The 115,343-nt window shown below is 37.5% G+C and carries 114 protein-coding genes, 1 tRNA gene, 2 pseudogenes and 1 riboswitch (1 of these 118 running past the window's edge); of the genes and pseudogenes, 44 read left to right on the top strand and 73 right to left on the bottom strand.

Annotated features, from left to right (window positions below; genetic code table 11):
- Positions 1–416: 416 nt before the first annotated feature.
- The 3 genes and pseudogenes from BUC06_RS10170 to BUC06_RS24110 all read right to left on the bottom strand — a co-directional run.
- A complete protein-coding gene (locus BUC06_RS10170; protein ID WP_073333349.1) occupies positions 417–818 on the bottom strand; it encodes a hypothetical protein in 402 nt (133 codons plus the stop codon).
- A complete protein-coding gene (locus BUC06_RS23545; protein WP_139263342.1) occupies positions 818–1,036 on the bottom strand; it encodes a hypothetical protein in 219 nt (72 codons plus the stop codon). Before BUC06_RS23545 ends, BUC06_RS10170 begins: the two co-directional genes overlap by 1 nt.
- Positions 1,008–1,318, bottom strand: a pseudogene (locus BUC06_RS24110) (hypothetical protein); the annotation flags it as partial. The pseudogene BUC06_RS24110 and the gene BUC06_RS23545, both read right to left, overlap by 29 nt.
- A 415-nt stretch (positions 1,319–1,733) precedes the next feature.
- On the opposite strand from BUC06_RS24110, the gene BUC06_RS10180 reads away from it, so the two are divergent.
- Both BUC06_RS10180 and BUC06_RS10185 read left to right on the top strand, forming a co-directional pair.
- The gene (locus tag BUC06_RS10180) at positions 1,734–3,266 is read left to right on the top strand and encodes a M20/M25/M40 family metallo-hydrolase (protein WP_073333354.1); all 1,533 of its coding nucleotides are present in this window, start codon (positions 1,734–1,736) and stop codon (positions 3,264–3,266) included.
- Positions 3,267–3,641: 375 nt separating this feature from the next.
- Positions 3,642–4,343 carry a hypothetical protein gene (locus BUC06_RS10185; RefSeq protein WP_073333357.1) on the top strand — a complete coding sequence of 234 codons (702 nt, stop codon included), beginning with the start codon at positions 3,642–3,644 and terminating at the stop codon, positions 4,341–4,343.
- A gap of 154 nt (positions 4,344–4,497) precedes the next feature.
- Here the strand turns inward: BUC06_RS10185 and BUC06_RS10190 are convergent, their stop codons facing one another.
- From BUC06_RS10190 to BUC06_RS10200, 3 genes are all read right to left on the bottom strand, one after another.
- Positions 4,498–5,340: a DUF2490 domain-containing protein gene (locus BUC06_RS10190; RefSeq protein ID WP_167367414.1), complete on the bottom strand. Its 843-nt coding sequence runs from the start codon at positions 5,338–5,340 to the stop codon at positions 4,498–4,500.
- Between the two features lie 370 nt (positions 5,341–5,710).
- Positions 5,711–5,797, bottom strand: a tRNA-Ser gene (locus tag BUC06_RS10195).
- Positions 5,798–5,852: 55 nt separating this feature from the next.
- Positions 5,853–6,869: an asparaginase gene (locus BUC06_RS10200; RefSeq protein ID WP_073333362.1), complete on the bottom strand. Its 1,017-nt coding sequence runs from the start codon at positions 6,867–6,869 to the stop codon at positions 5,853–5,855.
- An 81-nt stretch (positions 6,870–6,950) separates the two neighbouring features.
- On the opposite strand from BUC06_RS10200, the gene BUC06_RS10205 reads away from it, so the two are divergent.
- Positions 6,951–7,622 carry a TrmH family RNA methyltransferase gene (locus BUC06_RS10205; protein ID WP_073333366.1) on the top strand — a complete coding sequence of 224 codons (672 nt, stop codon included), beginning with the start codon at positions 6,951–6,953 and terminating at the stop codon, positions 7,620–7,622.
- Positions 7,623–7,678: 56 nt separating this feature from the next.
- Here the strand turns inward: BUC06_RS10205 and BUC06_RS10210 are convergent, their stop codons facing one another.
- Genes BUC06_RS10210 through tsaD form a run of 3 tightly spaced genes read right to left on the bottom strand, consistent with a single transcriptional unit; the run spans position 7,679 to position 9,849 of the window.
- Positions 7,679–8,380, bottom strand: coding sequence for an RsmE family RNA methyltransferase (locus tag BUC06_RS10210; protein WP_073333368.1), 702 nt, complete (start codon positions 8,378–8,380; stop codon positions 7,679–7,681).
- 45 nt (positions 8,381–8,425) lie between these two features.
- Positions 8,426–8,836, bottom strand: coding sequence for a hypothetical protein (locus tag BUC06_RS10215; RefSeq protein ID WP_073333371.1), 411 nt, complete (start codon positions 8,834–8,836; stop codon positions 8,426–8,428).
- A complete protein-coding gene (gene tsaD, locus BUC06_RS10220; RefSeq protein ID WP_073333374.1) occupies positions 8,833–9,849 on the bottom strand; it encodes a tRNA (adenosine(37)-N6)-threonylcarbamoyltransferase complex transferase subunit TsaD in 1,017 nt (338 codons plus the stop codon). Before tsaD ends, BUC06_RS10215 begins: the two co-directional genes overlap by 4 nt.
- A 4-nt stretch (positions 9,850–9,853) precedes the next feature.
- Between tsaD and BUC06_RS10225 the strand changes: the two genes are divergently transcribed.
- The 3 genes from BUC06_RS10225 (at position 9,854) to BUC06_RS10235 (ending at position 15,696) form a co-directional block, all read left to right on the top strand.
- Complete coding sequence (locus tag BUC06_RS10225; protein ID WP_073333377.1) at positions 9,854–14,644, top strand: translocation/assembly module TamB domain-containing protein; 4,791 nt, start codon at positions 9,854–9,856, stop codon at positions 14,642–14,644.
- A gap of 134 nt (positions 14,645–14,778) precedes the next feature.
- Complete coding sequence (locus BUC06_RS10230; protein ID WP_034703315.1) at positions 14,779–15,249, top strand: Lrp/AsnC family transcriptional regulator; 471 nt, start codon at positions 14,779–14,781, stop codon at positions 15,247–15,249.
- Positions 15,250–15,318: 69 nt separating this feature from the next.
- Positions 15,319–15,696, top strand: a complete 378-nt coding sequence (locus tag BUC06_RS10235; RefSeq protein ID WP_073333380.1) for a hypothetical protein — start codon at positions 15,319–15,321, stop codon at positions 15,694–15,696.
- Between the two features lie 16 nt (positions 15,697–15,712).
- Here BUC06_RS10235 and gwsS read toward each other — a convergent pair whose 3' ends face one another.
- The 4 genes from gwsS to BUC06_RS10260 all read right to left on the bottom strand — a co-directional run bounded on the left by gwsS (position 15,713) and on the right by BUC06_RS10260 (position 19,025).
- The gene (gwsS, locus tag BUC06_RS10240) at positions 15,713–16,792 is read right to left on the bottom strand and encodes a grasp-with-spasm system SPASM domain peptide maturase (RefSeq protein WP_073333383.1); all 1,080 of its coding nucleotides are present in this window, start codon (positions 16,790–16,792) and stop codon (positions 15,713–15,715) included.
- Between the two features lie 175 nt (positions 16,793–16,967).
- A complete protein-coding gene (gene gwsG, locus BUC06_RS10250) occupies positions 16,968–17,870 on the bottom strand; it encodes a grasp-with-spasm system ATP-grasp peptide maturase (protein WP_073333388.1) in 903 nt (300 codons plus the stop codon).
- Between the two features lie 6 nt (positions 17,871–17,876).
- Entirely contained in the window at positions 17,877–18,770 is an 894-nt protein-coding gene (locus BUC06_RS10255) for a hypothetical protein (protein WP_073333391.1), read from the bottom strand.
- A 51-nt stretch (positions 18,771–18,821) separates the two neighbouring features.
- Positions 18,822–19,025, bottom strand: coding sequence for a hypothetical protein (locus BUC06_RS10260; RefSeq protein WP_073333393.1), 204 nt, complete (start codon positions 19,023–19,025; stop codon positions 18,822–18,824).
- Between the two features lie 470 nt (positions 19,026–19,495).
- Here BUC06_RS10260 and BUC06_RS10265 point away from each other — a divergent pair, with 470 nt between their 5' ends.
- From BUC06_RS10265 to BUC06_RS24115, 3 genes are read left to right on the top strand one after another with little or no spacing between them, the layout of a single operon-like run.
- Complete coding sequence (locus BUC06_RS10265; RefSeq protein ID WP_073333396.1) at positions 19,496–20,050, top strand: hypothetical protein; 555 nt, start codon at positions 19,496–19,498, stop codon at positions 20,048–20,050.
- A gap of 34 nt (positions 20,051–20,084) precedes the next feature.
- A complete protein-coding gene (locus BUC06_RS10270; RefSeq protein ID WP_073333398.1) occupies positions 20,085–20,549 on the top strand; it encodes a hypothetical protein in 465 nt (154 codons plus the stop codon).
- Positions 20,546–21,058, top strand: a complete 513-nt coding sequence (locus tag BUC06_RS24115) for a hypothetical protein (protein ID WP_228423692.1) — start codon at positions 20,546–20,548, stop codon at positions 21,056–21,058. The genes BUC06_RS10270 and BUC06_RS24115 overlap by 4 nt, the downstream gene beginning before the upstream one ends.
- 166 nt (positions 21,059–21,224) lie before the next feature.
- Here BUC06_RS24115 and BUC06_RS10280 read toward each other — a convergent pair whose 3' ends face one another.
- From BUC06_RS10280 to BUC06_RS10365, 18 genes are all read right to left on the bottom strand, one after another.
- A complete protein-coding gene (locus BUC06_RS10280; RefSeq protein ID WP_073333401.1) occupies positions 21,225–22,172 on the bottom strand; it encodes a transketolase family protein in 948 nt (315 codons plus the stop codon).
- 87 nt (positions 22,173–22,259) lie between these two features.
- Positions 22,260–23,114 (bottom strand): transketolase, encoded by an 855-nt coding sequence (locus tag BUC06_RS10285; RefSeq protein ID WP_394363681.1) that lies wholly within the window; start codon positions 23,112–23,114, stop codon positions 22,260–22,262.
- Positions 23,115–23,220: 106 nt separating this feature from the next.
- On the bottom strand, positions 23,221–23,634 hold the full coding sequence (locus tag BUC06_RS10290; protein WP_228423694.1) for a hypothetical protein: 414 nt from the start codon (positions 23,632–23,634) through the stop codon (positions 23,221–23,223).
- Positions 23,635–23,781: 147 nt separating this feature from the next.
- The gene (locus BUC06_RS10295; protein WP_073333408.1) at positions 23,782–24,471 is read right to left on the bottom strand and encodes an SGNH/GDSL hydrolase family protein; all 690 of its coding nucleotides are present in this window, start codon (positions 24,469–24,471) and stop codon (positions 23,782–23,784) included.
- A gap of 81 nt (positions 24,472–24,552) precedes the next feature.
- Complete coding sequence (locus BUC06_RS10300; RefSeq protein WP_073333411.1) at positions 24,553–26,112, bottom strand: sodium:solute symporter; 1,560 nt, start codon at positions 26,110–26,112, stop codon at positions 24,553–24,555.
- A 113-nt stretch (positions 26,113–26,225) separates the two neighbouring features.
- Entirely contained in the window at positions 26,226–26,513 is a 288-nt protein-coding gene (locus tag BUC06_RS10305; RefSeq protein WP_034741912.1) for a GNAT family N-acetyltransferase, read from the bottom strand.
- A gap of 1 nt (position 26,514) precedes the next feature.
- Positions 26,515–26,910, bottom strand: a complete 396-nt coding sequence (locus BUC06_RS10310; protein WP_073333413.1) for an OsmC family protein — start codon at positions 26,908–26,910, stop codon at positions 26,515–26,517.
- A 2-nt stretch (positions 26,911–26,912) separates the two neighbouring features.
- Positions 26,913–27,128 carry a (4Fe-4S)-binding protein gene (locus BUC06_RS10315; protein ID WP_073333416.1) on the bottom strand — a complete coding sequence of 72 codons (216 nt, stop codon included), beginning with the start codon at positions 27,126–27,128 and terminating at the stop codon, positions 26,913–26,915.
- A gap of 1 nt (position 27,129) precedes the next feature.
- Positions 27,130–27,708: a TMEM175 family protein gene (locus tag BUC06_RS10320; RefSeq protein ID WP_073333419.1), complete on the bottom strand. Its 579-nt coding sequence runs from the start codon at positions 27,706–27,708 to the stop codon at positions 27,130–27,132.
- Positions 27,701–28,240: an NADPH-dependent FMN reductase gene (locus BUC06_RS10325; protein ID WP_073333421.1), complete on the bottom strand. Its 540-nt coding sequence runs from the start codon at positions 28,238–28,240 to the stop codon at positions 27,701–27,703. Before BUC06_RS10325 ends, BUC06_RS10320 begins: the two co-directional genes overlap by 8 nt.
- A gap of 22 nt (positions 28,241–28,262) precedes the next feature.
- Complete coding sequence (locus BUC06_RS10330; RefSeq protein WP_073333424.1) at positions 28,263–29,162, bottom strand: pirin family protein; 900 nt, start codon at positions 29,160–29,162, stop codon at positions 28,263–28,265.
- 60 nt (positions 29,163–29,222) lie between these two features.
- Positions 29,223–29,534, bottom strand: a complete 312-nt coding sequence (locus tag BUC06_RS10335; protein WP_073333427.1) for a GNAT family N-acetyltransferase — start codon at positions 29,532–29,534, stop codon at positions 29,223–29,225.
- Positions 29,535–29,675: 141 nt separating this feature from the next.
- Entirely contained in the window at positions 29,676–30,551 is an 876-nt protein-coding gene (locus tag BUC06_RS10340; RefSeq protein ID WP_073333429.1) for a pirin family protein, read from the bottom strand.
- Positions 30,552–30,656: 105 nt separating this feature from the next.
- Positions 30,657–32,060 carry an MFS transporter gene (locus BUC06_RS10345; RefSeq protein WP_073333432.1) on the bottom strand — a complete coding sequence of 468 codons (1,404 nt, stop codon included), beginning with the start codon at positions 32,058–32,060 and terminating at the stop codon, positions 30,657–30,659.
- Between the two features lie 139 nt (positions 32,061–32,199).
- Entirely contained in the window at positions 32,200–33,012 is an 813-nt protein-coding gene (locus BUC06_RS10350) for a hypothetical protein (RefSeq protein ID WP_073333434.1), read from the bottom strand.
- A gap of 224 nt (positions 33,013–33,236) precedes the next feature.
- Positions 33,237–34,916: an asparagine synthase B gene (gene asnB / locus BUC06_RS10355; protein ID WP_073333437.1), complete on the bottom strand. Its 1,680-nt coding sequence runs from the start codon at positions 34,914–34,916 to the stop codon at positions 33,237–33,239.
- Between the two features lie 320 nt (positions 34,917–35,236).
- A complete protein-coding gene (locus BUC06_RS10360; protein ID WP_073333440.1) occupies positions 35,237–36,904 on the bottom strand; it encodes a GLPGLI family protein in 1,668 nt (555 codons plus the stop codon).
- A 201-nt stretch (positions 36,905–37,105) separates the two neighbouring features.
- Complete coding sequence (locus BUC06_RS10365; protein ID WP_073333444.1) at positions 37,106–38,311, bottom strand: RsmB/NOP family class I SAM-dependent RNA methyltransferase; 1,206 nt, start codon at positions 38,309–38,311, stop codon at positions 37,106–37,108.
- 394 nt (positions 38,312–38,705) lie between these two features.
- Between BUC06_RS10365 and BUC06_RS10370 the strand changes: the two genes are divergently transcribed.
- A complete protein-coding gene (locus BUC06_RS10370; RefSeq protein ID WP_073333447.1) occupies positions 38,706–39,050 on the top strand; it encodes a zinc ribbon domain-containing protein YjdM in 345 nt (114 codons plus the stop codon).
- 322 nt (positions 39,051–39,372) lie between these two features.
- Here BUC06_RS10370 and BUC06_RS10375 read toward each other — a convergent pair whose 3' ends face one another.
- Complete coding sequence (locus tag BUC06_RS10375) at positions 39,373–40,308, bottom strand: sulfate/molybdate ABC transporter ATP-binding protein (protein WP_073333449.1); 936 nt, start codon at positions 40,306–40,308, stop codon at positions 39,373–39,375.
- Between the two features lie 75 nt (positions 40,309–40,383).
- On the opposite strand from BUC06_RS10375, the gene BUC06_RS10380 reads away from it, so the two are divergent.
- Entirely contained in the window at positions 40,384–41,043 is a 660-nt protein-coding gene (locus BUC06_RS10380) for a YceI family protein (RefSeq protein ID WP_073333452.1), read from the top strand.
- Positions 41,044–41,169: 126 nt separating this feature from the next.
- A complete protein-coding gene (gene pheS / locus BUC06_RS10385; RefSeq protein ID WP_073333455.1) occupies positions 41,170–42,180 on the top strand; it encodes a phenylalanine--tRNA ligase subunit alpha in 1,011 nt (336 codons plus the stop codon).
- Positions 42,181–42,454: 274 nt separating this feature from the next.
- Here the strand turns inward: pheS and BUC06_RS10390 are convergent, their stop codons facing one another.
- Positions 42,455–43,225, bottom strand: coding sequence for a DUF3108 domain-containing protein (locus BUC06_RS10390; protein ID WP_073333458.1), 771 nt, complete (start codon positions 43,223–43,225; stop codon positions 42,455–42,457).
- Positions 43,226–43,382: 157 nt separating this feature from the next.
- Between BUC06_RS10390 and BUC06_RS10395 the strand changes: the two genes are divergently transcribed.
- Positions 43,383–44,438 carry an NAD(P)/FAD-dependent oxidoreductase gene (locus tag BUC06_RS10395; protein ID WP_073333460.1) on the top strand — a complete coding sequence of 352 codons (1,056 nt, stop codon included), beginning with the start codon at positions 43,383–43,385 and terminating at the stop codon, positions 44,436–44,438.
- A 12-nt stretch (positions 44,439–44,450) separates the two neighbouring features.
- Positions 44,451–44,780, top strand: a complete 330-nt coding sequence (locus tag BUC06_RS10400; RefSeq protein WP_073333463.1) for a 2Fe-2S iron-sulfur cluster-binding family protein — start codon at positions 44,451–44,453, stop codon at positions 44,778–44,780.
- A 186-nt stretch (positions 44,781–44,966) separates the two neighbouring features.
- Here the strand turns inward: BUC06_RS10400 and BUC06_RS10405 are convergent, their stop codons facing one another.
- From BUC06_RS10405 to BUC06_RS10445, 8 genes are all read right to left on the bottom strand, one after another.
- Positions 44,967–45,293 carry a transposase gene (locus BUC06_RS10405; RefSeq protein WP_073333465.1) on the bottom strand — a complete coding sequence of 109 codons (327 nt, stop codon included), beginning with the start codon at positions 45,291–45,293 and terminating at the stop codon, positions 44,967–44,969.
- Positions 45,294–45,754: 461 nt separating this feature from the next.
- Complete coding sequence (locus tag BUC06_RS10415; RefSeq protein WP_073333471.1) at positions 45,755–46,570, bottom strand: hypothetical protein; 816 nt, start codon at positions 46,568–46,570, stop codon at positions 45,755–45,757.
- Positions 46,571–47,209: 639 nt separating this feature from the next.
- The gene (locus tag BUC06_RS10420; RefSeq protein ID WP_139263343.1) at positions 47,210–48,634 is read right to left on the bottom strand and encodes a helix-turn-helix transcriptional regulator; all 1,425 of its coding nucleotides are present in this window, start codon (positions 48,632–48,634) and stop codon (positions 47,210–47,212) included.
- A gap of 312 nt (positions 48,635–48,946) precedes the next feature.
- A complete protein-coding gene (locus tag BUC06_RS10425; RefSeq protein WP_073333476.1) occupies positions 48,947–49,549 on the bottom strand; it encodes an LOG family protein in 603 nt (200 codons plus the stop codon).
- A gap of 210 nt (positions 49,550–49,759) precedes the next feature.
- Positions 49,760–50,188 carry a hypothetical protein gene (locus BUC06_RS10430; RefSeq protein WP_073333478.1) on the bottom strand — a complete coding sequence of 143 codons (429 nt, stop codon included), beginning with the start codon at positions 50,186–50,188 and terminating at the stop codon, positions 49,760–49,762.
- Positions 50,189–50,196: 8 nt separating this feature from the next.
- Positions 50,197–51,639: an aminoacyl-histidine dipeptidase gene (locus BUC06_RS10435; RefSeq protein ID WP_073333481.1), complete on the bottom strand. Its 1,443-nt coding sequence runs from the start codon at positions 51,637–51,639 to the stop codon at positions 50,197–50,199.
- 109 nt (positions 51,640–51,748) lie between these two features.
- Positions 51,749–52,240 carry a hypothetical protein gene (locus BUC06_RS10440; protein ID WP_073333483.1) on the bottom strand — a complete coding sequence of 164 codons (492 nt, stop codon included), beginning with the start codon at positions 52,238–52,240 and terminating at the stop codon, positions 51,749–51,751.
- 19 nt (positions 52,241–52,259) lie between these two features.
- On the bottom strand, positions 52,260–52,865 hold the full coding sequence (locus BUC06_RS10445) for an LURP-one-related family protein (RefSeq protein WP_073333486.1): 606 nt from the start codon (positions 52,863–52,865) through the stop codon (positions 52,260–52,262).
- 320 nt (positions 52,866–53,185) lie between these two features.
- On the opposite strand from BUC06_RS10445, the gene recR reads away from it, so the two are divergent.
- A complete protein-coding gene (recR, locus tag BUC06_RS10450) occupies positions 53,186–53,797 on the top strand; it encodes a recombination mediator RecR (protein ID WP_073333488.1) in 612 nt (203 codons plus the stop codon).
- A gap of 2 nt (positions 53,798–53,799) precedes the next feature.
- Positions 53,800–54,633 carry a glycosyltransferase family 2 protein gene (locus tag BUC06_RS10455; protein ID WP_073333491.1) on the top strand — a complete coding sequence of 278 codons (834 nt, stop codon included), beginning with the start codon at positions 53,800–53,802 and terminating at the stop codon, positions 54,631–54,633.
- A 51-nt stretch (positions 54,634–54,684) separates the two neighbouring features.
- On the opposite strand, the gene secG is transcribed toward BUC06_RS10455, so the two are convergent.
- The 3 genes from secG to BUC06_RS10470 form a co-directional block, all read right to left on the bottom strand.
- Positions 54,685–55,029, bottom strand: coding sequence for a preprotein translocase subunit SecG (gene secG / locus BUC06_RS10460; RefSeq protein ID WP_073333493.1), 345 nt, complete (start codon positions 55,027–55,029; stop codon positions 54,685–54,687).
- 131 nt (positions 55,030–55,160) lie between these two features.
- Positions 55,161–57,206: a M16 family metallopeptidase gene (locus BUC06_RS10465; RefSeq protein WP_073333826.1), complete on the bottom strand. Its 2,046-nt coding sequence runs from the start codon at positions 57,204–57,206 to the stop codon at positions 55,161–55,163.
- Between the two features lie 53 nt (positions 57,207–57,259).
- Complete coding sequence (locus BUC06_RS10470; RefSeq protein ID WP_073333496.1) at positions 57,260–58,573, bottom strand: M16 family metallopeptidase; 1,314 nt, start codon at positions 58,571–58,573, stop codon at positions 57,260–57,262.
- A 101-nt stretch (positions 58,574–58,674) separates the two neighbouring features.
- Between BUC06_RS10470 and BUC06_RS24430 the strand changes: the two genes are divergently transcribed.
- From BUC06_RS24430 to BUC06_RS10485, 3 genes are all read left to right on the top strand, one after another.
- On the top strand, positions 58,675–59,757 hold the full coding sequence (locus BUC06_RS24430) for a thrombospondin type 3 repeat-containing protein (RefSeq protein WP_073333498.1): 1,083 nt from the start codon (positions 58,675–58,677) through the stop codon (positions 59,755–59,757).
- Positions 59,758–59,875: 118 nt separating this feature from the next.
- Positions 59,876–62,206 (top strand): ATP-dependent helicase, encoded by a 2,331-nt coding sequence (locus tag BUC06_RS10480; protein WP_073333501.1) that lies wholly within the window; start codon positions 59,876–59,878, stop codon positions 62,204–62,206.
- Between the two features lie 294 nt (positions 62,207–62,500).
- Entirely contained in the window at positions 62,501–65,263 is a 2,763-nt protein-coding gene (locus BUC06_RS10485) for a TonB-dependent receptor plug domain-containing protein (RefSeq protein ID WP_073333503.1), read from the top strand.
- 55 nt (positions 65,264–65,318) lie between these two features.
- Here BUC06_RS10485 and tenA read toward each other — a convergent pair whose 3' ends face one another.
- From tenA to BUC06_RS10525, 8 genes are all read right to left on the bottom strand, one after another.
- On the bottom strand, positions 65,319–65,969 hold the full coding sequence (tenA, locus tag BUC06_RS10490; protein WP_073333506.1) for a thiaminase II: 651 nt from the start codon (positions 65,967–65,969) through the stop codon (positions 65,319–65,321).
- The gene (thiD, locus tag BUC06_RS10495) at positions 65,956–66,789 is read right to left on the bottom strand and encodes a bifunctional hydroxymethylpyrimidine kinase/phosphomethylpyrimidine kinase (RefSeq protein ID WP_073333508.1); all 834 of its coding nucleotides are present in this window, start codon (positions 66,787–66,789) and stop codon (positions 65,956–65,958) included. Before thiD ends, tenA begins: the two co-directional genes overlap by 14 nt.
- Positions 66,786–67,421: a thiamine phosphate synthase gene (gene thiE / locus BUC06_RS10500; protein WP_073333511.1), complete on the bottom strand. Its 636-nt coding sequence runs from the start codon at positions 67,419–67,421 to the stop codon at positions 66,786–66,788. The genes thiD and thiE overlap by 4 nt, the downstream gene beginning before the upstream one ends.
- Positions 67,418–68,215 (bottom strand): hydroxyethylthiazole kinase, encoded by a 798-nt coding sequence (gene thiM / locus BUC06_RS10505; protein ID WP_185116978.1) that lies wholly within the window; start codon positions 68,213–68,215, stop codon positions 67,418–67,420. Before thiM ends, thiE begins: the two co-directional genes overlap by 4 nt.
- Positions 68,216–68,277: 62 nt before the next feature.
- A riboswitch (TPP riboswitch) is annotated at positions 68,278–68,371 on the bottom strand.
- A gap of 60 nt (positions 68,372–68,431) precedes the next feature.
- Complete coding sequence (locus tag BUC06_RS10510; protein WP_073333516.1) at positions 68,432–70,273, bottom strand: carbon starvation CstA family protein; 1,842 nt, start codon at positions 70,271–70,273, stop codon at positions 68,432–68,434.
- A gap of 209 nt (positions 70,274–70,482) precedes the next feature.
- Positions 70,483–71,511 (bottom strand): alpha/beta hydrolase, encoded by a 1,029-nt coding sequence (locus tag BUC06_RS10515; protein WP_073333518.1) that lies wholly within the window; start codon positions 71,509–71,511, stop codon positions 70,483–70,485.
- Positions 71,512–71,534: 23 nt separating this feature from the next.
- Positions 71,535–71,918 carry a DUF3037 domain-containing protein gene (locus BUC06_RS10520; protein WP_073333521.1) on the bottom strand — a complete coding sequence of 128 codons (384 nt, stop codon included), beginning with the start codon at positions 71,916–71,918 and terminating at the stop codon, positions 71,535–71,537.
- On the bottom strand, positions 71,905–72,678 hold the full coding sequence (locus BUC06_RS10525) for a HipA family kinase (protein ID WP_073333524.1): 774 nt from the start codon (positions 72,676–72,678) through the stop codon (positions 71,905–71,907). Before BUC06_RS10525 ends, BUC06_RS10520 begins: the two co-directional genes overlap by 14 nt.
- 182 nt (positions 72,679–72,860) lie before the next feature.
- Here BUC06_RS10525 and BUC06_RS10530 point away from each other — a divergent pair, with 182 nt between their 5' ends.
- The gene (locus tag BUC06_RS10530; protein WP_073333526.1) at positions 72,861–73,703 is read left to right on the top strand and encodes an alpha/beta hydrolase family protein; all 843 of its coding nucleotides are present in this window, start codon (positions 72,861–72,863) and stop codon (positions 73,701–73,703) included.
- Between the two features lie 62 nt (positions 73,704–73,765).
- A complete protein-coding gene (locus BUC06_RS10535; RefSeq protein WP_139263344.1) occupies positions 73,766–74,278 on the top strand; it encodes a hypothetical protein in 513 nt (170 codons plus the stop codon).
- A gap of 112 nt (positions 74,279–74,390) precedes the next feature.
- On the opposite strand, the gene BUC06_RS10540 is transcribed toward BUC06_RS10535, so the two are convergent.
- The 8 genes and pseudogenes from BUC06_RS10540 to BUC06_RS10575 all read right to left on the bottom strand — a co-directional run bounded on the left by BUC06_RS10540 (position 74,391) and on the right by BUC06_RS10575 (position 82,356).
- Positions 74,391–75,215: a flavin reductase family protein gene (locus BUC06_RS10540; RefSeq protein WP_073333529.1), complete on the bottom strand. Its 825-nt coding sequence runs from the start codon at positions 75,213–75,215 to the stop codon at positions 74,391–74,393.
- Positions 75,216–75,276: 61 nt separating this feature from the next.
- Positions 75,277–75,683, bottom strand: a pseudogene (locus BUC06_RS10545) (GxxExxY protein).
- Between the two features lie 33 nt (positions 75,684–75,716).
- Positions 75,717–76,964: a fumarylacetoacetase gene (gene fahA / locus BUC06_RS10550; protein WP_073333532.1), complete on the bottom strand. Its 1,248-nt coding sequence runs from the start codon at positions 76,962–76,964 to the stop codon at positions 75,717–75,719.
- A gap of 78 nt (positions 76,965–77,042) precedes the next feature.
- Positions 77,043–77,501, bottom strand: a complete 459-nt coding sequence (locus BUC06_RS10555; RefSeq protein WP_073333534.1) for a hypothetical protein — start codon at positions 77,499–77,501, stop codon at positions 77,043–77,045.
- A gap of 70 nt (positions 77,502–77,571) precedes the next feature.
- Complete coding sequence (gene hppD, locus BUC06_RS10560) at positions 77,572–78,702, bottom strand: 4-hydroxyphenylpyruvate dioxygenase (RefSeq protein WP_073333537.1); 1,131 nt, start codon at positions 78,700–78,702, stop codon at positions 77,572–77,574.
- 237 nt (positions 78,703–78,939) lie between these two features.
- Positions 78,940–79,728 carry a hypothetical protein gene (locus tag BUC06_RS10565; RefSeq protein WP_073333539.1) on the bottom strand — a complete coding sequence of 263 codons (789 nt, stop codon included), beginning with the start codon at positions 79,726–79,728 and terminating at the stop codon, positions 78,940–78,942.
- A 139-nt stretch (positions 79,729–79,867) separates the two neighbouring features.
- Positions 79,868–81,142: an acetyl-CoA hydrolase/transferase family protein gene (locus tag BUC06_RS10570; RefSeq protein ID WP_073333831.1), complete on the bottom strand. Its 1,275-nt coding sequence runs from the start codon at positions 81,140–81,142 to the stop codon at positions 79,868–79,870.
- Between the two features lie 26 nt (positions 81,143–81,168).
- The gene (locus BUC06_RS10575; RefSeq protein ID WP_073333542.1) at positions 81,169–82,356 is read right to left on the bottom strand and encodes a homogentisate 1,2-dioxygenase; all 1,188 of its coding nucleotides are present in this window, start codon (positions 82,354–82,356) and stop codon (positions 81,169–81,171) included.
- A 121-nt stretch (positions 82,357–82,477) separates the two neighbouring features.
- Here BUC06_RS10575 and BUC06_RS10580 point away from each other — a divergent pair, with 121 nt between their 5' ends.
- Positions 82,478–84,547, top strand: a complete 2,070-nt coding sequence (locus tag BUC06_RS10580) for a TonB-dependent receptor plug domain-containing protein (RefSeq protein WP_073333543.1) — start codon at positions 82,478–82,480, stop codon at positions 84,545–84,547.
- The gene (locus tag BUC06_RS10585) at positions 84,544–85,005 is read left to right on the top strand and encodes a thioredoxin family protein (RefSeq protein ID WP_073333545.1); all 462 of its coding nucleotides are present in this window, start codon (positions 84,544–84,546) and stop codon (positions 85,003–85,005) included. The genes BUC06_RS10580 and BUC06_RS10585 overlap by 4 nt, the downstream gene beginning before the upstream one ends.
- A gap of 144 nt (positions 85,006–85,149) precedes the next feature.
- Here the strand turns inward: BUC06_RS10585 and BUC06_RS10590 are convergent, their stop codons facing one another.
- Both BUC06_RS10590 and BUC06_RS10595 read right to left on the bottom strand, forming a co-directional pair.
- The gene (locus tag BUC06_RS10590) at positions 85,150–85,626 is read right to left on the bottom strand and encodes a cupin domain-containing protein (RefSeq protein ID WP_073333546.1); all 477 of its coding nucleotides are present in this window, start codon (positions 85,624–85,626) and stop codon (positions 85,150–85,152) included.
- Positions 85,627–85,629: 3 nt separating this feature from the next.
- On the bottom strand, positions 85,630–86,619 hold the full coding sequence (locus BUC06_RS10595) for an NADP-dependent oxidoreductase (RefSeq protein WP_073333549.1): 990 nt from the start codon (positions 86,617–86,619) through the stop codon (positions 85,630–85,632).
- Positions 86,620–86,710: 91 nt separating this feature from the next.
- On the opposite strand from BUC06_RS10595, the gene BUC06_RS10600 reads away from it, so the two are divergent.
- Positions 86,711–87,088 carry a winged helix-turn-helix transcriptional regulator gene (locus tag BUC06_RS10600; protein WP_073333834.1) on the top strand — a complete coding sequence of 126 codons (378 nt, stop codon included), beginning with the start codon at positions 86,711–86,713 and terminating at the stop codon, positions 87,086–87,088.
- A gap of 262 nt (positions 87,089–87,350) precedes the next feature.
- On the opposite strand, the gene BUC06_RS10610 is transcribed toward BUC06_RS10600, so the two are convergent.
- Entirely contained in the window at positions 87,351–87,740 is a 390-nt protein-coding gene (locus BUC06_RS10610; RefSeq protein WP_073333554.1) for a DUF1304 domain-containing protein, read from the bottom strand.
- A 66-nt stretch (positions 87,741–87,806) separates the two neighbouring features.
- Between BUC06_RS10610 and BUC06_RS10615 the strand changes: the two genes are divergently transcribed.
- From BUC06_RS10615 to BUC06_RS10625, 3 genes are all read left to right on the top strand, one after another.
- Positions 87,807–88,379, top strand: a complete 573-nt coding sequence (locus tag BUC06_RS10615; RefSeq protein WP_073333557.1) for a Crp/Fnr family transcriptional regulator — start codon at positions 87,807–87,809, stop codon at positions 88,377–88,379.
- A gap of 63 nt (positions 88,380–88,442) precedes the next feature.
- Positions 88,443–88,871, top strand: coding sequence for a DoxX family membrane protein (locus BUC06_RS10620; RefSeq protein ID WP_073333836.1), 429 nt, complete (start codon positions 88,443–88,445; stop codon positions 88,869–88,871).
- 7 nt (positions 88,872–88,878) lie between these two features.
- Positions 88,879–89,322, top strand: coding sequence for a carboxymuconolactone decarboxylase family protein (locus tag BUC06_RS10625; RefSeq protein ID WP_073333559.1), 444 nt, complete (start codon positions 88,879–88,881; stop codon positions 89,320–89,322).
- Between the two features lie 100 nt (positions 89,323–89,422).
- On the opposite strand, the gene BUC06_RS10630 is transcribed toward BUC06_RS10625, so the two are convergent.
- The 4 genes from BUC06_RS10630 to BUC06_RS10645 all read right to left on the bottom strand — a co-directional run bounded on the left by BUC06_RS10630 (position 89,423) and on the right by BUC06_RS10645 (position 92,319).
- The gene (locus BUC06_RS10630; RefSeq protein ID WP_073333562.1) at positions 89,423–90,406 is read right to left on the bottom strand and encodes an aldo/keto reductase; all 984 of its coding nucleotides are present in this window, start codon (positions 90,404–90,406) and stop codon (positions 89,423–89,425) included.
- Between the two features lie 257 nt (positions 90,407–90,663).
- Positions 90,664–91,338 carry a type 1 glutamine amidotransferase domain-containing protein gene (locus BUC06_RS10635; RefSeq protein ID WP_073333839.1) on the bottom strand — a complete coding sequence of 225 codons (675 nt, stop codon included), beginning with the start codon at positions 91,336–91,338 and terminating at the stop codon, positions 90,664–90,666.
- Positions 91,339–91,417: 79 nt separating this feature from the next.
- Positions 91,418–91,705 carry a putative quinol monooxygenase gene (locus BUC06_RS10640; protein ID WP_073333565.1) on the bottom strand — a complete coding sequence of 96 codons (288 nt, stop codon included), beginning with the start codon at positions 91,703–91,705 and terminating at the stop codon, positions 91,418–91,420.
- Positions 91,705–92,319: an NAD(P)H-dependent oxidoreductase gene (locus tag BUC06_RS10645; RefSeq protein WP_073333568.1), complete on the bottom strand. Its 615-nt coding sequence runs from the start codon at positions 92,317–92,319 to the stop codon at positions 91,705–91,707. The genes BUC06_RS10640 and BUC06_RS10645 overlap by 1 nt, the downstream gene beginning before the upstream one ends.
- 188 nt (positions 92,320–92,507) lie before the next feature.
- Between BUC06_RS10645 and BUC06_RS10650 the strand changes: the two genes are divergently transcribed.
- From BUC06_RS10650 to BUC06_RS10665, 4 genes are all read left to right on the top strand, one after another.
- On the top strand, positions 92,508–93,254 hold the full coding sequence (locus BUC06_RS10650; RefSeq protein WP_073333841.1) for a metallophosphoesterase family protein: 747 nt from the start codon (positions 92,508–92,510) through the stop codon (positions 93,252–93,254).
- 222 nt (positions 93,255–93,476) lie between these two features.
- Entirely contained in the window at positions 93,477–94,415 is a 939-nt protein-coding gene (locus BUC06_RS10655; RefSeq protein WP_083564048.1) for an alpha/beta fold hydrolase, read from the top strand.
- A gap of 22 nt (positions 94,416–94,437) precedes the next feature.
- A complete protein-coding gene (locus tag BUC06_RS10660; RefSeq protein ID WP_073333575.1) occupies positions 94,438–95,559 on the top strand; it encodes a serine hydrolase domain-containing protein in 1,122 nt (373 codons plus the stop codon).
- Positions 95,560–95,603: 44 nt separating this feature from the next.
- On the top strand, positions 95,604–96,524 hold the full coding sequence (locus BUC06_RS10665; protein ID WP_073333577.1) for a LysR family transcriptional regulator: 921 nt from the start codon (positions 95,604–95,606) through the stop codon (positions 96,522–96,524).
- Here BUC06_RS10665 and BUC06_RS10670 read toward each other — a convergent pair.
- Both BUC06_RS10670 and BUC06_RS10675 read right to left on the bottom strand, forming a co-directional pair.
- Entirely contained in the window at positions 96,477–96,920 is a 444-nt protein-coding gene (locus BUC06_RS10670; RefSeq protein WP_228423696.1) for a GNAT family N-acetyltransferase, read from the bottom strand. The genes BUC06_RS10665 and BUC06_RS10670 overlap by 48 nt on opposite strands.
- A gap of 25 nt (positions 96,921–96,945) precedes the next feature.
- Positions 96,946–97,380 carry a GNAT family N-acetyltransferase gene (locus BUC06_RS10675; RefSeq protein WP_073333582.1) on the bottom strand — a complete coding sequence of 145 codons (435 nt, stop codon included), beginning with the start codon at positions 97,378–97,380 and terminating at the stop codon, positions 96,946–96,948.
- A 264-nt stretch (positions 97,381–97,644) separates the two neighbouring features.
- On the opposite strand from BUC06_RS10675, the gene BUC06_RS10680 reads away from it, so the two are divergent.
- From BUC06_RS10680 to BUC06_RS10715, 8 genes are all read left to right on the top strand, one after another.
- A complete protein-coding gene (locus BUC06_RS10680) occupies positions 97,645–98,520 on the top strand; it encodes an aldo/keto reductase (protein WP_073333585.1) in 876 nt (291 codons plus the stop codon).
- 122 nt (positions 98,521–98,642) lie between these two features.
- Positions 98,643–99,698 (top strand): NAD(P)H-dependent flavin oxidoreductase, encoded by a 1,056-nt coding sequence (locus BUC06_RS10685; RefSeq protein WP_073333589.1) that lies wholly within the window; start codon positions 98,643–98,645, stop codon positions 99,696–99,698.
- 349 nt (positions 99,699–100,047) lie between these two features.
- Positions 100,048–101,055, top strand: coding sequence for a helix-turn-helix transcriptional regulator (locus tag BUC06_RS10690; RefSeq protein ID WP_083564049.1), 1,008 nt, complete (start codon positions 100,048–100,050; stop codon positions 101,053–101,055).
- 365 nt (positions 101,056–101,420) lie between these two features.
- Complete coding sequence (locus BUC06_RS10695) at positions 101,421–102,053, top strand: hypothetical protein (protein ID WP_139263345.1); 633 nt, start codon at positions 101,421–101,423, stop codon at positions 102,051–102,053.
- Positions 102,054–102,256: 203 nt separating this feature from the next.
- Positions 102,257–103,615, top strand: coding sequence for a hypothetical protein (locus BUC06_RS10700; RefSeq protein WP_073333596.1), 1,359 nt, complete (start codon positions 102,257–102,259; stop codon positions 103,613–103,615).
- 120 nt (positions 103,616–103,735) lie between these two features.
- On the top strand, positions 103,736–107,872 hold the full coding sequence (locus tag BUC06_RS10705) for a lamin tail domain-containing protein (RefSeq protein ID WP_073333599.1): 4,137 nt from the start codon (positions 103,736–103,738) through the stop codon (positions 107,870–107,872).
- 236 nt (positions 107,873–108,108) lie between these two features.
- Positions 108,109–108,453 (top strand): hypothetical protein, encoded by a 345-nt coding sequence (locus BUC06_RS10710; RefSeq protein ID WP_317041432.1) that lies wholly within the window; start codon positions 108,109–108,111, stop codon positions 108,451–108,453.
- Between the two features lie 32 nt (positions 108,454–108,485).
- Complete coding sequence (locus BUC06_RS10715; RefSeq protein ID WP_073333604.1) at positions 108,486–108,809, top strand: hypothetical protein; 324 nt, start codon at positions 108,486–108,488, stop codon at positions 108,807–108,809.
- Between the two features lie 154 nt (positions 108,810–108,963).
- On the opposite strand, the gene BUC06_RS10720 is transcribed toward BUC06_RS10715, so the two are convergent.
- The 4 genes from BUC06_RS10720 to BUC06_RS10735 are packed head-to-tail and all read right to left on the bottom strand — an operon-like array spanning position 108,964 to position 112,221.
- Positions 108,964–110,301 carry a UDP-N-acetylmuramate--L-alanine ligase gene (locus BUC06_RS10720; protein WP_073333607.1) on the bottom strand — a complete coding sequence of 446 codons (1,338 nt, stop codon included), beginning with the start codon at positions 110,299–110,301 and terminating at the stop codon, positions 108,964–108,966.
- Between the two features lie 2 nt (positions 110,302–110,303).
- Positions 110,304–110,744 carry a hypothetical protein gene (locus BUC06_RS10725; RefSeq protein ID WP_073333609.1) on the bottom strand — a complete coding sequence of 147 codons (441 nt, stop codon included), beginning with the start codon at positions 110,742–110,744 and terminating at the stop codon, positions 110,304–110,306.
- Between the two features lie 13 nt (positions 110,745–110,757).
- Positions 110,758–111,564, bottom strand: coding sequence for a lysophospholipid acyltransferase family protein (locus tag BUC06_RS10730; protein WP_073333612.1), 807 nt, complete (start codon positions 111,562–111,564; stop codon positions 110,758–110,760).
- Between the two features lie 27 nt (positions 111,565–111,591).
- The gene (locus BUC06_RS10735; protein WP_073333614.1) at positions 111,592–112,221 is read right to left on the bottom strand and encodes an NUDIX hydrolase; all 630 of its coding nucleotides are present in this window, start codon (positions 112,219–112,221) and stop codon (positions 111,592–111,594) included.
- A gap of 342 nt (positions 112,222–112,563) precedes the next feature.
- Between BUC06_RS10735 and BUC06_RS10740 the strand changes: the two genes are divergently transcribed.
- From BUC06_RS10740 to BUC06_RS10760, 5 genes are all read left to right on the top strand, one after another.
- Entirely contained in the window at positions 112,564–113,382 is an 819-nt protein-coding gene (locus BUC06_RS10740) for a hypothetical protein (RefSeq protein WP_073333617.1), read from the top strand.
- 163 nt (positions 113,383–113,545) lie between these two features.
- Positions 113,546–113,944, top strand: coding sequence for a hypothetical protein (locus tag BUC06_RS10745; RefSeq protein WP_073333844.1), 399 nt, complete (start codon positions 113,546–113,548; stop codon positions 113,942–113,944).
- Between the two features lie 10 nt (positions 113,945–113,954).
- Complete coding sequence (locus BUC06_RS10750) at positions 113,955–114,686, top strand: CsgE family curli-type amyloid fiber assembly protein (RefSeq protein WP_073333619.1); 732 nt, start codon at positions 113,955–113,957, stop codon at positions 114,684–114,686.
- A gap of 11 nt (positions 114,687–114,697) precedes the next feature.
- Complete coding sequence (locus BUC06_RS10755; RefSeq protein ID WP_073333622.1) at positions 114,698–115,108, top strand: curli production assembly/transport component CsgF; 411 nt, start codon at positions 114,698–114,700, stop codon at positions 115,106–115,108.
- A gap of 25 nt (positions 115,109–115,133) precedes the next feature.
- Positions 115,134–115,343, top strand: partial view of a CsgG/HfaB family protein gene (locus BUC06_RS10760; protein ID WP_073333625.1) — the start only. The gene runs 1,155 nt beyond the window's last position; 210 of the gene's 1,365 nt are visible here — the first part of the coding sequence; it begins with the start codon at positions 115,134–115,136; the stop codon falls past the right edge of the window.

A 115,343-nucleotide genomic window follows, 5' to 3' on the forward strand; every position in this document is an offset into this window, starting at 1 on the left:
TTATAAAAACAAAAACCAAAGCAAAAACAAATTTGCTCTGGTTTAATTATTTATTTTTGTCCTTTAATCTGTATCAGATTTTCAGGACTAGTCATAATTTTAATTGGTCTGAAAAACAGGGAAGTTTACCAAAAGAGAAAGTCTTCATGATCAGTATAATTATACACATACTTCCCAGTTTCAAAATTAAAATAACCTTCTGCAGTAGGGAAGAATTTCAATGTGCCGTTTTCATATTGGAAACCGTCTAAATAATCTGAGGTTTCTGTACCGAAGATTTTTGTTACTTTATTTTAGGCTAAAATAACAAAACCACTGCAAAAAACAGTGGCTTATTTTTATTGAGGAACACGAGCGAGACGCTCGTGCCAGCGCCGGATACCATTCTCAGCCTGATAAAACTAAACTTTAGCACTCTAAAGTGAGGATGTACCTGAAATAACATAGGTTTTACCAACTAACGAATCTTGTACAAACACATTATCTAAATAATTTTTATATTCTATTAATTTTACCTGTCTATCTATGTTTCCAGATTTGATAATATCATTATATGGAGAGTAAATTTCTAGTTCATTTTTTTTTATTCTTACAAATAAAGAATAAAAATTTTCTGAATCACCTTTTGGCATGAAATAACTTGATGGTAGCTTATTACAACTTCCCTTTTGTAATGAAAAATAAACTCCATCACTACAGTTAATTTGATAAAGTGTAATATCTTTAATTTTATGTGTCGATATTTCATTTAACTTATCTTTATCATTGCAACTACAAATACTTAAAAGAATGATTGAAATTAAAAAAAATTTATACATTATTTTTTAGATTTATTGTCAGGAAAAAACCAATTGTTAGAAAACTTTTTATAATATTTAACACCTTGTAATATTGCGGCCCCACTTTGAGGATCTTCTCCATAATATGGAGATTTTAGCAAACCACCGCCTACAATTATATCACTTACAATTGTGGATGGTGTTTCTTTCATCTTATTACCTGACGCATATCCCACTCTCCTGAAGCTCTTTTCCATTGTACTTATACTTGTACGCAGGATTCCCCAACAACACATTATACCCTCATGCTTCAATCCAAATGGATAATAATTATTCTCCTCAATGATCTATGCTCCTGAGCCGTTCTTAAAGTAGCTCAGTCTTGTATTTCTAAGATGATCAGTGTAATTGTATACATACTTTCCAGTTTCAAAATTAAAATAACTTTCTGCAGTAGGGAAGAATTTCAACGTGCCATTTTCATACTGGAAACCGTATAAATAATCTGTCGTGTCCGTACCGAAGATCTCTTTTAATTTCTTCTAGGCTAAAATAATAAAACAACTGTAAAAAACAGTGGCTTATTTTATTGATGGGCACGAGCGACACGCTCGCGCTAGCAGGGGGATTTTAAATGTTCTTCCATAACGATTCTTTTTTTGTGTATCGATATTTCAGGACTAGACATTATTAAATTTAGTTTGTTAAACATTATGAAAAAGTGCAAATTTTCAGAACATCAGATTACCAACAATTCTGCAAAGCAATCTGTTGATAAATTTAGGTTGGAAAACAATACAATCTTTTTTGAGATCAATTCCAAACTCTGGGCCAACAATTGTAATTTCTGTTGCTTTTACATCTGACCTTAGGGAAATACTTGATTTTTAGCGCGGTTATAGTCGTTTTGTTTGCTATATTTGTTAGACCATCACCGCACAAAATCTTACCGCCATGAAAAAAATCCTTTTAGCCGTTCTCGGCATTCTTGCTATTCTAGTTGCTGTACTCTTGGTCAAAACCTATACGTATCCATTCAAAAAAAATACAGCAGGAACTTCTGAAGGATGGAAACCTGTTAAAAATGATTCTGCACTCATGCGACTTTCAGGAGGACTTAAGCTCCCTACAGTTTCTACAGGAAGCCTGGGAGAATTCAATTATGCGCCTTTTGATCAGTTTAAAGAATACCTGAAAACATCGTATCCGCTGGTGTATCAAAATACCGAAAACAATGAGGTCAATACCCATGCATTAGTTTTCCGGCTGAAAGGTAGTGATCCTTCACTGGAACCTGTTCTTTTTCTTTCCCATATGGATGTCGTACCGCCGGGAGATGCTGATGTCAAAAGTAAAGAACAAAATATATTCAGACCAGATGACAAACCGTTACCTCCCGTTTCCAAAGTAGCGGAAGACTGGGATTTTGAACCCTTTTCAGGTAATGTGGCCAACGGAAGAATCTACGGCAGGGGAGCCATCGACATGAAGGGAATGCTCTTCTCCCTGATGGAATCCATGAATACAATGATTAAAAGTAAAACCGTTCCTAAAAGAGATATTTACCTCGCTTTTGGCTTCGATGAAGAAGTAGGAGGACAAAAAGGAGCCATACAGATTGCCAATTATTTTAAGAAAAAAGGATTAAAGTTTGATGCAGTCTACGACGAAGGGGGATTGATCTTGCAAAAAGGCAATGTGGCAGGAATAGATTCCGATGTTGCCGTAGTGGGTTGTGCAGAAAAAGGTTTCTTATCAGCAAAAATTAAGGTTAAAGGCCTTGGAGGACACTCTTCAATGCCACCGATGGAAAGTGCCATAGGAAAGGCTGCCGTCATCATGCAGCGTCTCGAAGATCATCAGATGAAACCTACCATCACCCCGCTCATCAAGAACTTTTTTGATAATATCGGTGGAAGTATGCCATTTCTCAACAGACTCGCTATTGCCAACCAATGGCTGCTGAAACCTCTTCTTTTGTCACAGCTTACAAAAAATAATACCACCAATGCATTGGTGAGAACAACCACCGCACTGACGATGATGAAAGGAAGCGACGGAACCAACGTTCTTTCACCCGAAGTCGAATTCGTTGTGAATTTCAGACTTCTGCCCGGTGACACAGCCAAAGAGGTCCGCGAGCATATTGCAAAAGCTACAGAAGGTTTCGACGTTGAGGTGGAAGAGATTGATAACACAAGAGAAGCTTCCGCAGTTTCCCCAACCAATACTAAAGCTTATCAATTAATAGAAGCCGGAATCAAAGAGATTCACCCGGGTGCCATTGTTACCCCTTATCTTACCATGGCAGGAACTGATGCTTACAAATACCAGATCGTAAGTAAAAACATCTACAGATTTATGCCCATCAAGATCAACAGCTCAGAACAGCAAAGCATCCACAGCACCAATGAGTACATCAGCATTGAGAACTACATGAAGATGATTCATTATTTTGAGTTTATGATGCTCAACTACGACAAATAGTTTCGGGTTCCGTAATGCGGGGTTTGAGAGTCAGAGAGTTTTAGAGTGTCGGGATTTGCGATACGAGGTTAGAGTGTCGGAGTCTTTATGAGTTTAGAGTATATGAGTGTAAAATATAGCTGCTTGGTGACTGTTGATGGTTCAAATCTCGGAACTCGCATCCCGAAATATGTCTGAAATCTGGCATCTGCGATTCACCATTCACTTGCGAAGCAAAATTCACCATTCACATTTTCTGATCTCAGTGTAAAGTCTCATGTCTGTTATCTGAAATCTTGATTCCTGGCTCTTGCATCTTGACTCTTATAAAAAAAATAACACGTCAAGTTTTGTCGCATTACCGCTATAGCTTTGTCCTATCAAAATTACAGAGTTATGGAATTGCCGTTTTACTTAACATTTAAAGAATTTGAAAGCCATTATTACGATACCCTTGAACAATGGTTTGAAGAATATCACAATGCCAGCGAGATCGATTTTCTGAAAGCGCTTGCAGATCTTTACAGCCCTTATCTCTACTATAGTTTTGCGGATGACAGACTTCTGGCGGATGCTTCTATGGAGATCAAAGACTGCTTTTTCCCATACCATGAAAAGATTGGAATTTCTTTCTGTCCAAGTTGTGACAACGGAAAATATCCTAAAACCTCCAAAGGAATGAATCATATATTTGAATGGAAAAACATTACCATGATGGAGTATGCTCAGCATATTCTCGATAAAATCAACAGGCATATACTGAAAAATAGCAGTTCTCCGGATGCCGGTAAAACAATTCTGGATTTCATCAATGAGCGTGAGATTGTTACCAAAAGGGAAGGAGCAGGATATTGTGTGAATTACAACAGACATCAGGCTGCCGTTCCATTCTTAAAGGCTTATCTTCCTTACTTCGGTCAGACTGTCAATATTGCAGTGTATAGAGACTTTATTTTTTCTGTAGCGCAGATCGCAGAGTATATTGATAAGAAGCTGAGGTCTGTACAGGCTTTTGAACATACGGTTTATGCTAAATTAAAATCAGAAGCCAAATTCAAAGTACAGATGAGTCATCAGTTTTTGACAATCTGTAATTGAATCTTACCATAACCATTCATATTTAAATTATATTATCGGAATACCACCAATGGTTTTCCAGACAAATCCTGACATTGTTGTCAGGATTTTGTTTAATTTCACCTATTCACCTATTCACCTATTCACCTATTCACCTATTCAGCTATTCACCTATTCATTTATTTTTAAACGGTAAATTCCAAATAATATCTGCCGCCAGATAATGCACGCCACCATTCTTTATACTTCTGCTTCCTCTGATCAGATCATTTACATATCCTATATCTACAGTAAAAGGAGAGTGTGGAATACTGAACATATAATAAGCTCCTATACGCATTTCTTTATATCCGAAGCGCGTCCATCGATGATCCGGCTCGTTGAGATAGCTTGTAGAAAAGAGACCTTCTGCACTTAAAGCCAGTTTCTGATTGTTTTTCTTTGACAAACTATAGGTTAGCTGACTTTTAATTCTCATTCTCAACTGAAAATTCTCCTCTGCCTGGCGAAAATCAGCATCAAAAAACTTTCGGAATTCCTGACGGAATGTATTCTTCAGTTTCCATCCTTTCCCAAGATTAAAAGTATAAGCATACCTTCCGTAGATCCTGAATTCCTGCTCTGTATCTTCCTTTTCATACGGTGATACACTTTCATACTTTGGCTGGCGACGATAGCTCACGGCATAGCTATACTGCTGATTCGGGGTAAAAGAATGATATACCTCATGGTTCAAAACAATGATGGCCTGTTTTGAGACTAAATTATAATCATCAGGACTGCTTTTCCTTCCCAGAGCAATATAACTTAAAGTCTGTTTCTTTCCCAGCGAATCAAGTTGACGCCTTACTCCAAAAGCTGACCAGAATGCAGTATTCGCATCTCCAAGGCCCGGTGGACTGATCTGTGCATGTAATGATCCGCATAAGCTGAATAAAAATATCCCGATAATAATTTTTCCTGTTCCGAGCATCCTGTAAAATCTGTTGAATCGTATTTTGAGTATCTGTTCAGTCATACGATGGAGTTGAATATTAAGGGATACTGTAAAATGATGATTTGTTGTAGTCAATGGAGGTCCTTTATCCATGAAATAATGATGTAAATGATTTTAATACTGTTGAGAAACAGCACAAAGTAAATCCATGATTTAGGAATGTTTTAGGAATAGGGGAAGGATCAGATACAAAAGTTGTGTACTAAATGAATTCCTCTCGCTGATTATACAGATAGAGCAGATAAAAATAAAAATCTGTTTAATCTGACCAATCTGCGTGAAATTTATAGATCCGTTCCCTTTATTAGAATCCAGGGAATGGATTACATCTTTATTTCTTTTTACAAAAAAAAAGCCTTAAACAATTAATTTTAAGACTTTTACATTTTTGCAGAGAGGAAGGGATTCGAACCCTCGATACAGTTACCCGTATACTACCTTTCCAGGGTAGCTCCTTCAACCACTCGGACACCTCTCTAATTGAGATTGCAAAAATAGAGTAATTTCTGGAATCTGCAAATTATTATGCAAAATTAGTCAGTAATTTCTCCGCAAAGGCTTCTGGTGAAGTTGTCGGCAAATGTTCCTGAGTAATTAGGATTGTCTATAAGATGCATCGCTTTGGTGATCGCCGTTTCAGCGGTCATATCCCTTCCGCTGATCGCTCCGATCCTTGAAAAGATATTGCTGTTCTCATATTTCCCAAATGAGATACCGCCTGATATACATTGACTTACCACAACAATTTCGGTTCCGTTGTTTCGGATTTCCTGAAGCGTTTCCTGCGTCTTTTCACTGCTGAAAATGGTTCCAGAACCGAAAACCTGAAGAATTAAAACCTTCATTTTAGGGATTTCCTTAAAGTGACTCAGATGCATTCCCGGAAAAATTCTCCAGAAAAGAATATCTTCAGAAATATGTTCATCCACATGGAATTCCACCCCGGAATCACAACGGTACAGATTATCCTTCATAATATTTAAATGAACTCCGGATTGTCCTAGGATAGGGTAATTCGGGCTGGAATAGGCATCAAAATACTCCGCAGAATATTTCAGCGTTCTGTTTCCCCGTAATAATTTATATTCAAAATAAACAGCCACTTCCTGAATAACGGCTTCGTCATTTTCATAAAGACTGGCATAATAAAGACTGGTCAGAAGATTTTCCTTGGCATCCGTTCTTAAATCTCCGATCGGAAGTTGTGAACCTGTCATAATCACAGGCTTTCTCAATCCTTTTAACATGAAACTTAAAGCAGAGGCGGTATACGACATGGTATCGGTTCCGTGAAGGATCAGAAAACCGTCATACAGTTCGTAATTTTTGAGAATATAATTGGCGATCACCTTCCATTCCTCAGGTCCCATATCCGATGAATCCAGCGGTTTTGCAAAAGGATGCACAAACACTTCGCATTCCATTAATTTCATCTCGGGCATTTTTTCGAAAATATTTCCAAAATCAAATGCGCGGAGGCTTCCGGTTTCATAATCTTTTTCCATACCGATTGTTCCTCCGGTATAGATGAGCAGGACTTTTCGTTTCATGAATTACTTTTTAGTAAGAAATTGAGCCTCGTTCAGGTTCATAGCCCAAAATTACGTTAATTTGCAAAGATTTGAAAATGAATGGAAGATTTAGCGCAAACTTTTGATTATTTAAAACAGTTTTTAACAGAGGAAAGACTCTCAAAAATAGAACATTTCTCCAGTGAAAGTTCCGATTTTGTCCTTCCTGTGATGGATGACGTCTATCAGTTCAGAAATGCGGCAGCCATTATAAGATCCGTGGAAGCCTGTGCTTTTCATAAGGTCGTGGCGATGGAGGAGGAGAATGTTTTCGATCCTAACCTTACGGTAACCAAAGGAGCCGAAACCTGGGTGGAAGTGGAGAAAATGTCTAAAAATATAGCTTCCTTGAAGAATATCAAAGACAGGGGGTATAAAATTCTGGCCGTATCACTGGAAAAAAATGCCGTGATGCTTCCTGACTATCAGATTACAGAACCTATCGCTCTTGTATTTGGAACCGAGATGGAAGGCGTATCGGAAGAAGTAATAGATTTCGCAGACGAAACGCTGGCGATCCCGATGTATGGTTTGACCAGAAGCTACAATGTTTCCGTAGCAGCAGGAATTTGTATGTATGAACTGAAGCAGAAGCTGATCAAATCAGGTATTGATTATAAATTAAGTGAAGAAAAACGGATGAAAATGAAGATCCGTTGGGCCGTGAATTCAATGCGAAGCGGAAAGCAGATCTTTGAAAAATATCTCAGAGATCATCATCTTGAAATGTAGAATGATGTGATGATGAGATAATTTGATGATGAATGAATTTTCCTAACGTCTAATCCCTATCCTTTCATCATATTGAAATAATTCCAGGCCGCCACAAATATACCCGCCGTTTCTGTTCTCAACCTCTGATTTCCAAGTGAAACCGCTTTTATGTTGCTGTCAGATAAAAATTGAATTTCCTTTTCCGAGAAATCTCCTTCAGGACCAATCAAAAAAGTAAGTTTTTCTAATAAAGGAATGTTTTTAAGTTCCAACCTTTCCAGATTTTCATGACAGTGTGCCACGAAAGTATGTTCAGGATCAATATTTTTTAGGAAATCAGTAAGTTTTACCATATCATGGATGACGGGAAAATGAAACCTCAGACTTTGTTTAGACGCTGCAACAGCCTGTTTTCTGATCTTATCAATATTAATATTTTTACGTTCAGTTTTTTCAGTCTGTAAAATGGTAATCTCACAAATACCCATTTCTACAACTTTTTCTACAAAAAACTCAATTCGGTCAATATTTTTCGTCGGAGCAATAGCAATGTGAAGTTTTGGATTAAAATCAAGAGTATTTGTTTTAATTTCAGAAACCTCAATATTCGCTTTCTTGCCTTCGATCAATAGTTTTCCGGAAACTACATTTCCTTTCCCGTCTGTTACGTGAATTTCTTCACCATCCTTCATCCGAAGAACTTTGACAATGTGCTGTTGTTCTTCGTCATTAATGATTGCTTTTCCGTTACTGATTTCGCCAAAAAAAAGTTTCATACATTGATATTTAGAATGCGTCTGAATTGTATTGATAAGTGATGATTAAAAGCTAATTTCATTATCGCTTAAAAATGCTACACCGGTTTTTATTGTGGTATAAATATCACCTTCACAATCTCTGTATGAACATGCGTAAATTTCTTCAACCCACTTATTGTTCATAAAAATTAAATTCAAATATTCGTTTTTTCTTAAATTATTTTTGATGGATAGATAATCTCCTTCTTTGGGTTCGTAAGTAAAACTGAATACATTTTCTGAATTGATTTTCTCTACGATCTCTTCCTTTATATTTTGAACATATCCAATTTCTGAACTGATCATTAAATAATCTTCATCTTCCGTTTTTTCCGTCACTTCATTTTTTCCGGTAATCGTTTCTAAAACCCAATAATATTTCGAGTTCTTTTTAGATTGGGTTCCCAGTACTTTTTCTTCTAAGAGTATTTTCATAAATCATATTTTGCGGTTGCGGACGTTTTCATATCCGTAAATTCTCCTCGCTCATATTTCAGTTGAGCCACCATTGCGATCATCGCCGCGTTGTCTGTTGTATATTCAAATTTTGGAATGTAAATATTCCAGCCTGATTTTTCATGATGATCCTGCATCGCCTTTCTCAAAGCAGAATTGGCAGAAACTCCACCTGCGATGGCCACTTCTTTTACATTTAATTCTTTAGCTGCTTTTTCAAGTTTAGTCATCAGAATTTCAACGATTGTTCTTTGAACGGAAGCACACAGATCATTCAGGTTTTCTTTAATGAAATCCGGGTTTTTTCTCACCTCCTTCTGAATAAAATAAAGAACAGAAGTTTTGATCCCGCTGAATGAATAGTCATAATTTTCCATTCTTGGTTTGTTGAACGTAAAGGCATCAGGATTTCCTTCCTTGGCCAGTCGATCTATAATTGGTCCTGCCGGATAGTCCAGATCAAAAATCTTCCCGATCTTGTCAAAAGCTTCTCCTGCAGCATCGTCAATCGTTTTTCCGATAATTTCCATATCAAAATAGTCTTTTACCAGTACGATCATCGTATGCCCGCCGCTTACGGTAAGACACAGAAACGGGAATTGAGGCGGCATAGGATTTGCATCTTCGATGAAATGGGCTAAAATGTGGGCCTGGAGATGGTTAACTTCAATTAACGGGACATTTAAACTCATTGCCAAAGACTTAGCAAACGAGGTTCCTACAAGAAGAGATCCTAAAAGTCCCGGACCCCGTGTAAATCCTATAGCTGAAATAGCATTTTGTTGTATATTTGCTTTAGTAATAGATTTTTCAACAACGGGGATTATATTTTGCTGATGTGCTCGCGATGCAAGTTCCGGGACCACACCTCCATATTCTTTATGGATGGCCTGATTCGCAGCAATGTTCGACAGAATACAGTTTCCCTTGATGATAGCTGCTGAGGTGTCGTCGCAGGACGATTCAATACCTAAAATTATAGAGTCGCTCATAATAATGGCAAAGTTAGAGAATAATAACGAGAATGAGAATAAAAAATCAGTAGCTGAGAACCTAAGTGATCAGGTACAGAAGACTGTTGGGAATGTGGAAGATGCTGTGAAGGAGACCGTTAAAGAAGCATCTGAGCTGGCATCAGATGCCATTCATCATCCCGTAGAAACGGCTGAAGAATTTGGGAAGCAGGCGATGAAAGATGTGACCAGCTATTCCTGGTGGGCCAGACTGCTCCTCATCCTTTTCTGGTTGGGAGTTATTCTCGTGGGTGGAGTATTAACGGTGATTAATCTTCCCGCCACCAAGCAATGGGCAGCAGATCAGGCATTACAGATCGTAAACAAAGATTTTAAAGCGGGGATGTCTACGGAAAGTGTAGAAGTAGATTATTTCGGAGACGTCACCATAAAAGGATTAAAGATCAAGGATTATAAAGGCCTTGAATTTATCAAAGCTAAAGAATTTCGTGCCAATTCCGACTGGATGTCCTTAGCATTCAATGCTATTTCCGGAAACAGTAACTCATTAATTTTTAACTCGCTTACCCTTGTGAATGCAGATGTGAAAGTCATCACTTACAAAGGCGACAGTATTTCCAATTTTATCAGATTTACACAGCTGTTCGACAGCGGAAAAAAAAGAGACCCTAAAAAGCCCCCTTTTCAGCTGAATTCCCGGGTGCAGATTATTAATTCAAAGGTTTCCATCGTTAGTCAAAACTCTCCGGGAGAACCAGGAAAATGGCTTACGGCAACAAAATTTAATTTAATAGCGCCTAATGTCAAGGTGAACGGACCCAATATTTCGGCACTTATCAATAATATGTCCTTCGTCACTTCCAGATGGGGGAAATCTCATTTGGTAGATACATTCTCTACAGAACTTTCTTTAACCCATGAATTTCTTTCATTAAAAGATCTTACCCTGAATACAGACCATTCGTTGCTTCAGGGGAATATCAAATTTAATCTGCACGACGGTTCATGGTCGGAGTTTGCAGACCGTGTTCGCTGGGATATGGATATTAAACAGGGAAGCCAGTTGAGCGGATATGACATCAGCTATTTCGTTACCAACTGGGATAATTTCAAGCCATTCAACCTGGCAGGAAAAATGACAGGCCCTTTGAATAAATTTCATTTGGAAAACTTCCTGATCAGAAATCCTGACGTGAATATTGCCACAAAAACCATGAAGGTGGACAGGCTGCTGAAAGGAAATTTTTCCATTGAAACCAACGACCTTTCGACAGATTTTACCTACAAGGATCTTAAAGCCATGATGCCTTCATTTATCTCTAAAAAGATGAAGAATTTTGCAGATGACTTTGGGAAGCTGAAATATAACGGAGCCGCAAAAGTAAACCCTGAGCAGATCTATGTAGCAGGCGGAAATCTGATGACCGGAATAGGACAAGCCAAGATCTCCAGGCTTTATCTTACCGGATACAGTACGGCAATGCCTAAATATTCGGGATATCTCGAAGTAAAAGATCTGAATACTTCTGTCATCACGAAAAATAAAACAGTCGGTCTGATCTCCGGTAAATTTGATCTTAACGGGCAGAGTTTCGACGTCAATACAATGCGTTTAACCACTAAATCTCAGATCTCCAGCATTGAGATTATGGATAAGCAGATCAACAACCTGTATCTGGACGGATTATTGGATCATAAAAAATATAACGGACTCATCACCGTGAATGATGAGCAGGCTAAAGCTACGATTAAAGGCCTTATAGACTTCAGTACCTCGAAAGTAGCGATGAACGTGAAGGCAGACGTAACTTCCCTGAATCTGAATTACTTTACCAACAAACCGGGAAGCCAGATTGTAAGCGGTCAGGTAGAAGGGAAAATGTCGATGTCTTCTATTAATGACCTTACTCTGGATGTGGATGCCAATAATCTTCATTTTGCAACAGCCACCCAAAAATACAGTATTCCTAATGCGAAGCTGAAAACCTTCGTGGAAGCAGGCGGACGTGTCATTGATGTTGATGCGCCGGGTGCGGCAAGCGGTAAAATCTCAGGAAAATATAACCTCGCAGATCTTGCAGGAATGATGGAGAACGGGATAGGAAGAATACTGGTTGGACCTCCACCAAGAAAATTATACAGAGGACAGAATTTTAAGATGAATTTTGATGTTCAGCAAGGGGTGGTGAATTATTTCCTTCCCGATCTGAAACTTCCTCAGGGTGCTGTAGTTGATGGAGAATATAACGGAGATTCCAATGATCTGATCCTCAATCTCGATGCTGCTTCCCTAAAGTATATCATGACTAAAAAGGAAGAGATTACCGATGCGGATAAAGCGTTGGCAGCAGCCAATCCTGAATACCAAATCAATGACCGGAATAATATTTCCAGAGACAGTGCCATGATCGACAGTGTGATGGTGAGAGTGAATACAGCTAATCTTGATCAGCAGCTTTACGCAAGGATAAGCAAACTGGTCTATAATAAAAATATCATCAAAGATTTTGAACTTAAAGGCAAAAATGAAAACAATACAGCCCTTCATCTGGCGACCACCTTCAAACATGGAAGTCCGGAAGATGAGCTGAGTGACAATCTTAAAGCTTATGCCATCAATGTAGACCAGTCTACCAATGCTGCCGGAGATTACGTTTTCAGATTTGAGCCTACAGAAGTGAAATTCAATGATGTTACCTGGGCAATAGATACGAGTCCCGAGCTGGACCATTCTATTACTTATCGAAAAAGTGCGGGGGATTTTGATGTACGGAATCTTAGGATTTATTCAGAAAAAAGTGCTCTGTTTATTAAAGAAGCACAGTTCAAATCTGCCAAAGACTTTTATGTAGATGCAGATATTGAAGAATTTGCGGTAGAAAAACTTCTTGAGATGCAGTCCGGAGGAAATCCTATGGGAATCAAAGGTCTGGCAAATGGAAGTGTGAAGATCAAAATGGATAAGAGTACTTTGCAGCCATTGGTAGATCTTACCGTAGATAATATAATAATGAACGGAAATGAAATGGGTGACCTGACAATTTCCGCAACCAACGGGTTCTCTCTTAATGTATATGATGTTGATGTCAAAGTAGCTTCTGCCGGAATTCTTGGAAATAACAACCTGCATCTTACAGGGACTGTAAATAATAATACCGCTTCTCCAACGATTGACCTTACGGCGGAAATGCGTGATTTTGACCTTGCCTTTACCCAGCAGTTTGTTCAGACTGTTTTTGGAAACATAAGAGGAAAAGCAACAGGAGACCTCAAAATCAATGGTAAGTTGAGCAATCTGGATTATAGTGGAGATATTGCCTTGAAAGGTTTTGGTCTGAAACTTCTTTTTACAGGAGTGGATTATTCATTTGATGATACGGTAATCCCACTTTCAAAAGGACTTGCTATCCTGAATAATATTGAAGTACATGACGGAAGATCCAATTCTAAAGGAGCCATCTCCGGTGCGATTCAGTTTGAAACCATTTCTTCAATGGGGGTCAACCTCGTGATGAGAGCAGATAATCTCATGATGCTGAATACCTCACAGAAAGATCTTGATCTTTTCTGGGGAAGAGTGTACGGACAGGGAGACCTGTATGTGGACGGACCCGTTTCCGGACTGAGTATTTCTACTCCTAATATGAAGGCATTGAATGGAAGTACTTTTACTTTTAACTCCAGTTCTACATCCAATGTGGAAGAATTTAAAATGCTGAGGTTCCTGAAAGAAGGAAAAGACGGATTGATCACGCTGGAAGAAAAGAAGAAGACCGGGGCCAATATGAATATCGATTTCAGTCTGGATGTAGATAAGGGAACTACGGTGAATGTACTGGTAGGAGATGATGTAGGAAACATTATGGTAAAAGGAACAGCAGAAAAGCTGAGGTTCCAGATGGGAAGACGTGGAGGAATTGCTATGAACGGTACCTATAAGGTAGATAACGGAACATTTGTTTCCAAAGCTATTTTGAATAAAACCTTCCAGATCGAAAAAAACAGCAGCATCAGATGGGATGGTGATGCGATGAAGCCGGCACTGGATATCACAGCCAATTATGTAAGAATGGTTTCCAATGCAGGTGAATATCTGAGTATGGGGAAACTTCAGCCAATCAGTGTACTGCTTCAGGCGAATATTACCCAATCACTTATCAATCCAAAAATAGTTCTTAATGTGACGGCACTGGATGTCTCCAGCCAGGTAAAAGAAACATTGGCGGCCAAGATGAGCCAGGAAGGAGAGAAAGTTCTTCAGTTTGGTTCCGTACTATTGTTGAGTACCTTTAATGTATCCAACAGTGGAGGGGTAGATTTTGATGTGGCAGGAGTAGCTGAATCTTCGGGATATAATATGCTTCTTAAACAGTTGGGATCTGTATTGAATACCATGAGTAATGAATTCCAGATTGACCTGAATTATGTAAAAGGTGACCAGAATTCCAACACAGGTGACCGTGCCAACGCCGGAGTAAGCGTAGCCGTTTCACCTAGAATAAATATTAAAACAGGACTGGGAATTCCACTGACAAAAACTGAAGGTGCTCAGAATAATTATCTTTCCGGTGAAGGATCTATTGAATATGATATCTCAAAAAAGAATGATGGAAGTCTCGTTTTAAGAGGATATTCAAAGCCTACCAACATAGGAATGATCAGTACGAATGGTTCTGCAAATCAAGCGTATGGTGGGGGTGTAGTGTGGAGTAAAAGCTTTAATTCTCTATTCAAAAAGAAGAAAAAAGATAAAAAACAACCAGAAGCCAAAAGTGAAATAAAAACAGATTCTACAAAATCAGGTGCTAAATAATCGTGATATTTTAATGATTTTTGTCATCTGTGTTAATTATTGTTAATGTTTGATATAATTTTTTTAGTTAAATAATTTTTTATAAATTTGCAATAAATACATGGATTTTTTAAGAAAATTGTAATTTAACTAATATGAACTATCAACTGGACGAAATAGACAAGAAAATTCTTGATTTCTTAGTCGAAAACACAAGAATGCCTTTTACAGAAATTGCAAAGCAGATGGATGTTTCTGCTGGAACAATTCACGTAAGAGTGAAAAAAATGGAGGATGCAGGTATTATTTTGGGATCATCTCTTAATATCGATTATGGCAAGCTGGACTATCACTTTACAGCTTTCATTGGGATCCTTTTGACAAAATCAAACCGCACTCAAGAGGTATTGAAAGAATTATCAGTACTTCCAAACGTAATCGAAGCAAGCGTTATTTCCGGAAAATATAATATTTTCTGTAAAGTAAGAGCTAAGAATACGGAGGATGCGAAAAGAATTATTTATCAGATAGACGACATTCAGGATGTAATGAGAACCGAAAGTATGATCTCCATGGAAGAGTACTTGAGCGACAAAAACAGATTGATCAACGCTATTTCTATATAATTCAAATTCTAAACGAATATATACCAAAGAACTTATGAATATATTCATAAGTTCTTTATTTTTGTACCTATGGAAGAATACAGTTACTTTGACGAGGATCCAAAGAAAGGATGGGGTTTTATTTTAGCATTCGCAGCATTGATGCTGTTCACAATTATGGGGCTTGGAATAGATGTGGATGAATATCTCCAGCATGAATTTCTTCAGATTCCGAGATGGTACTTTTTCGTTATCTTTTCCATTGATGTCCTGATGATGATCGGGTTGGTCCTGATGTTTTTCTACAGAAAAATAGGTATCTTAATGTTTCCTGCACTATTGGTCCTGCATTTCTTTATGCATAACTATTATCTGTCTACATTTTTATATACGGATGTCACCAATCTGTTTCTGTTCACTGGCTTTGGAATGCTTGCCATTATACCAAAATGGAAATTTTTCAGATAAGAATTGTTCTGAATATTTAGATTTTTAATTGTTGCGTATAAAAATGTAAAGCCTGCTGTTTTAAAGGGTTTTTACTCCAGGCTTCCCACTTTCCTGTATACGGATCATAACCGCATTTTAGCGGCTTTGAAAGGTCTGATCCATTGTTGTCTTGATGGGTTTGCTCTGTATAAGCTCTGCAGTCGGTACAGATATATCTGAATTCACAGTCTTTACAGACTTCTATCTTATCTTTGGTAATGTTCCAGTATTTTTTAAATCCAGGCTTCATCAGAGCTTCTTCAAGAGTACTATCGTTGATGTTTCCAAAATGATCAGCCATTAGCGGACAGTTTTTAATGTTACCGTTGCGATCTATTCCTATCTTTTTATGGAGACAGGAATTGTAGTTGAGTGCTTCTGAAACTTTTGGAAGATTGGTGTTGAAATACTTAAGATCTACTTTGCCGCAGGAGGATATTTTAAGATTTTCCCGGCTAAATTGTAAGCTGAATCTGAAAATATCTTTGGATTTCACTGGAAACTTAGGACAGCTATGGAACACTAAACTATAAATTCTATTAAGTGTTTGATGGAGGCTGCTGATAAAATTTTCATTCACATCATCATGGAATGGCGAAAATATTTCAATTCCGTTTAAAACAGAGCCTTTAAATTGGTCATCAATGTCCTGAAATTCTTTGAGCGAAAGTTTGTTGTGACAGTAGATAACAAGATGTTTTACCCCAAGATTTTCCACAGACTGTTTTATTTTATCCAGAACTGCAATATCATTGATTTCTATGAAAACATTAGAAATTTCATGGGGTTCATAGAATGTATAGGAGAGTGGCGGAAAATTCTTGTCCCAATCTCCATCGGTCATAAAACCATATTCTTTTTTAAGTAACATATCTATATATTCCCTGATAAACAGTCTGGATTCTGCATCATAAACTTTCAGAATATTTTCAATTGATTGATTCTTTAGTCCTTCTATAACTTCATGCAACTCCAAGGGATACAGATCTGAAGTATTTCTCTGAAGATCTGAGATTAGAATCCGGCTGGCTCCTTTTGTAACCAGAATGTTACTGAATAAATTAAAATATGTCATAAAAGTCTTGTGAGCTGTTTTAAAGGTTTTTCTCTAATATGATGTTCTGTCTGGTATTTTTCAGAAGGTACAAAGTATAACATGTTGCTATGGATTTTACCTGCGTTTTTGGTTTTAAATATCTCGAGATATTGGAAGGTCAGAGGTAATCTGTTTTTTTCATTGTAGAGTTTTTTCATAAATATTCAGCTATTTTTTGTTCCAATGAGTAATTGCATGTATTGGACATTCCTGTAAATTGCCCAATAGGGTTGATCTCCAGAAAATAATGTTGATTTCCTTTTTTTATAAAATCAATTGATCCTGAGTTCAAATCTAAAAATTGCATCAGTTGATGAATCTTTTCTTCGACATCGATGGGAAGGTTGTAGGGAACATTTTTATTAGGCTTTATTCTGTTGTATTTTCTAAAATCTACTCTGGTTTGTTCATCGTTTTGTGAGAAAATAGCCATTGACCAGCATTTTCCGTTGAGATAAAACGTTCTCACTTCAAATTCTTTTTCAATTTTTTCCTGAAAAAAGGTGATGAAAAAATATCCGTCTTCATGTTTATCAACAACCGATGTATACATAAAACCACCGTAGTTTTTCTTGATGTCATCCAGTATGGTATTTCCATTGATTGTCTTTATGATGGTATTTTTAATTTCTGTCTCAGACGTATGTTCAGCCAGATAATACTCCGGAATATCAAACCCGATTTCCTTTGCTTTGTCAAGGACAAGAAGTTTATTGACATCGCTGTTGCTATATTTGTTAATATGTCTTTTATTTTCAAGTGTTTTTATAACATAGTCCTCAAGCCAGTGCTGGGTTTCATTCATATGCAAATGAATGGACTTATGTAAATATTTTAAACGTTTAAATGCTAATCTGCCTCTTCTGTACCAGACACTTTCTATTTCATCCAGAAAGAATTTGTTACGGGCACTTTCAAGCAAAATTCTTTTGTTTAGAGTTTTGATCTCAAATACTTCATCTTCATGCACGCGGATGAATTTTTTCTTCATTACGACCAAATGCTTAATTACTTCTATAGTCGTAATTTCATTATTTTGAGAGATAATAAGGATCATAATACATCAATGATTATTCATTTTTCTTTGGAAGTCTTTTGTGATTTTTGACGACTGTTTGAAGGTGGGAAAGCCTATCGCTTGACGGTTACGGTCTATTCTGACGGAATCTTCAGCATTAAAATTCTTGTCATAATGCGAGTATATACCGTAAATAGGTTCTAAATGATGAATGTATTGGTATTTGTCTACCATCTCAATATAATCTCTTGGGGTACATTCACCCGACCTTACATATTCCAGTAATTTTGTCTTGAAATATTCATAATACTCCGTTCCTGCCATATGATTGAGAAGAGTGCCCATAGACATGAATTGGTCATTGTTTCCAGAGAGGCCTATTTTTTGCCTTGAGGGGAAACCATAATTTTTGAATGTCCAGATCAAAAGCTCAGCATTTTTTTTATCATCTTTTACTACAGTTGGGCCCACGCGGGCATTATATTGGTCTCTGGCAGATGCAATACTGAAAGAATCTATCAGTACTTTATTTAAGCTTTTTTTCCATTGCAGAACTTTTCTTTCAACACCAATACTGTCAATGCCATACTTTTCATAGAGTTTGAAAAAATCCTGATCTTCTCTTTTATATTTCCAGTTGGGTGCCGACTGTGCTATAAGTTTGTCCAGACTTTTTATGCCTCCAAACTTTTTATGGAATTTATCTGCATATCTTATGTAGACCTCGTATTCTTCCATACGTTCATTTTGAGAAGGAGGATATTTCCTGAATAGCTTTTTATACTGCCTTATCGTTGCTAAAGTATCTTTGTCAACTCTTTGCATGCTGTCAATGGCATATACTTTATGGTAATAATCTATGTAATTCAGATTTTTACTTTTACACGAAAGAAAAGCTATTCCAATCAGGAATATAAAAATGATTTTTATATATTTCATTGGCCTATTTTTTATCTAAAGAAAGAGGGGGGGAGTTCCCCCTCCTTATATTTAGTCAACTGTTATTGTCGCAACATGTTTTCCGTCATTACAGATCGCTGTATCTCCGGTATTTCCTGCATTACCATTGGGGCCTGTTTCTGAAGTTGTTCTGATGCTCGTTTCAGCTCTTCCTCCGGTAATATTTCCGGGATTGTTCAGTTTTTTGTTTTCTAATGAAGAAAATCCGTTCTTCATTCCTTGAAGCTTTTTCATAATTGAATAATTTTTTAATTAATATTTGTGTTGTCATGTAAACCCTGACCCGGTTTTTTATTCTTCATCGCATCCCATACTGTACACTTACGGGTGAAATGTTGAATATCCAATCAACGTTGATGATTTCAAAACTATCAATAATTAAATCTCTATTATGTGAGTATTACTGTGGATTTTTTGCGAATTTAGAAGGGTTAAATATTGGGTTGTACACATTAAAATAAATCTTAAAAATGTTTACTCTATAAAATTTTATCAGTTGAAAAATTCATAATATAGAATTGGTGTCGCAAAACTGAATTGCTAAATCAATCCTCATATATTTTTAATGTATACAGTAATTAGGTACTATACATACAAAAAAATTAGTGTACACCATGCAGAAGATCGTGTTTAAAAGATTTATTTTTTCATCTATTTTTGTATATTGATCCCCATCATCAGCACCAAAATGACAAAATCAACGTATGCAAAACCTCAAAAACCTCAATACTGAGTTAAAAAATCATCTTGAAGAATCTAAAAAACGGCTTATTAATGATATTGTACAAATTCTTAAAGGAGAAAATGTAGACTATCTTGAAGGCAAGCATAAAGTGGATACCAAAGCTCTGTATTTTGAATATGAGTATGATAATCTTGACATTGTAGCCTGGGCTGTAGATAAAAACGGAGAAATCATTACAGATATCCTGAAACTTCCAGGCCAAAGAAAAAAGCAAATGGGGAAAAACGAAGACTGGGATTCATTTTTGCCTGAAAATATAGGGACCGCAGCTTCAGACTTCCAGGATCGCCATGAGGACGATGATGATTTCGATGACTTATGGGATGAATATAACGAAGAAAAATACGAATTGTTTGAAGACTGGTTCTGTACATGCTGGAAAGAAGCCTCGGCCCAGACAGAGACCAGGGTACACGCTTATTTCTCTGTTCATGATACCTACTTCAGAACAGATCTGGATACCTTAAAAACTATTAATGATGATGAGATAGCAGAACGCTATATATCCAAATAAAACAATTAAACATTAAAATACATCACTATTTATTATGAACACTTATCAATTTTACAAGAAAGAAGAGAACCTTTATGTTTTTAAGAACCAGCCGATATTTAGCTTTATATTGGCCATCATTATGTTCATTGTTGCAGGAATCTCTTATAAAAATAATATTCCTTTACTGGGCTTATTCCTGGTTGCTGTTGGAGCATTGATCATCGCGAATTTCTTTGCCAGAAAGTTTGTGATTGATACGCAACAGCAGACCATTACCTGCAAACCAAGTGTTTTTGTTGCTTCAAAGACCTATTCTTTTCAGGACTTTACTCATTTTCAGGTGTTGGCAATGAAGTATCTTGGTTTCCTGACAACCAATGTATTCCTGAATATTTATTTTGATATGAATGGAAAAGAGCAGAAATTTATGATAGGACAGGCTCTTACTCATAAAAGCATCCAGAAAATGGTCAATGAAACTGAAGATATCATGGGTCTAAATGAAAACATGCGATGAATACCAAAGACCGATATAAATTTGAGGATAACGGAAGTGAAATAAGTTTTATGCCTGATTACAATTTCCTGCGTACTTTAAGATGGTGGTTGGGGGCTGGCATTCTGGCTATTCCGGTGCTGTATTATTTCAGAAATATATTATCTGAAAATGCCTTTACCATTGCTTCTGTGATATGGATAATCTATATGGTTTATTTTCTGTGGGATCTTATTTTCAAAGTTCCTGTAAAATATATTTTTGATAAAAGGGAAAAGATCATCTACAGGAAATTATTCTTTACCAAAAACATCATGAACTTTGATGAAATGACTTATTTCATTAATGATGAAAGCGGAGGATATTACTATGTTATCGGGAAAAAAAGAAACCAGTTTGTGAAAAACTACAGGATCAGTAGCTATTTTTCAGGTTCAAAATCATCCAGAATAAAAGAAGATGAATTTCTGGAAAATATCTTATATCCGGTACTTGATGTGCTTGATATTCCGATCAACAGACCTCAATAATCATCTTAGTTGTAGAAAGACCAGAATTACTTATAAACGTCAAAATAATTACTGAGACCATTCTCTCCTCCGGAGGGGTGTCAAATCTTTGATTTGACGGGGTGGTAAAACAACTCGGGCTGTTTCTTTGAAACAGCCCGAGTTTAGTTATATGATATAGCTTATCCTACTTATCTAAAATTCTCTTCACGGCTTCTTTCACAGCAGCAGCGTCGATTTTATATTTCTTCATCAATTCTGCAGGCGTAGCAGATTCTCCGAATGTATCGTTTACCGCAACAAACTCCTGTCTTGTAGGTCTTTTTCTTGCAAGCATTCCTGCAACAGATTCTCCTAAACCACCAAGATAGTTGTGCTCTTCAGCAGTAACAATCTTCCCTGTTTTTTCAACTGATTTTAAGATGATTTCCTCGTCCAGAGGTTTGATCGTGTGGATATTGATTACCTCACAAGAAATGCCTTCTTTTTCAAGTTCGTCAGCAGCGACAAGAGATTCCCAAACAAGGTGTCCCGTTGCAACGATGGTTACATCAGTCCCTTCCTGAAGCATAATTCCTTTTCCAATTTCGAAAGGCATATCTTCCGGAATAAACACAGGAACAGTAGGTCTTCCGAATCTTAAATATACAGGACCTTCGAAGTCAGCAATAGCAAGCGTAGCTGCTTTAGTCTGGTTGTAGTCACAAGGGTTGATTACCGTCATGCCAGGAAGCATTTTCATCATCCCGATATCTTCCAAAACCTGGTGAGTAGCACCATCTTCACCTAAAGTAAGACCAGCGTGAGATGCACAGATCTTTACATTTTTACCTGAATAAGCAATTGATTGACGGATCTGATCATACACTCTTGAAGTAGAGAAGTTCGCAAACGTTCCTGTAAAAGGAATTTTTCCTGTAATGCTCAAACCAGCAGCAATACCCATCATATTAGCCTCTGCAATCCCTATCTGGAAAAATCTTTCCGGAGCTTTCTCGATGAATTTCTCCATTTTCAAAGAACCGATAAGATCTGCACAAAGTGCCACTACATTAGGATTTTTGTCGGCAAGTTCTGCTAATCCAGCTCCAAATCCTGAACGCGTATCTTTTTTTTCTGTATATGTATATTTCATTTTTTTCTTTACTAAAGTTTTTAATAATTGATAAATGATAGGTCAACGATTTAAAAACGGTCATCATTTATCATTAATCATTGATTATTAATAATCAGCAGGAGCTTCCAGATATAATTGTTTGAATGCGGTATCCAGCTGCTCGTCATTTGGAGCCTTCCCATGCCATGCATGTGAACCCATCATATAATCTACACCGTAACCCATCTCTGTATGAAGAATAATGACTACAGGCTTTCCTTTTCCTGTCTCAGTTTTTGCTTTCTCAAGAATTGCAGTCACAGCTTCAAGATCATTACCGTTTTTCTCTTCTAAAACAATCCATCCGAATGCTTCAAGTTTAGCATGTAAATTTCCTAAAGTCAATACATCATCTGTATCACCATCGATCTGACGTCCGTTATAATCAATTGTTGAAATAATATTGTCAACTTTTTTAGCTGCAGCATACATCAAAGCTTCCCAAACCTGACCTTCCTGAAGCTCGCCGTCTCCGTGAAGCGTGTAAACAAGAGAATTGTCTCCATCCAGTTTTTTACCCTGAGCTACACCAAGTGCTACAGAAAGTCCCTGACCAAGAGATCCTGAAGCAATTCTGATTCCTGGAAGGCCCTCATGAGTAGTGGGGTGACCCTGAAGTCTAGAATCCAGTTTTCTGAAAGTTTTCAGCTCTTCTACAGGGAAAAAGCCAAATCTCGCTAAAGTAGAATAGTAAACCGGTGAAATGTGCCCGTTTGAAAGATAAAAATGATCCTCGTTCTTGCCTTCCATAGTGAAAGGAAGATGATAATTCATTACCTTCCCGTAAAGCGCTGTAAAATATTCTGTACAGCCTAAACTTCCACCCGGGTGCCCTGAATTGACAGCATGAACCATTCTTAAAATGTCTCTTCTGATCTGCGTAGTAAGAGATTTTAACTCTTCAATACTTTTACTCATTATATCTGATTTATTTACACGCGAATTTACAATTTTTTACCGGCTTACGGAAATGCAAAAATCCGGACTCAGGATCCGGATTTAGAATTATTTCTTCGAAATACTGATTTTAACAGCCTTCGTTAAGGTATACTGAAATTTGTGTAACGATGTTGTTAACAAATTTAAAAGAAAGCTGAGTTCCCGCATCCAGATCTTCTAAAGTGAAATACCCCGTATCTTTAAGACGCTTTTCTCCCTTTTCATCCCAAGCAGGATGCACGGTAAAACTCGGATAATTTCTATAGGCATTCATCAGGTCATCTCTGGTATTTCCTACTCCGATTCCGCTTTTTGTTTTGAATTTTTGGCTTGTGGTTGTCAGTCCCATAATACTGACCACATTAGGTTTTGCTTCGCTGATATAGTTCTCGTAGAGATCAATCAGGATCAACTCTCCATTATATTTTACATTGTTCTTGATCAGCCCGTCTGTCATTTTCAATGCGGTACCTGCTGTCTTTTCAGCTTCCGCTTTTTCCATAAAGACTTTGTAGGGCCCCATTCTTAAAGTGGAAACCTCAAAATCTTGAGCATGTACGCAACAGAATGTCAGCAGGAATAGGATAAGTGAAGTAATTTTTTTTATGATTGATGATGTTTTTGGAATAATAAGCGAGAGGCACTGATCTTATTTTTTGCCTAATGTTGTATTAATAGCTTTCTTGATCATAGGTTCCATTATGGTATAGCCTGATAGAGTAGGATGGATACCATCTTTTGAAAGTCCTTCACGCAGGCCCCCTTTTTCATCCCGCATGGCTGCATTGTAATCAATGAAAGGAAGTTTATTTTTTTGTGCATACTGTTTTAGCCTGCTGTTCAGGGCATCTACTTTCTGCGCCACATCAGTTATTTCCTTACGCCAGGGGAAGGCAGCTGCAGGAAGTACAGACGCAATGATGACTTTAATTCCGTTGCTTTGGGCAATGTCAGCCATCGCTTTAATATTATTGAACGTAAAGTGCTGGTCATAAACACCCGTGTTTTGGGCAATGTCGTTAGTCCCTGCATTAATGATCACCAGCTTTGGCTTTAAAGCAACAACATCATTTTGAAACCTCAGCAGCATTTGTGAAGAGGTTTGTCCGCTGATGCCTCTTCCTGTATAATTGTTCTCAGAAAAAAACTCCGGATGGCTTTTTACCCAACCTTCGGTAATGGAATTACCCATAAAGACCACATCCACTTTTTTCTTTGTATTGAGAATGAGCGTATTGTCATCTTTATACTTAGCAAGGTTAGCAAAATCAACCGCACTTTGTGCGCTTACCAATTCGCCTGCCAGCAAGCCTAAGGCTATGAATATTGATAATTTCATATCGTTTCTTTTTAAAGTCAACAAGTGCCGGTTGAAAATATAAATGATCATCAGTGGCTCTTGATAAGATAATAATATTGATCAGACTACTTTTAAATACTGTTTATTTTTGACCAGCCACAAACCGATAAAAGTAAGCAGGCCATTAAGAATAATCAGCTCCACTCCAATTCTGTAATCGGTGTAAGTGGTAACAGCTAAATTGATTAAGTAAGTAATAACCGGTGCTAAAAGCGTCACGGCAAGAATGGAATACTTTCTTGAAATCTGAAATTTGGTGAAAATTCCGAAGGCGAATAATCCTAAAAGAGGTCCATACGTGTATCCTGCAATTTCCATGATCAGATAAACGATTGATTTATCATTCATCGCCTTAAAAACCATAATCAGGATGAAAAAAACCACGGTGAAAGTTAAGTGAACTTTCATACGAAGGTGTTTTTTCTGTTTTTCTGTTCTGGTTTTATCTTCATTAAGGTTTAATAAATCTACACAATAAGAGCTTGTTACTGCTGTCAGAGCTCCATCCGCAGAAGGAAATAGTGCCGAAATCAATCCAATAATAAAAATAATAGAAATGAACATTGGAAAATGTCCCTGAAGCGATAAAGCCGGGAAGAGGTCGTCTCCCATAATATTTTTTATATTTCCTGCAGCATCTTTAAATCCGAAAATATTCGTTACTGTTTCAGATTTTGCCAGGCCATATTCTGCGCCATTCTGTAAAGCAAAAAGATAAAGTAAGCCGCCTAAAAACAGAAAGGCAAGATTGACAAAAAGAAGTGTGCCCGCAAATGTCAGCATATTCTTTTTAGAATTCTGAAGATTATCCACAGAAATATTTTTTTGCATCATTTCCTGATCCAGACCAGTCATTGCGATGGTAATGAAGATTCCCCCTAAAATGGTTTTAAGGAAGAAGGTCTTTGAATTGGGGTCAAAATTGATAAAATGAGTATAGTTTTTCTGTTCTAATATAGTGTAAGCTTCACCAAATGAAAGATTCAGATTAGATAAAATATAAATGATACAGGCAACCAGACTGATGATCATAAAAGAGGTCTGTAAGGTATCCGTAATTACAATCGTTTTCACGCCACCTTCAAAAGTATATAAAAGTACCATCAGCAAAAGAACAAGAGCAGTAACCCAAAAAGGAACCCCCAAACCTTCAAGCAAAAAGATCTGCAAGACATTCACTACCAGATATAACCTTGCCGTAGCACCGATCGCTCTGGAAATGATGAAAAATATTGAACCTATTTTATGAGCCTCTACATTAAATCTTTTGCCTAAATAAGTATAAATGGAAGTCAGATTCATTTTATAGTAGAGTGGAAGTAAAATGGCAGCAACGATAAAGTAGCCTATAAAAAAACCAATCACCATCATATAATACTCAAAACCTCCGAAAATATATTCACTACCGGTCATCTTTCCTACCGTGCCCGGAACTGAAATAAAAGTAACCCCACTAAGGCTGGTTCCTATCATGCCGAATGCCACGAGCCACCATTTACTTTTTTTATTACCAATAAAAAAAGACTGGTTATCAGAATTTCGGCTTGTGAAATAGGAAATCACCAGAAGGCCGATAAAATAAATAAATACAAATAGCAAAAGGATGGTTCCTGAATTCATGCTGAACTTTTAAATTTTAGCAAATATAGTTTTTTTCTGTTCTGCTAAAAAAAGAAAAAGCCTTTCAGGGATGAAACGCTGAAAGGCTTGTATTGTAAGGACAACAAGTAGGACTAGTTCACCAAAACATCCTGTAGCTCCTCACTTTTCTGAAAACTTGCTTTGGCAAACGGGCAGAGAGGGATGATCTTTTTGTTGTTTTTTCTTGCGAAATCTACTGCGGCCAGAAGCATTTCTTTTCCTACACCTTTTCCGTTGTAGGCTTCTTCTACCTCGGTATGATCAATGATGAATCTTTCTTCTCCAGCCCAGGTATACGTCATCATTCCTGCGCGTTTTCCGTCTATGAAAGCTTCAAAACTTCCGTGTTTCTCGTCGTTGTTTTGTTTTACTTCGGTCATATTATGAAAATTTGGTTAGTATTTCTATATCGTTAGTTAGTATTTTATGGACAGGACAGGCATCCGCGATGGTATGTAGTCTTTTCAGCTGTTCATCATCCAGAACACCGTCAAAGGTGATCTCTCTTTGGAATACCGCTCTTTTTGTCAAAGGATAATTTTCAAGCGCTACTTCCACATGAATGTTTTCCACATCCCATTCCTTTCTTTCGATGTACATTCTTAAAGTGGCTGCAGTGCAGCTTGCCAGAGAGGTCGCCAGAATTTCCATAGGATTGAAACCCTTATTCTGCCCGCCTTTATCGATGGGTTCGTCGGTAATGATCTGGTTTTCGCCGGCCGTTACCTTAGTATAATATTTTGTTTTTCCTAAACTTGCTTTTACGGTTACCGCCATGATTATTGTGTATTGAATTTATAACTTAATGCACCCGAAGGGCATTGGTCAATTTGGTTTTTAAGTTCTTCCGGACTTGCATTTTCAGCTTTTATCCAGGGTCTGTCTTTAGGATGGTAGACTTTGGGAAGCATTTTTACGCAAACAGCCGAGTGGATGCACTTGTGAGGCTGCCAGATGACAGTGATACTGCCGTTGGGATATTCGTGAGTTTCCATATCAATTTTCTTTTAATGATTTTTCGATTCTTCGGTCCGGAATCAGCCATATCAAAGCCACGATATAATAAAAACCTATGGCAATATAGGGATAAAAAAATGAAACTGCGATTCCGAGGATGTTAAATATAATCGAGATATACTCTTTAAACTTTGAATGAATAGCTTCTTTTAATCTGGAATTTTCGCCTTCGCACCTGATAATCTGGTTCTCTAAAATAGTGTAAGCCACCGCCGCCATGATCAGACATATCCCGTAGGCTGCCACCGGATTCTTTGCGAAATGCGTCGTCCCGATCCATTCTGTAGCGATAGGCATCAGCGAAAGCCAGAAGAGCAGATGAAGGTTAGCCCACAGGATGCTTCCATTAATCTTCTTTACAGCCTGAAAAAGATGATGATGATTATTCCAGTAGATTCCGACATAAATAAAGCTGAAAATATACGCAAGGATTCTGGGTACGATAGGCTTTAGGCTGGCCCAACTGCTCCCTTCCGGAACTTTCAGCTCCAGAACCATGATCGTAATGATGATGGCTAAAACACCGTCGCTAAAAGCTTCCAGTCTTCCTTTAGTCATTGGTTTTTACTTCATCTTTGAAGTGGATGATCTTATCTTTAAGCTCCTTCAGCAGATCAGGATTAATGATGCCACTTTCCATATCAAAATTTTCATAAAACTTAGGGAGCGAGAAAGTATCTTTGATATCGGCAGCGAATTGTGGGAAAAATGTCTTCGCTGTATTCATGACATTGCCGCCGCCATAACCTCCCGGAGAAGTACTCATCAGAAGCATAGGTTTGTTTTGAAATACCTTGACATTGATCCTTGAAGACCAGTCGAAGATATTTTTAAAGGCAGCACTGTACGATCTGTTATGCTCTGCGAGCGAGCAGATAATCACATCACATGCTTCTATTTCTTTTAAAAAGTTATGGGCTTCATCCGGAAATCCCTTTTTTTCAAGGTCTACAGAAAAAACAGGCATCGTGAAATCATTCAGATCAAGCAGATTGATTTCGTCATCCTGAAAATCTTTCAGAACAAATTTGACCAGTTCCCTGTTGATCGACGTAGAAGATGTACTTCCTGCAAATGCTAATATTTTCATGGTTTTGATTGTTTAAAGACTGTTATTTTCTATTTAAAACCGACTTGGGAAGGGGAACATATTCGTGTTCGTCGCCCGGAACTAAAGGAAATGCTTCATGATTCTGATCATTCCAGTTCACTTTAGCCTGATCGATCATTTCTTTATCCGAATTCACAAAATTCCAGAATATAAAACGTTCTTCATCAAAAGGTTCGCCACCGAAAAGATAAACTGTGCCGTTTTCACTCATTTCGAATTCGCAAAGCCTGGTATCTTTGGCAATCATCAGCTGTTTAGAGCCGTAAGAATTTCCATCCGTGGAAACCGTCCCGTCAAGGACATACATCGCGGCTTCACCATAAAGATCCTTTCCGATGCTTATTTTTTTCGCTTCTTTGGTTTTGATCTCGATGAAAAATAATTTGCTATGAACCGGAACTGCAGATTTTCTTCCGAAAGCTTCTCCGGCAATCAGTTTATATTGAATACCGTCTTCTTCCCATACCGGAATTTCATCCGCTTCAATGTGATGAAAAGTAGGTTCAGTCTGTTCCAGATGTTTTGGAAGACCTACCCAGATTTGAAATCCGTGAAGTCTTTTATCGCTGTGTCTTAAATATTCAGGAGTCCTCTCCGAGTGCACTACGCCTTTTCCGGCAGTCATCCAGTTCACCGCTCCCGGTTTTATTTCAACCGCACTTCCAATGCTGTCTCTGTGAAAAATAGATCCTTCCAAAAGGTAAGTTAAGGTGGATAATCCGATATGCGGATGTGGTGGAACATCAAGATTCTGGTAATCTTTCAATTCTGAAGGTCCCATATGATCGATGAAAACAAAAGGTCCGACTGCTCTTTTTTCACGGAAGGGAAGAAGTCTTCCTACCAGAAAATTTCCTATATCTGCCGCTTTTTCTTCTATGATAAGTCCGATATTTGACATAACTAAATAATGTTTTTGAATTCTGTTTTAAGTGAGTAGAGTAGATCTTTGAATGCAGGATTAAAGTTTGTCGTATCCTTCAAATTTTTCATCAACAATACGTTTCCACTCCGAATGCTTCTTGATGTAGGCAAAAACATAAGGACAGAACGGAAGAAGTTTTTTATCATGTTCTTCAATATAAGCTAATGTTTTCTCTACAACAGCAACAGCAGCACCGGTTCCTGCCAGCTCAGGCTCTGCTTCGGTATGAACCAAAGCGATCTGATGGCCCATTTCACGATAGTCAATCAATGCATAATGTCCGTTGATTTCTATTTCAAATCTTTTTTCTGCTTTGACAAGAGGAATATTTTCGAATTCGGGTTTCATAAATTTTTGTATTCTAAGTAGGTTGGAGGATCGCAAAGACGTATAGTAGTGTTAGAACTGTGAGTCTTTGCGTTTCACTCAACATAAGTATATAAAGTTAGTAAAAAAGGAATAATGTAAGATTAAGATAAATTTAATTCTTTAATCTTCAAGATAACCGAACTTTCCGGTATTATAATCTTCAAAAGCCTGCATGATCTCTTCTCTGGAATTCATGACGAAAGGTCCGTGAGGATAAATCGGTTCATTGATAGGTTCTCCGCTGATGATCAATACGATTGAATCTTCATCAGCTTCAATGCTGAAGGTTTCGCCTTCGTTTTTAAATAAAACAAGGTGATCTGCTGCTGCTTTTTCTTCTCCATTGACCATAATGCTTCCTTCAATAACCAATGCAGCCGTATTAAAATGGGGCGGAAAGCTAAAATCAGCTTTTCCACCTGATTTCAGCTTTGCATTCATCATATTCAAGGGAGTGAAAGTTTCCGCCGGACCTTTGTGTCCGTTGTATTCTCCTGCAATAATTTCTATAAGACCGTTTTCGCCCAAATCAACACGTTCCATAGAAGAATTTTCTATAGCCTGGTATTTTGGGCAGCTCATTTTATCTTTAGCGGGCAGATTAACCCAGAGCTGGACCATCTGGAAAATTCCGCCTTTTTTAGACCATTCGGTTTCGTGATATTCTTTGTGAAGAACTCCTTTTGCAGCAGTCATCCACTGTACATCACCTTCCCCGATAATTCCTCCTCCTCCGGCGCTATCATGATGTTCTACTTTACCCTGATAAGCTATCGTTACAGTCTCAAAACCTCTGTGTGGATGAACGCCTACACCTCTCGGTATTTCTGAGCCATTGAAATGAAATTTTGAATTATAATCAAGCATAATGAACGGGTCCATTCTTTTCATGTCCAATCCCTGTATCCCTGGTATGAAATTATGAACTCTAAAACCATCCCCTACAAAATGGGCCGGTTTTGGAGCTACTATAATTTCTATTTTTTTTGCTGTCATAATATTGTGAATTTATATAACAAAAATACAGCAGCAAGAAATCAGTCACATTGATCTGTGTTAAGTTCGGTAAAGGTGAAAAAATAGAAGGAATAAGACTGGGAATTAATCCTCCTTAGATTTCATATTCTTTCCATCTGAAATATGAAGTCTTCTGAAAACAAAACCTGAGATAATAGTTAATATTCCCACGGTAAGAAAAGTGTAGCGGAAGGCATTGTGGATTTCACCTTCAATAAAGTCTGAATTTTCAAATAATTTTAAAACAATAAGCCCAAAAGCAATTCCAAATCCGATGGCCAGCTGCTGATTAACAGATATCAGTGAATTTCCGCTGCTGGTCTGGAAGTTTCTCAGATCTGCAATAGAAATGGTATTCATCGAAGTAAACTGGATTGAGTTGAAAAAACCCAGTATGGCAATAATGGGAACAAACCAGTATAAAGAAGTGTGAATATTGGGGATAGCCAGAAGGCAGATCAGGGTTCCGATGATGAAGGTATTCACCATTAAAGTCTGCCGGTAACCATACCGATCTAAAATTTTAATAACGGATGACTTTCCGAATATGGCGGTCAGAGCCATCGGAGCAATAATCCATCCGGAAGTTACTGCCGACTGTTTATAGGCAATCTGAATCATTAGCGGAAGCAATAAAGGAACAGAACTGATCCCTAGTCTGGTAGCCAGGTTTCCTACGATCCCTACACGAAATGTTCTTACCTGAAACAGATCTAACGGAAAAATAGGATTTCCACCCCGTCTTGCATGTTTGTAATAATAATACAGAAATAAGAAGCCGAGAATAAAAACAAAAAGTACCGGACTTATATTCTGCATATCTCCGAAAAGTTCCAGTGAAATGGACAACAGAAGGGATGCAGCGGCAAAAATGAGAAATCCTTTTAAATCGAAATCAACATCGGTAGATTTGTAATCGGGCATATATTTCAGTCCCAGGATCATTCCTAACACTCCAATCGGAATATTAATCAGGAAAATCCAGTGCCATGAAAGGTAGTCTACCATATAGCCACCAACCAAGGGGCCGAGTACAGGTCCAATCAATGCAGGAATAATGGCGAAGTTCATCGCTTTCAGAAGTTCGCTTTTGTCAAAAGTCTTGATTAATGCAAGTTTTCCAACAGGGGTCATCAAACTTCCCCCGACACCCTGAATGACCCTTGAAATTACCAGATGGGTGAGATTTTGTGACATGGAACAGAAGAGCGAACCTATGCTGAAAAGAATCAGGGCAAAAATAAATACTTTTTTAGTTCCAAAGCGGTCTGCCAGAAAACCGCTGGCAGGCATGAAAACCGCCAGTGTCAGAACATAGCTGATGATAGCATTCTGCATATTGAGTGGAGATTCATGAAGGTCCCTGGCAATAGAGGGCAGTGAGGTATTCAGAATCGTGGAATCCAGCATCTGCATAAAAATAGCAGTGGCCAGAATGAATGGAAGTATTTTTTTTACAGAGGTTTGTTGCGGGCTTGTTTCTGTCATTCGTTGTAGACTGGAAATCGTTAGACTTCCAGATTTATTTATGGGTAAGAAATTACTGTTTTTCAACAGTCTGATTCTTAGATGAAGAATTTAGTATAAAATTAAAAAAGTCCTGTGAATTTTCACAAGACTTTTCAATTTATTTTCTAGGTTTTTCTACTCCTTTCCATTCGTTGCCGGCTTTTCTGTACTGGCTTAAGATGAACGTTTTGAAATCTTTTGTTTTATACTCGATGTTATCAGTGTTCTGTTCGAACGGCATGATGTAATAATAATCGATATCCGTTTTGTCTGATTTGTTCCCTTTTTTCACAGTAGGAACATATTTTGAGAACTTATAGCCTGGAAGGTATTGTTTTAATCTTACGTAAAAATCTTTGTCTTCTTTTTCGTTAGGAATGATATCTACAATGTTTAAATCGTCTTTTTTCTTATCGATCCATAGATAATATGTTTTTTCTTCTCCCAGATTTCTGTTTAAAGAGTTGAAGGCAAACAATTCTTTCGGAACCAGTTCCTTAATCTTTTCAGGATCTACTTTTGTATAGAACTGTCCTTTGGATGGGTCTACATAGGTTTCAAGATTGTACATTAAAACCGAATTGTTTTCGAATTTTTTGTTCTTAAAATATTGATTTAAAGATAATTCAGCAGTGGCTCTTAGTTCTTTTCCTCTGTCATCTAATTTTTTGGTAGGATTCTGAGGATTTACTTTTTTCACGAACTCATATAAAACAATTGGTTTTATATCTTTAAGGTGAGGATACGTTTTAAGCTGCTCAGCTTTTACCAGCCAGTAGAACTGCTGATAATAGTCATCCTTATCCTGATCTTTTACAGTCTTATAAGATAAAGCAAGCTTTTTTGAATTTAAGTATTTGCCATATTTTCCCTGTCCGAAAGCAAAACTGATGGATAGTAAGGCAAATAAAACAGTAAGATTTCTTCTCATTTTTTTATAATTGATATTTTCGTTGTCCAAATATAATTATTTCTGTGATATTATTTTTGATTGTCAGTTAAATTATATTATATTATTAACGTTTATTCAAAAGAAAATCCTGTATGGCTACAGGATTGATAAAATTTTTAGCTTTAGAAACGAAAGATTAGAAGTTATACGGAAAATGTTAGAGATGAGATTTCAGAATTGACATGTTACCTGTCACGCATCATTTATGCCTCACTTCCATATGACGTTTCATGCACTTTTACCGCTCTTCCGCTTGGATCATTCATTTTTTTGAAAGCTTCATCCCATTCCAGAGCAATAGGAGTGGAGCAAGCTACTGAAGGTACTGATGGAACTGTTGCTGCTGCTGTTTCACTTGGGAAATGAGTTTCGAAAATGGTTCTGTAACGGTATTCTTCTTTGTTTTGAGGGGTGTTGAGCGGGAACCTGAATCTCGCGTTGGTCATCATTTCATCAGTGACTTCTTTTTCAGCAACCTCTTTTAAGGTATCGATCCATGAATAGCCTACACCGTCTGAAAACTGTTCTTTCTGTCTCCATACAATGGATTCCGGAAGGATATCTTCAAAAGCTTTTCTTAAGACCCATTTTTCGATTTTTCCTTCTGAAACGTTGATCATTTTATCCTTTGGATTAACGTTCATGGCAATGTCCATGAATTCTTTATCAAGGAAAGGAACCCTTCCTTCAATTCCCCAGCTCATCAATGCTTTGTTAGCTCTTAAACAGTCATATAAATGAAGTTTACCTAATTTTCTTACTGTTTCATCATGGAATTCTTTCGCATTGGGAGCCTTATGAAAATATAAGTATCCTCCGAACAGTTCATCTGAACCTTCTCCGGAAAGAACCATTTTGATCCCCATAGATTTGATCACTCTTGCCAAAAGGTACATCGGGGTAGATGCTCTAATGGTGGTTACATCATAAGTTTCGAGGTGGTAAATCACATCCCGTACGGCATCCAGCCCTTCCTGAACGGTGAAATTAACTTCATGATGAACGGATCCGATATGGTCGGCTGCTTTTCTTGCCGCTGCCAGGTCAGGAGATCCTACGAGTCCTACGGCAAAACTGTGAAGTCTTGGATACCATGCTTCCTGGGTGTCTCCACTTTCAACTCTTTGTCTTGCAAATTTTGCAGTAACCGCTGAAATCACAGATGAATCCAATCCTCCGGAAAGAAGAACGCCATAAGGAACGTCGCTCATCAGCTGTCTGTGAACGGCATCTTCAAGGCCTTTTCTTATTTTTGAAATATCGGTTTCATGATCTTGTACGTTGTCAAAGTTTTCCCAGTCTCTTTTATACCATTGCTGAAGCTCAGATCCGTCAGGACTGTATAAAAGATGTCCGGGAAGGAAGGTTTCAATGGTTTTACAGATTCCCTCCAGTGCTTTTAATTCAGAAGCCACATAGAAGTTTCCGTTTTTATCCCATCCCTGATAAAGAGGGCAGATACCCATATGGTCACGGGCGATCAGATAAATTCCTTTTTCTATATCGTAAAGAGCAAATGCAAAAATTCCGTTAAGCTTTTCAAGGAAGTCTTTTCCATATTTTCTGTACAATGCCAGAATCACTTCACAATCCGACTGAGTCTGGAATTCGAAATCGGGAAATTCTTCTTTTAATTCTCTATGGTTATAGATTTCTCCGTTTACCGCCAAAACTACTTTTTCGTCTTTGGTAAATAAAGGCTGTTTTCCTGAAGTAGGATCTACGATTGCCAGTCTCTCGTGAGAGAATACGACTTTGTCATCCTGAAATACACCGCTCCAGTCCGGGCCCCGGTGACGGATTTTTTTTGACATTTCTAAAACCTGAGGTCTTAATATTTCGGTTTTTTGTTTGGCATCAAACAAACATACTATTCCACACATATTGTTACTTATTTGAAGCAAAATTAGCTTTGATGTTTAAAAATAACAATAAAAAATAAATAAAAGTTAATATTTTTAACTTAACAATTTATTTTATAGAATAATATTAACTATTTGAGCCGATAATCACATATTTAATTAATTTTTTTCGCCGGGCAATAAAAGCATTTATTATTCTATACAAAATTAAAATGAAATAATTAATAATATATGGTAATTTATTATATGAATTTTAGCCCTTACTTTGTCGCTCGAAATAATTTTTTTTCATCATTTGTGTTTTTACCTTCTTGCAATTCTCTTTGCAAGAAGGTTTTGTTTTATTGGGACCCAAGCAAAACTCCTGAGACATTCCACGAACTGAAACTCGTGCCTTCTGCGGCTCCCTGAGGGATCTTCACATGTAGAGTATGTTTTCCTGCTTTCAGGTCTCCAAGAGGAATGAAATTAGGATTGGTAACGGTCCCCGGACACCAGTTGGATCTGCTGAGGTCTGATGAAGAAAGTCCATCCGGAAAGTTACCCGATGCAGGATTGTACAATCGATAAGAACCGCAGTCTGACCTCCAGGGAATAAAAGAAAATGTCATTTTGCCATCTAACAGTATAGAATTAATTTTAGGAACGAATTCATCACCGTTTTCCCAGCCTCCATGTCCCGTGGTAATATATCTGAGCTGAGCATTTTTCAGGTCTTTTTTCAATGTAAATTCTACAAAAAGACCTTTATCCTGATCGAACATCGTTGAATAATCCTGACCCGCCATTTCCATAATATTTAAGGTATTGAAAAGAGGAATTGCCATATTGTTTTTGTAAACAGTCTGGTCACTTTTATGGATCGTGATCTCAAGGCTTACTTTATGACCGCCTTTATCGTAATTCCCGATGAAAGCTCCTACCCAGAGTTCTTTGTCGGAAAGAGAAGGTTTAAGTTCTGTAATATCCTGACGGTACGGGCTAATGGTCTGCCAGTCTTTTCCTTTTAATTGGATATGATTGAATTTTTGAATTCCGAAAGCGGTAAAAAAACGCATCATTTCTATAGCGGGACTGTAATTTTCAGTTGTTGTTACCCCATAATATTGTTTTCCGTTTCCATTCTCATAAACAGGGAGTGTTTTTGCACCTTTTTCCAGTCCGTCAAAGAAAGAAGAAGCTTTGTCTTGAGGAATAAAAAACACAGTTCCGGTTCTGTCGTAGGCATCACCGTTGGATTGTTGTTTAACTTCAACAAAAATATTTTCACCTTCTTTGATCGCAGGAAATTTTATTTTTTTCAGGATAATGGTTCCGTTAGCATATTTTCTAACGTTTTCATTTGATTTTGATTCATCAGAAAAATTGATCGTTTCATTTTCGAAAACCTTTAATGTGGTAAAACGGCTTTTCCAAAGAAGATCTTTATATCCTGAAAGATCGGTAGACTGTACTGAACCTTTTATGATAGAATCAATATCCGTTTTTTTTATTTTCTTGATAGAACTGGCAGTGATCAGTGAATTTTTATTTCTTTCAATCTCTAAAACAAAGCCTAGATTTTGCCCTAAAACAGAGGGGCCACCATTGATTTTTAAGTCATTGGTATACCAAATTTCTATCGTATTTGAATTGATTTTTGTGATTGCTTTCTTACAATGATAGCCTAAGATTCTTTTTGTTTCATTCGTTAATTCAAAGGTCTGTTTTCCTATAGATTCTGCATCCGAAGATGAGATGATGTCTCCAGGCTTCAGGAAAGCGTAAGAAACCACAGTATTAGACGGTTTTTCTATTTTGGTGATCTCAAACGGATAATCACTTTTCTGTTCCCTGATCGCATTACTAAGGATGAAATTTTCTTTGCTATCTGCCCAGACAAGAGTAGGGGACTGCTCTGTAAGAACTTTTCCGTTGTAAGAGCTGGTGTATAGGATCTCATAGGTCTGTGCATACGCAAGACCGCATAAGAATAATGCAAAGAAGTTGAATAGCGTTTTTATATACATAGGTACAGGTTTTCTGCAAAGATACTATCTATGATCAGTTTTCAGAGCTTTAAAAGCTTTTACTATTATAAGTAGGGATTAGTATCCTGGATGTTACAGACGGGTTTATACTATTTTCAAAAACTTATATTTTATGGGAATTTTCAACAAAAAAAGCTGCCCTGAAATAGAGCAGCTGTATATTTTTATATCGATGTTGTATTAAGAAACTCTTTCGATCAACGCCATGTAGAATCCATCATAACCCTGACTAGGCATTACTTTGTCATCTTTAACCATTTTGTATCCCGGGTTGCTTTTCAAAAATTCTTCTACCTGTAAATTATTTTCAGAGGGTAAGATCGAACATGTCGCGTAGACCATTTTTCCGCCTACCTTAAGCATTTTGGAATAATCCTGAAGGATTTGCTGCTGCTCTTTTTTGATTCTGTCGATAAAGTCCTGATCAATTTTCCACTTACTGTCCGGATTTCTCTTAAGAACACCAAGTCCTGAACATGGTGCATCAATAAGAAGTCTGTCTACTTTATCATGAAGACGCTTGATCACTTTGTTATCAGAGATCATACGGGTTTCGATATTATGGGCTCCTGCTCTCTTGGCACGACGTTTCAATTCGGCCAGTTTCCGTTCAAAAATATCTAAAGCTACGATCTGACCTTTATTTCCCATCAACGCAGCTAAGTGAAGTGTTTTCCCTCCTGCACCAGCACACGCATCTACCACTCTCTGGCCTTCTTTTACATCCAGGAAATATCCGATTTTCTGTGAAGAAGCATCCTGAACCTCAAATAAACCTTCTTTGAAAGCTGTGGTAAGAAAAACATTCTTCTTTTCCTCAAGCTGGACAGCGTCTGGATAATTTCTTACCGTGTATGCTACTACACCTTCGTCTGAAAGGTCAGAAATAAGCTCTTTAGGAGTTGTTTTTAAGCTGTTTGCTCTTAGCACCGTTGGAGCCTGCTCATTTAAAGCGTGCATTTCTTTTTCCCAACCCGGTCCTAATTCTTTTTCTAAAGTTTCAGCCAACCAATCAGGAATAGAATGTTCAATGGCTTTCGTAGGAACGGTATTCTTTTTAAGTTTGGTAAGAATGTCAGCGATCTTGATTCCGTCGAATTCTTCAAACTTTTTATAATTGGTCTTGCTCCAAAGCAGGTACGCCATCATCAGTTTATAGATGTTGGTAGGTTTTACCCCCTCACCCATATAGTATTCAAGACGTTTTTTCCAGCGGATAATATTATAGAAAATCTCAGAAACAACGGCTCTGTCCTGGCTTCCCCATTTTCTGTGGGCTTTTAAAAGTCTTTCGATGACCTTATCGGCGTATTTATTTTTCTCGAAAAATGTTTCCTGTAAAGCATCGTGAATTCCGATCGCTAAGTTTCTGTGAATAAGTTCCATAAATTTGCTTCGCTGTTTGAATTTGCAAAAGTACGAATTATAGTTGAGAGTTAAGAATTGGGTTGAGGAGTTTGAGAATAGTAGGGTGTTGGGGTTTTGGAATCTGTCAGTTGGAAAGGAGTTGCTTGTTGACCGTTGCTTGTTCGTAATAGTTAAGCTTAATTTCACTTGAAAGACAAAATTCACCATTGACGGTTTCAAATATTCGTGTCAATCTGATGTGTGAAATTCCGGTTCTTGCATCTTTTTTCTTATATCTGCCATTCACTCTTCATTTGCGAAACAAAATTCACCATTGCCCTCTTTTCCTCACAGTCTGATGTCTTGTGTCTGAAATCTGAAGTCTCAAATTTCCCTTTATCCCAAAAATCTTACCTTTGCAAAAATCAAAAATATGAGTGATACTGTACTTTGTCCGAAATGCAGCTCTGAATTTACTTATCCGAGCGATAATATGATGACCTGCTCTCAATGTTTTTATGAGTGGAATCCTGAAGAAACGTCTGCTGAAGCATCTAATGACGGAAAAATCCTGGACTCAAACGGGAATGAGCTTCTGGATGGGGATTCTGTGGTTGTTATTAAAGACCTGCCTGTAAAAGGAGCTCCAAAACCTGTAAAAGCAGGAACTAAAGTGAAAAATATCCGTTTAAGACCGGATAGTGATCATAATATCGACTGTAAAATTGATGGTTTCGGTTCTATGGCTTTGAAATCAGAATTTGTAAAGAAAGCTTAAGTCCTTGGGCAATCGCCTTAGTGAAGTTGATATTGCTTACGGTCATTAATAAAGAAAGGAAAAGATTGGACAGTGTAATCTTTCAAAGACTTAATTGCAGGGATGTGCTAATGTCCGTCTTAGGGCAGAAAGAGAATTAACCAAAAATTTCCTTATGCTGTGGAAGTACAAATGTAAGAAAAAGTTTTAAACAGCTTCTTATATTTGTACTTTTTTTTATCCAGATATTCGTAATAAGTGTAAGTGAATGTAGGAGTTACGTATTTTAAATTGTAAGTTTTAGTCAATGGTAAAGGGGTTCTCCGGAGGTGAATATCTCTGCTTAAACCAATGAAATTTTAATAGTTCCTTCCACCTTTTCGTCTGTATACACGATAAGTTCTTTGTTGTGTACTTTGATCTTGTTCCAGTAATGGTTTCCTGCAAATCTGCTTTCAAGAAGTTCGGCATCAATACCATCGTCGGAAATTTTTATTTCTTTAGGATAGTATGAAAATTTAGACAGTTGAAATGCGGTCTTTTCTTCTTCACTGAAAATATTAACTTCTCCAAAAAGTTTGGCTACATAAGAATTATAAGGATGCCTGTAGGTTTCTTCCGGGCTGTCGTTCTGAATCAGTCTTCCCTCTTTTAAAATAACAATCTGATCCAGCCATGGCATAATATCCTGAAGTTCATGGGTTGAAATGATTAGGGAAATCTGATGCTGTTTCACATATCTGAAAAGTCTTTCACGAAGTTCTATTTTTCTCGGAAAATCCAGATTGCTGAAAGGTTCATCTAAAATGAGCAGTTTGGGTAATACCGAAAGGGCTCTGGCAATGGCCACTCTTTGCTGCTGACCTCCACTTAAATATTTAGGAAGGGTATTGGCAAATTCCTGAAGCCCTACCACTTCCAGAAGTTCCATGACCGTTTCTTTTTTTTTGGCTAGATTGATATTAGATATGAATTTTCCTACATTTTCGGCAACCGTTGCATAAGGCATCAGGTCAAAATTCTGAGCTACCAGTTTCATTTCAGCTTCTCCGGGAACAAGATTTCCTTTGGGTCCCAAAAGCTTCGTTCCGTTAAAAACAATTTCACCGCTTTCCCAGTCGAGGAGGCCATAGATAAGGTTCAGCATGGTAGATTTTCCACATCCGCTTTCTCCCGCCAGTGCAATGATTCTGCCTTCCTCAAAACCCAGATTAAGGTTCTGAAACAGGGGATTATCTTTGTTGTGGGAAAAATATAAATTGTTTATTTCTAAAAGCATAATACAAATGTAAGGTTTTTATGAAAAAATAAAATTTTTTATTATATTAGCAGAAGTAATAAAAATATATCAAAAATGAGAAAAAAGCTGTTTTCTTTAGCTATTCCTGCTTTATTTGTGGCAGCGGTAATGGTTTCTTGCAAAAAAGACAAACCTGTTACCAGCGAAAGCAATGAAGTAACGACTACAAAAGACGGGAACCAGTATACACTGGATACACTGAACAGTAAAGTGGAGTGGAAAGGATATAAAATATTCAAGTCTGAAAGCACCAGCCATTTCGGAACGATTAAGTTTGAAAGTGGTGATGTGACGGTAAAAGAAGGAAAACTTGAAAGCGGAAAATTTGTTGCTGATATGGGTTCTTTAACGTCTGAAGATTTAAAAAATGATGCTGAGCAGTTAGGTAAATTAAATGGTCATCTTAAAAGTGGTGATTTCTTTGAAGTAGAAAAATTTCCTACCGCTTCTTTTGAAATTACAAAAGTGACCCCGGCTACAGAAGGAGATTACAATACCCTTCTTGATGGTAATTTAACGATCAAAGGCATTTCAAAACCGGTTCAGTTTAAGGCTAATGTTTCTGTAAAAGATGGAGAAGTAAGTGTGGCTACTGAGCCTAAGGATATTAAGAGAGAAGAGTTTGGCGTAAAGTTCCAGGCTCCTGCTGCCAACGGGGTGATCAAGGATGAGGTGACTCTTCAGATCAACGTTAAAGCTTTAGAAAAGAAATAATTTTTTTATTTAAGTGAAATAAGTGATTGAAGTCTGCCTCCCATAAAGGGGCAGATTTTTTTATCACAGATTCATTATTAAACTTAAAAAACGTATTTTTGCAAAACATTTTGAAAGGGTAAAACAATGATAGAAAAGATAGAAGAACTACTTACCGAAGTAAACAGCTTCAATGCTACGTCTAAAGAAGAAATTGAAAACTTCCGAATTAAGTATAATGGTAAAAAAGGTGTTCTGAATGATTTTTTTGAAAAATTTAAAGAAGTACCAAACGACCAGAAAAAGGAATTCGGACAAAAGATCAATTCTTTGAAACAGGCGGTAGCAGGAAAATTGGAGAATCTGAAAGATTCTTCCCAGTCTGCTATTATCACAGAAAAAGAAGATCTTACAAGACCGGCTTTTCCTTTGGATCTTGGGTCCAGACACCCGATCAATCTGGTGAAAAACAGGATTATTGAAATTTTCAAATCAATAGGTTTTGCCGTAGCCGACGGTCCTGAGATAGAAGACGACTGGCACAACTTTACCGCTCTTAATCTTCCTGAGTACCATCCGGCAAGAGATATGCAGGATACTTTCTTTATTGAACAGAACCCTGATATCCTTTTAAGAACGCATACGTCTTCTGTACAGATTCGTTATATGGAAGAAAATCAGCCGCCGATCAGAATTCTTTCTCCGGGAAGAGTATTCAGAAATGAGGCGATCTCTTCACGTTCCCACTGTATATTTCATCAGATCGAAGGATTATATATTGATGAGAATGTAAGTTTTGCAGATCTTAAGCAGACCATTCAGTTCTTTACTACTGAACTTTTCGGAAAATCCAAGATCAGAATGAGACCTTCTTATTTCCCTTTTACAGAGCCTAGCGCTGAAATAGATGTCTATTGGGGATTAAATTCTGAAACTGATTACAGAATCACAAAAGGAACAGGTTGGCTTGAAATCATGGGATGTGGAATGGTAGATCCTGCCGTACTGAAAAATGTGAATATCGATGCTGAAAAATATTCAGGATATGCTTTCGGAATGGGTATTGAAAGAATCACAATGCTTCTTTACCAGATGAGCGATATCAGAATGTTCTTCGAAAATGATATCAGAACTTTAGAACAGTTTAAATCACTATAAAAAATAAACCTCCGGAAAATCCGGAGGTTTTTGTTTTTAATTACTGACCTAAGAAACAAAACGTAATTAAAAACAATTCTATTGAAAAATTTACAACGTGTATTGTCTTGTTTGTAGTGACATAAAACGATCATGTAAAGCCATGTTATTTAGTATGTCTGCTGTTATTAATAAGACAATCAATCAGGACAATATATTACACCGGGAAATAAAAAAATGCTAACAAATTTTTGCTAGCATTTTTTTTAAGTTAAAAAGACTGATCATCTGCTTTTTACTTAAGATATTTTAAAGGGTATTTTACATTTTTAAGATCATCGATACTCGCTTTTAATGATCCTACAGCCAGTTCAGCCTGCAAAAGCATTGGAATATGATTGGCATCATTGGTCACCCACATCGTTACTCCTTCTTTTTCCTTAAAAACTCTTCCGCTTTTTACAGAAGGGATAATCTTCAGACAATTGATGGTTCCGAATTTAGTTTTCAGATCTTCCATTCCTGTTACTTTCAGTTGAAACGGAAACATCTCATCGTCAATCCATACATTCATGTTGATCACGGTTCCTACTTTCAGTTCACTGGTACTTTTGCTTCTCAGGTAATAGAAGCAGGAAAGCATATCCTGAACTCCTTTTACCGATTTAATCACCTTTGAACCATTGGCTGGTGTTTTTTTATCAGTTAATATCAGTGTATGGTTATCGTGATTGAAAACCGTCTCAAAATGCTGGCGATAGCTGCCTTCCCGTACATTTCGAACATAAAAGCTTGGAAGGCCGGTGTCTGTATTGATGAAGCTTTCATATAAATCTTCTACTTTAAAGAAGGCTTTGACTGCGCCTGTAGTCTTTCCCGTTCCTTTCACATAGAGATGAGGAGCCCCCATATAGGTGGTTTTTTTGGTTGTAAGATTGGCGGTTCCGGCGTTCAGGATTCCATAGTGAATTCTGAATGTAATAGATTCACCATCAGCAATATTATCGATCTGAGCGTAACTCAGCAGGAACGTAAATATTGCAAAAAAACTCAAAATTTTCTTCATGATATGACATTTAACAAAAACACTGCCAAATTTAAGATTCTTATGTATTGACCAGGATTTGATAAATCTCAGGTTTTTATTTAGAATCAATTAAATAGGCTTCGCATTAAAATTAGTAAATTTGCAGTTACATGTATAATTAAATTATCTTTTTATTATGATAACCACTGATATATTGATCATAGGAGCCGGACCTACCGGGCTTTTTGCTGTTTTTGAAGCAGGTTTATTAAAAATGAAGTGTCACATTATTGATGCACTTCCACAGCCAGGAGGACAGCTAGCTGAGCTTTATCCTAAAAAACCTATTTTCGATATTCCGGGATATCCTTCTGTGAATGCAGGAGAATTAGTTGATAATTTGATGGAGCAGATCAAGCAGTTCCAGCCGGGATTCACTTTGGGAGAAACAGCCGTTTCGTATACAAAGGTAGATGATGAGTGGTTTGAGGTCATCACCAACAAAGGAACTGTTCACCGATGTAAAGCGATTGCTATTGCAGGTGGATTGGGAACTTTTGAACCCAGAAAGCCTACTTTCGAAAATGTAGCTGCTTACGAGGAGAAAGGTCTTGAGTACTTTGTTAAAGAACCTGAACATTTCAGAAACAAAAAAGTAGTGATCGCCGGAGGAGGAGATTCTGCACTGGACTGGAGTGTTTTTCTTTCTAATGTTGCCAGTGAAGTAACTTTAATCCACAGAAGAAACGAATTCAGAGGAGCTTTGGATTCAGTGGAAAAAGTTCAGGATCTTAAAAATCAGGGGAAAATTAAATTAATTACGCCTGCTGAAGTTACCGGAATCAAAGGGGACGGGAAAGTTGAAGCCATTACAGTAGAAATTGAAGGACAGGAAGCATTCGATATTGAAACGGATTATTTCATTCCTTTATTCGGACTGACTCCAAAATTGGGCGAGATCGGAAACTGGGGACTGAATATCGAGAAAAATGCAATTGTGGTTAACAATGCACTTGATTATCAAACGAACATCGACGGAATCTATGCTATTGGTGACATCAATACGTATCCTGGAAAACTGAAGCTGATTCTTTGTGGTTTCCACGAAGCAACTTTGATGTGTCAGAGTGTTTACAACAGGCTGAATCCAGGGAAGAAATTTGTACTTAAATATACGACCGTAAGCGGTGTAGACGGATTTGACGGTAGCCGTAAAGAAGCAGAAAAGGCAGTTGTGAAAAAAATTGACTAATTTTGCATTATTATGTCAGATATTAATATAAAGATCACCGATCGGGAGGGGATCACCCATGATGTTGTAGCACCTACAGATATGTCTATGAACCTGATGGAGATCATCCGTTCTTATGAATTGGCGGAAGAGGGAACCATTGGAGTTTGTGGAGGAATGGCGATGTGCGCCTCATGTCAGGTATATGTGATCACTGATCCGGGCCTTGAGCCGATGGGCGATGAAGAAGATGCGATGCTTGCGGAAGCTTACCATGTAAAAGAAAACAGCAGACTGGGATGCCAGCTGCATATGATGGATGCTATGGAAGGTCTTGAAGTAGCCATTGCTCCTTATCCTTAGAAAATATTTAATTTAAGTTTTAAGTTAATATAAAAACCTCCCGAAGATTTTCTTCGGGAGGTTTTGTATTCAAAAAGAAAGAATTTTATTATAGAAATAGGGAAAATTTGTTCTAATCTTTTTATAAAAAAACCAGCAGGATACCTGCTGATTCACGACTAATATGATTAAAATGGACAAAAGTATTTATGAGACAAGTAGTTTTTTCCATTTTGAAATAGTATTTCTACTCATTTTGAAGTGGTGGGCTACCTGTGTGTTGTTCAAATTGTTTTTTTTCTGATAATCTAAAATATACAGTATTGTTTCTTTATTATAAGATCTGTGTTTCTGGTTTTCTATACTGCCGTTTGTAATTGGACCAAAAATAATGGTATTAAGTTTTATGATATCCATTAAAGAAAGTATCCCTTTTTTATTGAGAATATTCCTAGAGAGCAACTCTTTTTCAGGATATTTCATACTGATCATATCGCGATAGATTTTTGCATAATCTGGAGTTGAATTTTTCATAAATGTAGAAATTGGTGTCTGTTAATTATATTTATCTAGCCACTTGTATAAAGTGGTTTTGGGTATTTTATATTCTTCTACCACTTGTTTTTTTGTTTTTTGACCTGAATTGATAAGCTCTAATAAAAATTCTATCATCTCTTTGGTATAAAGGTTTTTTTTGAATTGAGGTAAAGATGATTGCCTATCCTTATTTTTTATATATTCACGAGATGGAGGCGAATATAATATCAGGTGCTGGGAATAGATTCTAAAAAAATCATATTCAAGTAATTTGCTCCATTTCAATAGAATATCCGACTCCAAACTTTTATACTCATACATCTGTTCAATTTCAGATGATGTACGGTTAAAGAAATTACATATTCGGGTGATATCCATTTCCTTTGTGTGTACACATTCCAAGATTATCTTTCCTATGTGGATGTTTTTGAAAATCATTCAAATTGATGAATTATCTATTATCTGGGAAGGAAAATGATAGAATAGGACACATTTGAGCTAGAATTTGTTGTGTCTGTAAAATCAATTAGCCAAGTTGGATTTGTGCCGCCACTGGAATACATGATATATGAAGCCGCATCACCACCTTGCTTTTGATTTTGAATAATAACCGGAATGAAATTAGAAAATGAAACTCCAGTTGAAAGTGGACTGTCTACAACTCTTGTAGTACCAGACAGTGGGCTGGGTGATACGGCAGTTCTATATCCTAAAGTGCCATCTGTTTTTGCTACGATATTGTAAATATAGTCGCTCACATTAATACCGTTGGATAATTGCCTAATACGTAGATTTCCATTTATATCAAGTTTTTCTGTAGCTGCTAAAGTACTGTAATCACCTATAGCAACGTTTCCATTTTGATAGATGTTTTGTGTATTTGAATTAGCTTTTGCCGTTCCTCCCGTCACCTGCCAGGGCTCTAAAGCAGCAATTTCATTTTTATTAGGTATTTTCTGCCATACGTTCGCTGTACTATCAAAATAATAGTATCCGGTCTGTGTAACATTAATCCTCTGGGAGCTCGCATTTCCTCCGGTAACATCGGTAATAAAAACAATGGTCCCATTTTGAGCTGCCCCATAAAGAGTATCCCCTTTTGCTGTAAGTTCTGATCTTGTAAGACGGGGTGCTATAAGCCCATCCTTGTCTGTAGCTCCTTTTTTTCCGACAACATCTAAGGTAGCCTGTGGTGTGGTTGTGTTAACTCCTACCTGACCAAACAACAAGGAAGCTGTCATCAGAGAGAAAACGAAAGTAATATTCTTTTTCATAAATAAAGTTTTTATTGTAAAAATTTAAGGTTTGTGTCTTATTAGAATCTTTTTTTACCATGTTTCAAGATTCGGGTTTTATACTATTTTTGCTTCTTGCTTTTTTTAATAAAAAGAGTGATGTTTCACAGAAATTTATATTTTAATTACTTTATTTTCATTTTTAACACAATATTTTGTGATGAAAAATCAAGCATATAAAAATGAATGAAATGATGGGTATTCAATTATTTTGATTGCAAATTAAGAGAAACGCTTTGTGTAATGCAGTACGCAAATAAGCGTAAATTATTGTAAAATTGCTTTAATAAAGGTTTTGGTAGAAAGAATCAGCTAAGTAATTGTAATAATATAGTGTGAAGCAAAGAATCAGGACTCTGTAATAAATAAAAGACAGATCAAGTAACCACAAATGATCTGTCTAGGATAAAAAAAAACATTCTTGAAAAATCTAAATAAATAATTGTTCCCTCAAACCTTACTTACTTATTATTTCTTTGCAAAAATAAAGAAGATTGTGAAGAAAGCTTCTACGCGAAATAGTGCAATTTATAGTAAAAAAAGGCAGGAGATAGGCTTCTGCTGATTAAATTTATTCAAACCTGTTCATCTTATGAGAACAACCTTGATTAAGTGGAACTAACTTATGTTAGAAACAATAATATAGAGGTCGTCCTGACCCTTAAGTTTCATTTTTTTTCGGATCCTGTAGCGTCTGCTTTCTACAGATCTTAAAGTCGTATTCGTATAAGTGGCAATCTGTTTGATTTCAAACTTCATTTTTATTAAAGAGCAGAAATTGATATCCGATAGATTCAGTTGAGGATATTTTTGTTTCAATATATGCTGGAAGACAGGATAATTTTTCTCAAACTCCATATAAAATGTATTTATATCCTCTTTAGCCAGATGTACCAACTTTTTATTATTATCCGCATCGTTTTCGGAAATATTCCTTTCTGAATAGTTTCCCTCATCTATATCTTTTAATTTCTCTAAAGAAACCGGAATGATCCTGTGTTTTTTCTTAAAATAGTAATATGATAAAACAGATAGTATAAGAATACCAATGATAAGAAGTATATACGGAATTTCCGACCTGTTTTCCATATGATGAATTTCCGCATTGATGCTTGTAATTACTGCTACATTGTGGCCCTCCATTCTTAATTGTTGTAATTTTTCAGCCATATCTTTAGCCTTCCATGAATACTCCATTCCACGTCGGAAATCGCCCAATTCACCATAGGAAGCTGAAATCATAGGAAATACAGTATACAATTGATATATGGCCTGAGAATTTTCAGCCTTATTAATGGCCTGCTCAAAATAGTCAATTGCTTTTTGGTGGTTTCTTTGTATATTTTCGATTGCTCCTTTAGTGATGAGGCAATCTACATTAAAATAATAATTGGGGTTTTTGGAGAGTAAACTGTCGGTAATGGCAAGATAAGAATTAGCTCTACTAAAATCCCGTGCTAAAGCACAGGACCAGCTCAGTGATTGTAATGCATAGATTTGGGTGAAGGTTTTCAGTGGATTATTATTCTTTATTTTCAGAGATTCCTGAAAAGCCTGTGTTTTTAAGGTTACGACCTTATCCATATCATTACATAATCCTTCATTATTAAGGAAAGAATCTGCTTTGGCAACAAGGATGTATATGGTATTAATATGCTGGTCGTCTTTATTTTTAACATGCTGATTAAACTCAGTGCATTTATTTATAAAAACTTTGATTTCATTATTATTATAATCAAGATGTAACAATACTTTCTGGTAGATCAGAGTGAATCTGCAAAGCATATTGTAATTCTTCATTTTTTTTGCCAGCTTTATACCCTCACTAAGCTTTTTTAAAGTAACCCCATATTTATTTTCCATGAAATAAATACGGGATTGCTCGAATAAGGAAAACATGATGCTTTCCTGATCATTTTTGTTTTTAGCCAAATAATAGAGTTCAGTACTATAACGAAGAACATCTTTATGATTATCAAAAATATCATTTCTGTAGCTGCTTGCAATCAATGTTTTCAAGCTGTCCCTAGCTGTTATTTTCACCTGCCCAAAACTGATAGAACAGAAAAATATTAAAACAAACACAAACCTAATATGTAGATTAAATATTTTCATAGTACTAATTGTCATTCCACAAAAATATCTTTTTGCAGGAAAAAACACCTACTCAAAAAGGCGCAAATTAGTTTTTTTATCTACAAAATAGTATTTATTTTGTGTTTTTATTCAAACAGAGGGCAGATTTGTATCGTAAATTCACTAATACTTTTAAAAAGCAGGAAGATTCAATGTGATTTTATGAAATGCCGTGGGGATAGTTTTTCTGTTTTACCAAAAATGCAGAACATATTCTAATTAATGCTTTACGTATAGCTTTTGAACTTCATCCTTAGAAATCCATTTCCCTACAGTAGGTGCCTCATAATTTCTCATTTTCTCCAGAAGCTCATCAATGCTACCGCTTATCAAAAGCATATCACGATTCACCAGCTTTAAAAACCCTTTATCCACCATGGTCTGCACCAGTCTGATTAAATCATCATAAAATCCATCAATATTCAAAATCCCAATAGGCTTTGTATGAAGCCCGAGTTGAGCCCAGGTGATCATTTCAAAAAACTCTTCAAGAGTTCCGTAGCCACCGGGAAGAACGATTACGCCGTCGCACAGATCATTCATCTTTGTTTTTCTTTCGTGCATCGTTTCTACGACGATAAGCTCGGTAAGGTTTTTATGAGCAATTTCTTTGGATTGCAGGAAGTGAGGGAGAACACCTATAGCCTTTCCTCCTTCGCTTAGAGTTCCGTCTGCCACAGCTCCCATCAAACCTACATCTGCACCGCCGTAAATCAATTGTATGTGTTGTTGGGACAGCGTCTGTCCAAGCAGGAAAGCATGGTCTTTAAAAATATCATCCGTACCGAAACTTGATCCGCAGAATACTGTTATACTTTTCATTGTTGTAAATCTTGTTATATAATATTTGAACCATTAAGATTAATGAAGTTATGAAGGAAAGTTAAGTAAAATATCAAAGATATTTTTAAGCCTAAAACCTATAGATTCTTAATCATGTTAACGACTTAATAAAAACCTTAATGGTTTAAATTAAAAAATATCCAAAATCATATGATTCTGGATATTTAATATATTTATTTCTGGGAATACTTAATCAACTTTAACCATTTCCCAAGTTCCTTGAGTTCCAAATGAAACATATAACAATAAGTTCCTAAAACTTATTCCACCTTTAATTTTCCATGTTCCTATGTAAGAATTTTTCAAATTTAAAGTGCCGTGATAATGGATGGGCATATGTTTTTTATTTTCAAACTCTACTTTTTGTTTGTTGTTGCCATATAAGATAGACCTGATTGGCATTTTCTTAATAAATGTTATCTCATGACCGTCAAGTTTTCCTTCGATTGTTCCTAAACCTTCAGTGCCATAATTCTTATCATCGTCTTGAATAGTTCCAATAAAACTTTCACCATCAAATTCTGTAATTTCTACTGTAAATCCAACTTCTTTTTTGTTGAATTCAGAATTTTGTTTCAAGTTATATTTATATTTTCCTTTCCAAGTACCAATCATCATTTTCTTATTTATTTCTGAGGAATATTCGCTAAAATATCCTTAGTGAAACTCCAGAACTTCTGAGCAGAAGGAATATTGGCTTTCTCATCCGGAGAGTGTGCTCCTCTGATCGTAGGTCCGAAACTTACCATTTCCATTGCCGGATAGTTCGCTCCGATAATACCACATTCTAAGCCTGCGTGACAAGCCACTACGTGAGGTTTCTCACCAAATTTTTCTGTATAAATCTTTTCCATCAGCTGTACGATTTCAGAACCCGGTTTTGGTTTCCATCCCGGATAAGAGCCACTGAATTCAACATTCATTCCAGCTAATTCCGCAACAGATTTCAACTGTTCTGCCACAGAATACTTAGATGAATCAACAGATGATCGGGTAAGGTTTAAAATTTTAAGCGCTCCCTCTTTTAATTCTACTCTTGCCACATTGTTAGATGCTTCTACAAGATCTTTAACGTCCGGGCTCATTCTGTACACGCCATTGTGAAGAGATTTTAAAGTAAGAATGATCTTTTTTGAATCTTCTTCTGAAATGGCCTGGTCGGAAGTTGTAGAGTTTTCAATATTGATATGCAGACCCGGTTCTACGGTAGCAAATTCTTCTAAAATGTCTTTTTTAAGAGCGGTTGCCACTTCGATAAATTCCTGAGCATTTCTCACAGAAATCAACGCTGAACCTTCTCTTGGAATAGCATTTCTTAATCCACCTCCGTCAACAGAGATCAACTGGATGTTCTGCTTTTCCAAACCGCTGTAAAGAAGTCTTCCCAAAATGATATTGGAGTTTCCGAAACCTTTGTGGATATCCATTCCTGAATGTCCTCCCTGAAGTCCTTTCACTTCAATTCTTACGGTTTGTCCTTTGGCAGCTTCTGTTCCGTAATTTTGAGTAATCGTCACATCAACACCTCCTGCACAGCCGATATCAATCTCGTCATCCTCTTCTGTATCAAGGTTTAATAAAATTTCTCCTGTCAACTGACCTGGTTTCAAACCTAAAGCACCCGTCATCCCCGTTTCTTCATCAATGGTGAAAAGAGCTTCAAGAGCTGGGTGAGGAATATCTGAACTTTCAAGGATAGACATGATGGTTGCCACTCCTAAACCGTTATCAGCTCCCAGAGTCGTTCCTTTTGCTTTTACCCAGTCTCCGTCAACTTCCATTTTGATTCCTTCTGTATCGAAATCAAAGCTTACATCGTTGTTCTTCTGGCATACCATATCAAGATGCGACTGAAGGACAATAGATTTGCGGTTCTCCATACCCGCAGTAGCCGGTTTTCTGATAATAACGTTTCCTACTTCATCTACAGTGGTTTCCAATCCTAAGTTTTCACCAAAGTCTTTGATGAAAGCAATGACTCTTTCTTCTTTTTTAGAGGGTCTTGGAACTGCATTTAATTTGGAAAAATTTTTCCAGATAATCTGCGGTTCTATATTAGATAATTCCATGAACTTTTATTTTTATCAAAATTACAAAATAAAAAATGCTTCCGTGAATCCGGAAGCATTTTTTATAAGTTGTATCAGGACAAAAAGGCAAAATTACCCTTTTGTTTTTCTAACATCCGCATTCACCATAAATAGGCATTGTTTCTACAGTACCGTCCGGTTTTTCAATCGTAAGTGTACCTTCAAATAATAAAGCTTCTTCGTGTTTTATTTTTTTACCTTTTACAGAGATTTTATAGTGATCACTTTCAATCTCTTTGGTGAGTTCTTCATCTACTTCCATGTCGCTTGACGAAATCAGATTCATTGCTAATCTTTTGCCGTCGAGTTTCATATAGGCAGTTTTTCCTGCATCGTCAGCATAGATGTATTTCTCTGCTTCAAATTCAGCTTTGTTTCTTGCGAAATAGCACGAGCATTCTTTGATCTCTTTTGGAAAAGGGATGATGTCTACCAGTACTTTTCCGGTTGTTTTTTCTGTTTTTGCAGAATCTTTGACAAGACTTAAAGAATCCGACGAAGTGGAACTTTGAACGGTTTCTTTATCTTTTTTGCATGCAGTCAAAAGAAGCGCTGAAAAGAAAATGATTAGATATTTCATTGTCTGCTTTTTTATTGTTTTAGCCTCTTGCTCTTTCCAGAAGAACCATCATCAGTAATGATAAGATGACTAAACTTTCGTCTTCGTCATTGATATCAATCATTCTGTCAAGCTGGAATCTTCTTCCGAAGAAAGACGGCATTTTTTTTAATTTAAAATATTCTTTTCCGTCAATACCCCTTACAGTATAGGCCGGGTTAAGAAAATATCCTGTGAACATCCCTATAATTGGAATCTCACTTACCATTCCATCGAAGAATTTTGTCCATGCGTTATCTTCTGTAACACTGAATTTCGGCTGATCGTTTGAATCCAAAATGTCATACGAAGATTTCCAGATAGAACGCATTCCTTTTCTGGCCAGTCTTCCGTAGTTTTTGTTGTCGACAAGATCATTTAAAGAATAAGAAGCATTGAAATCAATCCATTGATTGGCTTTGATTCTGAAGAGCTCTTTGGATTTACTTTCGTCATTGAAGACAATGACGTCTTCTTTCAGTTTAAACATTTTCTGACGTACATACGCAACATAGCTTCCGTTTTTATCTGTAATATTAAAATCACTCGCTAATGTTGAGATTTTGAATTTGAAATCTAGAGGATAGTTTAGATTTTTAAGTACCATTTAGTTTATTTTTTTCATATTAGAACCCCAAAGATAGAGGTTTTTTTTAGAATGATAGAGTGGACTGCAGACATGAGATTTCAGATATGAGACATGAGACTTTAGAACGAGGCTGATATTCGGGTTGGATAAACGGCAATGGTGAATTTTGCTTTGTAAGTGAAAGTGAATGGTGGCTTCAAGATACAAGATTTTAGACATGAGATTTCAGATATGAGATCTTTTATAGAAACTTTCAATCAGCAACTAAACGTTAAACTAGAACTTTCAAACCCCGAAACCCGCACCAATTCTCAACAATATTCCTTATTTTTGTACCTATGGATTACCCTAGCAAAGTTTTAGCAAAAGCCGTAGATGAAATTTCTGGACTGCCCGGAATTGGCAGAAAAACAGCTTTAAGATTAGCATTACATCTGTTAAAACAACCCAATTCCAGAGCGGTAAGTCTTGGAAATTCATTGATTAATCTGGTTAATGAAATAAAATACTGCAAAGAATGTCACAATTTTTCAGATTTTGAGGTCTGTGAGATCTGTAGTAATGATAAAAGAAACAGCGAGGTGATCTGCATCGTTGAAGATGTACGTGATGTGATCGCTATTGAGAATACAGGAAAGTTTACAGGAAAATATCTCATTCTGGGAGGTAAGATATCACCGATGGAAGGCGTTGGACCCAACCAGCTGAATATTCCAAGTATTGAAAGGAAAGTAAACCAGGGTGAGGTAAAAGAATTTATTTTCGCATTGAGTGCTACGATGGAAGGAGATACCACTGCCTATTATATTTATAAAAAATTTAAAAACTTCAATGTGAATTTTTCAAGTATTGCGAGAGGAATTTCAGTAGGAGATGAATTAGAATATGCTGATGAAGTGTCACTGGGCAGATCTATTATGAACAGATTACCCTACAACGAAAAAGATTAAATATGAAGCTGTCGATAATTATTGTTAATTATAATGTGACCAGGCTGTTGAGAAATTGTCTCCTGTCTATTGAGAAATATACAAAAGGAGAGGACTATGAAGTCATTGTAATAGATAATGCATCTACAGACGCCTCCTGGCGAGACCTTATTGCGGAATTCCCTGAAGTGTATTTTATCTCTTCAGAACAGAATGAAGGGTTTGCTAGTGCCAACAACAAAGCTATAAAAACAGCAACCGGAGACTATGTTCTGCTTCTGAATCCTGATACTGAGCTGGAAGGATATTATATGAAAGAGATTCTGGATTTTGCAGATTCCAAGGCGGATTTTGGAGGTCTTGGGGTAAGAATGCATGATGCGGAAGGTGTTTTTCTTCCTGAAAGTAAACGCTCTGTGCCGGATATGTTCAATTCTTTTGAAAAACTGTTTACGAATTTTAAAAGAAGCAATACAAAGTCTTACTACAGAAGTGATATTGATGAGTATGCGGTGGAAGAAGTAGAGGTGGTTACAGGAGCATTTTTGTTGGTTAAAAAAGATATTTACCAAAAGATCGGAGGTCTCGATGAAACGTATTTTATGTATGGGGAAGATATTGATCTGTGCTATACGCTGTTGAGAAATGGTTATAAGAATTATTATTACGGGGCTGCTTCTATTCTTCATCATAAAGGAGAAAGTACCATTAAAGATGAAGTGTATCTTGACCGGTTTTATGGCGCAATGCAGATCTTTATCGATAAATATTACAGAGAATCCAAGCCGATGCAGTATTCATTTTTAAAAGCGGGATTGAAACTCCGCCACAAGATTGAGAAGATTAAACTAAAATAAAAAAGCAGTTCAATTTGAACTGCTTTTGTTTTATATAAGATAGATCTTTTATTATTTAGCCGGAGCTGCGGGTACCTGAGCCGGAGCTGCAGGAGCAGATTGCTTAGTTGGAGCCGGAGCTTCTTTTTTCACTGGCTGCTGTGCCGGAGCTGTTGTTGTAGGCTTACCTGTGATCACAACGCTTATAAGGATAAGAACGATGATTACTGCGCCAAGAGTCCATGTTGCTTTTTCCATGAAATCATTGGTTCTCTGTACTCCAAACTGTGCAGGTGATGCACCTCCGAAAGTACTGGAAAGGCCTCCTCCTTTAGGATTTTGAGCCATAACGATGATTACCAATAAGATGCTGGCGATCATAATAAGAACCATCAATAGTATAAATATAGTATCCATTAATTTTGATATCTTTTTGAATGGGCAAATTTAATCTTTTTTTACCGAATGACAAAGAAGATCATGGTAAATGTTATTAAAAATAAAAACGGCAGCGTCAGCTGCCGTTTTTTCTGCAATCAACAGTATTGTTATTTAAAATCAGAATCTTTAGCCTGGTTCACTTCGTATGATTTTACATTCATCGTCATGTCCATGCCCATTTGATTAACGGTGATGGTGAATGGCATTTTCACTCCGTTTACATCTTTATAATTAGAGAAAGTAGTAGGCACGGTGATTTCCTGTCCCTGTGCTTTTACCGTCTTTGTTTCTCCTGTTTTTAAGCCTGTGCTTACGCTGTAATAATAAGTAGTGTCTTTTCCTTTAATTACATAAGAATCTTCACCACCGATTTTTTCAATTCCGGCCACTTTATAATCCTGAGATTTTGCAAAACCAAGTTCTTCAAAAAGTTCAGTATTTTTTAGTTTTTCAGCAACCTGTTCTGGCTTCATCTCAACTTTCTGACCCATTTGCTCAGAATACCCCTGTTTGCCGTCAAAAACCTGCTTCTGAACAACCTGTCCCATTGCAGTGACAGTCGTTAATTCTTTACCGCCTTGAGCCTTAGAGATTTTAAAATCAATATTCTGACCCTGCATAGACATAGAAGCGTTCATGACAAAAGAGGTAATCTTGGCAATATTAGCTTTTCCTCCGATCGCATTGATGTATTTATCAGCAATAGAAGAAACACTGACCGCGGCATCCACTTTTTGTGTTGTTGGTTTTGCAACCGGATTGGCTTCTTTATCGAAATATTTCACAGGATATCCTAATTTTTCCAGTCCTTCAGAAATATCAGAAGCTTTACCAGCGATGAAAATTCTGCTTTGGTTAGGTAATATGTAAGCTTTTGCAGCATTGGAAATATCAGCCGCCGTTACCTTATCAATTGATTTTAAGTAATTTGTATAGAAATCAGAAGGTAAATCCTGAACCTTTTGATTCAAGGCAAATTTTGCAATCGTTTCCGGCTTTTCTAATGACATGATGAAAGAACCTTTCAGTTTAGCTTTCGCATTTTCCAGTTCTTCAGGTTTTACCGTTGTAATCGCATTAAGTTCATTCATGAATTCCTTAACTGCTTTATCCGTCACCTCGTTTCTCACACTTGCACTGGCAGAGAAATCAGAAGAATATTTATCTGCACTCAGGCTTGAGTACGCTCCGTATGTAAATCCGTTTTTCTCACGAAGATTCATGAAAAGTCTCGCTTCACCACCTCCGCCCAGGATGTAGTTGGCCATCGTAGCAGCGAAATAGTTAGGATCTTTCATTTTAAGATTGTTCAGGTTGTTTACTGAAACTACTGACTGTACCGCAGAAGGTACATCTACAATGTTAATTTCAGTTTTAGCAACATTAGCCGATGGTTCAAGAGGAGCGATAGGCGTGTTAGCCTTTTTCCATCCACTGAACGCTTTTTCAACCAATGATTTTACCTGGTCAAATTTTACATCTCCTACAATCACTAAATAAGCATTGTCCGGAGCGTAATATTTTTTATAAACATTTTGTACGTCAGCTAACTGGATTTTGTTGATAGATTCTACCGTCTCGAATTCTCCTCTTGATGTATTTTTACCATACATTAAAGCATTGGAAACTTTTGAAGCGATTGCAGAAGCATTTTTCTCTTCAGCTTTTAACCCTTCTAAAGCTCTTTCTTTTGAATTTTGAATTTCTTCAGCAGAGAACTTAGGATTAGTGATCGCATCAGCCATTAAGCTTAATACGTCCGGGAAATATTTTGAAAGAGAGTTAGCGAAAGCACCATTGGAAGAAAAGCTTAAGTTAGCGCCCAGATAATCTACTTTTTTGTTGAAATCCTCTTTACTTACATTGGTTGTTCCGTTTTCGAACTGTTCAGCCATGATAGAGCTTACGCCCGTTACACTTCCTTCGTTGAAGGGAGGTCTGTCCATCGAAAGCGTTGTGTTTACTCTTGGTAATTTATTGTTTTCCACAACCATTACCGTAAGACCATTGCTTAGTTGAAAAGTTTTTGGCTTGGCAATGTTGATCGCAGGAGTAGGACCTGGTTTCGGCATTGCGTTAAGATCAATTTTTTGTGCTGAAATCGTTCCTGCGAAAAAAAACGCTGCAGCTATATATGTTAATTGCTTTTTCATTTGTAAAAATTTAATTTTAATAATCATTTTTTAAACCTGAAAGTTTTAAATGACTACTTTTTTTCAGGAACGTAATTGATGATTACTCTTTGATTGGAATTCAAGTACTTTTTAGCCGCGTTCTGCAGATCCTGTCTTGTGATTGATCTGTAGATGTCAATTTCCTTATTGATCAAATTGGTGTTGCCCATCAATACGTGGTTGGTTGCCAGTGAAGCAGCAATTCCCTGAATGCTTGAATTCGCATTCACAAACTGATTTTCATACTGGTTTTGAAGTTTCTGATAATCCTCTTCAGAGATCAGCCCTGTCTGTAGTTTCTTGATTTCAGCATCAATGTCAGCCTGTAAAGTCTGTTTTGTTGTCTGTCCCATTGGGATCGCAAAGAATGCGAAAATACTGTAATCTTCAAGACCCTGATTGAAAGCCTGTACAGCAAGCGCTTTTTTCTCCTGATCAACTAATTTTTTGTATAAAACTGAAGATTTACCATTGCTCAGGTAAGAAGAAAGCATATCAAGAACATAAGCATCTTTTTCTTTGTTAGCAGGAGTTCTGTATGCAAAAATATATGCCGGAAGCTGGATGTTAGAATCCGTAGCTGTTACTTCTTTTTCCTGAGTGATAGGAGCATCTTTCGGGAAATCTTTTGGATAAAGCGTTCCTTTTTGAATTCCTCCGTAATATTCCTGAATCCACTTTTTAGTTTGTTCAGGCTTGATATCTCCTGCAACCACTAATGTTGCGTTGTTCGGAACATAGTATTTTTTATAGAAAGCCTGAAATTCTTCAAGTTTTGCAGAGTTTAGATCTTCCATAGAACCAATCGTAGGCCAGTTATACGGGTGATTGGTGAATAAGTTTTTCTGAATCGTAGGGAAAAGGTTTCCATAAGGCTGGTTGTCCATTCTTAATCTTTTTTCCTCTTTTACAACCTCTCTCTGAGTATCTACTCCCACCTGATTGATGACCGCGTGGCGCATTCTTTCAGCTTCCATCCAAAGACCAAGCTGTTCGTTATTGGAAGGGAACGTTTCATAATAATAGGTTCGGTCACTCGTTGTGTTAGCGTTATTTTGACCTCCGTTTGAAGAAACGATCTTGAACCATTCCCCTCTTTTTATGTTGGGGGTTCCTTCAAATAAAAGGTGTTCGAAGAAGTGCGCGAAACCTGTTCTTCCCTTTACTTCATCCTTGGCCCCTACATGGTACATTACCCCTGTAGTCACTACCGGTGCAGAATTATCCTGATGAAGAATTACGTGAAGGCCGTTTGGCAGGTCATACTCTTCGAATTTAATTTGCTGTGCATTCAGGACCATTCCGAAGAAAGATGCTGCTGCTACAGAAAGAAGTCGCTTTTTCATAAAGTAGAAATTGTTTTGTATAAATTAGTAGAGGAAACACGGTATTTGTTACATAATTATTCTACTTTTTATGTTTATTTGTAAAACTATTTAACTCCATTATGAGAATTTCTTATACTTTACTTTTTCTTTTCTCCCTTTTTATGATGCAGGCACAGGAAATCATCGATAAGGATGCATTGAAAAAATGCAGAAAAGAATGGAATAAAAAGACCTGTCTTTCCGACGAAGACGGAGACGGAATTCTTTTTTATCTGGATCAGTGCCCTAAAGAGCAGGGATCAACAGAGAATAAGGGCTGTCCATGGCCGGATGAAGATAAAGATGGAATTCGGGATAAGGATGATCAATGTCGGGATGTAGCAGGACCCCTTGAAAATAACGGATGTCCGTGGCTTGATACGGATGGAGACGGCGTTCTGGATAAAGATGATGCCTGTCCTACGTTGCCGGGAATGGTGGAAAATCAGGGTTGCCCTCCGCGTAAAAGAGACTGCGGAAAACTGTATGAGGAAGAGAAAATACGCTACGAAAAAAACGTTGAACAGCTTAGTGAAATGAATTTCGACAGTCTTTTTGATTTGATCTGCCAGGATCCGGATTTTAAAACATTCTTTTTAAAATCTAAAAAAGTTCTTTTTCTGAGAAAAACCATCATTGGTGGCGGACCTGAATGTGGAAATGATCCTTACTACGACTGTAAACACTATGAAAAAAGAATAGAGTCGGAAATTTTTAATAAACTTTGGAACAGGAATAATTTCGCCAAATTCAGAAAGAAAACAGGAAATGGGATTATTATTCCCGTATCGGCCGTGTTTGGAGGTGAAAAGTTTTTTTTTGGCTGGGGAAAAGAAGAAAATGATTTTTTCGTCACTACAGGAAGTCCGCCTTTTTATAATGGAAAAATAACTGATGACGGAAAGGAAAGCAATTTTTATTATGTAGCACCTCAAAAACCTGTCAAAGAATTATCTATGGTCAGAAAAGACAATAAATTTGTTGATGTGCAGGAAGTTAGTTTTGGAATTTCTATGGTGGCACAATATGATAAGGATTTAAAATTAGGTTTACTTGTTATGCTTAGTTTCTCGAATCCTAAATCCGGATACTTTTCACAACCTGTAAAATATTATCAATACGAAAACGGAAAATGGACGGTGACGAAAAATTTTAATGATTAAACCTATTTTGATCCGGAAGAATGCCCATCTTAATTTTTTTACTTTCTATAAATTAAGCTCATAATTTGAATTGTCCTTTGAATACATTAATTTTGTGTTCCCAAAATTTTTTTGCCGTATGGATTATCTGAAAGGACTCAATGAATCACAATATGAAGCCGTTACCTCTCTACAGGGACCTTTGATGGTACTTGCAGGAGCCGGTTCCGGAAAAACGCGTGTGCTGACCATGCGTATTGCCCACCTGATCCACAACGGGGTGGACCCTTTCAATATCCTGGCGCTGACGTTTACCAACAAAGCCGCCCGCGAAATGAAAGACCGTATCGCAAAAGTGGTAGGAGACAGCAATGCAAGAAGCTTATGGATGGGAACCTTTCACTCCGTTTTCGCAAGAATTCTTAGGATTGAAGGCCATTATCTGGGCTATCCATCCAATTTTACGATCTATGATATGCAGGATGCGCTGAATGTCATCAGAAAAGTATTAAAGGACATGAATATCGATGCCGATCTTTATAAACCTAAAAAAGTTCAGGCAAGAATTTCGACCTATAAAAACAATTTGATCACCGTAAAAGCTTATTTCAACAATCCGGAACTGATGGAAGCTGATGAAAAAGCAAATATGAAATTCATCGGTCAGATCTATCAGAGATACGTAGACGCCTGTTTCAAAAACGGAGCGATGGATTTTGATGATTTATTGTTAAAAACCAATGAATTGCTGACTCGTTTTCCGGAAGTGCTGGCCAAATACCAGGACAGATTCAGATACATCATGGTAGATGAGTACCAGGATACCAACCATTCCCAGTATCTTATCGTAAAAGCTTTAGCTTCAAAGTTTGAAAATATCTGCGTGGTAGGGGATGATGCCCAATCCATCTATTCCTTCCGTGGAGCAAATATCTATAACATCTTAAACTTTAAGAAAGATTATCCGGATGCGATAACGGTTTCTCTGGAACAGAACTACCGATCTACTCAAAACATTGTGAATGCAGCCAATGTTGTCATTGCGAAAAACCTTCAGCAGTTTAAAAAGAATGTTTTCAGTGATAATGAAGAAGGAGATAAAATTAAAATATACCGTTCACTTTCCGATGCGGATGAAGCCAATTTCGTAGCCGGAAATATATGGGAGCTCAGAAATACTGACCAGAGAAAATACAGTGATTTCGCTATTTTATACAGAACCAACTCACAGACCAGAGCATTTGAAGATGCACTGAGACGTAAAAATATTCCTTACAAAGTTTACGGAGGACTTTCTTTCTACCAGAGAAAAGAAGTAAAAGACCTTATCGCTTATCTGCGTCTTCTGGTCAATGAAAACGACTCAGAGGCGTTGATGAGGATCATTAATTATCCTACCAGAGGAATTGGAGAAACCACACAGAATAAACTGATCGTTTTTGCCGATTCTCATAATGTAACCATCTCGCAGGTACTGGATAATCTGCCGCAATATGCTCCTCAATTGGGCCTGAATAATGGTGTTTTAACGAAACTGAATGATTTCTGGTCCATGATCAAAGCGTTCCAGGTATTACTGAAAACCGATACGGCTTACAGTGTTGCCATGGAAGTTGCCAAACGTACCGGATTGATCAAATTCTTAAAAGATGACCAGACTCCGGAGGGGATTTCCCGTGTAGAGAACGTTCAGGAATTGATGAACTCTATGCAGGGATTCATTGAAGAACAGATTCAGCTGGAAGACGGAGATCCGAGTCTTCCGAATTTCCTTGAAAATATCGCCCTTTCTGCGGATACCCAGGATAAAAATTTAGAAGAAGATATGGTTTCTTTAATGACCATTCACTTATCGAAAGGTCTGGAATTTCCTGTGGTCCATCTTGTTGGTCTTGAGGAAAATCTTTTCCCGAGCTTTATGAGCTCCGCGACAAGAGAAGACCTTGAGGAAGAGAGGCGTCTGTTTTATGTAGCCCTGACAAGAGCTGAAAAGCAAGTCTTTTTCTCTTATGCTGTTTCCCGTTTCCAGTGGGGGAAAATCACCGATGCTGAGCCTTCAAGATTCTTAAGCGAAATTGATGATCAGTATATTGAATTTTTAAATCCTGTTCTCGAAAAAAGATTTATCAATAATACCGGGATCAAGTCCAATATTTTTGATGAACATCCTTCCGAGCAGAAATCCTTCAGAAGGGTTGAAAAGAAAACCATTGACAAAGGCGATAGCTCAAAACCTGCACCGGAAGTCAGAAAATTAAAACCGGTCAGTACAGCGAAAATTATCAATCCAAGCGGAGCTTCTTCCCAGGATATTGAGGTTGGAGATAAAGTAAGACATGATCGTTTCGGAATCGGGGAAGTTTCTTTCCTGGATGGTACAGATCCTCAGAACATCAAAGCCAAAGTGATTTTCATTCATGAAGGAGAGAAAAACCTCATCCTGAAGTATGCTAAACTGACAAAAATATAGTATGATATTCTTTCAGCGAAAAAGCTGATTATCATAGTTTAAAACGGATTCTATTTGGAGTCCGTTTTTTTATTTAAACACAGATAACAGAAATGTTTTTCACGAATAACACGAATGTATTTTAGGTCTTAGTGCCATTTGTGAAGATATTGGTGTCATTTGTGTTTTAAAACAGCAATAGATCAAAACTATCTTAAATTTTCATAAAATTAAAGTCTATTAATTTTGTAGACTAATGAATTTGATCTACATTTGCCACTCAAAAAAACATAAACTATAAATTGATGTAAGGGTATGAAAAATAAAAAGACTATTTTATCAGCTTCTGTACTTTTTTTCCTCGGAACCTATGCTTTCGGGCAGGAAAAAGAAAAAGACAGCGTAAAAACCAATACTGTAGAAGAAGTTGTGGTGCTGGGCTCCAGAGCTGGTGCCAGATCTAAAATAGACAGCCCGGTTCCTGTGGATGTCTTCAATATAAAAGAAACATCCGTAGTTCTTCCGCAGTCCAGTATAGGACAGATTTTGAATGCGGTAGCGCCGTCTTTCACTTCAACGATTCAAACCAATTCAGACGGAACAGATCATTTGGATCCTGCTCAGTTGAGAGGATTGGGCCCAGATCAGGTGCTGGTTTTGGTTAACGGAAAAAGAAGACACACGTCAGCGTTGGTCAATGTTAACGGAACACCGGGAAGAGGAACCGTAGGAACCGATCTGAACTCCATTCCTTCATTTGCTTTAAACAGAATTGAAGTCCTTCGTGACGGTGCTTCTGCTCAATACGGATCTGATGCAATCGCCGGAGTTATTAACCTTGAACTGAAAAGAGATATTGGTAAACTTACCGGTCAGGTAAGCTACGGAGGAAATCTCACCCCTACCGCCAATGACCATACCGGAAATTTTGACGGACAGAATATTCAGGTAGACCTTAATTACGGAAATAAGATCGGAAGTAAAGGAGGTTTCTATAACATCACTTGGTCTTCACAGTTCAGAAATCCTACTTCAAGAGCCGGAGCCGAAAGCGGATCGATCTATAACGCCTATAACGCGATTGAAAAACGGGCTCAGAACGATGGCGTAAATCTTTCTTCTCTTTTCAGTAACATTAACAATACCCCGAATTCACAACAGCTCATTGGATACATTCATCAGTATTCGCAAGGAGTAGGGTATTTCAGTGCGCAACAACAGGCTGCGATTCAAAATACTTCTATCATTCAGGATATAAAGGATACCCAAGGGAATGTGATCCAAAAGGGGCTTCAGTCTTTGCTAAATTTCGATGTTACCGATCAGGAACTGGCTTACAGAGGACTGGGCAGAAAAGATTTCAATATGCAGGTGGGACAGTCAAAACTGAATAACCATCAGCTTTTTGCCAATATTGAAGTTCCGATTAATGATGACTGGAAAGTATACTCTTTCGGGGGATATAGCTTCAGACACGGAACTTCAGGAGGATTTTACAGAAAACCCAACCAGAGCAGAACTTTTACAGGATTGTATCCGGACGGATATCTTCCACAGATCGGAACCGATATTCAGGATCTGTCGCTTTCTTCAGGAATTAAAGGAAACTGGAACGGCTGGAATATCGATCTGAGCAATACATTCGGACAGAATTCATTCAGTTATAATATTCAGAACACAGGAAATACGTCTTTACGTTTTGCTTCCCCAAAAGAATTTAATGCAGGCGGTTTAAGATTCTCCCAAAACACAATCAATTTAGATTTTTCTAAAAAATATGATGTCTGGAGCGGAATCAACGTAGCTTTTGGTGCAGAACACCGCTATGAGAATTTTAAAATAACACAGGGTGACGAAGCTTCGTACACCACTTATGATGCCGCAGGAAATGTGTGGAATAATACAACCCCGAGAGCTACGGATTTCTTTGGAAATGCACTGCCGGGAGGATCGCAGGTTTTCGGAGGATTTAAGCCGGTGAATGCAATTGATAAAAACAGACAGGCAGTAGCCGCTTACGCAGATGTGGAATTTAATTTCACCAACTGGTTATTAGTGGATGCGGCGGCGAGATATGAAAACTACTCAGATTTTGGATCTACTTTTAATTATAAATTAGCATCAAGAATTAAAGTCGCTCCCAATTTTAATGTGAGATTGGCGGGATCTACCGGGTTCAGAGCACCTTCTATCCATCAGATTTATTACAACGTGACGTCTACTTTGTTTACCAACAGCCAGCTTCTGGAAGTGGGAACCTTCAGCAATGATTCACAAATCGCAGGATTGTTGGAAATACCGAAACTGAAGCAGGAAACATCTAAATCTGCCAGCGTAGGATTTACTTACAGAATTCCTTCCGCAAGTCTGACCTTTACAGCGGATGGATATTTTACGAGAATTAATAACCGAATCATTCTTACCGATCAGTTCTTAAGATCAGATGTGCCGGCAGCTGCACAGGCCGCTTTTGATGCCGAGAGAGTTAATGGAGCCCAGTTTTTCACCAACGCTATTGATACGGAAACCAAAGGAGTGGATGTTGTGATTTCTCACAATGCACGATTTTCAGGATTCAAATTGGAGAACAGTTTTGCGGCTAATATCAGCGAGACCAGAAAAGTTGGAGATACTCACTCTTCAGGACTTTTACAATCTCCGAATCTTGAGAAAATCTATTTTTCAGAGAAATCAAGAGTATATCTGGAGGAAGCTGTTCCAAGGGTAAAAGCAAGTTTATCTCATACCCTTTCGTGGAAAAATGCTACGGTTTATCTTAGAAATACCTATTTCGGAAAAGTGACAGGCGCAGACGTGATTGATGCGAATGGTGACGGAATCACAGGGTTCAACGAACACCAGCAGATCGGAGAGAAGATCATTACCGACCTTTCCTTAGGGTATCAGTTTACAAAAAATGTAGGCCTGACTGTAGGAGTCAACAATCTTTTTGATATTTATCCTGACAAAAATCTTCCCGCATCTACCAACAATGACCAGTTCGTGTATTCACGTTCTACATCTCAGTTTGGACAAAACGGGAGATATGTGTTTTCAAGACTTAATTTTAATTTTTAATTGATATACAAAATAAAAGCGGGTTCAAATTTTTGAATCCGCTTTTATCTTTAATCTATTTCCATGTTTTCAGCTCATAAGCACCTTCCCAGAAATGGAATTCCATTCTCGTGGACATGATAAAAGCTTCGGTCATTTTCTCTCTTGTTTCCTCCGTACTGTTTTCGGCCAGTCGGTCACAGATCTCAATAGCCTGATCTACGGCAACAGAAAATTCCTCGCCTCCATAGGTGTCAATCCACTTTTGATAAGGATTGTTGATCGCATTTAGATTGTTGTAAATATAATCTCCGACTTCCCGGTAGATCCAGAAACATGGCAGAACTGCTGCAACGGCAATTTCCACAGACTCTAAAGCTGCAGTACTTCTCAGAAAGTGAATATAATGGTGACAGGCAGGTTCTGCTATTCCTTTATCCTTAACCCCAAAATCGATAAAATAAGATTCATGCAGTGCATTTTCCACCACAATGGCATTTTCAGCAAATCGCATAAAAGCCAGCACATCCTGAAGATCCTGAATTTTAGCAGCGATCAGCGAAAGTGTTCTGCCAAAGTGTTCAAGATATAAAGAATCCTGAGCCATGTAAAACCGGAATTTTTCCTGAGGTAAAGTACCGTCTGATAATTCTTTGATGAACGGCATGTCCAGAATAGACTGATAACGTTCTTCTATAGCTTGCCAGGTGTGTTCAGACCATTTCATTTTTAATGAGTTTTTGAGGATTAAAAAAGTGATTAAGCGGACCGTTTCCAAGCCCTGTTTGTACATCTTTTCCGTGTTCTATGGCTTGATAAACATAGTCTTGTCCCAAAGAAACGGCGTCATATAAAGTTTTACCCTGAGCCAGATACGCTGCAATGGCAGAAGAAAGTGTGCAACCGGAGCCGTGGGTGTTATTGGTGCTAAATTTTTTAGTTTCAAAAGAATGGTACTTCTCGTGCTCATCGTAGAATAGAGAAGTAATGGTTGAGGTTTCCTGATGTCCGCCTTTCAAAAGAATACTTTTGCAGCCCAGTTTCTTTATTTCCTTTCCGGCGGCATAGAGATCTTCAACAGTCTTAACCTTCATCTTGGCTAAAATGGCAGCTTCGTCCATATTGGGCGTAACTACATCAGCAATCGGGAAAAGCTGTTCCGTGATGGCCGATATCGTGTCCTCTTCGATCAGACGATGACCACTTGTAGCGACCATGACAGGATCAAATACTAGAGGTATTTTTTTATACTTACCTAAAGTAGAAACAATCGTTTCGACCAGCTGTGGGGTATGAACCATTCCGATTTTAATGGCGTCAGGAAAAATATCATCCAGAATGGCTTCGATCTGTTCGGCTACAGCTTCTACCGGAATGGGGTATATTGTTCTTACGCCTTGCGTATTCTGTACCGGTAAAGCGGTTAATGCCGATGTCGAAAAGCATCCCAGAGCAGAGGCCGTTTTAATATCAGCCTGGATGCCTGCCCCGCCGCTTCCGTCAAATCCGGCAATCGTTAATACCGATGGATAGGTGTATTTTTTCATTTTAAAATTTCATTTTTTAATTGGTAGGCTGCTTTTTGAGGGTCAGAAGCACCACAGATCGCAGAAACAACTGCAATACAATCTGCTCCTGCGTTGATGACTTCTTTTGCATTTCCTGAATGAATATGACCGATGGCTACTAAAGGTTTCTCTGTAAGCTGCCTGATCGTTTTAATTCCTTCGAGTCCCCATTCTGTTACCGTATCAGTTTTTGTATCAGTACTGAACACCGGACTAATTCCCAAATAATCGGATACGGCAGTCTGTTCATTGTCAAGCTGGGAAAGATATTCAATCGAGTAGCCTATGATTTTTTTACTGAGATGAGTCTGTTGTCTTAAATAAGTGGGGGCAGCATCACTGTTACCCACGTGAATGCCTGCTGCATTGATCTTCTCAGCAACCTCAACATGATCATTAATAATAAGGGGAATAGAATATTTCTCGGTCAATTCTATAAGCTGGAGGGCTTTTGTAAGAAACGACTCTGTGCTGCTGTTTTTCTCTCTTAGCTGGATAACATCCACTCCGCCGAGAATCGCCTGTTCAGCAACTTTTACGAAATTTCTTCCCATGCAGTCAGCTTCAGAAATCACCAGATAAAGTTGATAGGGAAAGGGATGTAAACTCATTTTCGCTCTATCTTTAAACGGTTTAAAAATTCCTGTTCAGTGATCGTATACAATTGATCGATGAGGTTGACCTGGAGACTTGCAGGACCTTTGCTTTCCTCAGCGGCTAGTTCCCCTGCGATACCTATTAATGCCATAGCAGCAGCTACTGCCATTACTTTATCCTCTGCAATTCCATTAAATGCTCCGATTAAAGCTGTCGCAGAACATCCAAGACCGGTTACTTTAGTCATAAGCGGATGTCCGTTTTTAATGAAAATTTCCTGCTGATGATCAATAATAATGTCAGTCTCACCGGAGATACAGACTATCGTTCCGTATCGGGTTACAAGACTACGGGCAGCATCAACCGCTTCGTTACTCTGTGCCGTACTGTCTACCCCTTTGGTAGCCGTTGTATTGGCTTTGGCAAGAGCAATGATTTCAGAGGCATTTCCTCTGATAACGGTAGGTTGATAAGGTAAAAGTTGATTTAATACCTGATCTCGGAAAGAAGTTGCTCCCGCACCTACAGGATCTAAAACCCACGGCTTCCCTGTTGAATGGGCTGTTTTAGCTGCCAGGATCATAGATTCGGACGAATACTCATCCAGAGTACCTATGTTAATAACCACCGAATGGGAAATGCCAATCATTTCCTGAATTTCAGATTTTGCATGTGCCATGATAGGAGAGGCTCCTGCAGCCAGAAGGGCATTGGCGGTATTGTTCATCACCACATAATTGGTGATGTTATGAACAAGGGGAGATTTTTGTCTGACAATCTGTACCTGTTCCCAAAGAATTTTTTCCATTGATATCGTTTAAAATAAAAATAGCTTCAGGAAAAAATCCAAAACAAAAAGTACACTGTTAACAATGTCATTTTGCTTTTCCCTACGTCGGTGTTAGCCGTATCAGGTTCAAAGGGACTCTCTCAATTCTTTTTCAGAATACCCCTAAAGCAAAACAAATGTATAAAAATTATCAGAGCTTGCAAAACCCTTGCAAAGGATTCTGAATAATGGTTCCTATCTTTCTACCAGCTCTTTGACCGGCTCTCCGTAATAATCTGTTACCGTAGTTTTGATTTGCAAGAGTTGATACCATTTGATAAAAGCTCCAATGAATACAATCAGCATCAGAACCATTGCTGTTACGGCTAAAGCTGCCAACAGATACTGTTCTTTAGGAAGGTAGATTGCAGTGACCTGAATATAACCCGCCCAGAAAGTAATGCCAGCCATGAAAACGCCTGGAATTGCAGAGCATAATGCATATTTACCCCTGTTCATCCGGATTAACATCGTTGTACAGACAATAAGTCCGCAGGCTGCCAACAACTGATTACTGATTCCAAAGAGAGGCCAGATACTGCTCACATTACCCGTGAATACCAGATATCCCCATGCGAATGTAAACAAAAGGCTACTGATAATAATTCCGGGAACCCAGTTTTTATCATTGAACTTTGGAATCACAGATCCCAGCATTTCCTGTAAAAAGAACCGGCCAACTCTCGTTCCCGCATCAATAGCGGTAAGGATGAAGACGGCTTCAAACATGATGGCAAAATTGTACCAATAAGCCGTCAGCTGATCCATATAGGGTATTTTATTGAAAATATGAGCCATTCCTACAGCTAATGACACCGCTCCACCCGTTCTTCCATGAAGCTCAATGCCAATTTTTTGTGAATAATAATCGATGTCTACACCGTGCAGAGAAGGGTGGGCTGCCAGGAAAGCATCATAAGATTCCTTCGGCGTATTAATGGCAAAATAATCACCGGGCATTAAGGTACACGCTGCAATCAAAGCCATTAAAGCAACAAAACCTTCTACAAGCATGGCTCCGTACCCCACAAAAAGGATTTCTTTTTCTTTATTAAGCATCTTCGGTGTTGTTCCCGTTGCAATGACTGCGTGGAAACCGGAAATCGCCCCACATGCAATCACAATGAAAATAAAAGGAAGTACTGGTCCTCCAATAACAGGACCTCCGCCATTCACAAATTCTGTAAGCGCAGGCATCTGAATTGTAGGATGGATGACAATCACCCCCACAGCAAGCATAATAATGGTTCCTATTTTCAAGTAGGTTGACAGATAATCTCTTGGTACAAGAAGGAGCCAAACCGGAAGCACAGAAGCCAGAAAACCATACAGCGGAATCGCAATAGAAATGGTTTTTATATCCCATGTAAACAGATTATTCATCGTTTCATTCTGCATTAAACTATGTCCTCCAATGATTCCAGCTATTAAAAGGATACCGCCCAAAATACTCGCAAAAAGCACACTGTTTTTTCTGTATCTCATGATCAATCCCATAATCACTGCAATAGGCATTGTGATGACAACAGTAAAAAGAGACCATGAAGCTTCATGCATGGCATTGATACAGGCCAGTGACAAGCCGGCCAATGTAAGAATCAGAATAAATAAAATGGCAAAACCGGCAACCGTTCCTGTAGTCTTTCCAATTTCTTTAGATGCAATCGTAGCAAGACTTTGTCCTTTATGTCTTACCGATGCAAATAAAACGACCATATCATGAACACCACCGCCAAGCACGCATCCTATCAGGATCCATAATGCACCGGGAAGATACCCGAATTGGGCCGCCAACACCGGTCCAACTAAAGGCCCGGCAGCGGCAATCGCTGCAAAATGATGCCCAAAAAGAACATTTCTATTGGTGGCTACATAATCTTTTCCGTCTGCAAATTCTACTGCAGGCGTAGTGTTTTTATCATTAAGTCGCAGGACTTTATTGGCAATGAAAATACCATAAAAGCGGTACGCAATCGCAAAAATAAGGACTGAAACAAATATCAGCGTGAGTGCATTGGTGTTATTCAGAAAATCCATACCATCTGTTTTTTAAGAATGAATAATTAAAAATATTGGACATTTTGTTAAGAATACTTTAAACAAAAGCCAAGTTAATTATTTTAGGTGTAAAAAATAATGATATGTATATTAAATTAGCAAATTTTTGATATACTGTTAAATTCGATAATTTATTTGATTGATTTTTAGTTATTTAATTTGAATGTAATTTTTAAATAGATGTATTTTTATTTTTTCTTGGAAACGATAAAGTCCACCATCTGATCTGTGAGTTGATCCATATACGCTTTATCTGTTGTTCCGAAACCATGAATGCCATCTTTTACAATGATCAGGCTATTCTGAACATTTTCCCGGGTAAGTTTTCTATGCAGCTTCTTAGACTGTTGCATGGGAACGACTTTGTCTTTATTTCCCTGCATGATCAAGGTCGGAACACCACCCGAAACATAGGTTAGAGGAGAAATTGTTTTGAAATAGTCAACAGCCTTTCTTTGTTCTTTTTTAATATCGTATCCGGACAATCCTCTCACAAGATCTGATCTGAGGTCTACAATTTTTTGTGCTGCCAGTCCGAACAAGAATACCGGTACTTTTCCAAGCCTTGTATGCAGCAGTTTGTTAAGGTCTGAAGGCCCGTAATGATCTACCACATAATTAACCTTTGCTGAATAAGCAGAAAGTTCCTGGCTTCCGATAAATTGATTATCGGGGGTGTAAGCCGCAAGCATAGAAAGGTGTGCCCCGGAAGAAGCACCGAAAAATCCAATATTATCAGGGTCAAAATGATAGGTTGCCGCATTTTTTCTTACCCATCTTACGGCATCTTTGGTATCTTCCAAAGGAACAGGAAAATGAATGCTGTCATTGAGAAGCGTATTGTCTATACTGATGACTGCATATTTTTTGTCGAGAAGTTTTGCAATGAATGTTTCAATATAGCTCCCATCTCTTACCGTTTTATCGCCTTTTACCCATGCACCTCCATGAACATAGACTACGACGGGCATTTTTTCATCAGCAACATTTTTCGGCGTATAAATATCCAGTAGGAGCGGAGTTCCTTTTTCATTGGTTTTATACGTGACATTCTCTGTTACTGTTGATATTTTTGGAAGAAGGGTGCTTTTCCCTGTCTTGGGTTCGAGCTGATTTTGGTCTTGTGAATAACTTAAATGAAATATACTTAAAGATAAAACAAAAAACAGGTTTGTGAAAAACCTGTAGATTGATATATTGTTTGTCAATGATTTCATAGAATACTTTTTGTAGTAGATGGTTACTTTACTAACTCTTCAAAAAGTTTACCAAAAGTCTTTTCCAGATCTTTGGATTTTCCCGGATGAGGTCTTGAGGTCTGAACTACAGAGCTTCTTACAGCGGTTAACCATCGGAAACGTTCGGGGATATCCATCAAAGCTATTGGGCCTCCTTGTTTGTCGCCGTTTGCAATTTTTTGGAAGCTTTCCAGATTCTGGATAATGTCGTCGTAATCAATTTTACTGTGCATCAGCTTGAATTTATCCGGACACAGATAGAATTCCACACGGATAAACTTCTCTTTTTTAGAGAACATCACAAGTCCGATGTTGAAAAATTCTTCTCTTTCAACTTTCGGCACCAGGCGTATGACAGCGTATTCGTATATTTTATCCTCTTGCATTTTTCGCTTCGTTTACAAAGATTTGAGAATTTTCTAACCTGGTTTTCATAAACTGGAAGTAGATCTCACGAATCTCCTCCGGTGTTTCATCTGCATCCTTCCATTGGAGCCAGTCTTCAGGAATTAAATTGACAATATCCCTGAATAAGGTGTCATTCAGCACTTCATGGGCAAATGTATCGGCCTCATCCAACATTTTTGCCTTCGGAAGCAGAACGTGATCTTTCACATATTTGAAGGGAGTCTTAGCTGCCGCATCAAAATTCTGCCACGAATGATGGAAATAAAATGATGCTCCATTGTCGATAACCCAAAGCTCTTTATGCCACATCAGAAGATTGGTGTTCCTGAAAGTACGGTCAATATTGGTAATAAATGCATCCAGCCATACAATCTTTGAAGCCAGAAGCGGATCCACCTTTACCCCAGGGTCATAAGTGATGGAACCTGAAAGATAATGCAGTCCAAGATTCAGTCCTTCTGAAAATTTCAGGAGTTCCTGGATTTCTTCATCAGCTTCTGTTCTTCCGAAGTCCACATCGAGGTTGACGAATACAAGCTCAGGAATCGGTAGTCCCAGAGCTTCTGTGATCTTACCGCCCAAAAGTTCAGAGATCAGCATTTTAACTCCGTGGCCTGCGCCACGAAATTTCAGTACATATTTAAAATCATCATCAGCTTCTGCCAAAGCAGGAAGAGATCCGCCTTCCCTCAGCGGCAGGATGTAACGCATCACGGTTACCGTTCTTAAATCCAGCATACCGCAAAATTAAGGTTATTTTTCTAGTGTATTCTTTTTGGCCTGCTTTATATTTTAAAAAAAATGAATTCCGGTTGATGCGTGTCGTATTTGAGAAAGACAAAAATAAACAACTAACAAATTTTTCATATATTTAGGTTCATGTGAAATACTGCAAACAGTATATAAAACGTTTTTATGATATGAAATTGATAAAAGAGATCAATATAAGGCTTCAAAATCCTGAGACAAGAGATTTTCTGGCAGACGCATTTTATCCTGAAACTGATGAAAAATTACCATTGGTGATCTTTGTTCATGGTTATAAAGGGTATAAGGATTGGGGAGCCTGGAATCTGATGGCTGAAAAGTTGACAGAAGCTGGCTTTTTCTTTGTGAAATTCAATGCTTCCCACAACGGAACCACCGTTGAAGATCCACACCACTTTGCCGATCTGGAAGCTTTTGGTAATAACAATTATTCAAAAGAACTTTCTGATCTTGGCGTTGTGATTGATCATTTTGTGAAAGCACCCCAGGTAGATGATCAGAAAATAATTCTGATCGGACACAGCAGAGGTGGCGGAATTTCTATTATAAAGACATATGAAGACGAAAGAATCAACGGTTTGATCACACTGGCCAGTGTAGATACTTTGGAACGTTTTCCAAAAGATGAAGCCCTGGAAAACTGGAAAAAAGAAGGGGTGTATTATGTACTGAACGGAAGAACTCAACAGGAAATGCCCCATTATTATCAGTTTTATGAAGATTTTGAGAATAATATTCACCGTTTTGACGTAGAGAGAGCGACAGAAATGGCCAAAGCTTACGTACTGGTCATCCACGGAACCGATGATGAAAGTGTCAGTGTAAAAAATGCGGAACATCTTCATATCCTGAATCCGAATTCAGAATTGTTTTTAGTTGAAAATGCAGATCATACTTTCGGTTCAAAAGAACCATGGACAGAAAAAGAGCTTCCGGAAAACCTCAGCATCGTCACAGAAAAATGCATCGATTTTATAAATAAAAATATGAAATAATTTTAATAGTGGAATAAAATTTGAATATCAACGTTCAAATATAAATGAACATATTAAAAATTATGATGAAAAAATTGATCCTAAGCGCATGTGCGTTTTCTTTATTAGCCGTAGTTTCCTGTAAAAAAGAAGTAAAAACTGAGAGTTCTTCTACCGGTACGGATTCAATCACCGTCAATGCATCAAATGATTCTTTGGCAGCTCCAAAAACCGACTCAGCAGCTTCACCTGCTAATGCTTCCTCAGATAATATCATTACTAAAAATGAGGGAAAATATCCTCATGTTATTAAATTATTTGAAGATAAAAGTTTTGCCGAAAGGGTTAAAAAACTTACCGGAACGCAATATGATGAAATGCTTAAAAATTTCAACGTAGAATCTCCTGTAGTATCTGAAAATGGAATCTATAAAGTAACAGGATGTAAGCAGCATGACTGCCCGGGATATTCCACATCCATCTTCTACGATTCAAAGAATGACAATCTTAATGTGTCTATTGATAAAAACGGAAAAGTAACAGATTTTGCTGAAAAAGGAAAGATTACAGTTACTGAAACATTAAAATCTAAATAGTATTCCTTCTGCTCATTGCAATGACCATGAGGATAATGAAGTTTTACCACAGATAAAAGAATAGCTATATTATAAAAACCAGCCTGAATTTAGGCTGGTTTTGTTTTTTGAATTATAATATCGTTAAAAGCGTCCAGGCCTCATCAATCTTACTTTGCAAAAGTAATTTCTGAGCGTTTCTATGAACATTCTCATCAGCATGAAAATCTCCTGCGGGAAGAATCTCTACATTGGCGAGCATTCCCAGATCATTTCCTGTAAATATTTTGCTGTATTTGATGGAGTCCGGCAGAAGATCAAAACCGATCCCTTTTGTTACCAATGGTTTTGGAACCTCAAAAAGGCTGTTCTCATTGCTTCTTGAATAGAAGTTGCCTCCTAAACGGGCCACCATATCCAGTTTTTGCTGATTCAGGTTTCCGGCTTCGTTCAGATATTCTTCTCTGATATGAATTTTCTGAACTTCACAAATCACAAGATTTCCAGCGCCTCCCTGGTCTCCCAGAGATTTTACTTCCAAAACTTTGCATTCAAAGTTTACCGGGCATTCTTCAATCAGCTTAGGCTGTACCAGATCTGCTTCTTTCATGGTCAGTCCGGATTTGATGAATTCATTCACTCCGGTTTCATACTCAGTGGAAGCTAAAGAAATCTGTTGTACGATTGGAAAATTTACAGTTCCGATAACTACTTCGGGAACTTCCAGAACGTTTTCCAGAGTATGTTTAGTGGTATTGTCACGAACTCTTCTCGATGGTGAAAAAATCAAGATCGGAGGAACCGTACTGAACATATTAAAAAAACTGAATGGTGATAAATTAATAGTTCCGTTTTTATCTACCGTAGATGCTAAAGCAATCGGACGCGGAGACACGGCGGTCTGCATAATGGTCTGAAGCTGTACGGGGGATAATTCGGATGGGATTACTGTTTTCATTGTTTATTATTAACCACAAAAGTCACAAAAGTTTTTAAAGTAAAATCAATTGTTTTAAAGTTCAAAAAAGCATATTGTAATATTTATTTACAAAAGTTTCCTGTCCTTCATGATACAAGTTTTTTACATTAAAATTAATTAGAATTCCTTTGGGCTTTTTCATTAAATTAATATAATTTAAAATTTGAGATCGGTGAATATCATTGAACTCAGTGACTGATTTTAATTCGACAACAATTAAATCTTCAACTAGAAAATCACAAAAAAGTCACATTTGATTTCCTTTCCTTTATAGACTACAGGAACTTTTAGCTCAGATTGAAAATTAATGTTTCTTAATCTGAACTCTTCTTCCAGACATTTATGATATACACTTTCTAATAAACCGGCGCCTAGAATTTTGTGAACTTCTATGCAGGCGCCGTTTATCTTGTATGTCAGATCAGTTAAATATGACCGTGTAATCATAAAAATCTTTTGTGACTTTTGTGGTTGAAAATATTAAGGTGTTGGAATAATTTTACCGGAAACTTCTCCGAAACCTACTCTTATGCCATCTTTCTCAGACCACGCTTTCATAGTCACCGTATCGTTATCTTCAATGAATTTTCTTTCTTTTCCGTCTTTCAGCTGTAACGGGTTTTGTCCTCTCCAGGTCAGTTCCAGCATAGATCCGAAAGACTTTGGATCACTTCCTGAAATGGTTCCGCTGGCGTATAGATCTCCAACTTCCACATTACATCCGTTGATGGTATGATGGGCCAATTGCTGAGTCATATTCCAGTACATGAATTTATAGTTACTTTCTGAAATCAGGTTTTCTTCACCGTTTTCAGGCTGTAGATACACTTCAAGATTGATATCGTAATTTTTATCACCTTCAAACTGTAAATAGTCTAAAACTGCAGGCTCCTGTTTTGGAGAAGCCGTTCTGAATGGCTCCAGTGCTTCCATAGTTACTACCCATGGAGAGATAGAGGACCCAAAGTTTTTACCAAGGAAAGGTCCCAGCGGAACATATTCCCAAGCCTGGATATCTCTTGCCGACCAGTCATTGAATATCACCATTCCGAAGATGGCCTCTTCAGCATCCTTTGTGGAAATACTTTCGCCCATTTCTGAGTTTCTGTTAAGAATAAAGGCCATTTCCAGTTCAAAATCCAGCTGCTTGCTAGGTCCGAAAAGTGGTTGGTCTGCATCTGCAGGTTTCGTTTGTCCTTTAGGTCGGTTGATATCGGTTCCTGAAACTACGATGGAGGAAGCTCTTCCATGGTATCCTACCGGAAGATGTTTCCAGTTGGGAAGTAAAGCGTTTTCAGGGTCGCGGAACATTTTTCCAACGTTGGTGGCGTGTTCAATGCTGCTGTAAAAGTCTGTGTAATTCGCGATGTGTACAGGCATCATCATTTTTACTTTGTCCAGGTCATAGAATGCATCTGCAATCGTTTTTTCGTCTTTTGACAAAATAGAACCTTCCTGCAGAAGTTCCTGAATTCTGGTACGTGCCGCATTGGTAATTGGCTTTCCAAGTTCGATAAACTCGTTGAGAGTATAGGCTTCAAAAACATTATCTTCCAATCCTTTAATGTCTTCAAAATACCCCAGATCATGGAGAGTGGCAAGATCCACGACCTGATCTCCGATTCTCGTACAGCATCCGATATATTCTTTGTTAAAAACTGTTACTCCGAAAGGAATATTATGTATAGAAAAATCTGAATCCGAAGAATATTCTACAAATGATTTCATAAAGTTTTAGAATTAAATTAAGTTGTAAGATAACAAATCTACAGAAATCTGTTATCCCGATTTGATGTTCGTGGGAATTTATTTATTTTTGGAATAAGAAGCCTCATCTATCCATCTGTCTTTTGTGTTCACATCAATAAGATACAGAATATCTTTCTGCCTGGTGAGCAGTAATGTTTTGGTCACCGGCATCGGAACTTTTTTGTTTTCAAGTTTATCTGCCCTTAGAGAAACAATGTTTTTTCTTCTGACAATGTCGCCTGTAAAAACGTTGGAACTGCTTTCTCCGGTAGCTTTGTCATCAAAAACTTCTACATAGGTAGCCTGGTTTCCTTTAATAACGATAAAATCTCTTTCTGTATGGTCTTCTGCATCTTTAATGAAGACAAATTTCTTATTGTCAATGTTTTCATTTTCAAGATGTTGATTGATGCCTTTTCTTTCTTCCAGGCGGTTAAGGATCTCATTTAAGGTTCCATACTGAGCACTAAGCCCTAATGTTCCGAAAAAAAACATCCCCATTAAAATTTTTCTCATAATATGTGTTTTTAAAAAAAAGTTTTGTCAGGATGAAAATTCCTGACAAAACTTGTAATGTATTGTAAAATTAAAGATTTCCTCTTCTGTCTTGTTCTCTCTCCAGTGCTTCGAACAATGCTTTGAAGTTTCCGGCACCAAAACTCTGTGCACCGTGTCTTTCAATGATCTCGAAGAACAGGGTAGGACGGTCTTCTACAGGCTTGGTAAAGATCTGAAGCAAGTATCCTTCTTCATCATGATCAATAAGGATGCCTAAGTCCTGTAATTTTTTAAGATCTTCGTCAATATGACCCACTCTTTCAGGAACCATGTCATAATAAGCCTCCGGTGGAGCGGAAAGGAATTCTACCCCACGTTTCTTCAATTCAGTAACAGTGTGGATGATATCCCTTGTAGCAACAGCGATATGCTGTACACCTTCTCCCTCGTAGAAGTCAAGGTATTCTTCTACCTGAGATTTCTTTTTACCTTCTGCCGGTTCGTTGATCGGGAATTTGGCAAATCCGTTTCCGTTTGACATTACTTTAGACATCAATGCAGAATATTCTGTATTGATCTGCTTATCGTCAAAAGAAAGAATGTTGACAAAGCCCATTACTTTTTCATACCATTCCACGGTAGGGATCATTCTGTTCCAGTCTACGTTTCCGACACAGTGGTCTACATATAATAAACCAGCGTCTTCAGGATTGTAAGCACTTTCCCATTTTTCATATCCTGGCATGAAAGCTCCTTTATAATTTTTTCTTTCAATAAACATGTGAATGGTCTCTCCGTAGGTATAAATACCGGACATTCTTACTTCACCTTGCTCGTCTGTTAAAGTCACAGGCTCAAGATATGGTTTTCCACCTCTTTTGGTTGTTTCCTCAAAAGCGGCGTAAGCATCATCTACCCAAAGTGCCAAAATTTTCACTCCATCACCGTGTTTTTTTACGTGTTCGCTGATAGGTGAATCGGATTTAAGCCCCGTTGTTAATACCAATCTTATTTTCCCCTGTTGAAGAACATAAGAGGCGCGGTCTCTTACTCCTGTTTCGGGACCAGCATATGCTAAAGACTGAAAACCGAAAGCGGTTTTGTAATAATGGGCAGCCTGTTTAGCATTTCCTACATAAAACTCAATGTAATCTGTACCGTTGATCGGTAAAAAATTCTCAGCTTGAGCAATTTTTTCGGCAAATGTAAGTGTTGACATATTTCTATTTTTACTTTTATTTTAATGGAATGCAAATTACAAAAATCTTATAAATAGCGAAAATATTCAACAGGATTCCTTGAATATACTTAACATAAAGTTAAAGAAGAGTTCATTTAAGTATATTTAAGTTTAATTAAAATGAGATGGGATGTCTACATTTGTTATACAAAGAACAAGTGAAAAAAAAATATTTTCGAAAAAAGGAAGCCGTAGGAGATTCTACGGCTTTTTTATTTATCGGTCTACTTTCCTGTTGAGGATTCCGGCATCCGGATTATAATTATCCCAAATTTTCCATACGTTGTCTATTTTACGGATAAAATAAATTTGTGTATTAAGTTGGTTGACAAAATGTTCTTCTCCGTTTTCACCGACCTTAAACAAAAGATTCCAGAATTCCTGAGTTTCCAATATTTTTTTTTCAGGTTCATCAGTCACAACATGAATATCAAAAACTTCATAATTGGAGCGGTTATTCTTGGTCACCAGGTTGAAATCCCTTTCACATAATTCTTTGCTGAATTGTGAAGTTCTTTCTAAAAATGGAGAGTCATCAAATACCAGTTCTTTAAAGAATTCCGGTTTGTGCTCGGGAAAATGCTTATAAAATTCAAATGCGGTTGCGCAATAATCATACACCATTTTCGTGAGAAACTCCAGATCGTCATCGAGTTCTTTCTCCCTGTTTTTCAACTTAACCGACTGTATGTAGTCGTTTAAATCTTTATATCCAAGGAAAATACATATTTTATCAAGTGTTTTCAGGAACCTGAGATCATTATGGGTTTTATCCTGATAGTCATTTTCAAAAAAACGCTGCAAAGTAACGTGCGATATCGTATTTCCTATTTCAAATTTTTTTCCCCCTTTTAATTCTTCAGAGTCAGACAGTTCATCTTTTATAATTTCGGAAAGAATAATATAATGGCTTCGTTTCCATTCACTCACATTTCCCAAAACAGAATTCCTTACCTTTAAATGCTTTTCAACCTCTTCCCTTATCGAATTATATATAGTCTTCAATTTCCTTATGTTTTAAATGAGTTTATCAAAAACACTGCCAAAATGTTAAATTTTTTTTAAGATTAGTTTTGTTTTTGTTCATATTTTGTTGATTTCACCTATGAAAAAGAAGGATAAGAAAAACCATCACTCAGAATATTTAATGTTTAAATCGTTCATAGGCAGCTCTTTCCAGCATTTCCCTGTCATCAGGGTGTGCGATACTGATCAGTTCCTGAGCTCTCTGACGTAGGTTTTTACCATATAAATAAGCGGTACCATATTCTGTCACAACATAATGAATATGTCCTCTTGTGGTTACCACTCCGGCACCCTGTTTAAGATACGGAACGATTCTGGAGATTCCTTTTTTAGTTCTTGAAGTGATGGCGATGATGGGTTTTCCGTCTTCACTTAAGGCTGCGCCTCTCATAAAGTCCATCTGACCTCCGATTCCACTGTATTGTAGGGTTCCGATGGAATCTGCACATACCTGTCCCGTAAGGTCGATCTCGATAGCAGAATTAATGGCTACCATCTTTTTGTTCCTCATAATATTGATCGGGAAGTTCACATCACTTACGTCTTTAAAATCAAAAACCGTATTGTCATCTACATAATCATAGAGTTTTCTGGTTCCGAAACAAAAACTTGTGATCGTTTTATTATCGTGGTAACCTTTATATTTATTGTTAATAATATCATTTTGAATCAGATCAATGACTCCATCACTCAACATTTCAGTGTGTACGCCGAGGTCTTTGTGATTCGTTAAGCACTTTAAAACAGCATCAGGGATCGTTCCAATCCCCATTTGAAGAGTAGATCTGTCATCAATCAGTTCAGCTACATTTTTACCAACAAGCATTTCAACTTCACCTACCTTTGAACCATAGTCTACGGTAGGAAGTTCCTCTTCATGCCATACCAGCTTATGAATTCTGCTAATGTGGATCATTCCGTCTCCGTGCGTTCTCGGCATCAGAGGATTGACGATAGCCACAATGAGTTTGGCCGTGTCTACTGCTGCTCTTGCTACATCTACAGAGGTTCCAAGGGTACAGAAACCATGCTTGTCCGGTGGAGAAACGGTGACTAAAGCTACATCCAGCGGCAGTATATTTTTTCTGAATAAGATAGGAATTTCACTTAAGAAAACAGGGACGAAATCTCCCCGCTCAGAATTTACCGCATCCCGCACGGGAGTTGATACGAATAGAGAATTAACAAAGAAATTATCTTTGTATTGAGGTTTTGCAATTTCCACATTTCCCTGCTGCGTAATGGAAACCATTTCCACATTTTCCAGACGGTGAGACTGTCTTGCCAGTTCATCAATAAGATAATTCGGAGTACATGCACTTCCGTGGAAAAATACGCGGTTTCCGCTTTTTACAGTATATATGGCTTCCTCTGCACTAATATAATTGTACATAATGAAATTTTTTATGAATGATTTTTTTATTCCTGAGAACGGTCTTCCATGGTTTTGTCTGATTCTTCCAGCCATGAAGTTTTATAAGAAGGATCTTCTACTTTTAAAGCTTCTTCCGTGATTTTCAACGGACGGAAAGGGTCCACCATTACGGCGTATTCTTCAGTAAATTTTTTACCGATGCTTCTTTCCATAGCGCCCGGGTGAGGTCCGTGTACGATTCCTCCCGGGTGTAAAGTGAAGTCCATCAGATCGATGTGGTTACGGCTCATAAAATCACCTTCCGTATAGAATAAAACCTCATCAGAATCGATATTGGAGTGATTATACGGGGCAGGAATAGCCATTGGATGATAGTCATACATTCTGGCACAGAAAGAGCACACGACAAAGTTATGACCTTCAAAATTCTGATGTACCGGAGGCGGTTGGTGAATTCTTCCTGTAATTGGTTCAAAGTTCTTGATATTGAATTTGTAAGGATAAAAATATCCGTCCCATCCTACGACATCAAACGGGTGTGTCGCATAGATGAAATCCGTGATCTGGTTTTCTTTTTTTACTTTAATTAAAAATTCTCCTTTTTCATCTTTTGGCTCTTTGAATACAGGGGCAATCATATCTCTTTCGCAGAACGGAGAATGCTCCAGAAGCTGTCCGAATTCATTTCTGTAGCGTTTCGGAGTGTAAATAGGAGAGTGGCTTTCAAGTACGAAAAATACGGTATCATCTGATTTCAGCTCAACCTGGTAGATGGTTCCTCTCGGAATAATAAGATAATCACCGGTTACAAATTCCAGATCTCCTACAAAGGTTTTCAGGATACCGGTTCCGTTGTGAACGTATAAAAGTTCATCGCATTCAGCATTTTTGTAGAAATAATCCATCGACTTTCTTGGTTTTGCCAATCCCATTTTCAGGTCATTGTTCATCAGAAGGATCTTTCTGCTGTCCATGAAATCATCTTCGGGCGTTACATTCATTCCCTTAAACATTCTCGGAGCAATATTTTTTTCTACCGCAATTTTAGGCGTCACATCTTTCGGCTCTCCGATAGATTTGATCTGTGTAGGACGGTGAGTATGATAAAGCAGCGATGAAATTCCATGAAAGCCTTCCGTTCCGAAAAGTTGTTCATAATAAAATTTATCTTCCGGTGATTTGAAAATCGTATGCCTTTTTTGTGGGATGTTTCCCGCCTGATGATATCTCATAGTACTTTTATATCTAGTTTCTCAAATTTAATCATTTTTCGTGAATTCATTCTAACAACATTTGTCATGGTGTTTTGTAATTCAAAAATAATTGTTAGATTTGTCTAACAATTTTAATTTCATGAAGCGAATACTATTTTCTATAACTCTTTTATCTTCTTACTGTTTTTCTCAGGAGACCGATAGTCTGAGTTGGCAGCACCCTGTAGAAAAGGATTCATCTGCAGTTTCCCAACCTAAAGTCAGAATGAGTACCATTGATGATGTGGTTCTTACCGGAACGATAAAACCCTTCAGCAGATCAAAAAGTCCTGTAGCCGTAGAAGTTTACAGCCAGAAATTTTTTCAGAAAAATCCTACTCCCAGTATTTTTGAGGCCATTGCCATGGTGAATGGGGTAAAACCTCAGCTGAACTGCTCGGTATGCAACACCGGAGATATTCACATCAATGGTCTGGAAGGGCCTTACACGATGATTCTGATTGATGGAATGCCTATTGTAAGCTCATTGTCTACGGTCTACGGACTGAGTGGAATTCCTAACAGCCTTGTGGACAGAATTGAAGTGGTTAAAGGTCCGGCTTCTTCTATCTACGGCTCTGAAGCAATGGGTGGGGTGATTAACATTATCACCAAAAATGCGTTGACAGCCCCCAAACTGAGTGTTGACATGATGACGAGCACATGGGGTGAAAATAATCTTGATGTTTCAACGAAATTTAATCTTGGAAAGAATGCGGCGTCTTTGTTAAGTATAAACTATTTCAGCTTTAAAGAAAAAATAGACCAGAACAAAGACAATTTCACCGATGCAGCATTACAAAGCAGAGTTTCAGTATTTAATAAATGGAATTTTCAGCGAAAAGAAAATCGTCAGGCAAGTTTTGCCATGAGGTATCTCTATGAAGACCGTTTTGGTGGAGAAATACAGTGGAACAGATCTTATCGTGGAAGTGGTGATGTCTATGGTGAGAGTATTTATACCAACAGAGCGGAAGTTTTTGGATTGTATCAATGGCCTTTAAAAGAATATATCGTTACCCAGTTTTCTTACAATTATCATGATCAGAATTCTTTTTATGGTACTAATCCCTATAATGCGCTTCAAAAAGTGGCTTTTGCACAAACGTACTGGAGTAAAAAGCTGGGGAACCATGATTTGACAGGAGGAATTACTTTCAAACGGACCTTCTATGATGACAATACGCCCGGAACTTTATCGGGAGACGGAATCACCAACGCACCGATGAAATCTCCTATCTGGGGAGCATTTGTTCAGGACCAATGGGAAATCAATGATAAGAATACTCTGTTGGTAGGTTACCGTTTTGATTATGATAAGATCCATCATGAAGTACATTCGCCAAGGTTTGCCTGGAAATTTTCCCCGAATCCTTACCATACGCTGAGGTTCAATTTCGGAACCGGATTCAGAGTAGTCAATCTGTTTACCGAAGATCACGCAGCCTTGACGGGGTCACGGGAAGTAATGATCAAATCTGATTTGAAGCCTGAGAGATCGGTCAATGGAAATTTAAATTACATCTGGAAGATTCCTGTTGGAACCCGTTTGTTACAGCTTGATGCTTCTGCATTTTATACTTATTTCAGCAATAAGATCGTAGGAGATTTTGATACTGATCCGGATAAAATTATTTATGATAATCTCCATGGATACGGAATTTCCAGAGGAGCATCCATGAATGTGGATTTCAATTTCAGCTTTCCTTTGAGCGTCAATGTAGGAGTGACCTATCTCGATGTGTATCAGAAATTTGATGAGGATCATAAAAAATCACAGCAGCTGCATGCGCCGAAGTGGAGCGGGACTTATAATCTCTCGTATAAGTTCACCAATGATTTGACTTTAGATTTTACAGGACAATTCTACGGGCCGATGAGACTTCCGGTATTGCCAAACGACTACCGTCCGGAATATTCGCCGTTTTATTCTTTAGCCAATATTCAGGTTTCAAAAAGTTTCAAATCCGGTTTTGAAGTGTATGGCGGAGTTAAGAATCTCTTCAATTTTACACCGAAAGATCCTTTGATGAGACCTTTTGACCCCTTTGATAAGTATGCAGACGATCCGATAAGTAATCCGAACCATTATACTTTTGACACTGCTTACGGCTACGCACCGATGCAGAGAATCAGAGGTTTTCTGGGGGTAAAATATACTTTGAAATGAAAACTTTTATTTTATTTTTAATGTTAGTGCCTTGTTTTTATCTGTCTCAGATGAAGACAGGCACTTTTTCTGATCTTGAAACATCTATGAAAAAAGATCCGAAACCTGTAATCATCCATTTGTATACGGACTGGTGCTCAGTTTGCAAAATGGAAAAGTCTGCATTGAATAAAGACCAGGAAATTGTTGATCTGATCAATAAAAATTTTTATATGGTGAATTTTGAAGCTGAAAAAACGAAAGATAAAATAAGGTTTCAGGGTCGGGAATTCAGATATCTGCAGAATGGAAACTCAGGAATCCATGAGCTGGCTGTAGCTTTATCTAAAAACAAAAATCAGGCTGTTTATCCTTTGTGGATTGTTCTGGATAAAGATCAGAAACTGGTGTATTATCATGAAGGATTATTGGCACCTGAAACCATGAAGCAGAAACTTCTGGAGATTTCTGCTTTGTAGTTATATCTTTTTGTTGAGATTGATTCACCAAAGGTTCGCAATGACACATGGTTTCCTGCAGATGATACAGATGACACAGATTTTTTACTGTTGTGGAAAATGTATACTCCGGAAAAATCTTTCAATCTTTCAATTCTTCAATTTTTAAATCTGAATTTCCGCATCAATCAGTACAGCGAGCTGAATACACGGCTCATCCGACCGGTTACTCCAGGCATGATTGGTACCTCTTTGAATGACAATATCTCCGGGTTGAAGAAGCGTTTCTCCGTCTTCCATGATCAGATGGAGTTTTCCTGAAAGAATAACAATGTAATCCAGGGTTTGCGTCTGGTGCATCATGGGATGAGGTTCTCCTGCTTTAAATTCAACGCCGAGGTCTTTATCCGGTGGAATAACCACGTAACGGAAATAAGTTCCGTTTTTAGGGGTCTGTGGAAATCCTGTGTTAGGAATTCGGGTTTCAAGGTCCAGTCCTGCCGGCATTTTCTGAGTATTCCAGATATCCGAAATAATCAGGCCCGCAAGATGTTCTACTACATTTTCTGTCTGTTGATCTTCTATGATAACAGATTTTCCGTTTTTAATTCCTGTGACGATACGTCTGGGTATTGTATTCATAGTTTAATGTTTCATGATGAGTTTATGACCTTGAGTCTGATTGTTTTTAAGTATGGAATGAGCCTTTAAAACCGTGTCCAGAGAAAGATTTCCAATCGTTTTATAATTAGGCGGACTGATGGTTTCGTTCTCAATAAGTCTCGAAAGTTCCTCGAGGCTTCCTTTGTAATAGTGATAGTCTTTATTCATGCTGTAGGAATAATTGGAGATATTCATGATCACGGTTCCTTTGTTGAAAAGGGTTTCGTGGGCATCTTTTGTGACCAGTGCGGTAACATCTGCATACATGCCATTGATTTTTAAAACATCCGCCGTGATTTCAGACATATAATTTCCAACCAGATCAATTCCGAAGTCGAAAAGCTGTTCATCGTTAGCTTTTAAAAGATTTTTGGTGAGATTTTCCTCTTTATAATTGATGATCTGATCACTTTTTAATCCTAATCCAAGAAGGCTCTGTCTGTTTTCTTCACTTCCGACAGTTGCTGTAATTTTCTGAAAATGATTAGCCATTAATAATTTGATGACAAAAGAACCAACGCCACCTGCTGCTCCGGTAACCAGAACAGAATCATCGTGGTTCAGTTTTAAACGGTTAAAAATCTGTAATGCGGTAAGTCCGGCTGATGGAATGCAAGCGGCCTGTTCAAAAGAACTGTTTTTAGGTTTTAAAGCAACAATAGCTTCGGGAACAGCAATATATTCAGCGTAAGAACCGTTGCTTCCCATAGATCCACTTCCACAATATACCTCGTCTCCAATATTGAACTGGTGGGCATCTGCACCTTTTTCAACAACAACTCCCGAAATTTCCCGGCCTAAAACAGGTGATTTGAGAAGTTTCCGTTCCAGTTCGTTCTCCATCATCTGATAATCAATAGGGTTAAAACCACTGGCTTTGATTTGAATTAAAACTTCATGACTTTTCGGTTCAGGTTTTTCTATCTCAGCCTCTCCGAGTTGGAATTTTTCATTTAATACAATGGCTTTCATAAGAGTAATTTGATAGACAAATGTAAAAAGAGAATAGTTTATATTTGCTACCAGTTAACTATTGGTAACCGGTTACCTTAATGAAACTATTATGGCGAAAATCATAGAAAACGGAATAGAAAGAGAAGCCAACTGTACGGAAGAGCTATTTGCTATGCGTGACAGTCTGGATGTTTTGGGAGGAAAATGGAAACTGATGATTATTCGGTATCTCACGAACAGAACAGATCAGCAGATTCATTTCAAAAAGCTGCAACGGGGTATTACCGGAATTTCAGCTAAAATGCTCAGCAAAGAACTGAAAGAACTGGAAATGAATCTTCTCATCACAAGAACAATTCAGGATACAAAACCTATTACTGTAACTTATGCTGTGACAGAATACGGAAAGTCAGTTTTTCCGGTAACGGAAACTCTGGTGAATTGGGGAATTATTCATCGGGAGAAGATCAGGGAGTCGATGGGGTAGTATTGAAAAATTTAAAAATTGAAAGATTTTTTTGCAGTATACATTTTCCACAACAAGAAAAAATCTGTTTTATCCGCATAATCTGTGGGAAATCCAATGTTATTGCGAACCTTTAGGTAAAGCAATCTCAAATCTATCTTTTTCTGAGATTGCTTCATTCCTTGCAATGACTATCGTATTCAATTTTATCGGAGATATCGGATTTGCGCTTTACATCAGTCGAATTGGAAAGAAATTTGTCCCTTTGCGTTAATGAATAATATTATCTCTGCATAAGATGAGAAAAATTACTCAATACGACCGCAATGATCGCTAATATCGCTGGCAATGCCTGTACGAAAAATATCTTCTTGGTCGCTGAAATAGCACCATAAATTCCCGCAATAGCTACACAACCCAGAAAAAACAGAGCGACATTGGTTTGCCATTTGGGATCTTCAATCAGGAATGACCAGATCAATCCGGCAGCGAGAAAACCATTATAAAGCCCCTGGTTGGCAGCAAGACCTTTGGTGGGCTTAAACATTTCAGCAGGCAATGCCGCTTTAAATACTTCTTTTCCCTTGGTTTCCCAGGCAAACATTTCCATCCATAAGATGTAGAGGTGTTCCAGTGCAACGATGGCAATCAGGATTTTAGCAATAAGTTCCATTATTTAATGTTTTTAAGATTGTAAAACTAAAAAAATAAAGTTAAGTTTGGTTAATCAATTGCAAAGATGGATACTTTTAAGGCGCATTTAAATAAATTTATTACGGTCACTGATGAAGAATATGTTTCTATATTTTCTTTTTTCAGGGAGATCGAAGTGAAAAAAAAACAGAGTCTGATGCTTCAGGGGGAGATCTGCAGATCGATGTTTTTTGTTTCTGCGGGCTGTTTGAGGAAGTTTTTTGTGAATGAGAAAGGAACGGAGCAGACCACAGAATTTGCGATAGAAAACTGGTGGATCACAGATACTTTCGCCTATGAAAGACAGACCCAATCAGATTTTTGTATCCAGGCCGTTGAGCGTTCTACGGTTCTTGTTATTGATCTTCAACAGCAGGAACTTTTGTTGCAGAAACATCTGATCATGGAACGGTATTTCAGAATGATTTATCAAAGGGCTTATGCTGCTTCAGAAAGAAGGATCCGTTATCTCTATGAAATGTCCAGAGAAGAACTGTATGTTCATTTCAGTACTTTATATCCGTGGTTTATCCAGAGAATTCCCCAATATCTGATTGCATCTTTTTTAAATCTTACTCCCGAATACCTGAGTGAAATCAGGGCGAAATTACGATCTTAAACCAGTTTAAGATTTTTATCATCCATAAGTCGGAGATTTGTCATGTTATTAAAAGCCAATATCATGACAGAAAAAAATGTTCATCTTCCACAATTATTTTTAAGACTTGCCATTGCTGTGACCATGCTTTCTGCAGTGGCAGACCGGTTCGGTTTTTGGGGTAAAAATTCTGCCTGGGGAAATTGGGAGAACTTTGAAATTTACACCAGAAAACTTACTTTTTTTCTTCCGGAAGGGTTCAGTGTATTTTCCGCTTATACCGCTACTTTTTTCGAAATACTTTTTCCTTTGATGCTGCTTCTGGGCTGGAAAACCAGGATTGGAGCGTACGGATCAGGGTTTCTTCTGCTGGTCTTTGCTTTGTTTATGACTTTGGCTTTAGGAATTAAGGCTCCTCTGGATTATTCTGTCTGGGTAGGAAGTGCCGGAGCATTTTTACTGGCTGTTCAGCCGAAATATTTTTTTAGTATCGATCATTTAACCAATAAATAATACTATTATGAGTGCAAGATTAAATATTGCCACTGTAGATTCAGCTGCTTACAAAGCAATGATGGGATTGGAAGGATACCTTCAGACGATTTCATTAACCCCTATTCAAAAAGAATTAATCAAGATCAGAGCTTCACAAATCAATAAATGTGCTTTCTGTCTTGATATGCATACCCAGGATGCTCTGAAATATGGAGAAACAACGCAGAGAATTTTCATTCTTGAAGGGTGGAGGGAAGCAAAAGAGCTGTTCAGCGAAGAAGAACAGGTGCTTTTAGCGATGACAGAAGAGATTACGCTGATCAGCCATAACGGTCTTTCAGAGGAAACTTTCCAAAAGGCAAAACAGTATTTTGATGATGCACAGATTGCACAGATCATCATGGCGATTGTCACCATCAATGCATGGAACAGAATTGCAGTAAGTACGCACTTACCGATTGCCAAGTAATTTTCTGTTAAAGTTATTGACTAAAAATAGCCCTCATTTTGAAGGCTATTTTGTCTATGCAGGTTGTTTCACCTGGTTTTCAATGACCAATCATCTGATATTAAACTTGTGACAATTCAGCAGTAATGAAGTTCAATTCATCCTTTGAAAGATCAATATCCATTGCTTTGGCATTTTCAATTGCCTGCTGTGCATTTCTGGCTCCTGCCAAAACTACTGTAATCGCCGGCTGCAAAGTTGTCCATCTCAATACCAGCTGTGAAAGGGAAGCTCCTTTTTCCTGGGCAACAGGCTCTATTTTTTCTAAGAAATTTTTTACTTTATTTAAATCAAACTGAGAGAAATAACCGCTTCTGTGATCATTTTCTTTTAATTGATCTTCTTTGAAATATTTACCGGTTAAAAGACCTCTTTCCATGGGACTGTAAACGATAATTCCTGAATTATTTTCCAAAGAATAAGGAACGAGATCATTTTCAATACTACGATTCAGCATGCTGTAAGAAACCTGATTGCTGGCTAAGTGCATCGTTCTGTTGCCTTCCTGCATCTGTGGAACTGTATAATTACTTACACCCGCTGCAAGAACTTTCCCCTGCTGGATCAGAAGTTCCATCGCTTCCATCGTTTCGCTGATAGGAGTGGTGCTGTCCGGCCAGTGCAGCTGTAAAAGATCGATATAATCGGTTCCCAGTCTTTTTAAACTTTCTTCCACTTCTTTGATGATGTTAGCTTTCGAAGCATATTTATAGACAGGAAATGTTTTGCCTTCATCTTCTGCATCGAAGAAAAATTCACCTTTTCCGTTATTGCTGCCGTCCCATACCAAACCGAATTTGGTTAATAACTGAATTTTGGAACGGTCTTTTCCTTTAATCGCTTCTCCGATCATTTCTTCACTGAGTCCGAAACCATAAAAAGGTGCTGTATCAATAGAAGTTACCCCGTGATCTAAAGAAGCATGAATTGAATTGATGGAATCCTGTTTTGCATTCCCGCCCCACATATTTCCTCCGATAGCAAATGCCCCGTGAGTAATTGCAGAGAGTTCCAGTTCCGTATTTCCTAATTTTCTGTATTCCATTTTTTGATTATTTATTTAGTATTTTAAACCGCAAAAGACATTGTTTTTTGAACTACTCCGAACCACCCCGTCAAAAATTTTTCGAATTTTCGCCACTTCTCCAAGGGAGGGGGATTCTGGGGCGACAAATTTTTGTCATTATTAAAATCAAAGATTTTCACGGAACTTAGGAGGTATTCTTTATACACCAAGCCTTTAAACTTATAATAACCTAAGTGCTAAAAACTTTTGTGCCTTTTGTGGTTAAATAAATTTGATTATTGATTAAGTTCCTTCAAAATAGCTTCCCCTACACTTTTTGCAGACTGAGGATTCTGTCCTGTAATGACTCTTTGGTCGCTTACCACATGATTCTGCCAACGTCCTGATTTTTCAAATTGTGCTCCTCTTTCTTTAAGTTGATCTTCCAGAAGGAAAGGGACGACATTCGTTAATTGTACTTCAGCTTCTTCCTCATTGGTGAAGGCATTGATCTTTTTGCCATCTACCAGATATTTTCCGTTGTTCAGCTTAATATTGACAAGACCTGCCGGACCATGACATACCGCTGCTACAATACCTCCGTTTTCATACACTTTTGAAGCGATGTCTGCCAATTCAGTATTGTCTGCGAAATCCCACATCGCACCATGACCTCCGGCGTAGAAGATCGCGCTGTAATGATTTGGATTTACCTGAGAAGGCTGTAAAGAATGATCGATTTTGTTTTTGTATTCTTTATTTTCCCAGAACTCTTTGTTCACAGGATCTTTTAAGTCGAATCCGTCTACTGGTGGTGTTCCGCCTTTCGGGCTTACAAAATCAATTTCATATCCTGCTTTGTGAAGAACTTCCCACGGATGGGAAACTTCACCCAGATAATATCCGGTATCTTCACCTGTGTTTCCTTTTTTATCATGACTGGTCACGACAAATAAAATTTTCTTTTTCATACGGTTAGATTTTTGGTTTTGTGCCTGAATAAATCCTATGGTAAATAAGGTTAATAATAAAAATGCCAGTTTTTTCATATTAAAGAATGTGGGAGGTATAAATTTGTGGTTTTTCCTGTAATTTTTCGTCAACAATAGCTCCGAAAGCCTGAATGTACGGCTGCTGATTATGCTGAGCCAGTCCTTCTTCACTTTTCCAGATTTCGTAGAAGACAAAATGGTTTTTGTCTTCAATTCCCTGATGAAGGCTATACCGTTCGTTTGCATCTTCTTTTGTGGTTTCTGATACCATATTCTGAAGAATTTCCAGAACTTCTGCTCTGTATTCTTCTTTGGCTTTGATAACGGCGGTAAGATAAATTTTCATCAGGCTGGTTGTGGTTTTAATTCCTGTGCAAAAACACGTTCAAGATGCTCTCTGTAAAGTTTCATATCACGCTCTATATTGGCGTTTTTTTCTACGTCATGAAAGTGAAAACTATCCATTTTTTCTAGAGAAACAAAGGCGTTCATTCTATGAAAACCAAATAAAGGTCCGTTATCTACGCTGGTTTCATTGAAGAATTCTCCGGGAAGTGTAAATGCTGTTTCTGGAGCGTTCCAGCTGGTAGTGACCATATATTTTCTTCCGCCAAGCATTCCTCCCGTTCCGTAGTTTATGGCAGGATTTTCTGCATTTCTTCCGTCACTCATATAAATTCCTTTGGCGTGTCCGGCTGTGAAAACCTCGTCAATATATTTCTTAAAACCGTTTGGAAGCTGAAACCACCAGATCGGTGTATGGTAGATGATAACATCTGCCCAAACGAACTTTTTTACCTCTTCATCTTTGTCGAAGCCTTCTGAAACCTGTGTTGTCTTTACTTCTATATTGCCGAATTTTTTAAGTACTTCCAGTGTATTTTCAGCGATCGTATTATTATATTTCCCTCCGGAATGTCCGAAATTTTGTCCTCCGTTGATGATCAATACTTTTTTCATTTTATGATTGTTTAAATTTTATGATGCAAAGTTAGTTGGCTGTGATGTATTATAAAAATAGCATAAATAATAACTAATTATCAGAATAATGATAGTTTTGATTTTATCATTGATGTGAAATATCATACGCATCAGTGGTCATATTGTGAGAGTTCTCCTGTAAATTTGTTTCAGTCAATTGAATGAATATGATACAAATTGCGATTTTTAGTGATGTGCATGGAAATCTTCCTGCACTGAATGCAGTGCTTGAAGATATAGAGAGGAGAGGAATCCGACAGAAGTTTTGTCTTGGAGATCTGGTGGATTTTGCTCCGTGGGGAAATGAAGTCATCGAAAAAATAAGAGATTTAAATGTTTCCTGTCTGATGGGAAACCATGACGAAAGAATTGCTTTTGATATCCCTGTTGTTCCATTATACAAGCATTCGGAAGAAGAAACCAAAGCGAGATTCATTGCTATTGATCATTCTAAAAGGAATATGACGGAAGAAAATAAAAAGTTTTTATCACAACTTCCTTTTCATTTAAAATTAAACTATAAAATAGGGAATAGGCACTGGAATATTCAACTTGTCCATTCCAGTCTGTCCAGTAATGATACGTATCTGTACGAGGCCGAAGATGATGAGGTTTTTGTGAATATGCTGGAAGAATCTCAATCCGATATCGTTGTGATGGGACACACCCATTTGTCATTCAAAAAGTCTTTTGAAAATAAAAAATGGGCAGTCAATTGCGGTTCTGTGGGGCGGTCCAAGGAAGAAAACCGGTTGGCTTCCTATGTGATCCTAACGATGAGCCAGGAAGAGATTATTCCTGAGATTGTTCAGATAGATTATCCCATTGAACAAGCCGTTCGTGGCATTGAAGAAAGTGACATTCCCAACTATTATGCTTCTTTTTTAAGAAATGAAAAGATTTCCATAGTCTAAAATGATTTCATTTATCTTACTTGTAAATCAATAAGCGGAGTTTTTTAATGAGTGTAAATATTTGATTTTTAAATTTTTGTAATTATCCGTACTTCTGTTTGTAAATGGTCGAACGTATTTTATTCGTAAAATGCGTTCGACTTTTTTTATTGAGACTTTTTTGAAAATTCTCCGAAGCATATTTGCATAAGATTATTAACGTCACATTAAAATTTAGAAATCATGAAAAAGACCAACCTCTTTATTTTTTTACTCCTATCCGTATTTTCTTTAGCACAGGTACAGAAAATAAAAATTGATACGATTATCACACCGGAAATTGGAGGGATCAAACAAGCGATAGAAATTAAAACAGATGATTCCGGTAAACCGATACTTCTCTTTTTATCTGGTGGTCCCGGAAGCTCCATGATGAAAAATGCGGACTCTTTTACCGGTATTTTAAAAAACAAATTTACTATTGTCCAATGGGATCAGAGAGATGCAGGGAAAACTTTGGAACTGAATCCTTCGCCAGTACAACCATCCGTTGACTTAATGGGAAAAGATACCTACGAAGTAATTCAGATTCTTAGAAAGCAGTTGAAGCAGAAAAAAATATATTTATTAGGAAGTTCATGGGGAAATGCTTTAGGATTTTATATTGTTAGAAATCATCCGGAGCTCTTACATGCTTATTTTGCGGTAAATCCTGTCATCAGCCAGTTAACCAGTGAAAAAGAATTGCTTACGATTTTGAAAGTTCATTTTAAAGAAGATGCTGTTGCCACCAGAGAACTGGGGAGTGTACATATTCCCTTTACCAATGACGAAGACCTGTTTTATCTTAGAAAATGGCTTTTTTATAAAGATGGTAAAAAATACGTAACCGGTGATGATTTCAAAAAAGGTTTTCTTCAATGGTCTAAAACCTGGTCGCCAGCGTGGAAAGAAGTCATGAAAATTGATCTGCCAAAAACCTTGAAAAAAGTAGAGTGCCCGATTTATTTTTTCGTAGGTAAAAACGATGTTCAAACTTCTACTGTCATTACAAAAGGATATTTTGAGCAGGTAAAAGCTCCGAAGAAAGATCTGTTCTTGTTTGAAAATTCAGGACATCAGATCCATAAAGATGAACCGGAATTATTTCAAAACAGAATCATCAAAACATTAGATTATTAATTCAGACCAAAACTTAGAAACCATGAAGAAAACAATTCTTTTTACCCTGTCATTGCTGTCGGTATTTTGTTTAGGGCAAAAGTCAGTAAAAGAAAAGATGAACCTTAAACCTATAGTGGACCATGCTGCTCAGAAAATGGTTGAAAAACCATTGATCAATGCGGTATCGATTGGAATCGTTTACCAGGGGCAGGAATACATTGGGCATTATGGTGAATTGGAAAAAGGAAAATCCAACCTGCCGAATAATGAAACCATCTATGAGATCGGTTCCCTGGGTAAAACTTTAACCGGAACATTAGTGGCGAAAGCTGTTTTGGATAAAAAATTAAAGCTTGAAGACTCTGTTCAGAAATATTTATCTGAAGATTATCCTAACCTGTCATTCAACGGTCATCCCGTTCTTATAAAGGATTTGGTGACTCACACAAGTGGCTTACCTAAAATGCTTCCTTTGGAAGCAAATGCGGTACTGAATGATTTCACTAATGAAAAAGCACCTGAGAATACCAATAACATATTGAAAAACTATAAACAAAAAGATTTTTTAAGAGACCTGCACACCGTAAAACTTGATGCAGTACCGGGACATCAATTTTCCTATTCAAATGCCGGCATTGAACTTTTAAGTGCTGTTTTGGAAAAAGTATATCATGAAAAGTTTGAAGTGATATTAAAAGAATATTTTGCTGATAACCTTCAAATGAAGCATACGAAGATTAATTTATCAAAAAAAGAAGAAGCCCATCTTGCCGTAGGATATCATTGTGATTATAATGCCATAGCTCCTGAATTAATGTCATCACTTTGGGGGTCATCAGGTAACGTGAAAACAACGCTTCCGGACATGATGGAATACATAAAGTATCAATTAAAAAATACTCCTGAAATAGCAGAATCGCATAAGCCTTTGGTTAAAATTGATGATACGTTCAGTTCAGGATATACGTGGAGAGTCATTACGGATGAAAAATTGGGAACTTTGTATAAGCATCATGGCGGCGTATTTCGTGCACAATGCTTTATCTACATCATACCAAAATATAATCTTGGCGTTTTTATTATAACCAACCAAAGTGGCGTAAATACAGCAAAGGATATGCAGAGTGTACTCGATGAAATATTTGGAGGTATATCATTATAATAATTATTCCATAACTTTGTATCAGAATATTAATAATTAAAGTTATGGTCAATCTAGAATGGTACCGCACTTTTAAAGCGATATATAAAACCGGAACACTGACGGGTGCTGCAGATTCCCTGTTTATTTCGCAGCCCGGAGTAAGTCTTCATTTAAGCTCGCTGGAAGCTTATGTAGGCTATAAATTATTTGACAGGACTGGTAGGAAAATGATGCCGACTGAAAGAGGAAAGGTCTTATTCAATGCCGTATCTGAACCGCTTTCCAAGCTGGAAGATGTGGAGAAAAACTTTCAGAAATCCACAGAAAAACTAACGCCGACGATCAGTGTGGGAATGTGTTTTGAAACATTTCAGACGACTTTGGAACAATATGTTTCCACATTACCTTTTAACCTGATCATCAGCTTCGGACAGTATCCGGAAATGCTGGACCAGCTGGATAAAGGGATTCTGGATCTGATTATTACCCCGAAAAAAGGAGCTTCTCCCAATATTGAACATGAAGCATTTTCTTCTGAACAGATTATTCTGGTTGGCGGAAAAAATGTAGATACGGAGAGTTTTCAAAAAATTGTTACAACTAAAGGAACAGAGCATATTGAGGATTGGCTGAAACAGGAAAAATGGTATGGAACCACTGGCGATATGGAACACCTGTTTCAGTTCTGGATCATGAACTTCGGACATAAACCGAATTTCCGGCCTAATTATATTGTTCCGAATCTAAACTCCATCATTCGTTGTCTGAAAGGCGGAACCGGACTTGCCGTGGTTCCGGATTTTCTCTGTAAAAATGAAATAGAGAACGGAGACCTGAAACTCATCTGGGAAGGGGAGAAAAAATTGGAAAATACACTGTATTTCGGATGCAGAAAAAAAACAAATTATCACTCAGAAATTGAGCACATCAAAGGATTATTCCGAAAGGTCATGAGCAAGAATGACCATGTCGCGCATTTGTAATCCGTTTTCATAAATAGGGACTGTGTAATTTTCTATAAAAAAATTTTTACGCACTCCCTTTTTGAGGAAACCGTTCTTTTCATAGAATTTAATCTGCTGGAATCCTGTGTCAGAAGTTCCTACAGTCAAAATTGTATAGCCGTTTTCTTTGGCAATTTCTTTAGTTTTATCAATAAGAACACTCCCGATTCCCTGGCTTCTATAACTTCCAATGACTGCCATGTTTTTGATCTCCAGTTCGGTACTGCTGTTTTGGTACAATGCCATCACGGCAATATCCTGAATAGCATCGGATAAAAGATAAATATCGGAGTCAAAAATATATTGATTGATCGCCTCAATGGTTTCATCAGCGAGAAGAAGTAACTGATAAGGAATATCTGAATCCGGGTCCATCTTTTTTAAAGTGAACTTTTCCATGCTAGAGACTCATATGAATGATGGGGTAGTCTTTCCCTGAACCGTCTTTTTCTGATCTTCCGGTTTGTCTGAACCCCATTTTTTCATAAAACCCAATGGCCTGAGGATTCTGTTCATTGACATCTACTTTTGTCAAACCTGTTGTATCCTTCATAAATTTATATAAAGTTCTGCCCAATCCTTTTCCCCGTACATCATTATGGATGAAAAGCATCTCCAGATGACCTTCAGCTACAGCCGCAAAACCTTCAGCAATCCCGTTTTCCATAATTAAATACACTTCCAGATCAGGAAGATAATCTTGTGGAATTACTTTTTTGAAATAGATGAAATCTTCTTCAGCGAGGAAATGATGAGTGGCCTTTACTGCAGATTCCCAGATCTCCATAATTCTAGGATAATCTTCAGCCAGCGCCAATCGGATGGGGTGTGACATTATTTTGAGGTTTCTGCAAAAATAGGAAAAATTTGATTTTATAAACAAAAAGTTAGAGGTTAGAAAGATGTATATTTTAGACAATTAGCAATTCCCCTTCTTTGAAGTGGTGGATTTTTGCGAAGCAAAAAGACGGGTAGTAAAAAACACTTACCAACAGTATCTGAATCTTTGAAAACAGTAAAAATGGTAAGTACAAATGCCATTTTTTTATCGCAAATTTGTTAGGCTATACAATAATATTAAAATTGAAATTAAAAAATTATGCAAAACAAAACATATACAGGGCAGCCTGTAGTGACATTAAATAACGGAGTGGACATTCCGGCTTTAGGATTTGGAGTCTGGCAGATGGAAAACCTGAATGAATGTGAAAGGGCAGTAGTAAAAGCGATTCACACCGGATACAAAATGATCGATACCGCTGCTATTTATCAGAATGAAACAGCAGTAGGCCAGGCCGTGAAAGATAGTGGAGTGAGCAGAGATGAGCTTTTTATCACGTCAAAAGTATGGGTTCAGGACCACGGCTACGAACAGACAAAAAAGGCATTTCTGAAAACACTGGAAAGACTGCAGATGAGTTATCTGGATATGTACCTGATCCATTGGCCTTACGGGGATTTCCTTGGGAGCTGGAAAGCTTTGGAAGAGCTTTACACTGGAGGAAAGATCAAAGCGATCGGGGTTTGTAATTTTACGGTAGAGAAATTAGAAGAATTAAAAGCTAATGCATCGGTACTTCCGGTGATCAACCAGATCGAACTGCACCCTGTTTTCCAGCAGAAACAACTTCAGGTGTACAACAAAGAAAATAATATCATCACCCAGCCATGGAGCCCGCTTGGAAACGGAAATGCAGATCTTCTGAACAATTCCCAGTTAAAATCAATTGCTACAAAATATAATAAAACAGTAGCTCAGGTCATTTTAAGATGGCATCTTCAGGAAGGATTTGTTGTGATTCCAAAATCGGTGACGCCTTCCAGAATTGAAGAAAATTTCAATGTTTTTGATTTTGAACTGGGTGAAGAGGAAATGAATGCTATTCGCTCATTAGATACAGGAAAAAGGCTGTTTTTCGATCCCAAAGATCCTGAATGGGAAGAGAAAATGCTTAAAGTTGTAGCAGATATTTAAGAGTATATCTTCATATTTTTCTCCTGTAGATTAAACGGCTCTGACAGATTTTTAATACAATTATCTGTTCAATAAGTTTAATCTGCAGGAGACTTTTTTTAATTTTAAATAAAATAATTGTTATGTTTTGGCCGGACACCATCAGTAAAATTTTGCAAATAAAATATCCCGTAATTCAAGCGCCTATGTTTGGAGTAAGTACACCTCAGATGGCTGCAGCCGCTGCAAAAGCAGGGGCCTTGGGATCCCTTGCATTAGCCGATCTTTCAGGGGATCAGTCCGTAAAACTTATCAGGAAGACCAAAGAAATGACTGATCAACCCTTTGCTGTCAATATTTTTGCTCATCATATTCCTGAAATAACTGATGCTTTGAAAGAACAATATGCTAAAGCCAAACAATTGTTAACAAAGCTGGCAAAAGATAATAATATGGAAGTTACGCTTCCGGATCTTCAAGATATTAAGGTAAACAGTTATCATGAACAGATAGATGCGATAATTGAAGAAGGATGTAAAATTCTCAGTTTTACTTTTGGAAATCTGGATGATCAAAGCATTCAAAAACTGAAAGAAAAAGAAGTAATTCTTATCGGCACCTGTACTTCTGTGGAAGAAGCATTGGATTTGGAGAAATCGGGAATTGATCTGATTTGTGTACAGGGAATTGAAGCAGGCGGACACAGAGGAACTTTTGATGCTGAACATATTCCGCTTATCGGTGGAATAGCTTTACTGTCTGAGGTGTATGATCAGGTTAAAATTCCACTCATCTATGCCGGAGGAATATATAATGGAAAGACTTTAAAAGCCGCAAAAGAACTTGGGGCTCAGGGATTTCAGGTTGGAAGTATTCTTCTTGCATCGCAGGAAAGCGGATTGCTACCGTTTGAAAAAGAAAGGCTTAAAAATGTAACCGAAAAAGAAATTGTCCTGACAAGAAGCTTTTCGGGACGTTTTGCCAGAGGAATTACAAATAAATACATCCAGACTCTTGAAAAATCAGACTTTATTTTGCCATATCCTTATCAAAATAAGCTGACCGGTGAACTTAGACGGGTTTCTAAAGCCTTGAATAACGCAGATTTTGTAAGTATTTGGGTGGGGCAGTCCATCCATAATTACAGCAGTCTTTCGACAGAGGATATTCTTAAAAATCTTATTCTTGAGGTAGAATAACTCTTCTTTCCCGTTGTTGACTTTTAGGTCTAAGCAATTTCATTTGATGGCATGAAGACGAGTATGAGCTATTAAGATAATAAAGAACCAGGAACAAAAAAAAATAAAAAATCCTGTTAAGTATAATCTTAGCAGCCTACTTTAAGTATACAGGTGTATTACTTATTTATATTGAGGGTATTACACTCGTGAGTATTCATGAGTGCGCTTTTTATTTATACTTAAAGTCAATAAGAATATCTTTGCCGTCTTATTAAATCTTACCTAAAAAAAATAAAAATTGTATCATAAAGGTATCAGTGATTACAACTTACGATTTTTGGGCAGGTAGGTATTAATGCTAAACACTATGTCTTTGATAAAAAAAACTATTCCAAAAATTTCTCAATTATTAAACTACATTTCGTCATGGGGAATCAATGAAAATGCGAACGAATTTGAAAAAAACTTTACAGTACTCATCAACCAGCATTTGGTATTACTGTTCTTTATTTTCTTTTTTCACAGTATTTCTATTATTTTATTTTTAGAAATAACGATAGACAGCATTTTTTTAGGCTGCATTTCCTTTTTATGGCTATTATTAATGCTTTTAAAAGAGTACAGGAAGAATAAAGAAATTTTATTCTTTGTTTTTATCTTTTTGTGTCTTGTCATTACCTACTACTCTTCATATTGCGGGCAGGAAAGCGGAGTTTTTTTGTTTTATTTTCCCCTTCTCTCTGCCTTGGCATTTTTTTTCGAGATTAAAAAAGACAGGAATGTTGTTTATTTTATAGCTTGTTTTATCCTCGCGAGCTTGTACATCACAATTGTCTATGACTTTCGATTGGTTGAACCAAATTCAATGATTATTTGTAACGGATATGAAAAAAAGTTGATGATTTTAAATGTGACCTTTAGTTTATTGGTTTTTGTAGCTGACTATTACTTTATAGAGCGTAAAAGATCCATTGTTTTTATGCTTTGTACTGAAAACGAAGTAAATATCAATACTATAAAGTCCTTACAGACAGAAAACGAAAGATTGCTCAAAAATCAGTTCATAGCCAATAATCTCACAGAAGAGAACATCAATGAGATTATGAAGCTCGCCCAAAAAGATGATCCTTTTTTCTTAGATAAGTTTCAATTTTTTTTCCCGGATTTCTTTTCCAGACTGGATCATATCGGATCCAAACTCATTTTATCGGATCAGCATTTGTGTGCGATGATGAGATTAAATCTGGATACCAAGCAGATAGCAACCTATACGAATACAACGATCAAGTCTGTGGAAAGTAAAAAGTACAGATTAAGGAAAAAATTGAATATCCCTTCTGATATAGAAATAACTCAGTGGATTTTAAGTATTTAAGAGTTTTCCCTTATTTTTTTATATCTCAATTTCGTGAGTTTTTACCCTTGCGAGTGTTGATGAGGGTGGTTTTTGTTGCAAAAAAAATGAATTAGAAACAATTTTGCAATGATAAAAAAACACACCACCAAATGATGAATCTTCAAAATAATACACGCATCCATTGTATCAACTGACAGGAATTCTTGATATAGGGTAGATAGTCTATACCTGTAAAAGTATTTCACGCCCTTCTATTTTCATTAAAAGATGGAAGGTGATGACTCTTTCGTTAGAAAAATTAATTTCAAAATAAACGAAACCTTTCGAAAAAATAAAGCCCTCATTTTTGAAAGGTTTCCTATCAGGCAATGACACAAAAACAAATGATGAAAATTTTTTTTCCCGGATACTTTCCTGTCATCGGAAAGTGTCTGGGAATTTTTTGTTTATTTTTTTGTTTTACAGCATTCTATACACAGACATTAATGGATAAAGAGGGTTCTCTGCACGTGAATACGGGAACATTATTGCATAGAGAAAGAGACTCTTCTTCTACATGGTGTGATGATAAGAATGCTGTTGTTTTTATTGATGATAAGGCAAAAGTCTATGGTATAATTTATATTAGTGATTCTCACTCCATCGTGCAGCAAAAAAGCGACACGATGAATACCAAACTAAGTTTAAATAAGAACTCTGCAAAGAAACTATCTGCCGGTAGACTGGAATTTCATTCTCCAATTCATCCTGCTGAAAAGAAGGCTTCTTCCGCTGAATATGTCTTACCGCCAAACTCCAGTGAGTATTTTACTGCAAGTAACCATGGTAATCATACCGCTGTATTTCCTTTCAGTAATATCAATATAAAAACAGCGGTAACTGTGCTTTTAAATTTTAATATTCTAAAGGATTTTTCGTTGGAAAAGTCATTAGAAAAAGAATATGCTATTGTATTTATTTATAGTTTACTTATTGATAATCAAAAAGTAAGGCCGCCTCCCTTCCTGATAATGTAAATACTAAAACTTTACCAGAAAGTACAGGATTCAGTAGAGAATATGGATGAGGTGTCATAAGATCCATAGATCTGTACTTATTGCTGCAAATCATCCTATCAGAAAATAACATCCATACTGAAAAGATCTGTACATTTTTAAAATTCACAAAAAACCTGTCACTGCGATGCCAGGTAATTTATATGATCAATTAAAAAAACATTATGATGAAACATTTTATTGCATTTTTCGCACTTATGACCAGCTCATTGATTTTTGGGCAGGTAGGTATCAATACTTCAAAACCTAATCCGAAATCCGGTTTACACGTATCTGAAAGGAATGACCCTTCAAGTACTGCTGCACCGGACCGATTTAACGGACTTATTATACAACGGTATACCACAGCTGAAAGAGCTACAATTGCACCTGGTGCCGCTGAAAATGGTTTAACCATCTACAACACCAGTACCAGCTGTTACAATGTCTGGAATTGGAATTCCGGAACGGGAACGGGAAGCTGGACTGCGCTTTGTGGTGAAAAGCAGGGACTTGTAGAATTTATTGACTGTAATTCTATAAAAGTTGTGGGTAAATATGTGACGGACAAACCTCTTAGTGTACAGACCGTTCATATTGAGGTGCCGGTGAAGGTAACCCAACTGGGAAGTTATTCATATACCACAAATACGGTTAATGGTGTTACATTCACAGCTCAAGGGACTTTTGTGAATTTAGGGCCTCAAACGGTAAACCTTTATCCTACAGCTATCACGGCAACTCCAGCAGGTGGAGTTTTCAATTATTCTGTAACGGTATCTCCCACAGCAGCTGGCTCGTCAGGGATTATCTGTAACAATGTTCCTGTTTCATTTATTAACAGAGCAGGTGCTACTATGAAAATAGTAAATGTGTCTGGTTCTGACGGATCATCACTAGTTACAGGGACTAATTCATCAGGATTGGTATATCAGTGGTTAACCGGAATAAATACCATTGGGGCGTCTAATTCTGCTCTCTCTTATTCCGGAACAGCAGATATTCAGATTGTAAATGTCAGTTTGAATAGTTTGGCAGCATTAGAGGATGCATTGGAAGGTGCTTCGGGGATTACTGTTGGTGCCAATAACGGCATCAGTGCTGGTTTTGCTAACGTTATCAAAGAATGGAATGAATCTACTGGAGGTTTTATCATCAATTATGCAGACTCTGTAAGTGAATCAGGTCTGGCAGATGTACTGAAATTTTATGTAGAAAATGGAAGTACTACAGATGGTATATTGAATACAAATGTAAATAGTCTCCCACAGATCTTCAGTACAGGACAGCCATTTAATATCTCTTCTGGATTAAATATAGGGTATGACGGCGGTAATGCCGGACAGATTTCCACAAGTCAAGGGACCAATTTTATCAATGTAGGGACAAGAAGAGGAGGAGTAATAGATCTTACCCGAAATATAATCATGTTTGGAGATAAATTCGGAGATGGTCCGGCAACTTCAACAGGACCGAAGCAAAATTTTGCAAGAGTTTTGTGTGATGTCTTTGCCTATTTCATAAAAGAAGCCCCGGTATATTAAATCAATGATCTCCCATATCTGACGATAAAATATGGAATTATCATAACAAATGGGCTATGCTCCTGTAAATTTTGAGCTGCCTTCAAAACAGGCAGCTCTTTTTATAAATAAAAAAATAAAATGAAAAAAATTCTAATATCAGCAATATTTCTTCCCTTCGCGCTATCTGCCCAAAACATTTTTCAGATGGAGGTTTCTGCCCAAAATAACGATGTAGAAGTAAGGGCAAATCATACGGTAGATTTCGGAAGTTCCGATTTGGAGCTTTCAGGGAAAGAAGGTACCATTTCTCAGGAAACCTATTTAAGATTTGAAGGGGTTTCATTACCTTCAGATGCCGTCATCAATAATGCCTATCTAATATTCTATGGTGATGAACCAAGCAGTACCCCAACAGTTATAAAAATTACGGGGGAAACAGGAAGTTCTTTGGTTTATCCTTTATCTACTGCGGCCACTACAGGACTGAATATAAAGTCCAGAAACTATACTACCACGTTTGCCGAATGGACAACCGCAGGCTGTGTTGCCAATCAGAAATATCAGTCGCCGGATCTTAAAAGTGTTCTTCAGGAAATGTTTCCCAATGGAATCAGTAATGCGAATCTTGCATTTAGGTTACAGGGAAATGAGCAAGGTGCCTTTACGGTAAGATCTTTCTCAAATACTAATTACAGACCAAAGCTGGTCATTGATTACTGGTCTATGCAGGGCAGTTTATCAGCTGTAGTAACTGCCAATAATGATGATGGATGGGAAAATACATCTGGAGGGGTTAATTTAGGAACAGATTACCTGATACTTGGTGGAAGATCGGATATGAAACAGCATGCAGTCCGATTCCAAAATGTTCAGATTCCTGCAGATGCCCAAATTACAGATGCCTATATCGAGTTTTACTCATACGGAACAAGTCAGGCTGGAAATATGGATATTTATTCTGAAATCGGAACCCCGAATGCTTATACAACTGCTGCTAAAAATATAACTTCAAGAGAGCGTTCTGTTAACAAAGTTAATTGGGAAACCACAGCCTGGACCTCAGGGAATACCAAAAACCGTACGCCTAATCTTAAAAATATTATTGAGGAAAACAGGCTGAGTGGATGGCAGTCCGGAAGTAGCCTTGCTTTTCAGTTTAATGGATTGGGAACGAATAGCGGAGCACTGGCCCGCTCGTATGAAGGGGGGGACAATTACCGCCCGAAGCTGGTTGTAGAATATTTAAATAACGGGCTGGGTGCATCTATTGAAGGAGCAGTAACTGATCCTGCTTTAATGGATCAGCTTTATATCAATGAAGTGTCTTCTCAGGGAACCGTTACCCAAGGTGAAGACTGGATAGAATTGTATAATAACAGCAATGATAATCTGCACATAAAAGGCGGCGTTTATTTGTCTAATAAAAATTCGGACAAAACATTGCATGAGCTTAAAAATATTTTTATTCCGGCTCATGGATACGCTGTTTTTCAGGCAGATAAAAAGCCGGCGGAAGGAAATCATCATCTGAATTTTGATCTCAAAAATTCCGGAGCGACCCTTTATCTTTCCAGGAAAGTGGCTGAAAACATTATTTCTCAGAATGAACTTACGTATGGAAGTTTACCTTTTAATCAGTCTGTAGGAAGACTACCGGATGGAGCAGGAAGCCTTGTCAACTTTATTGTACCGACTTACAAAGAAACCAATTCCAATGGAAAACAAAAATTGGATCTTGCTTTCAGTAAGGAAAGAGGAATCTATCCGTCAGGTTTTGATTTGACAATTTCTGCACCTGCAGGGACAACCGTTAAGTACACACTTGATGGGAAATACCCTTCAGAAACCATAGGTTCGGTTTATTCTGCCCCAATTACTATAAGCAAATCATCTGTTGTTAAAGTATATGCTTATAACACGACAGGTAATTCAGGGGTTGTGGCGCATACTTATGTCCTGCAAAACAATTATGGGAATGAAAACACCAGTGTAGGGTATAATCAATGGTCATATAAGTCTACTATTACAGCAGAAGAATATGCTCAGGCGATCGCTCAGATACCTGTTGTTTCGGTTTCTACCAATACAGAACCGAGTGCTAACTGGGTAGAAGGGTCATTCGAGTATATTGATAATAACGTATACAGCGGAAGATCTAATTTTTTCAGTAATTCCATGACAAGGAAGTTCGGACAGGAAAGTTTAGGTTTCTACAATCCTAATCTTACCGTCAAATTCAATTCTGATGCGAAGGTGAAAAAAGCTAATTACCCTTTCTTCGACAACTATCCCGGCGATGCTTTTGAGGTTCCTGAAAAAATTCACAATATCGAATTAAAACAGGGCCAGGACAATGCAACAAGAAATGTATTCAACATTGGATATATGCGCTTCAGTGAAAAAATAACGATGAATCTGCAGAAGGAAATGGGGAAATATGCATTGGATACCCGTTATGTCAATTTGTTCATCAATGGCAGATACCGTGGATTAAAAACGCTGCGCAATGATTTTGGAACCAAGAATATTGAAGAACTATTTGGCGATGATGACAGCAATTACACTAAAATAACTCTTCAGGATGGATCTTTTACCAACGGTATTGTAGAAACAGGAGATGGAAGTCCTGCGGTATGGAATGCTATAAAAACTGCCGCCACGACCAAGAACTTTCAGCAGTTTAAAAATCTTGTCGATATCGATGATTTCATCAAATTCCAGATCATGTTTATGTTTATCGATTGTGAAAACGAAGCAGAGGCAATCACTCATAATACGGATGCTAATATCATGAAAGCCAAATTCATGATCAATGATACGGACGGAGCCTTTTTCGGAGGATTAACTGCTTCATCATCTACCATAGCACTGAATCCAATAGGATTTGCTGGCGGTGGCGGAAATTATAAATTTAAATGGCAGGGGACCATCAGCAGAAATGGTGCGGGCCAGCTTTTTGGCCAGTTTATGGGTTCAAATACCAATATTTCTACAGGAAATCTTGAATTTAAAACGCTGGTTAAAGATGCTGTGTTGAGGAATATTGGTCCGGCTTCCGGTACTTTCTCCGGAGCAGACGGAGCTCCATTGTCTGTATTGAATGTGCAGAATAAAATCACCGCAACGGTCAACGAACTGGACAAAGTGTATAAACTGGATGCCGCCTATATGGGCTACACGGGCAATGTCTACCAGCAGTGGAAAAATACAGACTATCCTCGTATTCTTGCTCAGGTTCCTGAAAGAGTAGGGTTTACTTTGAAAAAATGGCTTGAATTTAATATGGCACATACGCTTTCTCAGGTGAGTATTATTTCTCCAAACATTTTAACAGATACGGATACCATTCAAATAGATAATCCCAATTCCGGAACAGCGCTTTATTATACCTTAAACGGAACCGATCCAATGGGGAATGATGGGGTTGTTTCCTCAGATGCCCATTTATATAACGGAACATTTTCGTTACCTGCCGGAAGCTATACTATTGCAACACGTGCATTCGTAACCAATAACTGGGGACCGCTGGTTTCAAAAGCAATAAAAGTTGATGCACAACAGGCTGGTCAATTTCTCATTACAGGAATCAATTATAAACCGTTATCTAATGGAGATGCTGAATTTATATTAGTTTCAAATCCTGGCAATGCAGATTTAGATATTTCAGGTTATAGTATTTCTGATGCTGTGAATTATACTTTCCCTCAAGGAACACTCATCGCAAAAAATCAAACTATTATGCTTGCGAAAAACCTGTCATTGATTTCAGGATTTGATCAATATGCTAAATACCAGTGGACCAGCGGCAGTCTTAACAATTCCGGAGAATCTATGACTTTTAAAGACAGTTCAGGAAATATTGTAGATTATGTTTCTTACATGAATGTTTCCCCATGGCCGGTGGAAGCCAATGGGCAGGAATATTATCTGAAACTTATGGCTTCCGATCTTGATAATACCCTGCCTGAAAATTGGGAAGCCCAATCACTGACATTTTCAAAGGCAAAAATGAGTTCTTCAAAAGCAGCTGAAGAGGGAAATATCACTTTAAAAAGTGTGAAAATTTATCCTAATCCTGTAAAAGATGTACTGTTTATCAGTCTTAATGAAAAAGCTATGATCACAGTCTATACAGCCGGCGGACAGCTGATTGAAACAAAATCTCTGAACGAAGGAGATCGTAGCCTGAATGTCTCATCCTGGAGCAAAGGGATTTATCTGATTCATGTTTCCGGACAAAAAGAGACAAAGACCTATAAAGTAATGAAAGAATAATCAAATTAAAAAAACAGGCCCCCGGATTAAATAATATATACACAAATGATGGGAGAGAGCTCCAAAAGGGGGCTTGTTTTATTGTCTGAAGACCAGATCACTTACTATTATGAATACAATTTATTTTAAAAAAGAATTACATCATGGGCATTAATTTTAAAAATATACATATTGGAAATTTGATACAGCAAAAAGTAAAAGAGGACCAAATAGAAATGTTACGCATTTGCAATTTTATGAAACGATCTGAAGAAGAAATATTGAATATGTTTACCCTTGAAAATCTTAGTTCTGAAATTCTATTAAGATGGAGTAAACTTTTGAAATATGATTTATTCAGGCTTTATTCACAACATTTAATATTGTATTCTCCTGCTGCCAATATGCCTTCAAAGAATGAGGAAAGCCATCTTCCTGTATTCAGGAAACGTATCTATGCAAAAGAAATCATAGACTTTATTTTGGAATTAATTAATACTGAAGAAAAAACAAAGCAGCAGGTTATTGAAGAATATAATATCCCAAAAACTACTTTATACAAATGGATTGCTAAACAGGAGCAGGTCAATTCAAAATACTAAGAAAAAAAAACACAAAAACTAAATGATAAAATATGAGCTTACCCAACTATAATAAAATTTATAATGATCTCATTGAAAGAAAATTTCCTGAAAAAAAAGAAAAATGGGCTCACTTACTTTCAAAAGAAATCAAGAACTCTCTTGAACTGATCAAGATTAATAATATCATTTTTAATCACCAAAATAAAGAAACTGATTTTTTAAATCAAAGGCTGCGCTCCTATGACGAAGAAAGTATTAAAAAAATTTTACAGTATCAGATATCGAATAGGCTTAATAATCAGCAGACGGCTAATGTATTTAAACTTAGTAGAAATACAGTGGCGAAATGGAAAAGAATATTTGCTGAATCCTGAGGTCAGCAATCTGTAAAATGAAAATCGAATACTACACAAAAGCGTATGTCCTACTTTTGTTATCATGGAATTCAAAGATTGAAATAAAATAAATCTTTGAAAATAATTGAAAAGAACAAGCCTTTCAGAAATCTGAAAGGCTTGTTTATCGTTGTTATTTCGTTAAATCTAATCCGCCAAAGTTACCCGAACTCATCATGAGGAAAACCCCATTTTTTTTGTCCAGAGTTTCCCAATACGCATGAAGTTCTTCCGCATTGGTCAATACTCTTAATCCTTCATTTTTAAATTTCTCTTTGATCAGTTCTGGAGAAATAGGATCCATTCTTTTAATTTTTAAAGCATCCTCAGAATAGAAAACGATGGCTTCATCCAAACCGTCCATGGCGTGGTCGTACTGTTCAAGAAAAGCAGGATTTAAACTTGAATAGGTATGGAGTTCCAGAAAACCATATTTCTTTTCCTTTTTAAACTGTTCACAGAAAGCTTTTACCGCCGCCTTCACTTTACTCGGGGCGTGAGCAAAATCTTTATAAAGCGTTCCCTGATCTTCTCTTTCCACTTTTTCAAGACGCTTGGAAGCACCTTTGAAACTCATAATCGCTTCGTAGAAATCTTCATCCATAATTCCCAGCTGACGGCATATATGTCTTGCCCCTTCCATATTCAATAGGTTATGGGCTCCAAAAACAGAAAGAGGAACATCTCCCATTTCAGTTTTCAGATAAACTTTTCCGTTGCTGATCTCATATTCAGGAGTTTTGTAAGGAATTTTTCTGAAGTAATTTTCAGCTGCTTCCACTACCTTTACTACTTCTGCATCTTCTTCATTGTATACCAGAACACCACCGGGAGTGATGCTTGCTACAAATTTTCTGAACTGATCAATATAATCATCAAAAGTTTTGAATACATTGATGTGATCCCATGCGATACCGCTCATTAAAGCGATATTCGGTTGGTACAGAAGAAACTTTGAACGCAGATCGATAGGAGAGGAAAGGTACTCATCACCTTCCAGGACCATGAAGTCGTTGTCCTCAGTTAGTTTTACCATGCAGTCGAAACCTTCCAGCTGTGCACCCACCATAAAATCTACCTCTTTCTGGTGAAAGTTCAAAACATGAAGAATCATTGACGTAATCGTTGTTTTACCGTGAGAACCCGCGATTACTACCCTTGTTTTGTTTTTTGACTGTTCGTAAAGAAATTCAGGATATGAATAAATTTTTAAACCCAGCTCTTTTGCTCTTGCCAGTTCAGTATTGTCCTGATGTGCATGCATTCCAAGGATAATAGCATCAATATCCGAAGTGATCTTTTCCGGGAACCAGCCCATTTCCTGAGGCAGAATTCCTTTCTTTTCCAATCTGGATTTTGAGGGTTCAAAAATAGCATCATCTGAACCTGTAACCTGATATCCTTTATCTTTTAACGCAATAGCAAGATTATGCATGGCGCTTCCGCCGATAGCAATGAAGTGGGTTTTCAACTTTATTTATTGTTTTTTACATTGTTAGTAATGATCTCCTGGAAAGCACTCAGAATGTTGGCCCAGTTTGTGGTAAAATTAGGCATTACCATGCTGGCATCTGTTTTACTTCCTTCATTGGGCCCCTTCTTTATATTGATAGAAGTGGTAATGTTGTCATACAGCTTTTTACGATCTTCCTCTATTCTTCTGAAGTTGTTTTGGGAAAGGGTCTGATCCAGTTTTTTTAAATCTTCATTCGAGATTTTAAAATCCTGTTTATGCTTTTTACCTTGTCCTTCAAATGAATAATGTGCATTATTACCTTTGATCAGAAGATTCTCATAGATGGGGCTCATGCCTCCGTTTCTGGAATAGCTGATATCAAAATCTGAATATACTTTCTGGCTGTTACACGAAACTAATACTATGACCGCGAATAAGATCCCTAATATTTTGTTCATAATTTTACTTACTTTAATGATTTGAATCCTTTTGTTCTAATTTTTTAGCTTTAAGTTCTTCATCATAATTGTGTAGTACATTGAAATCTTCTGTTTGCTCAATGGCAGTCATGATTTTCAATAAAATTTCGGGCGCTTTTTCGTTGTCGTAATCTATATCCAGAGGTGGTTTGAACTCCATGGTAGGTTTTACGCCTGTTACCTTTACCCGGAGACCTTTCTTGTCAAATGCCCGTCTGAAACCATTGATTTTGATAGGGATCACGATAGGGCGTTGGTTTTTAACCAGTTTGGCAGTTCCTCTTCGTCCTTGAGCAAAGGCAGAAGTAGTACCTTGAGGGAAAGTAGCTACCCAGCCGTTGTCTAAGGCTTTCATAATATTGTCAACTTCGGTAAGATCTACCATTCTGTTGACATTTTTACCTTCTGCTCTCCAGGTTCTTTTTACAGTTACCGCACCGGCGATCTTGAAGATCTTCGGAAGAATCCCTTTATTCATGGTTTCTTCTGCCGCTACATAGTAAAAATCGATCTTGGGATTAAGCAGGTAGATCGGATTTTTGATCGTGTTCAGATATCCGTTGTTTACAGCACAGAACGCATGATACATTGCTGCTACATCTGCAAAGTAGGTCTGATGGTTACATACAAAAAGCACGTTGGAATCGGGGAGATCCACAAGATGTTCCGTACCGGTTATCTTCAGTTTATTAAAGCCGTTGAACCTTCTGTAGGATACAATTCCTAAAATAAAAATGATAAACCTTTTTAAAAAATAAGGTGTTCCGAATGCATCGGTGAAAATATTTTTCTTCGCCATTTCTCTATTAAACACGGTAGTGCAAAGTTACATTTTTTTCAACAACTGGCTAAACTCGCTCAATATCATTGCTGTAGCACCCCAGATAATATATCCGTTGAAATTAATGACAGGGACTTCATGACCTGCGGTACTAGGAAGTTCCATCATTTCAGGATTATCCGGAAGACTGAGGAAAGAAGTGATCGGAAATTCTATAGTTTCTACGGCCTCGCTCTGCTGAAGAACAAACAATGGGTTCTTTTTAGTATACGAAATGTACGGGTATACATAAAAATTACTCGGTGGAACATAGATGGGAGACATTTCCCTGATGACTCTCATATAATGTTTATCTATTCCTATCTCTTCCGAAGTTTCACGTACTGCCGTCTCAGCGAAATCCTTGTCCAGTTCTTCACGCTTGCCACCCGGCAGTGAGATCTGTCCGCTGTGTCTGTCGTGTTCATTGATCGTTCTCTGGATCAGTGGGAAATACCATTCATTGTCTTTTAGATATAGGACAATATTAACCGCTGCAAATTTTGGATTTTTTGCCAGTATTTCATCATAGGTAAATACAGGACGGGAAGGTGGCGAAAATACTCCATGAGCATTGACTCCTGGCAGTTCTACGTTTGTAATTTTCCTCAATAAATCTTTTCCAAAACTTTCCATACTTCAAATTTAGCAATATATACTGAAGAAAAGAATAGGCGTTAACATTAATTAACCATTGAGAAAGATTTAAAGATTCAAAGATTTACAAATTCAAGGTTCAGAAAATGAATATTATTCTTATTTTTTGAAATTAGAGTTATTTGATGTATTTATTTGTTAATCAATATGATATTGTACCGTATTTTTACGTAACTGAAACACGTTACACTGACAAAACGGTAAACAGTTACATCCGGAACGGTAAACAGTGATTTTTAAAATTTACACTTTATCAGTGGTTTCTCGCTTAGGTTTAGCCTATACCTTTGTCATACTATTAACCAATTAATTTTTATCCAAATGAAAAACTTTATCACAGGTGTGTTTACACTAATGGCCATGAGTTTCAGCTTCGCACAATCAAATATTGATCTTACTGCCCAGATTGGAAACTTGAATGTTGCTACTGTTGATCAGACAGGTCTTTTGAATATCAACTCTTTGACACAGGATGGAAACCGTAATACGGCAGATATTGATCAGGTAGGTGTTTTGAATAGTAATACCGCTGAAAGTATGGGAAACAGAAACTCAATTGACGTAGATCAAACGGGTCTTGGCAATACAAATGAGGTGAGCCAGACAGGAAACAGAAACTCTGCAGTAACCTGGCAGCTTGGTGCCTTTAACTCTACAGAACAAACTCAGATCGGAAGAAGAAACGAAACCTCTTCTATACAGTTGGGTGTAGGAAACACAGTGGTACAATATCAGGATGGAAGAAGAAATGATGCTTCTGCAATTCAGTTAGGTGACGGTAACGATGCTTATCAGGTTCAGCTTGGACGAAGAAATGAGGCAAGCGGTCTTCAGGTAGGTAATGACAACCTTTTAGTACAATATCAGGATGGCAATGATAACAGTGCTACTCATGATCAGGCTGGTAACAATAATATCGCCGCTTCAGTTCAGATGGGAGATGATAATACAGCTATAGGAGCACAGGTGGGAAATGGTAACCAGCTTTATCAGCTTCAACTGGGAGACTCCAATACAGCTGTTGATGTTCAGATGGGTAACAATAACTTTACCTGGGTAGCTCAAAGCGGAGACTCCCACATTCACGTAGGAACTCAGATGGGTAACGGAAACTCAATGATAGTCAACCAATCCAATTAATCAATGAACTGTAATCAAAAATAAAAGGAGAAGCTGCGGTTTTCTCCTTTTTTTAAGCTTTAGAATGATCAGCATACCCGGAAACCGTGATTTTACAGATGTACCTGCTGGGTGTGTTTTTCCAGATACTCTATTCATGTACCTTTATTAAAAATTAATGACTATGTTTAAACCGGGGTGGGGTGCCTTTACACTTTTCGCAGTACTGTGCGTACAAGCACAACAGATAGACTGGGACCGGGTCAACAGCAGTACAGTTCTTGATCTTCTTTCAAAACAACAGACAGAGCAGGAACTTTATGGCTCCAATATTATTCAGATAGGCAATCAAAACAACGCGGAACTTTCTCTTAACGCGAAAACCAATATTGCCATCCAACAACTAGGAGATTACAATACCCTTTATTTCATTAATTCATTTACAGATAAAGAAACGAAGACTGCCGTTACTGCACAGGGAAACAACAATATCATTGATATTACCGGAAGCAATACGGTGTCAGATGGAATGAAGATTAATGTAAAAGGTGACAACCAAACGATTTTCATGAGAAATTATTAAAACACACGTGATGAAATTTTTATATTCTTTGAGCTTGTGCACTTTATTTATCTTCCTGTCTGCAATGGTTAAAGGGCAGGAAGATAAAAAAGTGAATGCCAGGATAGAAAGAAGCATTCTCGAAAATCAGATCAGACTGAAAGCTGTGATCACCAACAATACCCAGGTTTACAAAGAACTCAATTATCTGTTAATTTCCATTAAAAAAGGAAAATCAGGAAATCTTTCCAACAATCAGCAGAGCGGAAAATTCTCTATTAATCCTAATGAAGTAAAAGTTTTATCTGAAATCAATGTCAATCTTGAATCCAAAGATGCCCTTAAAGCTTTCCTGTATGTAAGAGATGAAGAAACTCAGAAACTGATTGCTAAAGACAGCCTGGAAATCAACAATGATCTGTTCAGGAAAAAAACCGCTAAGGCTGAAGAAGATGCGGTATTCGAGCTCAAAGGGCTTACCATTGATGAAACCAAAACAAAGGTAGGAAAAGACTTTTATGACATTTTTTATATGCAGTACAGTCAGATGTCCGATAAAAGCAGTGGGGCAGTTACCATTTCTGAACTTCCCCTGCGCGGCACCAGCGGCCAGATCAGCATTCAGATTGATGACAAAGTGATTTACAGTTTTATGACCAATCCCAACGAAGATTACCTGAATGAACAGCTGGCAGCCACCTTAAAATATATCAAAGAATTTAATGCAAAGAAAAACCTCATCAAAAATGAATTTATGTACTAAAAACGTCCGCCATGAAAACCTTTACCATTATTTTAATCTTTATTGCGGGTATTTTCTCCGGAAAATCTCAGCAGCTTGTTTATAAGCCTATCAATCCGGCATTCGGTGGTGATACTTTTAATTATCAGTGGCTTCTAAGTTCTGCAAATGCGCAGAATCAGTTTGACGAAAAAAAAGATTACAGCAGTTTGCTCGATAATGTTAATTCTCTCGACAGTTTCAGCCAGAGTATCAATCGGCAGGTGCTGAGTGAGCTGTCCAGGAAACTGTTTGAAGATCAGTTTGGGGAGGGGAGTTTAAAACCCGGAAATTATCTTTTCGGATCGCTTTATCTCCAGATTACTACAACAGCTCAGGGACTTTTGATCAATATTTTGGATACCAGTTCAGGCGATCAGTCCGAGATCGTGATTCCAAAATAAAAAATAACTAAAAACCAAACTTACCATGAGAACGTATACTTACACCAGAATTTTTTTCTGTACGTTTCTGCTGTGCTTCATGCAGGCCTGCAGTTCCATCCTCGGACTCCCTTCCGATCCTGAAAGATCTACCATGGGAGAACTCACACCCTCTACTGCGGAATTGAGAAACCTTCCTCTTCCCAAAGAAAAAATAGTCATCGGCGTGTACAAATTCAGGGACCAGACCGGCCAG

This window comes from Chryseobacterium carnipullorum, from assembly GCF_900142785.1.
Classification (GTDB): Bacteria; Bacteroidota; Bacteroidia; order Flavobacteriales; family Weeksellaceae; genus Chryseobacterium; species Chryseobacterium carnipullorum.

Coding starts and splice junctions, on each gene's coding strand:
- BUC06_RS10600 (WP_073333834.1), top strand. CDS start 86,711: ATGGCGAAAATCATAGAAAACGGAATAGAAAGAGAAGCCAACTGTACG.
- BUC06_RS10375 (WP_073333449.1), bottom strand. CDS start 40,308: ATGCTTTTAGAAATAAACAATTTATATTTTTCCCACAACAAAGATAAT.
- BUC06_RS10715 (WP_073333604.1), top strand. CDS start 108,486: ATGAGCTTACCCAACTATAATAAAATTTATAATGATCTCATTGAAAGA.
- BUC06_RS10575 (WP_073333542.1), bottom strand. CDS start 82,356: ATGAGATATCATCAGGCGGGAAACATCCCACAAAAAAGGCATACGATT.
- BUC06_RS10415 (WP_073333471.1), bottom strand. CDS start 46,570: ATGAAAAAGAATATTACTTTCGTTTTCTCTCTGATGACAGCTTCCTTG.
- BUC06_RS10465 (WP_073333826.1), bottom strand. CDS start 57,206: ATGAAAAAGCAATTAACATATATAGCTGCAGCGTTTTTTTTCGCAGGA.
- BUC06_RS10670 (WP_228423696.1), bottom strand. CDS start 96,920: ATGGACCCGGATTCAGATATTCCTTATCAGTTACTTCTTCTCGCTGAT.
- BUC06_RS10555 (WP_073333534.1), bottom strand. CDS start 77,501: ATGAGAAAAATTTTAATGGGGATGTTTTTTTTCGGAACATTAGGGCTT.
- BUC06_RS10270 (WP_073333398.1), top strand. CDS start 20,085: ATGAACACTTATCAATTTTACAAGAAAGAAGAGAACCTTTATGTTTTT.
- BUC06_RS10315 (WP_073333416.1), bottom strand. CDS start 27,128: ATGGAAACTCACGAATATCCCAACGGCAGTATCACTGTCATCTGGCAG.
- BUC06_RS10655 (WP_083564048.1), top strand. CDS start 93,477: ATGAAAAAGACCAACCTCTTTATTTTTTTACTCCTATCCGTATTTTCT.
- BUC06_RS10630 (WP_073333562.1), bottom strand. CDS start 90,406: ATGGAATACAGAAAATTAGGAAATACGGAACTGGAACTCTCTGCAATT.
- BUC06_RS10205 (WP_073333366.1), top strand. CDS start 6,951: ATGGAAGATTTAGCGCAAACTTTTGATTATTTAAAACAGTTTTTAACA.
- BUC06_RS10185 (WP_073333357.1), top strand. CDS start 3,642: ATGGAATTGCCGTTTTACTTAACATTTAAAGAATTTGAAAGCCATTAT.
- BUC06_RS10405 (WP_073333465.1), bottom strand. CDS start 45,293: ATGAAAAATTCAACTCCAGATTATGCAAAAATCTATCGCGATATGATC.
- BUC06_RS10305 (WP_034741912.1), bottom strand. CDS start 26,513: ATGACCGAAGTAAAACAAAACAACGACGAGAAACACGGAAGTTTTGAA.
- BUC06_RS24430 (WP_073333498.1), top strand. CDS start 58,675: ATGAGAATTTCTTATACTTTACTTTTTCTTTTCTCCCTTTTTATGATG.
- BUC06_RS10380 (WP_073333452.1), top strand. CDS start 40,384: ATGAGAAAAAAGCTGTTTTCTTTAGCTATTCCTGCTTTATTTGTGGCA.
- BUC06_RS10690 (WP_083564049.1), top strand. CDS start 100,048: ATGTCTTTGATAAAAAAAACTATTCCAAAAATTTCTCAATTATTAAAC.
- BUC06_RS10265 (WP_073333396.1), top strand. CDS start 19,496: ATGCAAAACCTCAAAAACCTCAATACTGAGTTAAAAAATCATCTTGAA.
- BUC06_RS10340 (WP_073333429.1), bottom strand. CDS start 30,551: ATGACAGCAAAAAAAATAGAAATTATAGTAGCTCCAAAACCGGCCCAT.
- BUC06_RS10525 (WP_073333524.1), bottom strand. CDS start 72,678: ATGCTGGATTTAAGAACGGTAACCGTGATGCGTTACATCCTGCCGCTG.
- BUC06_RS10455 (WP_073333491.1), top strand. CDS start 53,800: ATGAAGCTGTCGATAATTATTGTTAATTATAATGTGACCAGGCTGTTG.
- BUC06_RS10280 (WP_073333401.1), bottom strand. CDS start 22,172: ATGAAATATACATATACAGAAAAAAAAGATACGCGTTCAGGATTTGGA.
- BUC06_RS10330 (WP_073333424.1), bottom strand. CDS start 29,162: ATGTCAAATATCGGACTTATCATAGAAGAAAAAGCGGCAGATATAGGA.
- recR (WP_073333488.1), top strand. CDS start 53,186: ATGGATTACCCTAGCAAAGTTTTAGCAAAAGCCGTAGATGAAATTTCT.
- BUC06_RS10595 (WP_073333549.1), bottom strand. CDS start 86,619: ATGAAAGCCATTGTATTAAATGAAAAATTCCAACTCGGAGAGGCTGAG.
- BUC06_RS10360 (WP_073333440.1), bottom strand. CDS start 36,904: ATGTATATAAAAACGCTATTCAACTTCTTTGCATTATTCTTATGCGGT.
- BUC06_RS10660 (WP_073333575.1), top strand. CDS start 94,438: ATGAAGAAAACAATTCTTTTTACCCTGTCATTGCTGTCGGTATTTTGT.
- BUC06_RS10370 (WP_073333447.1), top strand. CDS start 38,706: ATGAGTGATACTGTACTTTGTCCGAAATGCAGCTCTGAATTTACTTAT.
- BUC06_RS10740 (WP_073333617.1), top strand. CDS start 112,564: ATGAAAAACTTTATCACAGGTGTGTTTACACTAATGGCCATGAGTTTC.
- BUC06_RS10295 (WP_073333408.1), bottom strand. CDS start 24,471: ATGAAATTATCAATATTCATAGCCTTAGGCTTGCTGGCAGGCGAATTG.
- BUC06_RS10390 (WP_073333458.1), bottom strand. CDS start 43,225: ATGAAGAAAATTTTGAGTTTTTTTGCAATATTTACGTTCCTGCTGAGT.
- BUC06_RS10225 (WP_073333377.1), top strand. CDS start 9,854: ATGGCAAAGTTAGAGAATAATAACGAGAATGAGAATAAAAAATCAGTA.
- BUC06_RS10210 (WP_073333368.1), bottom strand. CDS start 8,380: ATGAAACTTTTTTTTGGCGAAATCAGTAACGGAAAAGCAATCATTAAT.
- tenA (WP_073333506.1), bottom strand. CDS start 65,969: ATGAAATGGTCTGAACACACCTGGCAAGCTATAGAAGAACGTTATCAG.
- BUC06_RS10510 (WP_073333516.1), bottom strand. CDS start 70,273: ATGGATTTTCTGAATAACACCAATGCACTCACGCTGATATTTGTTTCA.
- BUC06_RS10350 (WP_073333434.1), bottom strand. CDS start 33,012: ATGAGAAGAAATCTTACTGTTTTATTTGCCTTACTATCCATCAGTTTT.
- pheS (WP_073333455.1), top strand. CDS start 41,170: ATGATAGAAAAGATAGAAGAACTACTTACCGAAGTAAACAGCTTCAAT.
- BUC06_RS10650 (WP_073333841.1), top strand. CDS start 92,508: ATGATACAAATTGCGATTTTTAGTGATGTGCATGGAAATCTTCCTGCA.
- BUC06_RS10345 (WP_073333432.1), bottom strand. CDS start 32,060: ATGACAGAAACAAGCCCGCAACAAACCTCTGTAAAAAAAATACTTCCA.
- BUC06_RS10325 (WP_073333421.1), bottom strand. CDS start 28,240: ATGAAAATATTAGCATTTGCAGGAAGTACATCTTCTACGTCGATCAAC.
- BUC06_RS10680 (WP_073333585.1), top strand. CDS start 97,645: ATGCAAAACAAAACATATACAGGGCAGCCTGTAGTGACATTAAATAAC.
- BUC06_RS10365 (WP_073333444.1), bottom strand. CDS start 38,311: ATGGAACTTATTCACAGAAACTTAGCGATCGGAATTCACGATGCTTTA.
- BUC06_RS10310 (WP_073333413.1), bottom strand. CDS start 26,910: ATGGCGGTAACCGTAAAAGCAAGTTTAGGAAAAACAAAATATTATACT.
- BUC06_RS10685 (WP_073333589.1), top strand. CDS start 98,643: ATGTTTTGGCCGGACACCATCAGTAAAATTTTGCAAATAAAATATCCC.
- BUC06_RS10590 (WP_073333546.1), bottom strand. CDS start 85,626: ATGAATACAATACCCAGACGTATCGTCACAGGAATTAAAAACGGAAAA.
- BUC06_RS10215 (WP_073333371.1), bottom strand. CDS start 8,836: ATGAAAATACTCTTAGAAGAAAAAGTACTGGGAACCCAATCTAAAAAG.
- BUC06_RS10730 (WP_073333612.1), bottom strand. CDS start 111,564: ATGGCGAAGAAAAATATTTTCACCGATGCATTCGGAACACCTTATTTT.
- BUC06_RS10610 (WP_073333554.1), bottom strand. CDS start 87,740: ATGGAACTTATTGCTAAAATCCTGATTGCCATCGTTGCACTGGAACAC.
- BUC06_RS10520 (WP_073333521.1), bottom strand. CDS start 71,918: ATGCAAGAGGATAAAATATACGAATACGCTGTCATACGCCTGGTGCCG.
- BUC06_RS10200 (WP_073333362.1), bottom strand. CDS start 6,869: ATGAAACGAAAAGTCCTGCTCATCTATACCGGAGGAACAATCGGTATG.
- BUC06_RS10395 (WP_073333460.1), top strand. CDS start 43,383: ATGATAACCACTGATATATTGATCATAGGAGCCGGACCTACCGGGCTT.
- BUC06_RS10620 (WP_073333836.1), top strand. CDS start 88,443: ATGACAGAAAAAAATGTTCATCTTCCACAATTATTTTTAAGACTTGCC.
- BUC06_RS10260 (WP_073333393.1), bottom strand. CDS start 19,025: ATGAAAAAGCTTCAAGGAATGAAGAACGGATTTTCTTCATTAGAAAAC.
- BUC06_RS10570 (WP_073333831.1), bottom strand. CDS start 81,142: ATGTACAATTATATTAGTGCAGAGGAAGCCATATATACTGTAAAAAGC.
- BUC06_RS10485 (WP_073333503.1), top strand. CDS start 62,501: ATGAAAAATAAAAAGACTATTTTATCAGCTTCTGTACTTTTTTTCCTC.
- BUC06_RS10635 (WP_073333839.1), bottom strand. CDS start 91,338: ATGAAAAAGAAAATTTTATTTGTCGTGACCAGTCATGATAAAAAAGGA.
- BUC06_RS10230 (WP_034703315.1), top strand. CDS start 14,779: ATGAACTATCAACTGGACGAAATAGACAAGAAAATTCTTGATTTCTTA.
- secG (WP_073333493.1), bottom strand. CDS start 55,029: ATGGATACTATATTTATACTATTGATGGTTCTTATTATGATCGCCAGC.
- BUC06_RS10435 (WP_073333481.1), bottom strand. CDS start 51,639: ATGGAATTATCTAATATAGAACCGCAGATTATCTGGAAAAATTTTTCC.
- BUC06_RS10440 (WP_073333483.1), bottom strand. CDS start 52,240: ATGAAATATCTAATCATTTTCTTTTCAGCGCTTCTTTTGACTGCATGC.
- fahA (WP_073333532.1), bottom strand. CDS start 76,964: ATGAAATCATTTGTAGAATATTCTTCGGATTCAGATTTTTCTATACAT.
- thiM (WP_185116978.1), bottom strand. CDS start 68,215: ATGGAAAAAATTCTTTGGGAACAGGTACAGATTGTCAGACAAAAATCT.
- BUC06_RS10530 (WP_073333526.1), top strand. CDS start 72,861: ATGAAATTGATAAAAGAGATCAATATAAGGCTTCAAAATCCTGAGACA.
- thiD (WP_073333508.1), bottom strand. CDS start 66,789: ATGAAAAAATACACCTATCCATCGGTATTAACGATTGCCGGATTTGAC.
- BUC06_RS10190 (WP_167367414.1), bottom strand. CDS start 5,340: ATGACTGAACAGATACTCAAAATACGATTCAACAGATTTTACAGGATG.
- BUC06_RS10710 (WP_317041432.1), top strand. CDS start 108,109: ATGAAACGATCTGAAGAAGAAATATTGAATATGTTTACCCTTGAAAAT.
- BUC06_RS10425 (WP_073333476.1), bottom strand. CDS start 49,549: ATGAAAAGTATAACAGTATTCTGCGGATCAAGTTTCGGTACGGATGAT.
- BUC06_RS10300 (WP_073333411.1), bottom strand. CDS start 26,112: ATGAATTCAGGAACCATCCTTTTGCTATTTGTATTTATTTATTTTATC.
- BUC06_RS10180 (WP_073333354.1), top strand. CDS start 1,734: ATGAAAAAAATCCTTTTAGCCGTTCTCGGCATTCTTGCTATTCTAGTT.
- hppD (WP_073333537.1), bottom strand. CDS start 78,702: ATGTCAACACTTACATTTGCCGAAAAAATTGCTCAAGCTGAGAATTTT.
- BUC06_RS10675 (WP_073333582.1), bottom strand. CDS start 97,380: ATGTCACACCCCATCCGATTGGCGCTGGCTGAAGATTATCCTAGAATT.
- BUC06_RS10725 (WP_073333609.1), bottom strand. CDS start 110,744: ATGAACAAAATATTAGGGATCTTATTCGCGGTCATAGTATTAGTTTCG.
- BUC06_RS24115 (WP_228423692.1), top strand. CDS start 20,546: ATGAATACCAAAGACCGATATAAATTTGAGGATAACGGAAGTGAAATA.
- BUC06_RS10625 (WP_073333559.1), top strand. CDS start 88,879: ATGAGTGCAAGATTAAATATTGCCACTGTAGATTCAGCTGCTTACAAA.
- BUC06_RS10170 (WP_073333349.1), bottom strand. CDS start 818: ATGTATAAATTTTTTTTAATTTCAATCATTCTTTTAAGTATTTGTAGT.
- BUC06_RS10470 (WP_073333496.1), bottom strand. CDS start 58,573: ATGAAAAAGCGACTTCTTTCTGTAGCAGCAGCATCTTTCTTCGGAATG.
- BUC06_RS10290 (WP_228423694.1), bottom strand. CDS start 23,634: ATGGAAAAAGCGGAAGCTGAAAAGACAGCAGGTACCGCATTGAAAATG.
- BUC06_RS10400 (WP_073333463.1), top strand. CDS start 44,451: ATGTCAGATATTAATATAAAGATCACCGATCGGGAGGGGATCACCCAT.
- BUC06_RS10695 (WP_139263345.1), top strand. CDS start 101,421: ATGATGAAAATTTTTTTTCCCGGATACTTTCCTGTCATCGGAAAGTGT.
- BUC06_RS10615 (WP_073333557.1), top strand. CDS start 87,807: ATGGATACTTTTAAGGCGCATTTAAATAAATTTATTACGGTCACTGAT.
- BUC06_RS10255 (WP_073333391.1), bottom strand. CDS start 18,770: ATGAAATATATAAAAATCATTTTTATATTCCTGATTGGAATAGCTTTT.
- BUC06_RS10735 (WP_073333614.1), bottom strand. CDS start 112,221: ATGGAAAGTTTTGGAAAAGATTTATTGAGGAAAATTACAAACGTAGAA.
- BUC06_RS10535 (WP_139263344.1), top strand. CDS start 73,766: ATGATGAAAAAATTGATCCTAAGCGCATGTGCGTTTTCTTTATTAGCC.
- BUC06_RS10640 (WP_073333565.1), bottom strand. CDS start 91,705: ATGAAAATTTATCTTACCGCCGTTATCAAAGCCAAAGAAGAATACAGA.
- BUC06_RS10705 (WP_073333599.1), top strand. CDS start 103,736: ATGAAAAAAATTCTAATATCAGCAATATTTCTTCCCTTCGCGCTATCT.
- BUC06_RS10665 (WP_073333577.1), top strand. CDS start 95,604: ATGGTCAATCTAGAATGGTACCGCACTTTTAAAGCGATATATAAAACC.
- BUC06_RS10335 (WP_073333427.1), bottom strand. CDS start 29,534: ATGAAACCCGAATTCGAAAATATTCCTCTTGTCAAAGCAGAAAAAAGA.
- tsaD (WP_073333374.1), bottom strand. CDS start 9,849: ATGAGCGACTCTATAATTTTAGGTATTGAATCGTCCTGCGACGACACC.
- BUC06_RS23545 (WP_139263342.1), bottom strand. CDS start 1,036: ATGGAAAAGAGCTTCAGGAGAGTGGGATATGCGTCAGGTAATAAGATG.
- gwsG (WP_073333388.1), bottom strand. CDS start 17,870: ATGATCCTTATTATCTCTCAAAATAATGAAATTACGACTATAGAAGTA.
- asnB (WP_073333437.1), bottom strand. CDS start 34,916: ATGTGTGGAATAGTATGTTTGTTTGATGCCAAACAAAAAACCGAAATA.
- BUC06_RS10515 (WP_073333518.1), bottom strand. CDS start 71,511: ATGAAATCATTGACAAACAATATATCAATCTACAGGTTTTTCACAAAC.
- BUC06_RS10750 (WP_073333619.1), top strand. CDS start 113,955: ATGAAATTTTTATATTCTTTGAGCTTGTGCACTTTATTTATCTTCCTG.
- BUC06_RS10645 (WP_073333568.1), bottom strand. CDS start 92,319: ATGAAAAAAGTATTGATCATCAACGGAGGACAAAATTTCGGACATTCC.
- BUC06_RS10745 (WP_073333844.1), top strand. CDS start 113,546: ATGTTTAAACCGGGGTGGGGTGCCTTTACACTTTTCGCAGTACTGTGC.
- BUC06_RS10540 (WP_073333529.1), bottom strand. CDS start 75,215: ATGAAAACAGTAATCCCATCCGAATTATCCCCCGTACAGCTTCAGACC.
- BUC06_RS10430 (WP_073333478.1), bottom strand. CDS start 50,188: ATGATGATTGGTACTTGGAAAGGAAAATATAAATATAACTTGAAACAA.
- BUC06_RS10580 (WP_073333543.1), top strand. CDS start 82,478: ATGAAGCGAATACTATTTTCTATAACTCTTTTATCTTCTTACTGTTTT.
- gwsS (WP_073333383.1), bottom strand. CDS start 16,792: ATGACATATTTTAATTTATTCAGTAACATTCTGGTTACAAAAGGAGCC.
- BUC06_RS10235 (WP_073333380.1), top strand. CDS start 15,319: ATGGAAGAATACAGTTACTTTGACGAGGATCCAAAGAAAGGATGGGGT.
- BUC06_RS10700 (WP_073333596.1), top strand. CDS start 102,257: ATGATGAAACATTTTATTGCATTTTTCGCACTTATGACCAGCTCATTG.
- BUC06_RS10445 (WP_073333486.1), bottom strand. CDS start 52,865: ATGGTACTTAAAAATCTAAACTATCCTCTAGATTTCAAATTCAAAATC.
- thiE (WP_073333511.1), bottom strand. CDS start 67,421: ATGAGTTTACATCCCTTTCCCTATCAACTTTATCTGGTGATTTCTGAA.
- BUC06_RS10320 (WP_073333419.1), bottom strand. CDS start 27,708: ATGACTAAAGGAAGACTGGAAGCTTTTAGCGACGGTGTTTTAGCCATC.
- BUC06_RS10585 (WP_073333545.1), top strand. CDS start 84,544: ATGAAAACTTTTATTTTATTTTTAATGTTAGTGCCTTGTTTTTATCTG.
- BUC06_RS10480 (WP_073333501.1), top strand. CDS start 59,876: ATGGATTATCTGAAAGGACTCAATGAATCACAATATGAAGCCGTTACC.
- BUC06_RS10755 (WP_073333622.1), top strand. CDS start 114,698: ATGAAAACCTTTACCATTATTTTAATCTTTATTGCGGGTATTTTCTCC.